The 114,211-nt window shown below is 64.8% G+C and carries 98 protein-coding genes, 1 tRNA gene and 1 pseudogene; 49 read left to right on the plus strand and 51 right to left on the minus strand.

Annotated elements, in window-relative coordinates; translation table 11 throughout:
• A partial coding sequence (locus XH81_RS10770; RefSeq protein ID WP_271596180.1) for an Hpt domain-containing protein occupies positions 1-679 on the minus strand: 679 nt, incomplete at its 3' end.
• A gap of 195 nt (positions 680-874) precedes the next feature.
• A complete protein-coding gene (gene chpT, locus XH81_RS10775; RefSeq protein ID WP_026202749.1) occupies positions 875-1,528 on the minus strand; it encodes a histidine phosphotransferase ChpT in 654 nt (217 codons plus the stop codon).
• 227 nt (positions 1,529-1,755) lie between these two features.
• Between chpT and XH81_RS10780 the strand changes: the two genes are divergently transcribed.
• Positions 1,756-2,562, plus strand: a complete 807-nt coding sequence (locus tag XH81_RS10780; protein WP_049801761.1) for a 3'(2'),5'-bisphosphate nucleotidase CysQ family protein — start codon at positions 1,756-1,758, stop codon at positions 2,560-2,562.
• Here XH81_RS10780 and XH81_RS10785 read toward each other — a convergent pair.
• On the minus strand, positions 2,556-3,041 hold the full coding sequence (locus tag XH81_RS10785; protein WP_028144015.1) for a YHS domain-containing (seleno)protein: 486 nt from the start codon (positions 3,039-3,041) through the stop codon (positions 2,556-2,558). The genes XH81_RS10780 and XH81_RS10785 overlap by 7 nt on opposite strands.
• 139 nt (positions 3,042-3,180) lie before the next feature.
• Between XH81_RS10785 and XH81_RS10790 the strand changes: the two genes are divergently transcribed.
• The 3 genes from XH81_RS10790 (at position 3,181) to XH81_RS10800 (ending at position 5,436) form a co-directional block, all read left to right on the plus strand.
• The gene (locus XH81_RS10790) at positions 3,181-3,786 is read left to right on the plus strand and encodes a DUF1134 domain-containing protein (RefSeq protein WP_018322430.1); all 606 of its coding nucleotides are present in this window, start codon (positions 3,181-3,183) and stop codon (positions 3,784-3,786) included.
• Positions 3,787-3,907: 121 nt separating this feature from the next.
• A complete protein-coding gene (locus XH81_RS10795) occupies positions 3,908-5,200 on the plus strand; it encodes a hypothetical protein (protein ID WP_028144013.1) in 1,293 nt (430 codons plus the stop codon).
• Between the two features lie 161 nt (positions 5,201-5,361).
• Positions 5,362-5,436: transfer RNA gene (locus XH81_RS10800), tRNA-Val, on the plus strand.
• 531 nt (positions 5,437-5,967) lie between these two features.
• Here the strand turns inward: XH81_RS10800 and XH81_RS10805 are convergent.
• Positions 5,968-6,489, minus strand: coding sequence for a hypothetical protein (locus XH81_RS10805; protein ID WP_038972714.1), 522 nt, complete (start codon positions 6,487-6,489; stop codon positions 5,968-5,970).
• Positions 6,490-6,863: 374 nt separating this feature from the next.
• Here XH81_RS10805 and XH81_RS10810 point away from each other — a divergent pair, with 374 nt between their 5' ends.
• From XH81_RS10810 to XH81_RS10820, 3 genes are all read left to right on the plus strand, one after another.
• Positions 6,864-8,027 carry a hypothetical protein gene (locus XH81_RS10810; RefSeq protein WP_038948260.1) on the plus strand — a complete coding sequence of 388 codons (1,164 nt, stop codon included), beginning with the start codon at positions 6,864-6,866 and terminating at the stop codon, positions 8,025-8,027.
• A 91-nt stretch (positions 8,028-8,118) separates the two neighbouring features.
• Positions 8,119-8,736: a C39 family peptidase gene (locus tag XH81_RS10815; RefSeq protein WP_038948259.1), complete on the plus strand. Its 618-nt coding sequence runs from the start codon at positions 8,119-8,121 to the stop codon at positions 8,734-8,736.
• On the plus strand, positions 8,723-9,388 hold the full coding sequence (locus XH81_RS10820) for a hypothetical protein (RefSeq protein WP_038948258.1): 666 nt from the start codon (positions 8,723-8,725) through the stop codon (positions 9,386-9,388). Before XH81_RS10815 ends, XH81_RS10820 begins: the two co-directional genes overlap by 14 nt.
• Positions 9,389-10,573: 1,185 nt before the next feature.
• Here XH81_RS10820 and XH81_RS10825 read toward each other — a convergent pair.
• The gene (locus XH81_RS10825) at positions 10,574-11,410 is read right to left on the minus strand and encodes a universal stress protein (RefSeq protein WP_028140377.1); all 837 of its coding nucleotides are present in this window, start codon (positions 11,408-11,410) and stop codon (positions 10,574-10,576) included.
• A gap of 75 nt (positions 11,411-11,485) precedes the next feature.
• Positions 11,486-15,058: a GAF domain-containing protein gene (locus XH81_RS10830; RefSeq protein ID WP_240536468.1), complete on the minus strand. Its 3,573-nt coding sequence runs from the start codon at positions 15,056-15,058 to the stop codon at positions 11,486-11,488.
• Between the two features lie 331 nt (positions 15,059-15,389).
• On the opposite strand from XH81_RS10830, the gene XH81_RS10835 reads away from it, so the two are divergent.
• Both XH81_RS10835 and XH81_RS38730 read left to right on the plus strand, forming a co-directional pair.
• Positions 15,390-15,722, plus strand: coding sequence for a hypothetical protein (locus tag XH81_RS10835; RefSeq protein ID WP_244439182.1), 333 nt, complete (start codon positions 15,390-15,392; stop codon positions 15,720-15,722).
• A 157-nt stretch (positions 15,723-15,879) separates the two neighbouring features.
• Positions 15,880-16,248, plus strand: coding sequence for a DUF7662 domain-containing protein (locus tag XH81_RS38730; protein ID WP_421608496.1), 369 nt, complete (start codon positions 15,880-15,882; stop codon positions 16,246-16,248).
• 2,075 nt (positions 16,249-18,323) lie between these two features.
• Here the strand turns inward: XH81_RS38730 and XH81_RS10840 are convergent.
• The 4 genes from XH81_RS10840 to XH81_RS10855 all read right to left on the minus strand — a co-directional run bounded on the left by XH81_RS10840 (position 18,324) and on the right by XH81_RS10855 (position 20,683).
• Positions 18,324-19,001 (minus strand): hypothetical protein, encoded by a 678-nt coding sequence (locus XH81_RS10840; RefSeq protein ID WP_028140381.1) that lies wholly within the window; start codon positions 18,999-19,001, stop codon positions 18,324-18,326.
• Positions 19,002-19,131: 130 nt separating this feature from the next.
• Positions 19,132-19,614, minus strand: coding sequence for a transcription elongation factor GreA (greA, locus tag XH81_RS10845; protein ID WP_028140382.1), 483 nt, complete (start codon positions 19,612-19,614; stop codon positions 19,132-19,134).
• Between the two features lie 102 nt (positions 19,615-19,716).
• Positions 19,717-20,202 (minus strand): hypothetical protein, encoded by a 486-nt coding sequence (locus tag XH81_RS10850; protein WP_028140383.1) that lies wholly within the window; start codon positions 20,200-20,202, stop codon positions 19,717-19,719.
• Positions 20,203-20,347: 145 nt separating this feature from the next.
• Complete coding sequence (locus XH81_RS10855) at positions 20,348-20,683, minus strand: hypothetical protein (protein ID WP_028140384.1); 336 nt, start codon at positions 20,681-20,683, stop codon at positions 20,348-20,350.
• Between the two features lie 258 nt (positions 20,684-20,941).
• On the opposite strand from XH81_RS10855, the gene XH81_RS10860 reads away from it, so the two are divergent.
• Positions 20,942-21,175 carry a DUF3551 domain-containing protein gene (locus tag XH81_RS10860; RefSeq protein ID WP_028140385.1) on the plus strand — a complete coding sequence of 78 codons (234 nt, stop codon included), beginning with the start codon at positions 20,942-20,944 and terminating at the stop codon, positions 21,173-21,175.
• A gap of 68 nt (positions 21,176-21,243) precedes the next feature.
• Here the strand turns inward: XH81_RS10860 and XH81_RS10865 are convergent, their stop codons facing one another.
• Both XH81_RS10865 and XH81_RS10870 read right to left on the minus strand, forming a co-directional pair.
• Positions 21,244-21,774 carry a hypothetical protein gene (locus XH81_RS10865; protein ID WP_028140386.1) on the minus strand — a complete coding sequence of 177 codons (531 nt, stop codon included), beginning with the start codon at positions 21,772-21,774 and terminating at the stop codon, positions 21,244-21,246.
• Positions 21,775-21,966: 192 nt separating this feature from the next.
• A complete protein-coding gene (locus XH81_RS10870) occupies positions 21,967-23,514 on the minus strand; it encodes an acetolactate synthase large subunit (RefSeq protein WP_028140387.1) in 1,548 nt (515 codons plus the stop codon).
• Between the two features lie 361 nt (positions 23,515-23,875).
• Here XH81_RS10870 and XH81_RS10875 point away from each other — a divergent pair, with 361 nt between their 5' ends.
• Positions 23,876-24,454 carry a L,D-transpeptidase gene (locus tag XH81_RS10875; protein ID WP_028140388.1) on the plus strand — a complete coding sequence of 193 codons (579 nt, stop codon included), beginning with the start codon at positions 23,876-23,878 and terminating at the stop codon, positions 24,452-24,454.
• Between the two features lie 215 nt (positions 24,455-24,669).
• Positions 24,670-25,485 carry a DUF2927 domain-containing protein gene (locus XH81_RS10880; RefSeq protein ID WP_038948243.1) on the plus strand — a complete coding sequence of 272 codons (816 nt, stop codon included), beginning with the start codon at positions 24,670-24,672 and terminating at the stop codon, positions 25,483-25,485.
• 81 nt (positions 25,486-25,566) lie between these two features.
• Here XH81_RS10880 and XH81_RS10885 read toward each other — a convergent pair whose 3' ends face one another.
• Together XH81_RS10885 and XH81_RS10890 are read right to left on the minus strand one after the other, a co-directional pair.
• Entirely contained in the window at positions 25,567-26,373 is an 807-nt protein-coding gene (locus tag XH81_RS10885; RefSeq protein WP_028140390.1) for a class I SAM-dependent methyltransferase, read from the minus strand.
• A 107-nt stretch (positions 26,374-26,480) separates the two neighbouring features.
• The gene (locus tag XH81_RS10890; protein WP_028140391.1) at positions 26,481-27,605 is read right to left on the minus strand and encodes a threonine synthase; all 1,125 of its coding nucleotides are present in this window, start codon (positions 27,603-27,605) and stop codon (positions 26,481-26,483) included.
• A 328-nt stretch (positions 27,606-27,933) separates the two neighbouring features.
• Between XH81_RS10890 and XH81_RS10895 the strand changes: the two genes are divergently transcribed.
• From XH81_RS10895 to upp, 3 genes are read left to right on the plus strand one after another with little or no spacing between them, the layout of a single operon-like run.
• A complete protein-coding gene (locus tag XH81_RS10895) occupies positions 27,934-29,190 on the plus strand; it encodes a GTP cyclohydrolase II (protein ID WP_028140392.1) in 1,257 nt (418 codons plus the stop codon).
• A gap of 5 nt (positions 29,191-29,195) precedes the next feature.
• Positions 29,196-30,434 (plus strand): URC4/urg3 family protein, encoded by a 1,239-nt coding sequence (locus XH81_RS10900; RefSeq protein ID WP_028140393.1) that lies wholly within the window; start codon positions 29,196-29,198, stop codon positions 30,432-30,434.
• Positions 30,435-30,485: 51 nt separating this feature from the next.
• Positions 30,486-31,115, plus strand: a complete 630-nt coding sequence (gene upp, locus XH81_RS10905; protein ID WP_018317218.1) for a uracil phosphoribosyltransferase — start codon at positions 30,486-30,488, stop codon at positions 31,113-31,115.
• Between the two features lie 7 nt (positions 31,116-31,122).
• On the opposite strand, the gene XH81_RS10910 is transcribed toward upp, so the two are convergent.
• Together XH81_RS10910 and XH81_RS10915 are read right to left on the minus strand one after the other, a co-directional pair.
• The gene (locus XH81_RS10910) at positions 31,123-32,235 is read right to left on the minus strand and encodes a M48 family metallopeptidase (RefSeq protein ID WP_028140394.1); all 1,113 of its coding nucleotides are present in this window, start codon (positions 32,233-32,235) and stop codon (positions 31,123-31,125) included.
• Positions 32,236-32,238: 3 nt separating this feature from the next.
• Positions 32,239-33,384 (minus strand): DUF898 family protein, encoded by a 1,146-nt coding sequence (locus XH81_RS10915; RefSeq protein ID WP_028140395.1) that lies wholly within the window; start codon positions 33,382-33,384, stop codon positions 32,239-32,241.
• A gap of 410 nt (positions 33,385-33,794) precedes the next feature.
• Here XH81_RS10915 and XH81_RS10920 point away from each other — a divergent pair, with 410 nt between their 5' ends.
• Both XH81_RS10920 and XH81_RS10925 read left to right on the plus strand, forming a co-directional pair.
• A complete protein-coding gene (locus tag XH81_RS10920; protein WP_028140396.1) occupies positions 33,795-35,060 on the plus strand; it encodes a cytochrome P450 in 1,266 nt (421 codons plus the stop codon).
• 179 nt (positions 35,061-35,239) lie between these two features.
• Positions 35,240-36,514 (plus strand): cytochrome P450, encoded by a 1,275-nt coding sequence (locus tag XH81_RS10925; RefSeq protein ID WP_271596181.1) that lies wholly within the window; start codon positions 35,240-35,242, stop codon positions 36,512-36,514.
• Between the two features lie 305 nt (positions 36,515-36,819).
• On the opposite strand, the gene XH81_RS10930 is transcribed toward XH81_RS10925, so the two are convergent.
• Entirely contained in the window at positions 36,820-37,740 is a 921-nt protein-coding gene (locus tag XH81_RS10930; RefSeq protein ID WP_028140398.1) for a LysR substrate-binding domain-containing protein, read from the minus strand.
• Between the two features lie 125 nt (positions 37,741-37,865).
• Here XH81_RS10930 and XH81_RS10935 point away from each other — a divergent pair, with 125 nt between their 5' ends.
• Genes XH81_RS10935 through XH81_RS10945 form a run of 3 tightly spaced genes read left to right on the plus strand, consistent with a single transcriptional unit; the run spans position 37,866 to position 41,016 of the window.
• Positions 37,866-39,035 carry an acyl-CoA dehydrogenase family protein gene (locus tag XH81_RS10935; RefSeq protein WP_018317224.1) on the plus strand — a complete coding sequence of 390 codons (1,170 nt, stop codon included), beginning with the start codon at positions 37,866-37,868 and terminating at the stop codon, positions 39,033-39,035.
• A gap of 10 nt (positions 39,036-39,045) precedes the next feature.
• The gene (locus tag XH81_RS10940) at positions 39,046-40,149 is read left to right on the plus strand and encodes a CaiB/BaiF CoA transferase family protein (protein WP_028140399.1); all 1,104 of its coding nucleotides are present in this window, start codon (positions 39,046-39,048) and stop codon (positions 40,147-40,149) included.
• Between the two features lie 15 nt (positions 40,150-40,164).
• Positions 40,165-41,016: an FAS1-like dehydratase domain-containing protein gene (locus XH81_RS10945; RefSeq protein ID WP_028140400.1), complete on the plus strand. Its 852-nt coding sequence runs from the start codon at positions 40,165-40,167 to the stop codon at positions 41,014-41,016.
• Positions 41,017-41,144: 128 nt separating this feature from the next.
• On the opposite strand, the gene XH81_RS10950 is transcribed toward XH81_RS10945, so the two are convergent.
• Positions 41,145-41,663: a MarR family winged helix-turn-helix transcriptional regulator gene (locus XH81_RS10950; RefSeq protein ID WP_240536470.1), complete on the minus strand. Its 519-nt coding sequence runs from the start codon at positions 41,661-41,663 to the stop codon at positions 41,145-41,147.
• A gap of 125 nt (positions 41,664-41,788) precedes the next feature.
• Here XH81_RS10950 and XH81_RS10955 point away from each other — a divergent pair, with 125 nt between their 5' ends.
• The 3 genes from XH81_RS10955 to mdlC all read left to right on the plus strand — a co-directional run bounded on the left by XH81_RS10955 (position 41,789) and on the right by mdlC (position 45,733).
• The gene (locus XH81_RS10955; protein ID WP_049801852.1) at positions 41,789-42,700 is read left to right on the plus strand and encodes an alpha/beta fold hydrolase; all 912 of its coding nucleotides are present in this window, start codon (positions 41,789-41,791) and stop codon (positions 42,698-42,700) included.
• 36 nt (positions 42,701-42,736) lie between these two features.
• A complete protein-coding gene (locus tag XH81_RS10960) occupies positions 42,737-43,951 on the plus strand; it encodes an ABC transporter substrate-binding protein (RefSeq protein ID WP_197905470.1) in 1,215 nt (404 codons plus the stop codon).
• A 153-nt stretch (positions 43,952-44,104) separates the two neighbouring features.
• Positions 44,105-45,733 (plus strand): benzoylformate decarboxylase, encoded by a 1,629-nt coding sequence (gene mdlC, locus XH81_RS10965; RefSeq protein ID WP_028140403.1) that lies wholly within the window; start codon positions 44,105-44,107, stop codon positions 45,731-45,733.
• 153 nt (positions 45,734-45,886) lie between these two features.
• Here the strand turns inward: mdlC and XH81_RS10970 are convergent, their stop codons facing one another.
• Entirely contained in the window at positions 45,887-46,663 is a 777-nt protein-coding gene (locus XH81_RS10970; protein ID WP_028140404.1) for an SDR family NAD(P)-dependent oxidoreductase, read from the minus strand.
• A 77-nt stretch (positions 46,664-46,740) separates the two neighbouring features.
• Here XH81_RS10970 and XH81_RS10975 point away from each other — a divergent pair, with 77 nt between their 5' ends.
• Entirely contained in the window at positions 46,741-47,196 is a 456-nt protein-coding gene (locus XH81_RS10975) for a MarR family winged helix-turn-helix transcriptional regulator (protein WP_049801853.1), read from the plus strand.
• A gap of 192 nt (positions 47,197-47,388) precedes the next feature.
• On the opposite strand, the gene XH81_RS10980 is transcribed toward XH81_RS10975, so the two are convergent.
• Together XH81_RS10980 and trhA are read right to left on the minus strand one after the other, a co-directional pair.
• Positions 47,389-48,183 (minus strand): SDR family oxidoreductase, encoded by a 795-nt coding sequence (locus tag XH81_RS10980; RefSeq protein WP_028140405.1) that lies wholly within the window; start codon positions 48,181-48,183, stop codon positions 47,389-47,391.
• A gap of 53 nt (positions 48,184-48,236) precedes the next feature.
• Positions 48,237-48,932, minus strand: coding sequence for a PAQR family membrane homeostasis protein TrhA (gene trhA / locus XH81_RS10985; protein ID WP_097668844.1), 696 nt, complete (start codon positions 48,930-48,932; stop codon positions 48,237-48,239).
• Positions 48,933-49,110: 178 nt separating this feature from the next.
• Here trhA and XH81_RS10990 point away from each other — a divergent pair, with 178 nt between their 5' ends.
• Entirely contained in the window at positions 49,111-50,580 is a 1,470-nt protein-coding gene (locus tag XH81_RS10990) for a YcjX family protein (protein WP_028140407.1), read from the plus strand.
• Positions 50,577-51,605 carry a YcjF family protein gene (locus tag XH81_RS10995; protein WP_028140408.1) on the plus strand — a complete coding sequence of 343 codons (1,029 nt, stop codon included), beginning with the start codon at positions 50,577-50,579 and terminating at the stop codon, positions 51,603-51,605. The genes XH81_RS10990 and XH81_RS10995 overlap by 4 nt, the downstream gene beginning before the upstream one ends.
• Positions 51,606-51,718: 113 nt before the next feature.
• Here the strand turns inward: XH81_RS10995 and XH81_RS11000 are convergent, their stop codons facing one another.
• Positions 51,719-53,374 (minus strand): glycosyltransferase family 39 protein, encoded by a 1,656-nt coding sequence (locus XH81_RS11000; protein WP_049801854.1) that lies wholly within the window; start codon positions 53,372-53,374, stop codon positions 51,719-51,721.
• Positions 53,375-53,638: 264 nt separating this feature from the next.
• On the opposite strand from XH81_RS11000, the gene XH81_RS11005 reads away from it, so the two are divergent.
• The 4 genes from XH81_RS11005 (at position 53,639) to XH81_RS11020 (ending at position 57,626) form a co-directional block, all read left to right on the plus strand.
• Positions 53,639-55,372, plus strand: coding sequence for an adenylate/guanylate cyclase domain-containing protein (locus XH81_RS11005; RefSeq protein ID WP_028140409.1), 1,734 nt, complete (start codon positions 53,639-53,641; stop codon positions 55,370-55,372).
• A gap of 323 nt (positions 55,373-55,695) precedes the next feature.
• Positions 55,696-56,895: a SorA family sulfite dehydrogenase catalytic subunit gene (gene sorA / locus XH81_RS11010; protein ID WP_095426730.1), complete on the plus strand. Its 1,200-nt coding sequence runs from the start codon at positions 55,696-55,698 to the stop codon at positions 56,893-56,895.
• Positions 56,896-56,908: 13 nt separating this feature from the next.
• A complete protein-coding gene (sorB, locus tag XH81_RS11015) occupies positions 56,909-57,217 on the plus strand; it encodes a SorB family sulfite dehydrogenase c-type cytochrome subunit (RefSeq protein ID WP_049801858.1) in 309 nt (102 codons plus the stop codon).
• A 208-nt stretch (positions 57,218-57,425) separates the two neighbouring features.
• Positions 57,426-57,626: a cold-shock protein gene (locus tag XH81_RS11020; protein ID WP_008134691.1), complete on the plus strand. Its 201-nt coding sequence runs from the start codon at positions 57,426-57,428 to the stop codon at positions 57,624-57,626.
• Positions 57,627-57,796: 170 nt separating this feature from the next.
• Here the strand turns inward: XH81_RS11020 and XH81_RS11025 are convergent, their stop codons facing one another.
• Entirely contained in the window at positions 57,797-58,258 is a 462-nt protein-coding gene (locus tag XH81_RS11025; RefSeq protein ID WP_018317238.1) for an Lrp/AsnC ligand binding domain-containing protein, read from the minus strand.
• A gap of 113 nt (positions 58,259-58,371) precedes the next feature.
• Here XH81_RS11025 and putA point away from each other — a divergent pair, with 113 nt between their 5' ends.
• The 3 genes from putA to XH81_RS11040 all read left to right on the plus strand — a co-directional run bounded on the left by putA (position 58,372) and on the right by XH81_RS11040 (position 63,679).
• The gene (gene putA, locus XH81_RS11030; protein ID WP_028140412.1) at positions 58,372-61,383 is read left to right on the plus strand and encodes a bifunctional proline dehydrogenase/L-glutamate gamma-semialdehyde dehydrogenase PutA; all 3,012 of its coding nucleotides are present in this window, start codon (positions 58,372-58,374) and stop codon (positions 61,381-61,383) included.
• Between the two features lie 115 nt (positions 61,384-61,498).
• Positions 61,499-62,704, plus strand: a complete 1,206-nt coding sequence (locus XH81_RS11035) for a CaiB/BaiF CoA transferase family protein (protein ID WP_028140413.1) — start codon at positions 61,499-61,501, stop codon at positions 62,702-62,704.
• Positions 62,705-63,031: 327 nt separating this feature from the next.
• A complete protein-coding gene (locus XH81_RS11040) occupies positions 63,032-63,679 on the plus strand; it encodes a glutathione S-transferase family protein (RefSeq protein ID WP_028140414.1) in 648 nt (215 codons plus the stop codon).
• A gap of 70 nt (positions 63,680-63,749) precedes the next feature.
• On the opposite strand, the gene XH81_RS11045 is transcribed toward XH81_RS11040, so the two are convergent.
• The 6 genes from XH81_RS11045 to XH81_RS11070 form a co-directional block, all read right to left on the minus strand.
• Entirely contained in the window at positions 63,750-63,914 is a 165-nt protein-coding gene (locus XH81_RS11045; protein ID WP_162832258.1) for a hypothetical protein, read from the minus strand.
• Between the two features lie 25 nt (positions 63,915-63,939).
• Positions 63,940-65,451, minus strand: coding sequence for a hypothetical protein (locus tag XH81_RS11050; RefSeq protein ID WP_028140415.1), 1,512 nt, complete (start codon positions 65,449-65,451; stop codon positions 63,940-63,942).
• Positions 65,452-65,543: 92 nt separating this feature from the next.
• On the minus strand, positions 65,544-66,518 hold the full coding sequence (locus XH81_RS11055; protein ID WP_028140416.1) for a hypothetical protein: 975 nt from the start codon (positions 66,516-66,518) through the stop codon (positions 65,544-65,546).
• A gap of 289 nt (positions 66,519-66,807) precedes the next feature.
• Positions 66,808-67,305, minus strand: coding sequence for a TPM domain-containing protein (locus XH81_RS11060; RefSeq protein WP_028140417.1), 498 nt, complete (start codon positions 67,303-67,305; stop codon positions 66,808-66,810).
• A 4-nt stretch (positions 67,306-67,309) separates the two neighbouring features.
• On the minus strand, positions 67,310-68,227 hold the full coding sequence (locus tag XH81_RS11065; protein WP_028140418.1) for a TPM domain-containing protein: 918 nt from the start codon (positions 68,225-68,227) through the stop codon (positions 67,310-67,312).
• 117 nt (positions 68,228-68,344) lie between these two features.
• Complete coding sequence (locus XH81_RS11070; RefSeq protein WP_028140419.1) at positions 68,345-68,953, minus strand: LemA family protein; 609 nt, start codon at positions 68,951-68,953, stop codon at positions 68,345-68,347.
• A gap of 263 nt (positions 68,954-69,216) precedes the next feature.
• On the opposite strand from XH81_RS11070, the gene XH81_RS11075 reads away from it, so the two are divergent.
• The 3 genes from XH81_RS11075 to XH81_RS11085 are packed head-to-tail and all read left to right on the plus strand — an operon-like array spanning position 69,217 to position 72,428.
• Positions 69,217-70,071 carry an enoyl-CoA hydratase gene (locus tag XH81_RS11075; RefSeq protein ID WP_028140420.1) on the plus strand — a complete coding sequence of 285 codons (855 nt, stop codon included), beginning with the start codon at positions 69,217-69,219 and terminating at the stop codon, positions 70,069-70,071.
• Between the two features lie 5 nt (positions 70,072-70,076).
• Entirely contained in the window at positions 70,077-71,216 is a 1,140-nt protein-coding gene (locus XH81_RS11080; protein WP_028140421.1) for an acyl-CoA dehydrogenase family protein, read from the plus strand.
• Positions 71,217-71,231: 15 nt separating this feature from the next.
• Positions 71,232-72,428 carry an acyl-CoA dehydrogenase family protein gene (locus tag XH81_RS11085; protein WP_028140422.1) on the plus strand — a complete coding sequence of 399 codons (1,197 nt, stop codon included), beginning with the start codon at positions 71,232-71,234 and terminating at the stop codon, positions 72,426-72,428.
• Between the two features lie 223 nt (positions 72,429-72,651).
• On the opposite strand, the gene XH81_RS11090 is transcribed toward XH81_RS11085, so the two are convergent.
• The 3 genes from XH81_RS11090 to XH81_RS11100 all read right to left on the minus strand — a co-directional run bounded on the left by XH81_RS11090 (position 72,652) and on the right by XH81_RS11100 (position 77,131).
• Positions 72,652-74,976 carry a xanthine dehydrogenase family protein molybdopterin-binding subunit gene (locus XH81_RS11090; protein ID WP_028140423.1) on the minus strand — a complete coding sequence of 775 codons (2,325 nt, stop codon included), beginning with the start codon at positions 74,974-74,976 and terminating at the stop codon, positions 72,652-72,654.
• Between the two features lie 257 nt (positions 74,977-75,233).
• Entirely contained in the window at positions 75,234-76,109 is an 876-nt protein-coding gene (locus tag XH81_RS11095) for a dihydrodipicolinate synthase family protein (RefSeq protein WP_271596182.1), read from the minus strand.
• Between the two features lie 56 nt (positions 76,110-76,165).
• Entirely contained in the window at positions 76,166-77,131 is a 966-nt protein-coding gene (locus XH81_RS11100) for a VOC family protein (protein ID WP_271596183.1), read from the minus strand.
• 187 nt (positions 77,132-77,318) lie between these two features.
• Between XH81_RS11100 and XH81_RS11105 the strand changes: the two genes are divergently transcribed.
• Both XH81_RS11105 and XH81_RS11110 read left to right on the plus strand, forming a co-directional pair.
• Positions 77,319-78,185: a S1C family serine protease gene (locus XH81_RS11105; protein WP_271596184.1), complete on the plus strand. Its 867-nt coding sequence runs from the start codon at positions 77,319-77,321 to the stop codon at positions 78,183-78,185.
• A complete protein-coding gene (locus XH81_RS11110; RefSeq protein WP_028140427.1) occupies positions 78,182-78,553 on the plus strand; it encodes a response regulator transcription factor in 372 nt (123 codons plus the stop codon). Before XH81_RS11105 ends, XH81_RS11110 begins: the two co-directional genes overlap by 4 nt.
• Here the strand turns inward: XH81_RS11110 and XH81_RS11115 are convergent.
• From XH81_RS11115 to XH81_RS11130, 4 genes are all read right to left on the minus strand, one after another.
• Positions 78,548-79,618: a sensor histidine kinase gene (locus XH81_RS11115; protein WP_271596185.1), complete on the minus strand. Its 1,071-nt coding sequence runs from the start codon at positions 79,616-79,618 to the stop codon at positions 78,548-78,550. The two genes, XH81_RS11110 and XH81_RS11115, sit on opposite strands and share 6 nt — an antisense overlap.
• Entirely contained in the window at positions 79,605-80,297 is a 693-nt protein-coding gene (locus tag XH81_RS11120) for a response regulator transcription factor (RefSeq protein WP_038948196.1), read from the minus strand. Before XH81_RS11120 ends, XH81_RS11115 begins: the two co-directional genes overlap by 14 nt.
• 100 nt (positions 80,298-80,397) lie before the next feature.
• Positions 80,398-80,844 (minus strand): hypothetical protein, encoded by a 447-nt coding sequence (locus tag XH81_RS11125; protein WP_271596186.1) that lies wholly within the window; start codon positions 80,842-80,844, stop codon positions 80,398-80,400.
• A 246-nt stretch (positions 80,845-81,090) separates the two neighbouring features.
• Entirely contained in the window at positions 81,091-83,427 is a 2,337-nt protein-coding gene (locus XH81_RS11130; protein ID WP_028140431.1) for a Tex family protein, read from the minus strand.
• Positions 83,428-84,524: 1,097 nt separating this feature from the next.
• Between XH81_RS11130 and XH81_RS11135 the strand changes: the two genes are divergently transcribed.
• Positions 84,525-85,994 carry an amidase gene (locus XH81_RS11135; protein WP_028140432.1) on the plus strand — a complete coding sequence of 490 codons (1,470 nt, stop codon included), beginning with the start codon at positions 84,525-84,527 and terminating at the stop codon, positions 85,992-85,994.
• Positions 85,995-86,106: 112 nt separating this feature from the next.
• On the opposite strand, the gene XH81_RS11140 is transcribed toward XH81_RS11135, so the two are convergent.
• Positions 86,107-86,427, minus strand: coding sequence for a hypothetical protein (locus XH81_RS11140; protein WP_028140433.1), 321 nt, complete (start codon positions 86,425-86,427; stop codon positions 86,107-86,109).
• 116 nt (positions 86,428-86,543) lie between these two features.
• On the opposite strand from XH81_RS11140, the gene XH81_RS11145 reads away from it, so the two are divergent.
• On the plus strand, positions 86,544-87,452 hold the full coding sequence (locus tag XH81_RS11145) for a PaaI family thioesterase (RefSeq protein ID WP_028140434.1): 909 nt from the start codon (positions 86,544-86,546) through the stop codon (positions 87,450-87,452).
• Between the two features lie 67 nt (positions 87,453-87,519).
• Positions 87,520-87,885: a hypothetical protein gene (locus XH81_RS11150; protein ID WP_028140435.1), complete on the plus strand. Its 366-nt coding sequence runs from the start codon at positions 87,520-87,522 to the stop codon at positions 87,883-87,885.
• Here the strand turns inward: XH81_RS11150 and poxB are convergent.
• The 3 genes from poxB to XH81_RS11165 all read right to left on the minus strand — a co-directional run bounded on the left by poxB (position 87,882) and on the right by XH81_RS11165 (position 91,290).
• Positions 87,882-89,618 carry a ubiquinone-dependent pyruvate dehydrogenase gene (poxB, locus tag XH81_RS11155; protein ID WP_028140436.1) on the minus strand — a complete coding sequence of 579 codons (1,737 nt, stop codon included), beginning with the start codon at positions 89,616-89,618 and terminating at the stop codon, positions 87,882-87,884. The two genes, XH81_RS11150 and poxB, sit on opposite strands and share 4 nt — an antisense overlap.
• 111 nt (positions 89,619-89,729) lie before the next feature.
• Positions 89,730-90,362: a 2-dehydro-3-deoxy-6-phosphogalactonate aldolase gene (locus tag XH81_RS11160; protein ID WP_028140437.1), complete on the minus strand. Its 633-nt coding sequence runs from the start codon at positions 90,360-90,362 to the stop codon at positions 89,730-89,732.
• Position 90,363: 1 nt separating this feature from the next.
• Positions 90,364-91,290, minus strand: a complete 927-nt coding sequence (locus XH81_RS11165) for a 2-dehydro-3-deoxygalactonokinase (RefSeq protein WP_028140438.1) — start codon at positions 91,288-91,290, stop codon at positions 90,364-90,366.
• A 261-nt stretch (positions 91,291-91,551) separates the two neighbouring features.
• Between XH81_RS11165 and XH81_RS11170 the strand changes: the two genes are divergently transcribed.
• A complete protein-coding gene (locus tag XH81_RS11170; RefSeq protein WP_028140439.1) occupies positions 91,552-92,649 on the plus strand; it encodes an LLM class flavin-dependent oxidoreductase in 1,098 nt (365 codons plus the stop codon).
• A gap of 58 nt (positions 92,650-92,707) precedes the next feature.
• The gene (locus XH81_RS11175) at positions 92,708-93,277 is read left to right on the plus strand and encodes a flavin reductase family protein (RefSeq protein ID WP_028140440.1); all 570 of its coding nucleotides are present in this window, start codon (positions 92,708-92,710) and stop codon (positions 93,275-93,277) included.
• 186 nt (positions 93,278-93,463) lie between these two features.
• Here XH81_RS11175 and XH81_RS11180 read toward each other — a convergent pair whose 3' ends face one another.
• The 4 genes from XH81_RS11180 to XH81_RS11195 all read right to left on the minus strand — a co-directional run bounded on the left by XH81_RS11180 (position 93,464) and on the right by XH81_RS11195 (position 102,305).
• Positions 93,464-95,326: a sigma-54-dependent Fis family transcriptional regulator gene (locus XH81_RS11180; protein WP_028140441.1), complete on the minus strand. Its 1,863-nt coding sequence runs from the start codon at positions 95,324-95,326 to the stop codon at positions 93,464-93,466.
• A 95-nt stretch (positions 95,327-95,421) separates the two neighbouring features.
• Positions 95,422-98,727, minus strand: coding sequence for an acetyl-CoA carboxylase family protein (locus tag XH81_RS11185; protein WP_028140442.1), 3,306 nt, complete (start codon positions 98,725-98,727; stop codon positions 95,422-95,424).
• Positions 98,728-98,739: 12 nt separating this feature from the next.
• Complete coding sequence (locus XH81_RS11190) at positions 98,740-100,461, minus strand: AMP-binding protein (RefSeq protein ID WP_028140443.1); 1,722 nt, start codon at positions 100,459-100,461, stop codon at positions 98,740-98,742.
• Between the two features lie 161 nt (positions 100,462-100,622).
• A complete protein-coding gene (locus XH81_RS11195; protein WP_028140444.1) occupies positions 100,623-102,305 on the minus strand; it encodes a methyl-accepting chemotaxis protein in 1,683 nt (560 codons plus the stop codon).
• Positions 102,306-102,590: 285 nt separating this feature from the next.
• Between XH81_RS11195 and XH81_RS11200 the strand changes: the two genes are divergently transcribed.
• Both XH81_RS11200 and XH81_RS11205 read left to right on the plus strand, forming a co-directional pair.
• Complete coding sequence (locus XH81_RS11200; protein WP_028140445.1) at positions 102,591-103,091, plus strand: hypothetical protein; 501 nt, start codon at positions 102,591-102,593, stop codon at positions 103,089-103,091.
• Positions 103,092-103,102: 11 nt separating this feature from the next.
• A complete protein-coding gene (locus tag XH81_RS11205; protein ID WP_028140446.1) occupies positions 103,103-103,570 on the plus strand; it encodes a hypothetical protein in 468 nt (155 codons plus the stop codon).
• 3 nt (positions 103,571-103,573) lie between these two features.
• Here XH81_RS11205 and XH81_RS11210 read toward each other — a convergent pair whose 3' ends face one another.
• On the minus strand, positions 103,574-104,173 hold the full coding sequence (locus XH81_RS11210; RefSeq protein WP_028140447.1) for a TetR/AcrR family transcriptional regulator: 600 nt from the start codon (positions 104,171-104,173) through the stop codon (positions 103,574-103,576).
• A gap of 160 nt (positions 104,174-104,333) precedes the next feature.
• On the opposite strand from XH81_RS11210, the gene XH81_RS11215 reads away from it, so the two are divergent.
• Positions 104,334-104,711, plus strand: coding sequence for a tautomerase family protein (locus XH81_RS11215; RefSeq protein ID WP_028140448.1), 378 nt, complete (start codon positions 104,334-104,336; stop codon positions 104,709-104,711).
• Between the two features lie 19 nt (positions 104,712-104,730).
• Here the strand turns inward: XH81_RS11215 and XH81_RS11220 are convergent, their stop codons facing one another.
• Together XH81_RS11220 and XH81_RS11225 are read right to left on the minus strand one after the other, a co-directional pair.
• A complete protein-coding gene (locus XH81_RS11220) occupies positions 104,731-105,657 on the minus strand; it encodes a CobW family GTP-binding protein (RefSeq protein ID WP_028140449.1) in 927 nt (308 codons plus the stop codon).
• Positions 105,658-105,660: 3 nt separating this feature from the next.
• Complete coding sequence (locus tag XH81_RS11225; protein WP_028140450.1) at positions 105,661-107,151, minus strand: amidohydrolase family protein; 1,491 nt, start codon at positions 107,149-107,151, stop codon at positions 105,661-105,663.
• Between the two features lie 995 nt (positions 107,152-108,146).
• Here XH81_RS11225 and XH81_RS11230 point away from each other — a divergent pair.
• Complete coding sequence (locus XH81_RS11230) at positions 108,147-109,100, plus strand: alpha/beta hydrolase (protein WP_049801859.1); 954 nt, start codon at positions 108,147-108,149, stop codon at positions 109,098-109,100.
• Positions 109,101-109,256: 156 nt separating this feature from the next.
• On the opposite strand, the gene XH81_RS11235 is transcribed toward XH81_RS11230, so the two are convergent.
• Together XH81_RS11235 and XH81_RS11240 are read right to left on the minus strand one after the other, a co-directional pair.
• A complete protein-coding gene (locus tag XH81_RS11235; protein ID WP_028140452.1) occupies positions 109,257-110,276 on the minus strand; it encodes an NADP-dependent oxidoreductase in 1,020 nt (339 codons plus the stop codon).
• 70 nt (positions 110,277-110,346) lie between these two features.
• Positions 110,347-111,201, minus strand: coding sequence for an oxidoreductase (locus XH81_RS11240; RefSeq protein ID WP_028140453.1), 855 nt, complete (start codon positions 111,199-111,201; stop codon positions 110,347-110,349).
• Between the two features lie 115 nt (positions 111,202-111,316).
• On the opposite strand from XH81_RS11240, the gene XH81_RS11245 reads away from it, so the two are divergent.
• On the plus strand, positions 111,317-111,868 hold the full coding sequence (locus XH81_RS11245; RefSeq protein ID WP_028140454.1) for a TetR/AcrR family transcriptional regulator: 552 nt from the start codon (positions 111,317-111,319) through the stop codon (positions 111,866-111,868).
• A gap of 219 nt (positions 111,869-112,087) precedes the next feature.
• A pseudogene (locus XH81_RS38735) lies at positions 112,088-112,272 on the plus strand (hypothetical protein); the annotation flags it as partial.
• An 18-nt stretch (positions 112,273-112,290) separates the two neighbouring features.
• On the opposite strand, the gene XH81_RS11255 reads toward XH81_RS38735, so the two are convergent.
• Together XH81_RS11255 and XH81_RS11260 are read right to left on the minus strand one after the other, a co-directional pair.
• Positions 112,291-112,476 carry an ATP-binding domain-containing protein gene (locus XH81_RS11255; RefSeq protein WP_244439183.1) on the minus strand — a complete coding sequence of 62 codons (186 nt, stop codon included), beginning with the start codon at positions 112,474-112,476 and terminating at the stop codon, positions 112,291-112,293.
• Between the two features lie 2 nt (positions 112,477-112,478).
• Positions 112,479-114,107: a DEAD/DEAH box helicase gene (locus tag XH81_RS11260; protein WP_197905468.1), complete on the minus strand. Its 1,629-nt coding sequence runs from the start codon at positions 114,105-114,107 to the stop codon at positions 112,479-112,481.
• Between the last annotated feature and the right edge of the window lie 104 nt (positions 114,108-114,211).

Consider the following 114,211-nt stretch of genomic DNA (forward strand, 5'->3'; position numbering starts at 1 on the left):
TTGCTTCCTTGGCCACTTCCTTAACAACAGGCGCGGGCGCTTCAGCGGCCGGCGCGGGCTCGGCCTTGGCTTCAGGCTTGGCGACGGGCGCGGGCGTCGGCGCTTCGATCGCGGTCTCGCGGAAGGCGCGCTCGAGCTCGTCGAGCGAGACTTCGCCCGGACGCAGCGGGCGCTCCAGGGTCTGGTCGATCAGCGTGCCCGAGGTCAGGTTTGCCGGCGCAGCAGCGGCAACCGGTGCTTCCGGCACCAGCGGCGGAGCTTCGGCAACGGGAGCGGCGGCAGCGCCCGCGGCCATTGCCGCCATGCCCTGCTCGACCATCGCTTCCAGCTTGTCGATGAGATCGCGGTCGGTCCCCTCGGGCTCGGCTTCGGTCGCTTCGAGGCCGGCGAGGATTTCCTTGATGCGGTCGATCGAGGACAGGATCACCGTCACCGCTTCGGCCTTCACCGGCATGCCGTCGCGGAATTTGCCCATCAACGTTTCGCCGGCATGCGCCAGCGCTTCGAGCCGCGGCAATCCGAGGAAGCCGCAGGTGCCCTTGATGGTGTGGACCAGGCGGAAGATGTTATCCAGGATCTTGGCGTTGTTCGGCTCCTGTTCGAACTTCACCAACTGGTTGTCGACGGTGTCCAGGCTCTCGCTGGTCTCCGTCAAAAACTCCCGCAACAGATCATCCATGAAAACAGGCCTTCATACAGGGCGGGCACGCACGAATTGTGATGCGCCTATTCGGAATGGGGCCAGCTTCACCGCAAAGCGTTTAATATTGGTTGAGTATGTGCAAAAGAACGGAACCAACAAAGAGATAAGGCGCTCCGGACAAGCCGAAGCGCCTCGTAAAGTTTTGATTAAGATGCCGAGCGCTGCGCGCGTTTACGAAGCGGTAATGATGATGGCTTCGCCTTCCGGCTTGAGCGTCACGGTGAGCCCGCAGGCCTGCGCCAGCAGCCGCGTATAATAAGGCTGGATCGCATGCGCATCCGCGGCAGGGCCGCGCTCGCCGCTCAAGAGCTCGGAGATGTTCTGCGGCAGGCGCGCATTATGTCCGGTCGCGGTGATGCGAAAGCTCATCGTTTCGCCCTCGCCGATCGGGTCGATCGTCAGCATGCCGCCGCGCGGGATCGTGTGCTGGGACACGACCAGCATGTTGAGCAGCAGCTTGACGCGATTCTTCGGCAGCAGGAGCCGGGGCAGATTCCAGGTGATCGAGCACTTGCCATCCTCGATGTGGCCGCGCGCCATGGTCTGGGCATCGCCGAGATCGATTTGCGCCCCGGACGAGCCGGCGGCGCCGAAGGCGAGACGGCAGAACTGCAGCCGGGCGGAGGCGGTCTTGGCGCTCTTGCGAATCAGGTCGAGCGCGAATTCGCGGTCTTCCGGCTTGGGATCGTCGTCGAGCACTTCGAGCCCGTTGACGATGGCGCCGACGGGGCTGATGAGATCGTGACAGACCCGCGAGCACAGCAGCGCTGCGAGTTCGAGCATATCGGGAGCAGTAGCAGTCGCGGGCGACGAGGCGTCAGACATATAAAGGGGTCCTGGAGGGTTCCTGAAATTGCACGGCGGACGCCGCGAATCACGCATGCTTGACGGATGCTTCGGGTTCTAACATTCGCCAGCCCGTGGCAGCTAGCTTGCGATAGGTTCGAAGCGGCCATAAAGGGGCTGCGGGCGAATCAACTGAGGGGGCGAGACTTGCTGACGAATGAGGCACACAGGTGAGGATCATCGACGCCGAGGCCGCATCCCGGTTGATGGAGCCGCTCACCGCGCTGGTGGTGAAGGCGGGCGAGGCGATCCTCAGCGTCAACCGGGCGGCGATGCGGATCGACGGCAAGCAGGACGGCTCGCCGGTAACTGAGGCGGATCTCGCCGCCGACCACATCATCGCGGACGGCCTGGCCCAGCTTGCGGGCGACGTTCCGACCCTTTCGGAAGAGCGGACCCCGCTCGCCTCGCCCTCGTTTGATGGCAGCTTCTTCCTGATCGACCCGCTCGACGGCACCAAGGAGTTCGTCGCCGGTCGCGACGAGTTCACCGTCAATCTCGCTTTGGTGACATCGGGCGAGCCGCTGCTGGGCATCGTCAGCGCGCCTGCGCTCGGCCTGCTCTGGCGCGGCATCGTCGGCCGCGGCGCCGAGCGCGTGAGCTTTGACGGCGCTACCATCGGCGTGGCCGAGCCGATCCACACCCGCAAGCTGCCTGCGCAAGGCGAGCCCTGGATCGCGGCGGTGAGCCGCTCGCACGGCGATCCCAGGAGCGAAGCGTTCATCGACAGCAGGCCCAACGCCGTCAGACGGACCGTCGGCTCGGCCGTGAAATTCGGCCGGATCGCGGAAGGCAGCGCCGACATCTACCCCCGGTTCGGGCCCACCTGCGAATGGGACGTCGGGGCCGGCTCTGCGGTCGTAACCGCGGCCGGCGGCAAGGTGACCGACGGCAAGGGCGGCGAGCTCCGCTTCGGCGAACGGCACGCCAGCGGCTTCATCATCCCGGAGTTCATCGCCTGGGGCGACCCGCAGGCGGCAAGACTCTGGCAAGACTCTGAAGGCTGCTACTGACCGAGCTTGTCCTGAAGGGCCGGCCAGCGCTTGCCCACCTCATAGAGGAACCGCTCGGGATTGGCGGCGAAGGCGTCGCGGTTGGCTTCCCGGCTGAACAGATAGAGCCGCTGCGCCACGATCGCGAAGAAACGGGGATTGCCGGCGACGGTCACCCCTCGGGCGATGTCGGCGGGGTCGTAGCCGCCGAATTGCGGTCCATAGATTTCGGGATGGGCCAGGAAGGAGGCGCGGTTGCCCTCGTTGCGGAAGCGCCAGACCGCGCCCCAGAGGTTCGCCTCGAACTCCGCCGTGCCCTGCATGGCCGCCCCCCCGACGAAATAGGCGACGGGATCGAACCCTTCGATGGCGACGCCGGTGAAGCGGTTGACGACGACCCGCTCGGTGGTGGCAGCCCCGGCCGGCGTGACCGGGCCGGTGAGCCATACGCCCGACAGCAGGCAGACGAGGAGGCCGATCAAGGCAATTCCGGGGCGCAAAGGGCTATCTTCCTGCCGTTGTGCCGTCATAGTTGCTGCGGATAACATCCGAGTCGAGGGGACATCCGGCGCAACCTAGAGCCTCGCCTGTTGGCGTCAGGTTAAGGAAGCGACCGGTTTCGGTACCAGGGGTTCTTTTATGACTTTCGCATCACGCCTTGCTGCGCTCGCGCTTGCCGCGATGGTCGGCTGGATCGTGCCGGCCTCCGCCCAGCAGGCGCCGCCGCCCAATCTGCCGCCGCCGCAGCGGACCCCGACGCCCAGCACCTATGGGCCGGACGAGCTCGTCGGCGCCGGACACCGCTTCTTCGGCAACGTCTCGCGCGGGCTCGCCTCGATCATCGAGAAAGCGATCAGCCAATGGGGTCTGCCCAACGGCTATATCCTGGGTGAGGAAGGTTCCGGCGCGTTCGTCGCCGGCCTGCGCTACGGCGAAGGCACGCTCTACACCAAGAATGCCGGGGATCTGCGCGTCTACTGGCAGGGCCCCTCGCTCGGCTTCGACTGGGGCGGCGACGGCGCGCGCACCATGACGCTGGTCTATAACCTGCCCGCCACCAACGCGATCTACCAGCGCTTCGCCGGCCTCGACGGCTCGGCCTACATCATCGGCGGCTTCGGCATGACGGCGCTCACCGCCAACAACATCGTGCTGGTGCCGATCCGCTCCGGGCTCGGCCTGCGGCTCGGCGCCAATATCGGCTACCTCAAATACACGCCGCGTGCGACCTGGAACCCATTCTAGGGTTTTCCTCTCCCATCGGGCTTACGGATCAAGGTTAACGACAGGCCGGGGCTGGCTTTTTGCCGGGTCGCCATGGCATGGTCGTTGGTGAATTTTTCCTTAAGCTTGGGAGTTCTGCCCCATGGTCGAACCGATCATGTACCTGGCGATCGGTTTCCTGCTTTCGATGCTGTGCGGGCTCGCGATCGTGCCGCTGGTGCATAACCGCGCCGTGCGCCTGACCACGCGCCGGCTGGAGGCCGCAACGCCGCTGTCGATGGCCGAGATCCAGGCCGACAAGGACCAGCTCCGCGCTGAATTCGCCATGTCGGCGCGGCGGCTCGAGATGAGCGTCGATCAGCTCAAGAACAAGACCACCAGCCAGCTCGCCGAGCTCGGCAAGAAGAGCGACGCCATCAACCGCATGAAGATCGAGCTTGGCGAGAAGAACGCCACGATCTTCGCGCTGGAGGCGCGCGAAAAGGCGGTGAAGGAGCAGCTCCGCGCCACCGAAGAGGAATTCAACGCCAAGACCGAAGCCCTGCGCGCCGCCGAGAACGCGCTGACCGACAAGCAGAACGAGCTCGCCAAGATCAACTCCGAACTGTCCGACCGCTCGATGATGGCGGAGAGCCGCCAGGTCGAGCTGGTCGCGGTGCGCGCCCAGATCGAGGAATTGAAGAACCGCGTCGGCGATGCCGAGAAGGAATTTGCCGCCACGCAAGCCCGCCTCGCCCAGGAGCGCACCGAATCCGAGACCGCCTCGCGCGAGCTCGGCGATGCCCGCGGCCGGGTCGAGAATCTGAGCCAGCGCGTCACCGAGCTCGATCGCCAGCTGATCGGACAGGTGAAGGAAGCCGAGATGCTGTCGAGCCGCGTCGCCGACCTCGAGGGACGGCTCGCCACGCAGGGCAAGCTGCTCGCCGAGCGCGACTATGAGAACAACCAGCTCCGCCAGGCCAATGAAGGCGCCGAACGCACCGTCAAGGAGCTGCGCGTCGAGATCGCGGCCTTGAGCGGCGGCAAGTCGTCGGCCGCCATGGAAGCGCTGCGCGCGGAAAAGACCGCGCTGGAGGAACAGCTGCGCACCGCCCGCGACGAGCGCGCCAAACTCCAGCGCGACATCAACGCGATCCAGCAGCAGGCGGAAAGCTCCTGGGCGACCGAGCGCATGGAGAACGCGCTGCTCCGCGAGCGCATCAACGACATCGCCGCCGAGGTGGCAAAACTCGCGATGCAGCTCGAAGGCCCGAACTCGCCGATCGAGGCGTTGCTCGCGGCCGAGGCCGGCCAGCCGCCGAAGCCGGCGCCGCGCCCGGCCAACGACGCCGCGACCAATGGCGCGCCGAGCCTGCCCGAAGGCGGCGGAACGCTGGCCGAGCGCATCCGGGCGCTGCAGGCCCACGCCTCCCGGGCCCGCCAGCAGGGCGCGTAAGCAGCCCGAAATCCGGCCGGGCCAGCGAATTGCGCGATCGGGCCAAGGTTTTCCGCCCCCCGCGGCGCCTGGAAACTTGACACCTTAAGCCCGCACTTCTAAATCGCGGGCTCCGATGCGCCGGCCGGCCGAACAGGTCCGGCCGTCTGCATGATGGTCCCGGGCGCATAGCTCAGCGGGAGAGCGTTCCCTTCACACGGGAGAGGTCCAAGGTTCGATCCCTTGTGCGCCCACCACCAAAACCTCTGTTATTCCAGCCTTTTTTTGTAATTTCGGCCGCGGGCATATTCGGCTGTTGCAGGCACGAAAGAGCAGAACTAAGCAGCAACACTCGGGGAAAGGCGGGGGAATTTGTTCTTGCAGCGTTCTGGCTCATAGAAGCTTAGCTCCCGCCTCTTCATCCCACTCCAGTTCACATAGCACCTCGGTATGGACCGACGTCTCCGCGGTAAAGCAGTTGGCATTCTCGGTCATAAGTCTCCGAGCCGCCTCCTCTGCTTTCGCTTTGGAATCGCAGCGCTCACCGACGCTTGCGATCACTTCTCCAGTTCGTTGAACCGCATCCCATCGCAGTATCTCCACAAGCGCGTACCAGATACCCCGTCCTGTGCGTCGGCGAACCTGGATCTCGTGATAGCGATCAGCCGCCGCGGCAATCCCGAGCCACAGCGGCCCATCCGCTTCGATCTTGGCGTTCTCGCGAGCCTCGAACGCGGCGCCTTTCAGAGCAGGCTCGCTTAGCCATTGAAGCTTGTTGGCGATGCTAATCAGGCTCGTCCTGATCTCTCGGATCGCCTCCTTGGCCTCGTAGGTGACCTTAGGAGCTTAGGAGCGATCCCCTGGGCGCGCTCGATGCGCGGCTGACTCGCTTCCTTGCGTCTCCAGATATCGTCCGCAATGGCGTCCAGGTCGTCCTTGGAGAGTGTCCATCGGTTCTCTCTCTCCCACTTCTCGCGATTGAGCTTTGGCGTGAGGTCCACGATCTTGGTCTGCGGTTGCTTTAAGGCTTCCTCGAGCGCCATGCCGGTTTCGAGCGCCGCAAAGCCAGATGCCACGAGGTCCTTGTGCACCTTACCCTTGTCGTCGAACGTCAGGAAACTCCCCTGCACTGTTTCGATCCGGAGCGGTTTCTTGCCCTCATTCTCAAGGATGACGTCGGCAACCTTCTGCTTCGTGCCAGCGTACTGCGGCATTGCGTCTTGGCCGCGGATCAGTCCCATCATGACGCGCTGCGAGATCGCTAGAAGCCCGTCCTCGGCGAACAGATAAAAGCGAATTGACAGACCCATGCGTGTCACCGTTTTACGGAAGCCGATGCTCTCGTGACATCGCTCTACCAATCAAGAGCTATTGGGTTGGATATTTCCGAAAGTTCGAGCCGCGCTCTACCGGGCGTGAAATCGGAGCGCTTCAAAGCAAGCATCTTTGACTGGGTGGTTACCTGGTGCAACGCGGGCTGCGCTCACGTCTCGTAGTTTGAGCCAGTGACATGGACCGACGGAAAAGGTTATTCCCGAACGATTTTCTACTTGACCAGCCAGAACCACTTAGACACGCTAGGGATGTATGGGGTGGCACCTGCTCGCTTTGTCGGTGGGCTCGAGAAATTTCGTCAGTAAGAATTTTTAGTTTGCGAAGTCTTTTAAGTTGGACGGGGGCAACGATGCGCGCGGTGAATTGGGCTGTCTGTATCTTGACGGCGGGGCTTGGAGGTTGTTCATTTTATCCCATACCCGACGACGTCGGCTATTCAAAGACTGAGGACATCGTTCGCTATGCTCGTTGCGAGATGAGGTCCGCAGTCATCAACTACATGCTTTCCAAAGAACTCATCGATCTTCCAGCTACCCCCGAACGGATTGCAGCACAGATTGCCGCAGCGAACGGAGAGTCGAAGAAACCCCTAACAAGCTTGAGCCCAAAGCAGAAGGTGTTGCTCCGAAAGATAGCAAAAGTCGCGGTGGTTTACGCGTTCGACTTCGATATCAAAGAGCGGAACATCTCTGGCGCCAGTGCAGCATTTAATCTTCCCTGGATGACGTCAAATGTGCTGGACGCCGGGGCTTCCGCGTCGCTCGATCTGACGCGCCAAGGTCACCGTGTTTTCACCTCCGAGGACACTTGGGACGAACTGCTCACCAATCGCGAACGGTGTCTGGGGGTTTTTGAACAGCCAGAAAATCCAGCAAACTTCATCTATCCGTTAACAGGGGCGATCGGAGTGGGACGCGTTGTCGAGACTTTCATCGATATCGAACAGCAAGGGGGTGCTAAGGACAGCTTTGTCGACACACTGACCTTTACGACAGACGCCGGTGGAGGCGCTGGCGCCGCGGTAAGACTGGACCCAGTGCCTAATCAGTTCCGGCCTGTGGCGGCGACTGCCGGCATCAGCGCGTCGCGACTGGACATTCACAAACTGACGCTTAGCCTTGTGTTTCCCCGTTTGGATCCGCCGTCAGAGGGGGGAATCAAAAATGTTGTTCGTTTTGATGGAGACCTAAACGCGCCATTCTTGCGGCCTGCACCTTGGCGAGCGCGCTATAACCTTTGCGTCCAGGATGCCCGCACAAGAGAGAACACATTTAAGCAGCTGCGTCTCACTGATCCCGTTGTCTATTGCATCACTTACGCTGACGAATTTGCACCCCAATATGGCCGCCAGCCACAGCGCACAATTGCGGTAACCTTGACGCAAGGCGCCAACTTGGCACCTGGGCCCGGCGGAGTAGAACAAGGGAAGCGCAGGAAGACGGACGATGAACGCGAGCTGCGAGAGCGGATACCAGTGCGCCCTAACCGCCCCGCCGGCCTTCTACCTTTCTGAAGTTAAGACAGGGCAGCAGCTCAAACCGTAAGCCCAACCCGAATTGTTTCTTCTACGAATTTGGATCGAGCGACATTTGAGGAGAGTGAAGATGCTAGTCCGCGCATTGTTGATCGTTGGATTGGCTGCGGCGGCTTCGAGCGGAGCGTTTGCCCAAGCGGCACCCACAGCGGTGCCGTCTTGCGATCCGCCTAGCACGATGGAACTTCAGGTCACCTTACGCCCACAAAAGACGGGTATGTGGTGCTGGGCGGCAAGCGGTCAGATGGTCATGGAGTATCTAGGAAAGTCGGTCGAGCAATGCATTCAGGCGAACTATCGTCTGCACCGCAGCGACTGCTGCAATTCCCCGACACCCGACGAATGTGTTTCGGGCGGTTGGCCGGAGTTCGAGAGATACGGATTTCAATTCAAGCGTACAAACGGCACTCCGTTGACTTGGAATCAGCTGCGCAGTCAGCTTGCCGCCAAGAAGGTAGGCGAGCCTTGCAGCTTCACGCCTTTCGCATTCAGTTGGCGCTGGATCGGGAATGGTGGCCATATGATGGTCGCAACGGGCTACACCACGACACCCGATGGAAAGAACTACGTCCATGTCAACGATCCATGGGAACCGAATATCGGAGCGACTCGGACAATCCTCTACGAGGTCTACGACCAGCTTCCAGGTGATCACACTCATTGGGACGACTTCTATGACATTCGCTAACACGGTAGCTCTGTCGAGCATCCTCGTCCTTGCCGCGGCGCCAGCCATATCACAGGACGCCAAACTGCAAACTGCAGCGCCTGCCGCGGCCACGTCCGCTGCGGCCCAATCCCTCGACACTTTCCGCTCGATCTCGAACGCTCCGACGCAGTTCAAGACACTTGGTCTTGACGCTCCCGGTGACGCCTCCCACGCTTCGATCGGAGACCCCGTTGCCGACTACATGATCGGGCTTGATCCTCTGCGGGAGTGGGACGGCGGCGATCCGATGAAGCTGCTGCGTCCGACGGGCCAGTTTGTTTATTCGATCACCGTCGATGGAAAGACCAAATCCTCCGTCACTATCGCAGAGATAAAAGGGGAATGGGTCGCTGCAGCGTTCGGAACGCCAAACGAGGCACGTGCCCGCAGCGATATAAAAGCGAACTCGACCGCGCAAGCACCTGGCGGTACCAACCATTTTGCGCAGGTACGCGTGCCCGCTTTGCGCACTACGTTTGTGGCCCTTCAAGCAAATGACGGCCTCGTCCTGACGTCCTTGACGTCACGTCCTGAATTTGGCCTTGAGCCTGGAAAGTGGGAGTCCGCATCAACGGTACTGAGGCGCTTGCAGCCATTTGCGAGACGAATTGATCCGAACCTACCAAACTGATCACCATCACTGTCTACATGGATCACGGTATCGCCAGGCAGCAGGTCTTTCCGCTCAACCTTGATCATAATCATCCTGTTGTAAAATCTCTCTGACCACCGCCCGATCATCAATACCCGTCCGACGGCTTGCAAAGGTCAAACCATGACAATTATAGCTGGATGAAGGACCACCGCGCCGATGATCAGCTTGGGGATGCTTACTCTCCCAGTTCCTGCATTCAGCCCTCTGCGAGCTCGGATCGATCGAAATAGTTCTTGATCTGTTTTACCGTGCCGAGTTTCGGTATTTAGGGAACCCCTTACTTGAATTACCAATTCCAGCCTCCCCGGGGACGTTCCGGCGCCCACTATATCCCGACGGCGCCGATTCAGGCACGTCTAGACTTCGAGCGGGGCGCGGTGCATTAGCCCTTAGAGGCATGCATTCCCACTCTGGTGGGGCCGGCGGCTTGCGCAATAGTCTGACCATCCGCCATCGACCCCGCCCTTCTCCCGCATGTTGCCGAGGCGGTAGGCCGGCTCGACCTTGTCGGCTATCGTGTGGGGCTAGGCCATGTCGGAGATGGTTGGGGGAGCCGGCCTGTTCGGTGCACCAGTCCTTGAATGTCGCCCGGAAGCCGTGCGGCACGGCGTCCCTGCTGAGGTTGGGATCGGCCCAGCGCGGGGCGCCCAGCGCCTCGCCGGCCCCGTTAAAGCGATTGATCGCCGCAGCCACTGCGTCCGTGCTTACAAACTAACCAGGCCCTCGGCCGGCAAGCTCTCGGGGACGGGCGGCGTTGCCTGCAGCCATAGGGGCAATCCGCAGAATCTCCGATGAGCCGGCGCTGTGCGGGTTAGCGGGCCCATAGCTCCAATCCCCTCTGGGGTGGGGAAAAGACGGGGAGATCGCGTTGGTCACGAAATTTGCAAATTGCATCAATCGCAGGTCTGGCCTTCACACGGGAGAGGTCCAAGGTTCGATCCCTTGTGCGCCCACCATTCATTTTCCTGACCGCTGCCGGTTGCGGACGATCGCCCTGGCCTCACGGCTGTTCGGGACCGCCCATATCAAGAACATCGAAAACAACCCCATGCACGGTAGCCGGCCTCAGTCGGATCAAGGGGCTGCGCCTTTTCCGAATCCTGGTTTGACCCGGGGCAAGACAGGAGCAGGGTTGCATGATCTGAAGAGAATCGTGCGGCGCTAATGAGCCATCAGGACAGGCAGATCCGCATGCTCCATGATATAGCTGGTCGCCCCGCCGAATATCATTTGCCGCAACCGGGCGCGGGTGAAGGCTCCCTTGATCAAGAGGTCGCAGCCCTCAGCTCTAACGGCATCGAGGACTGCCTCTCCGGTGTCGCGATCCTCCAGTTCAACCGTTCTCGCCTGCGCTGCAATGTCATTGTACCGCAGTTGCTGGACGATCTGATCGGCAGACGGTCCCGGTACCGCTTGGCCGCCAACGACGGTTAGGACAGATACCTTTTCGGCCAGACGAAGCAACGGCATGGCAAATGCGTTTGCCCGAGCTTGCTCGGTACTACCGTTCCAATGGATCATGATGTTTGTTGCGATGCTTCTTGGTGCATTCGACGGCACAAGTAGAACGGGCCTGCCGCTCTCGAACAGCGCAGATTCAATCGCGCGACGGTGAGGGCCCGCAGCATCAATGTCAGACCGTGCCATCACGATCAGATCGAAAGCGCGCCCATAGCTTCCGACAAAATCTTCGCCCTCAGGGGCGGTCTCCAGCCAGCCGAAACATGGTCGACCCAATCCAGCGGATCGAGGAACATCGTGCTTCAGCATGAATGCTTCGAAAAAGACGCGCATGTCGTTCAATTCGGCTGCGCTCTTCACTTCATACGAATCTAACAGAATGCCGGTGGCCAACTCCGCGGCCAGATATTGAGGGATGCCGAACCGGAGCGGAAAGCCTTCGATATAGGCGCCGGTACGATGCGCGAGGCGTACGGCGGCATCGAGCGTGGGTGTCATCATCGGAATATTCTGAAGCGGGACCAAGAGCGTCTTCATTTTCGACCTCCGGTGTTTGCAGTGAAGTTCGACGCAGGATTCCTAGTTTCGCTTGAATTGATGCCTACGATAATTTCACTTCGCGTCGTTCCGGTGCGCCGCCAGCCTACGCGGCAGCCTGATGATGAACTCCGTATAGTCGCCGGGCTCGGTATCGACCTCGATGCTGCCGCCGTGCTGTTTCACGATGATGTCGTGGCAGATTGAAAGGCCAAGGCCGGTTCCTTCGCCTGCGGGCTTGGTTGTGAAGAATGGGTTGAATATTTTCCCTCTCACGTCGGCCGGGATGCCGGCGCCATTGTCGCGAATCCGGATCTCGACGGCGCCGCCGAGGTTTGTCGTCGTCGCGCGCAGCCTTGGCTCGAAGCCGTCGCCGGCGGCGTCCTTTTGTTTGCTCGCCGCGTAGAAGCCATTTGAAACGAGATTGAGGAACACCCGCGTGATTTCCTGCGGATACAGATCGAGCGCCCCCGCAGACGGATCGAGGTTCCTTTCGAGCGTGATGTTGAAGCCTGCTTTCTCGGCGCGCGCTCCGTGATAAGCAAGGTTGAGGCTTTCCTCGAGGATGGCGTTGATATCGGCCGCGCGGCGTTCGCCAGACCCTTCGCGAGAGTGCAGAAGCATATTCTTGACAATGGAATCGGCGCGCGTTCCGTGCTGCACGATCTTTTCCAGGTTGCCTTGTAGCATGTGTATCAGCACGTCGATGTCCAGCCTTGCTGCCTCGCCGAGTCCGGCTGAGCGCAGCGCGTCGCCGAGTTCTTCGATCAGTTCGGAGGAAAGCGCAGCAAAATTGTTGACGAAATTGAGCGGATTCTTGATCTCATGCGCAATGCCGGCGGTGAGTTGCCCGAGCGAGGCAAGCTTCTCGGTCTGGATCAACCGATCCTGCGCATTTCGCAATTCCTCGAGCGATTGGGACAGTTCCATGGTGCGCTCGCGCAGCTCGTTCAGCAGGCGTGCATTCTCGATCGCGATCACGCCCTGGTGTGCGAAATTGGACACGAGCTCGATCTGCTTGTCAGTGAAGGATCTAACTTCCTGGCGAAAGATCGTGATGGTGCCAATCAGCTCATCTTCCTTCAGCATGGGCACGATGACGAGGGTCCGTGCGCCGGCAAGGTCGGCAAGCGCGCGAACGTTCGGGTTGCCTTCGACGTAGGGCGGCTGAGTCCTGATATCGTCGATATGAACCGTCTGATGAGTTTTCTCGACGGTGCCTAGCCCGCTCGCCGGATGTGGGCGAATGCTCTGGTACAGCCGGGTATCAACATAAGCCTGTGGCGCGTTGTGTAACGCAACCGTGCGAAAGCCGCCATCCTCGTAGAGATTCATGGTGCCGAAGCCGGCCCCGCAAATTCGCGTCGCGTTCTCCAGCATCTTGTGGAAGACCGGAGTCAATGCGCCCGATGAAGCGCTTATGATTTCCAGCACCTCCGACGTTGCCGTCTGCCGCTCCAACGATTCATTCAATTGTTCGAACAGACGCACGTTACCGATGGCGATGACAGCTTGATCCGCGAAAGTCTGAAGCAGGTTGATCTGCTTCTCGCCAAATGGACGAATCTCCGTGCGACGAAGCACGATCGCACCCATGCTCTCGTCATCGCGCAACAGCGGCACGCTCAGAACGGTCCGAACGTTTGAGCGAAGCGCATATTCGCGTCCGGTCGGGAACTCCTCGCCTTCGGGCCCGAGCAGGTCGTGCACATGAACGGTGCGACGGTCGATAATCGCCCGGCCGGTGGGCGATTTGACACTGATCGCCCGCCGGCTCCACACCACGGGAACTTGTCCATGATGGGCCTGGATGACGATGTCGTCGCCGTCCCTCAGAACCACCAGTGCATCATATGCCTCGCAAAGTCCGCATGCGCTTTCCACGATCGCCTTGAGCACCGGACCGACCTCGGTCGGCGAGGAAGCGATAACCCGCAAGATATTGGCGCTGCCGGTCTGGTACGTCAGCGCCTCAGACAGATCTCGCGTTCTGGTCTGCAATTGTTCGAACAGCCGTACATTCTCGATGGCGATCACGGCCTGGTCGGCAAATGTGGCGACCAGTTCGATCTGTTTTTCCGTGAAGGGCTGCACGCGCTTGCGAGCGATTACGAGCGCGCCGATCGGCTCATTTTCGCGCATGAGGGGAACACCGAGCGCCGTGCGCTGACCAGCCATGGTGATGGACTCGTGCAGGCCGTATTCGGCATCGGCAGCGACGTCGAGGATCTGCACTGGGCGGCGCTCAAGTACGGCCCGACCTGTTACCGTGCTCCGGCCGGGCGTAATCGGGTGACCCTGCAGAAACTCGATGTATTCCTCGGAAAACCCCACCGCTGCTCCGGCCTGATATTCATCGCCTTCGCGGCGCATGATGAATGCCATCTCCGCTTCGCACAGCCGTGCCGCCGAATCGACCAGCGTGTTGAGCACGGTCTGCAGATCGAAGGTCGAGCGGCTGATCACTTTCAGCACATCGGCAGTCGCGGTTTGCTGCTGGAGCGATTCGGCGAGATCGCGCGTCTTCGCCTGGACCTCATCGAACAGCCGGACATTCTCAATCGCGATCACGGCCTGATCGGCGAAAGTTGAGACCAAGTCGATCTGCTTGTCCGTGAACGAGTTCACGGCCTTGCGGCCCAGGAACAGCACGCCGATCGTTTCTCCGGATCGAAGCAAAGGTACGCCCAGGAGGGTCCGGTAGCCGCCGGCCCTCTGCTGCTCGGGATAAGCGTATTCGGGATCGACCAGGACATCCTGGATCTGGACAGCCTTGCCGGACAGCAGGACACGCCCAACGACGCTGCCGCGTCCAGCATTGAGTCGAATGCCCGCCGAGACCTCGGCCCACTCGGGCGAGAAATTGTACCGAGTTGCATGATAGTATGCGCCGTCGGTGTCCTGCCGGACGATTGCCGCCATGTCGGCACCACACAGCCACGCCGCCGATTCCGTGAGCGTGTCGAGCACCGTTTGCAAATCAAACGCGGAGCGGCTGATGACCTTCAACACATCGGCAGTCGCCGTCTGCTGCTGCAGCGATTCCCGCAAGTCGTCAGTGCGCGCCTGCACCTCATCGAACAGCCGCGCATTCTCAATGGCGATAACGGCCTGATCGGCGAAAGTCTGCAGAAGTTGCACATGATGCGGAGCGAAGGCACCCGGCGCGACCCGCGTGACGCTGATCATGCCGATCACCACGCCGCCGGTCGCGAGCGGAACGAACAACATGCTGCGAAAGCCGCGGGCGCGCGCGATGAATTTGATGTCGTTTGTCAGCGCTTCGGTATCGGGGGTCGGCACCACCTTACCGGCCCGCGCACTTTCAAAACTCTCGAAATCGGCAATCGGCCGCGGAAACATCTGCTGCAAAGCTCGATCGGCCGCAGAATTCGTCGGCGTGAAGGCCGCCAAATGGGCAGTGCCGTCAATGAAGCGGAATACGGTCGTCGAAAAGCCGCCGAGCAGGGCATTGGCGCGCCTCGCGATCGCATCGAATACCGGCTTCACCTCCGATGGCGAACTGGCAATGATTTTGAGGATGTCCGCGGTGGCGGTCTCGCGATCTTGTGCAGCGCGCAATTCGGCCAGGAGCCGCGCGTTCTCGTGCTGCAATTCCGCCACAACGCCCTGAGGAAGCGCGGCCATGATGAAAATCCAGGTCGCCAGCCGGTTCGCGGCCGACGTCAAAATCCAATCAAGAAAGCGTCGGAATTATTCCACCATCAGGTGCCTCCGACCAGACGTATCGCTAGTTGATTTTCAATCGACCACGCGTCAATTCGCCTCCTCGATCTACCGAGGCAGCGAGCTCCACAAGTCGCGCCGCTTTGGTCCACATGGTGGCAGATCGCCGGATCCAAGTGCGGCTATTGCGGCGGCTGATTTCGGACCGCCTCTAATCTCTCAATGGGAGATACGGGTTGATTTAATTTTGCGCTAGCTTTTTCCGCACCAATGCTTCAGACTTGCCTTTATTATGGATTTAATTTTTCAGGGCGCTGCGATGGGAAAACCTGCCGTTTCCCGCGATGCTTTCCGTGGGCTGTTTGCTTTATATGCTGCGAAGGCGCATCACGACCGTAAGGCCGAGGGCGAACATTGTCTCTTGAAGCTATTCGGATCTGCGGAAGATTTACCCGATGCTTTACTGCTGCAGTGTTCGGACAGAGCTGAGCTGCTCCGCTCTGAAACTGTTGGTCGCTTGGTGAGCCCGCGCGTCCGTCAAATCACGAACGGCAACGCTCAATATGACCATGCCAGCGACTTTCTGCACGCGCTACTGCGAGACCTTGAGCAAAAAGTGCACTAATCGATACTCGCTGCGCTATCGTCGCTGATCCAGGAGCAATTGAATCTGGTGATGCGAGCCAACTCATGCCGGGGCGAAGCGGAGCGATCAATCAGCTGCACCAGATACCTGGAGCATGGCAGGGACGCCTACGGGCCAACGTGACGAGCCGAATGTTATGTCCGTTTACGATCCATTACGGGAAGAGCTACAGCGCACAGGGCCGCAAACGATTCGGCTCACATTCTCGGAAATTGAAGCAATTCTCGGCAGACCGTTGCCGCCGTCAGCGTACAAGTTCAATGCCTGGTGGGGAAACAATTTGCGCAAAGCCGGTCACACGCAATCTATGGCTTGGCTGCATGCCGGCTTTGTAGCCAGGGTTTCACTAAGACAGCGAGCCGTGGAGTTCATCGACCTCGACGAATTCCACCGCGCCGGGCTAGCGCCCCGCCCGTACCGGCAAGGTCCATCAGAGACATCGCCAAGAGGGCACCTCAGGAACGCATCGCGTCAATCGCGTGGGCTATCAGGACCGCAACGCTGACGCCGATAAGGATAACGAGGACCCAGTTCAAAAACACGTTCGCCTCCACCTTTGGAATTGAACCCGAGCAACCGTGCACAGTCAAAAACAACCGGCCAAAACTATTAATTTCGGCTTGGGTTGAGGATTCAATGTAACTGTTGCGTCCGTTGTCGGCCCTATCGATGGAATGCCATAAATAGAAGAACCCCGACAACGCACGCCGCGAGCGAGAGCAAGTAAATACCCACGGCAAATCCCGACTCATCTCGAACTGGAGATTTAAATGGGAACTCGCATTATGCGCCGGTCAAGCCCAAAGCTTACTGGAAACGGTTGATAGGACCTTTAAGCTTCCTGCTGCGGCAATCATGGCACGGCAGCCGAGTCTCTGCCGCGACACTCCAGCTTTAAATGGCTAAATTAAATGCACTTTGCCATGGAGATTAGGTCTGATTTAATTCCGCTCTCACGCGACTGCGACCGGCGCATTCAAAGCAAGAAGCGCGCGATTTGCGTTTGCTCGCACAGGCCTTACCGACGCCTTTTTCCACATTTATGACAAGCGACCTCGGTTTGGGGCCGAGATCGCCAACCTTGGGGAAGGTTTGCTCCCGACGGGGGCTTTTGATTTGGGGACTTGTCGGAAGCTTGGATTCGACTCGGAATTGGGAAAGTCGTTCCGCTTACCGAGCAAATAAAAGCGGCCTCAGCGAACGGGTGCCGGGGCCGCTGCATTTCCGACCATTCATTCAGCTCACCTGTCCTATCGGGGTTCGTCCCCATAGTCATCGGACTTGTAAGCGCTATCGGTCCACCTGATGGGTTTGTCCCTTCCTGATGCGGAAGGCAATAATGCTCATCGAATTGTCCTCAAAGAGCAGCCGTGGCCGCGCGCGTTCTTGAAGCAGTCTGGGCGGCTGAGGCCGGCTGGGCTCTGCTTCGGCTTAGAGAGCCTTTGGGCCAGAGCAAAACAGCAATTCACACTTCACGGTCGCGTGCACGAAACCATTTTGGCGGCCAAACGAAGCGGCGCTGAAACAACGGCGTCCGATGCTGAGATCGAGTGAGGGAGGATTAAATGCGCAGCCTAATTTTCGGGGTAGTGCTCGTAGCGCTAGCAACGATCGGATCTTCATCGTTTGTTTCGGCCGCTCTTTCGGCAACGCGGGATGCGAAGTCCGCAACGATCTCAACGCGGTTCGCGCCAGCACCAAATGCTCCCAGTTGCACTTTCGCCCCCAGGCCGCGGGCGGGTTTGAGCGTGCGTTCTTGAGCGGCTATTTTCCGAACCATGGATCGGCACTTCGCTGGTCGATCAGAACCTGATTCAATCTCAACGGCTTGAACGAATAGCAATTGCGACCAAGGATAATTGCGCATTGTGCGTAGCTTGGGGATACCTGCTAATAGGTCAACGCATCTGCATTTTCCGAATCGACGTTCCATGGTCGCTGGCGCATGCGCCGTATTCGGGGGTGTAGGTGTGAGCCAGTTTCTATCGATGCTGCTGCTAACAACAGCCGTGGCTTTAACCGTCTGCTTCGGGGTGGCGGCGTGGCGCCTCTCTGACGAAAAGGACACCGATATCACTGGCCAGATCGCACGCCAGTCGTATGGATGGAAAGCGGCACCGGCCAGATAACCCTTTCGCTTGCCTCCTGCGCGCTCTCTGGCCTGAAATGCCGGTTGCGCTTCCCTGGCACGGTCCTTGCCAATCCCGGCCTATCTTTACCGGTCCTGGCAGGGAGCCGTTTCGCGATGAAACAGAAATCTCGAACCTCAAAGCCGCAAAAGCCTACTCTGGCACACATAGCTTCCGATTTGGTGAGATTGCTTAAGGCGATACAGGATCTCGAGGGCCTCAGAGAGAAAGTCCGGCTAGCAGAAGCCGCTCGCGTATTGCACTAAGCTTGGCGGGTAGAGGCGCATTATTTAGGTGTGGCTAGATCAGCGCCGTCGCCCTGAAGCTGTCGATCGCAGGCGATCACGGCGCCCGCCAGCGGTCCTTCGAGCTGCCTCAAAATGTCGAAAACAACCCCATGCACACAAGTTGACGGGCGTTGAGCTGCCGGAGGTGTAAGACGGAGCAGGCTTCAGGCGACCCGCTCCGGCCGCCAGGCCGCGTAGAGGCCAACAAGCGTCCCCATGGCGGCCAGCGCTGCCGCCAACAGCACCTGCAATTCGCCGTCATCAGCAGGGCCGACGGACGATACCAACCTGGTCACGATCACGAACAGGATGCCCACGGCGGCCGCTGCACCCGCGCAGAGATAGGCGAGCTCTCGCGTCAGGCTGCGGCCGAGAAGTCCGAGCGCCGTGAAATACATCGCGCAGGCGTTGGGATGAACGAACAAGGCAATGCGCGCGTAAGCGCCATAGGCGTCGAACAGGGACTCACATCGGCGCAGGGCCGCCTTCGAGGCCACCCGCTGCAGGAACGGCCTGAAGAAACGAGCCTGTCCGTAACTCAAGACGGCGCCCAGGATGATAGCGAGCCACGCCACCACAAAGACGGAAGCATCCGCCGACTTTGGATTGAGCGCCACGGACATCAGGATGAGGGCGGTTCCGGGAAAATAGCCGAAATACGGGAAGACCGACTCCAGGAGCACGCAGACGAACATGAACACCAGAAACCACGACGAACCGGTCGCACCCTGGACGATGGCGTTCAGATCGAAAAGGTTTGCCCTGTACAGGACGAGATACATGCACATGGCCAATGCAGCCAGCGCGTAAAACGGCAATGCTCCCGACAGAAACCGTCTCATCCAACCATCGGGCTTTGTTTCGCGGACACGGCGGGGATCATCGATATCAGGACAAGACAACGGAAACACATAACTCATGCTTTAGGCGAATGGGATTGCTCCTGCAATCCTCGCCTCACCCTGCACGCTGCTACGCAATCGACAGAATCTCGATCTCTTGCGCGCCCGTCCCTACGACGTCACCCACCGCCTTCCCCATCAGCGACCGCGCGACCGGCGCGACGAACGAGATCGTCCCCGCCTTCGGGTCGGCTTCGTCCTCGCCGACGATGCGGTAGGTCTGCACGCGGCCGTCGGTGCGGCTGAAGGTCACGGTGCTGCCGAAGGCGACCGTTTCGGTCGAGGTCGGATCGGGAATGAGCTGCGCCGTGCGCAGCCGTTCGGTCAGATAGCGGGCGTCGCGCAACGGCACCGCCGACTGCCGGCGCTTTTCGTTGACGTCCTCGATGGCCTGCGCGGCCTCATAAGCCTCGCGGGCCTGCTGAAGCTGCGTCTGCAACGCCTGCAGCCCTGCTTCCGTCACGAGGTTGGGATGCGGCGAGATCGGGCGATCCGGCAACAGCGTCTCGGACGCGGTTTCGGCGCTTTCTTCCTTGGTAAAGGCGACGCTCAATTCAAAGATCCTGTCGAACTGTTTCGGGTAACGGCGCGCACCATCATGCTGCGATTCACCGAGGGGAAATCGCGCAGAGGCGCCGCTGACGATTGCCCTGGACTATATCTCAAGTTCGACGAAACGACGGAGCTTGAAGACGAGGTCCGGCATGGCCTGGCGGAACCGCGTCGCGTTCTGGAAATTGGTCGAGAACGGGGCGAAGGTAATCATGGCGTTCCAGTGCCGGTAGCCATAGACCGTGACCGAGGCGCCGGTCGCCGGGAAATTCTCCAGCTTGCGCAGCTCGCCAAGCACGAGATCGGCGATCGCTTCTGCCGGCAACAGCTGCTTGCCATCCCGCGTCGTGACGATTTTCGCAGGCGGCTCGACCGGTTCCACGGTGGCCGGCGCGGCGCTGGCCGCATCCTCCTGCCCGGTCGACGTCGCCTCAGGGACGGGCGTCGCGACCGCGTCCGCTCCGTTCGACGGCACGGTCGGCGGCCCCTCGGTGAGCGGCGGCGGTGCAACACTGTCTGCGCGCTTGTTGCCTCCAAGGATGCTGCTGATCATGGCCACAAGGCCAGCATCCTTCACGTCGTCACTCATCACTCCCCCCAGGCTTCGGCCTACTCTAGCACTGCGCTCGCAGACCGCCACCGGGGATATGAGGTCGGCAGCCGCCCGGCCGGCGCCCATCTGGGCAGGCACCGGCGGCGCGACGGCTGATCACGTCGCGCCGCCGTGCGACCCGTCACTGCTTATCGAACGGGATATATTGCTGGTACTGCTTGGGCACCGAGCTGCGATAGCGCGCGGGCACGGTGCCGCTGTCGACGGAGTGGTCGATTTCCTGCTGCCGCGTCATCTTCTTCTTCGCCGGCTTCTTCGACGCGCCCTTCTTGGAGTCGGTCGGCTGGCTGGACGTGTCGGTGGTTGCGCTCGGCGCCGCCGTCGTGGCCGGCGCAGTGGTTGTCGCCGCAGGCGCCGCGGTTCCGCCGGCAGCAGGCGTGCTTTGGGCCAGGGCATGCGGCGTTTGCGTCATGAGCGCCAGCGCTGCCACTGCAGCCAGCAAATATGATTTCTGCATCAGAACCTCCAAATGCCTTGATCCGTATGAGGCAAGCCTAGTCCCACGGGATCGAGGCGTGCAAGTTCGCCGAGGATAGGTCGGAACCCGTGCGCGAACTGTGGCGGAGATCACAGTGCAAGCCGCTGGCTGCGTCACGATGTACCTCGCTTCGAACGCATCCGGCGTCGCGGACACCAACACAGCATGACCCCGCGTCAGACAGGCCACGGGAACGCCAAGGCTCGGTCGTTCCACCTACCATTGAAGGAGATCGAAATGCGTCGCACCATCCTCACGCTTGCATCGTTCGCAACGCTGATCGCCGCATCGTTGTCGGCGGCCCCGGCCCAGGCCGGAAGCGACAGATACTGCCTGCAGGGCCGCAACTGGGGCTATCCCGGCAACTGCCAGTTCGCGAGCTACCAGCAATGTGCCGCCACGGCCTCCGGAACGTCGGCCTATTGCGGCATCAACCCGCGCTACGCCTATTCGCAGCCGTATCATTACTGATGACGCAGGTGGTGAGACTCCCTCTCCCGCAAGCGGGAGAGGGAGAGCACCTGTTGTGCCGGAAGTGATTAGCCCGGCCTCTGCGCGCTGGCTCCCAATCCGCTTTCCTCGAGCCGCGTCGCGAACCAGAGCGAGAGCGGCTGATCGATTGCGGCGCTGACATACACCTCCGACATCGTCACATGATGCTTGTCCAGCACGAGCAGCACGCCGATCCAGTAGGGAAACCAGACATGCACGTCGGTCAGCGCCCGCAGCTTGTGCTGGTCGTGCTCAAGCGGGGTGTGATTGCTCGCCTTGCGGATCTCCACCGTGAGCAGATTGTTCGGGATCTCGCGCTGATGCACGACGACATCGGGGTAGATCGACTTGCCGAGATGGTCGTCGGTCGAGATGATGGTGCCGTGCGGCAGATGCAGCGTGCGCTCGCCGAGCCGGTCGTAATTGCAGTCGACCGACCAGCCGGCGAACTGCTTCTCCAGATGCACGGCGAACCGGTGGGTGACCGCGCGCTCGCCGATGTCCTTCTCGAACAGGAAGCCCTCGTGGGCGTAGAAGTCCCGCAGCGCCGCGATCACCTTGTTCAGCTCGGTCTGCATCGTGCCTCCGGGCCCATCTCACGCACCTGGTTCGGTGTCGTCCCGGCGAACGCCGGGACCCATACCGCGAGGTCTATCGAGTGTACACGGCGCACGTACCGAACTCCGAGTCTTCGCCAAACCTCTCCCTGGGGTTATGGGTCCCGGCGTTCGCCGGGACGACGTGGGGAGAGAGCTTGTTCAATCACCCCCCTACATCTGGACTTCGATCAGCCGCGGCCCCGGCTCGGCCACGGCTTCGGCCAGCGCCTTGTTGAACTCGTCGGCATTGGTGACGGCGCGGCCGGGCACGCCCATGCCCTTGGCCAGCGCGACGAAATCCAGCGTCGGGCGGTCGAGCCGGAGCATGTCGTTGGCGCGCTGACCGGGCTCGCCGGCGCCGACATTGTCGAACTCGCCGCGCAGGATCTGGTAGATGCGGTTGGCGAACACGATGGTGACGATATTGAGGTTCTCGCGCGCCTGGGTCCACAGCGACTGGATCGTGTACATCGCGCTGCCGTCACCGACCATGCAGATCACCTTGCGGTCGGGGCATGCGATCGCGGCGCCAATCGAGAGCGGCGTCGAGAAGCCGATCGAGCCGCCCATGTTCTGGAGCCAATCGTGCGGCGCGGCGGCGGCCGTCGGCGGGAAGAAGGCGCGGCCGGTGGTGAGAGACTCGTCGACCAGAATCGCATTCTCGGGGATCGCGTACGCAATCGACTGCGCGATCGAGGCATGGGTCAGCGCGCCGGTCGGCTTGATCAGCTCCTGCACCGCCTGCGGCTTGACGTCCTTGGCGCTGGCCTTGACGGCGCCGGCGAGCGCTTCGAGCGCTGCGACCGAATTCTCGCCCCACGAGGTCATGCGATGCACGTCGCAGCCCTCGGGCTTGAGCATGCTCGGCTTGTTCGGATAGGCGAAGAACGCCACGGGATCGTCGGACTCGACCAGCACGATGTGACGGAACTTGGCCAGCATCGGCAGCGCGTTCTCGATCACGTAATGGATGCGGTCGATCGAGTAGCGGCCGCGGCCGCGCGCCATCTTGGGGCGGAAGGTCGGACCCATCACGGTGCAGCCGGTCTTGGCGGCGATGCGCTCGGCCAGCGCAAGGCCCTGCTCGCTCAGGGCGCTGCCGGTCATCAGCAGCAGCGTACCCTCACCGTCGCCATGCAGGATTTTTGCGGCCTGCTCGACCGCCTGCGGCGAATAGCTCGCGCGCTGCTGCTCGGCTGGAACCTCGGCAACGCCGTCGGCCTCGTTCCAGGCGGTGTCGGCGGGCAGGATCAGGGTCGCGATCTGCGGCGGGGCGCTCTTGGCGGCGGCAATCGCCGCGGCGCCGTCGGCGGCGACCGATTTGGCATCCGGCGAGGTGCGGACCCAGGACGACATCGGCCGGGCCAGGCCCTCGATGTCGGAGGTCAGCGGCGCGTTGAAGCCGATGTGGTAGACCGCATGCTGGCCGACGATGTTGACGATGCCGGAATTGGCCTTCTTGGCGTTGTGCAGATTGGCAAGGCCGTTGGCGAGGCCTGGGCCGAGATGCAGCAGCGTCGAGGCCGGCGTGCCCTTCATGCGGAAATAGCCGTCCGCTGCACCGGTCACGACGCCCTCGAACAGGCCGAGCACGCAGCGCATGCCGGGCACGCGGTCGAGAGCTGCGACAAAATGCATCTCGGAGGTGCCTGGGTTGGTGAAGCAGACATCCACCCCACCCTTGACCATCGTCCGCACCAGGCTTTCCGCACCGTTCATTCGTTCTGCTCCCGCAACCGGCAATATCCAAAGACCCGTTCGATCAATCATTGTTCGCTCGTCCCGTCAAAGCAATAGGCGGCATCGCGGCCCTGCCCCGCGCGACGATGCGCCGGCTTGGCTAATAGCCCGTTCCGATAGAGTCGGAACGGGGTATTAGCCCCATGTTTTGACGCGTTTTCTTGATGCGAACCGGTATCCACTTCGCTTGAAAACGCTCTGGCGCTTTTCGGCAAATGGCATGGTTGCCGATTTGATAACGCCTGTGCTGGATGATGTCCCTCACGGGGCCGTGGCTTGCGAAAAGCCCGCAAATATGGCCTGTGGCCTGTGTTGAATCGATTTTTTGCTGGGGGAAACAATGATCCGGTTTTTTGCCGCGCCGATTGCCGCCGTCGCACTGCTGTCGGCCATGGCGGGCGGCGCGTTCGCCGAAGAGTTCGACTCGCGCGACATCATGGGCGGCGGCCCGAACTTCTTCCGTTCCGGCGCCAATCCGATCCCCCGCACCACCGTCATGTATAACGGCAATTACGCCCCCGGCACGATCGTGGTGAACACCAGCGAACGGCGGCTGTATCTGGTGCTGCAGAACGGCCAGGCGCTGCGCTACGGCATCGGCGTCGGCCGCGACGGCTTCCGCTGGGGCGGGGTGCACAGGATCACCGCCAAGAAGGAATGGCCGGACTGGACGCCGCCGTCGCAGATGCTGGCGCGCCGGCCGGACCTGCCGCGCCACATGAAGGGCGGCGTCGAGAATCCGCTCGGCGCGCGCGCAATGTATCTGGGCTCGACGCTCTACCGCATCCACGGCTCCAACGAGCCGGAGACGATCGGCCAGGCGGTCTCCTCGGGCTGCTTCCGCATGACCAATGACGACGTCAGCGATCTCTACGGCCGCGTCTCGGTCGGTACCACGGTGGTGGTGCTGAACAACTGACGCAACTCTCGTAGGGTGGGCAAAGCCGGAGGATCGCGCGAACGCGCGGTCTGCCGGCGTGCCCACGGGTTTGAGATGGTGGGCACGGCGCTTTCGCGCCTTTGTCCACCCTACGACACTGTAACTCTCTTGTTACAGACAACGCCGGGAACCCGCAGGCCGCGTGAATCTGCGGCCTTGTGCGCGCGACGTGAATACGGCAGCGTCGCACGACGATGAGCGCACTCAATCCGTCCTCGGCTGCCCTTCGCATCGCCCTGCTGGCGCTCGGCGCGCTCACCTTGCTTCCTGATACCGCTACCACGGCCGCCGCGGGCGAATTACCCGCGATCTCCTCGCGCCAGCGCTCCGAGAAGAAGAATTTCACCGACGGAGAGATCGTCGAGGGCTTCCTGAAGACGGCGTTCGGCGCCGAATATCATCTCGCCGGCCGCGTCGACCGCATCCGCAAATTCGACGGGCCGGTGCGCGTGTACGCCGAGAGCGACCGCGCCGACCGCAAGACGCAGCTCGCCAAGGTCGTGGCCGACATCGCCCATCGCGTGCAGCACCTCGACATCGCCATGATCGCGACCGCCGAAGCGGCCAATGTGCGGGTGAAGCTGGTGCGCGACCGCGACCTCTTCCGCACCATCTCCAGCTTCTACGGCGCCGAGAAGGCGCGCGAGATCCGCACCTCGCTCGACCCGCAATGCCTGTCCGGCTTCCGCAAGAACGACAATTTCGAGATCGAGCATTCCGACGTCATCCTCACCGTCGACAACGGCGATTTCGTCTTCCTCGACTGCGCCTATGAGGAGCTGCTGCAATCGCTCGGGCCCATCAACGACACCGCGAGCGTGCCGTGGACCATGTTCAACGACAACGTCTCGATGGGCTATTTCGACGTCTACGACCAGTACATCCTCAATCTCTTGTACGACCCCCGCATCAAGCCCGGCATGACCGTGGCCGAGGTCAAGGCGGTGCTGCCCGCCGTGCTCGCCGACGTGCGCACCTGGGTCAGGCAGGTGAATGATCTGAAGGAGTGAGCCGCGCGACCCTCCCCATGGTTCGAGACGCCTGCTTTGGCGGGCTCTCACATGAGGCAGAATCTCACGGTCGAACGCGCCTCACACCTTCCTTGCCTTCGACATCAGGAACTGCTGGCGCATCACATTGTGGCCGGCGTCGAAATATTCCGAGATCAGCGCCTCGAACTCGGCTCGGAAGCTCTTGAGCTTGTCCGGTTCGTCCTTGTACTGGGCGACGAGCTTGATCAAAGGCCCGATCGTCGCTTCCATGGTGCGGCGGAAATGCTGCGGGCTGAGGGCGGACGGCGTCATCATGTCCATCTCGAAGGAGAGATCCTTCGTTTTCCCCGCGAGACGCTCCGCGACGATCTTCGGATCGCCCCACAACACCGGCGATGCCACGCCCTCGGGCGGCGGCAGATGGCGGCCGATCAGCGCGAACATCCGCCCGACATACAGATGCGGCGGCCAGGTGGAGAAGGCGATGGTGCCGCCGGGCTTCAGCACGCGCAGCATCTCGCCGATCGCGACGTCCGGACGCGGCGCGAACATGTGGCCGAACTGGCTGAGCACCACGTCGAACTCGTTGTCGCCATAGGGCAGGCTTTCGGCGTCGCCGTCCTTGAAGTCGACATCAAGGTTCAACAGTTGCGCATGCTCGCGGGCGCGTTCGATCAGGACCGGCGACAGATCGAGACCCCTGACCTTCGCACCGCGGCGCGCCGCCGTGATCGCGACCACGCCGGTGCCGCAGCCGACGTCGAGCAGCCTTTGGCCGGCGGCAACGCCGGCAAAACCGACGAGCCTGGCGGCGGTCGGTGTCGTGAAAACTTCCATCGGCGTGAACAGCGACCAGGCTTCCTTCTGGACTGCCTTGAAAGCTGCAAACGGGTCCTGCGCAGTCATGGAACTCTCCCTTTGCTCGAGGTCGATCTCCATGAGGCTGGCGAAGGTCACCGAAGGTTCAACGCGGCCTCATGACGGCGACGGCACGGTCTTTCATCGTCGCGGCCCTATTGCACGAGATCGGCAACCGTGGTCGCGGCCTTCAGGCCGGTGCCGGTGAGGACGGCAACCGTGGTCTCGTTCGCCTTGATGGCGCCGATGGCAGATAGTTTTTCCAGCGCGGCGGCAGCACTTGCGCTGGTCGGCTCGGCGAACAGGCCTTGGCGCGCGAGGCGCCGCAGGGCGGCGACGATCTCGTCCTCGGTGAGCGCGACGGTGGCGCCGCCGCTCTCGCGCAGAGCTGCGACGATCTCGCGCAGGCGCAGCGGGTGCTTGATGGCGGTGCCTTCGGCGATGGTCTTGTTGACCTCGCGCGCGACAGGCGTATCGACGCCCGCCTTGAAGCTCGCATCGATCGGCGAGCAATTGAGCGGCTGCGCCGCGAACAGCCGCGGTAGCTTCGCGATCTGACCGGCCTTCAACAGCTCGCGGAAGCCGAAGGCGCATCCGAGCAGAGAGCTGCCGGCGCCGACGGGAACGATGACGTTGTCGGGCGCGCGGAAACCGAGATCTTCCCAGATCTCATAGGCGAGCGATTTGGTGCCTTCGAGGAAGAACGGCTGCCAATTGTGGCTGGCATAGAAGGTCTGGCTCGACTGGCGGATCGCCTCGGCCTCCGATTCCTCGCGCGGGCCCTCGACGAGCTGCACCGCGGCACCGTAGGCGCGCACCTGCGCGATCTTGGCCGGCGACGTCGAGGCCGGCGCCAAAATCTTCACGCGCATGCCGCCGGCGGCACCGAGCCCGGCCATCGACGAGCCGCCATTGCCGGAAGAATCTTCGAGAATTGCGTCGACGCCGATCTGGCGCAGGAACGACAGCATCACGGCGGAGCCGCGATCCTTGAAGCTGCCGGTCGGGTTGAACCATTCGAGCTTGAACAACGGCCGCAAATCGCCCCAGTCCTGCTGCACCAGCGGCGTGCAGCCCTCGCCGAGCGAAATCGGAGCCTTGATCTCGACTGGCAGCGCCGCCCGGTAGCGCCAGAGCGAGCGCGTGCGGCCATCGATGTCCTCGCGCGTGATCCCCGCCCCCGGCGTCACCAGTAGCGGCGTGCGCTCGTCCGAGCACCAGCGCGGCTGGTCGAGCGGGTAGAGCTTTGCGTTGCGGGGGTCGATGTAGCTGGCGGGCATGGGGGTCTCCGGGGCGGGCAGCCGATCCAGTCGATATGTCTGAATATACGGGCTTTATCCAGTCACGCGTTTGGAGGCCGAGGCGCCGCCCGCCCCTTTCAAAAATTCAAACGATTACATAGATATAGGGAGCATTTCCGCGTCGACCGCCGATCCGGACGGGCGCGGGAATGATCCTTCCGGGGCGCTCCGCACGATTAACTTGTCTGTCGCGTCTTGCCGCTACAATATGTTGGATTGAGCTTGCGTCGCCGATGTTCCGCGTCGGCAACGCGACCGAGCCAGGCCCGTCCGAGCGGCGGGCCGTTGGCTTTTTGGGAGTTTGGTCATGAGCCGCGCGAACCGTACCGATCACATCCGCCTGACCTCCCATCCGGAGCCGGGCCGGAAGTCCGCCTTCCCGATCCACTGGGGCGCCCCTGACGCGCGCGCCCGCGGACCGATCATCGGCACGGTCTCGCGCGCCGGGGATCGCAACGTGATCGGCAGCCATGGCGGGTCCTATGCGATGTACCGCGCGCTCGCAGTGTCCGCCGGCGCTCTCGATCCGATTCGGAGGCCCGACCTCACCAACACCTTTCCGGCGGCAACCATCGGTCCGTTCGAGCAATGGCGCGATCCCGCCAAGATCGTCGCGCTCGATCCCTGGGGGCATCTGGTCGCGGAGAATTTCGGCAAGGAGATCGCAGAAGGCTCCGACATCCGCCCGAGCATCGCGGTGACGCGGGCGCGGCTCGACCTGCCGGAGATCCGCGAGGCGCTGGCTGCGAAACGCTTACGCGCCGACGGTGAGGTCGTACATGCCAATGGCAGCGTCTCCGTGGTGAAGATCGCGATCGATCCGGTCTGGCACCTGCCCGGCCTTGCGGCGCGCTTCGGCACCGGCGAGACCGAGCTGCGCCGCACGCTGTTCGAGCAGACCGCCGGCATGTTCCCCGAGCTCGTCACGCGGCCGGACATGAAGGTGTTTCTGCCGCCGATCGGCGGTACCACGGTCTACATGTTCGGCGATGTGACGAAACTGCCGGACCATCGCACCAAGATCACCTGCCGCGTGCATGACGAGTGCAACGGCTCTGACGTGTTCGGCTCCGACATCTGCACCTGCCGGCCCTATCTGATCCACGGCATCGAGGAATCCGCACGCGGCGCGCAGGAGGGCGGGCTCGGGCTCGTCGTCTACAATCGCAAGGAAGGCCGCGCGCTCGGCGAGGTCACCAAATTCCTGGTCTACAACGCGCGCAAGCGCCAGGAGGATGGCGACGCGGCCGCCGCCTATTTCGAGCGCACCGAATGCGTCGCCGGCGTGCAGGACGCACGCTTCCAGCAGCTGATGCCGGACACGATCCACTGGCTGGGCCTGAAGCGCATCGACCGCTTCCTGTCGATGAGCGACATGAAGCACGACGCGCTGACCTCCCAAGGCATCGATATCGTCGAGCGCGTGCCGATCCCGCTGGAGCTGATTCCGGCCGATGCCCATGTCGAGATCGCCGCGAAGAAGGCCGCCGGCTATTACTCGACCGACATCGCGCCGGAGAAGGACGTGAACGGCGTGGTCGGACGTTCGCTGGAAAAATACTGATCGCGATGGCGGAGGCTTTGGAATTGCAGGCACGCTCGCTGCTCAGCGCAGATGCGGTGCGCGCGCGGGCCGGGCAGATGCTGGAGATCGGCCTTGCCGGCGGCTTGAGCCACTTCACGATTGATCTCGACCGGATGGACGGCGTCGCGGAGGCCGTGCTCGCGGTGACGCGCAAGGCCTATCCGGCGCTGGAGATTCCGTTTCATGCGCGCTGGCGGCATTTTGTGATCGGCGGTGTCGACCGCTGGGCGGGCCTTGCGAATGCGGCTCCGTGGCCGGATCGCGCGGCGCGGGCGCGGGCCGAGTTCGACCTCGCGATCGTCTCCGTCCTGCTCGATGCCGGCGCGGGAGCGGCCTGGCGTTATCGCGATGCAGTCACGGGGGAAAGCATCGGCCGGTCCGAGGGGCTTGCGATTGCGAGCCTCGACATGTTCGCGAGCGGGCTCTTTTCCGGCGATGCGCGTGCGCCGTTCAGGGCCGATGCGGATGTGCTCGCACAGCTGCCCCTCGCCTCCCTCACCTCAGCGTTTCAGATCAGCGATGCCAACCCTCTGCTCGGCCTCGAAGGGCGTGCGGATCTGCTGCGGCGCCTGGGCGAGCATGTTGCGAACTACCCGGAGATTTTTGCACGGCACGATGCGCCGCGGCCGGGCGGGCTGTTCGATCATATCGCAGCTCGCGCTGCGAGCGGCGCCATTGCCGCGCCCGCCATCCTGACCGCCGTGCTGAACCAGCTCGGGCCGATCTGGCCATCGCGGCTGGACCTTGCTGGGATTCCGCTTGGCGATTGCTGGCGCCACCCGGCGATCAAGGCGAACGACTCAACGGAGGGCCTCGTGCCCCTTCACAAGCTGTCGCAATGGCTGAGCTATTCGCTGATCGAGCCGTTGCAGCGCGCAGGCTTCGAGGTCACCGACATCGACGGCCTGACCGGGCTTGCCGAATACCGCAACGGCGGCCTGTTCGTCGATCACGAGGTGCTGCGCCTGCGCGATGCCGCCGATGCCGAGCGCGCACATGCGGTGGATTCGCTGCTCGTCGTGGAATGGCGCGCGCTCACCGTCGCGCTGCTCGATCAGCTTGCGGAGCGCATCCGCGCCAAGCTCGGTCGCTCGCCGGAGTCGCTGCCGCTCGCCAGCATCTTGGAAGGCGGCACCTGGGCCGCCGGCCGCGCCATTGCGTTTGCGCGCCGGCCCGATGGATCACCCCCGCTCAAGGTCATCAGCGACGGCACGGTTTTCTAATCCTCGCTGCCGCTCACACATTCACTTGATGAATTTCAGGAGCATCCCATCATGGAAGGCGTCACGATCGTCGATCATCCGCTGGTGCAGCACAAGCTGACGCTGGTGCGGGACAAATCGATTTCGACAAAGTCGTTTCGCGAGCTGATCAAGGAGATCGGCATGCTCTTGTGCTACGAGGTGACGCGCGACCTGCCGCTCGCTGACACCGTCATCGAGACGCCGCTGGCGACGATGCATTCGGCCAAGATCGCCGGCAAGAAGCTGGTGTTCGTGCCGATGCTGCGCGCCGGCACCACCTTCGTCGACGGCATGATGGATTTGGTGCCGACCGCGCGCGTCGCCCATATCGGACTCTACCGCGAGCCGCACAGTTTTGCCGCGGTCGAGTATTTCTTCAAATCGCCGTCCGACCTCGGCGAGCGCCTCGCGATCGTGGTGACCCCGGTGGTCGCCACCGCCAACACGGCTGTCGCTGCCATCGACCGCCTGAAGGAGCGCGGCGCCAGGGACATCCGCCTCGCCTGCCTGATCGCCGCCCCGGAAGGCCTCGAACGGCTGCGCGGCTTGCATCCGGACGTGCCGATCTGGACCGCGGCGGTGGACGAGGGCCTCGACGAGAACGGGTTCATCCTGCCGGGCCTCGGCGACGCCGGCGACCGCGCTTACGGGACGCGGTAAGAGAAGTTCACACCTTCCCGCTGCCGCAAATCCCCTTCAGTGACTGCCATTCCTTGTCCGTCAGCAGCGGCGGGCCGCTGGCCGGGCGATCTTCCCTGGTCATGCGGGCGAGGCGGTCCTCGGTCAGCGGGTGGCTGGCGAGGATCGACGTGAGCGTGGAGCCGCCCTCCTTGCCGGTGATGCGGAACATCAGCTCGGCCGCGGGCTTCGGCGAGCGGCCGAGCTTGTGCATGATCTCGATCGCGAACGTATCGGCGGCGGTCTCGGCCTCACGCGAATAGGAGGCTTCGACGACGGTGCGCGAGGCAAAGATCACGGCGGATGAGCCGGTGACGTCGCCGAACAACAGGCCGATCAGGAACGACGTGCCGCCGTTGTAGATCAGGCCGCGCATGTTGTCGTAATGCTTGAGATGGCCGAGCTCGTGGGCGAGGATGCCGGCGAGCTCGTCGGGGTTTTGCGCCTTGTCGAGCAGGCCCCTCAGCACGTAGACCTTGCCGCCGGGCAGCGCGAACGCGTTCGGCACCGCGGTCGGCAGCACGCCCGCCGTCATGGAATCGTCGTCGAGGCCGGCGGCATCGCGCAGGCGGTTGACCAGCTTTGTGAACGCGGCCTTGCCCGCGGGGTCTTCGCACACGCTGCGGCCGAAGATGGTCTTCACCTGGACTTCGGAGGCATCGCCGATGCGCCGCTCGATCGGTTTCGGCACCAGCGGCGCGAGGCGGTCGGCGGCGAGCGGCACGCCGAAGAGCACGACGCAGACGATGGAGACGGTGGCGGCCACCGACCAGCCGACGATTTTTGCGACGCCGCGGCGCGAGGTCCGGTGCTCGTCGAGATGGGGGCAGCGGACGGTCACGTCTGCCGCGAGTACGGCATCGCGGATCTCGAGCCGCGCCAGCGGCGGCGCCGTGGTGCAAGCCAGACGCAATATCCCGGGCGGACTGTCGGCGCGGCAAATGTCGGCATAGGACCAGCGAACCGGCGTTCCGCCCTCCTCAAGGATCTCGAGCGCATCGGCGAACGTCAGCGTCACCTGCCGCCGGCGGCTCGACGTGCCGTCGAAGAAGATGGTCGGCTTGGCGGCCTGCGCCGGCGCCTCGGCAAATACGTCCGTCACAGCTCAGAATCCCGCGACATCGAGCCCGTCGGCAAAACCCTCGCCGAGCGCGCTGGCAAGTACGCCGCGCCCCTGCACATCCGACGCCGCGCCGATGTCGTGCACCTTGACGGTCTCCAGCACCTTGGCCCAGAGATCACGCTGAAGATAGACCCGCATGACGATGTTGATCGCAAGCGCCAGCGCGAGATAGCCGATCACCATCATCACCACCATCGGGATGCTCCTGGCGGCATTGTCGGAGCCGAACACCTGATCGGCCGGAACGCCGCTCAGCTGGACGACCGCTAAGGCGCTGCCGCCGAGATAGGCGGAGAACACCATCGAGAGCAGCGTCCACCAGCCGATCACCTTCCAGTACAGGCCGTAGAAGGCATCGTGCGGCAGGTCCGAGGACAGGCTGACGCCGCCGATGCGGATGCCGTCGAGCCACCAGCGCCACTCGCGCGCCTTGAATTCCGCATAGAAGAACGGCGCGAGCGGGAAGATCACCAGCGCGATCGGGCTGAGCAGCCACAGCCACCAGCCGCGCTTGAAGAAGGTCCAGCCGTTGCCCTCAAAATCGCCGCGGAGATCGCCGTAATGGGTGTGCTGCATCTTGTAGCGTTCGAGCGCGGCCTCGCGCCAGGGCAGCGCCAGGCCGAGCGTGAGTAACACCAGCAAGCCCCACGCCATGGCGCGGAACGAATAGGCCCAGCCCGAGCCGTCCATCCAGAAGCGGACGCCGCGCCAAACGGTGCGCGTCAACCGGTAACGTCGCGCGCGAAAAATCGCGAACTGGCCGAAGGCGTAGAAGCCGATGAACAGCGGCGTCGAGGCAAAACCCTGCCAGCGCTCGAACTCGATGCCGATCAGGAAGTAGGCGAGGTAGATCGGCACCAGGATCGCGAGCGCGAACAGGAAGCCGACCAGCAGCTCCTTGGCGCGGCCGGTATATTCGGCGGCATCGCCGTCGATCGCGGTGTTCGCCCACAGATGACGACGGATGTCGGTGACGAGCCAGAACCGGTAGAAGCCGAAGGTGACCAGCTCCAGCATGGCACCCTTGGTGACCATTTTGCGGAACTCGGAGCGGTCACCGCTGAAATCGACCCGCGTGGGCGGCAGCGGCGGCGGTAAGGGCTCGGAGCCGATGGGGGTCCATTGCATGTCGTTCACGGCGGCAACCTCGGGATGCGGTCTTGATCGGGTCAAACTATAGATCAGAGGTTGGTCGGCCCCCAAGATGGCGGGGTTCGATTTACCTTGATTCCAGTCGGTTTCTGGCACGTTTTCACGACAAACGGTGTGCGGAGGGTCACGCTATCGAGATCCCGTCAGCGTAATCCGGGATCGTGCCCCAAGCGACGCCGGCCCGGGGATGACGCGGAGCCTGTCATCGGGCGGCGCTTTGCGCCAACCCGGTGGCTCCATTCGGGCTTCACATCCACCCTCTCGCAAAGGTTGGATGTGACAAAACTCTCCCTTGCTCCGGCGCAGATAACCGGCTGTAATTGCACATCAAATACCGCAGCGCAGAATTCAACGAGAACGGGCGGTACATGCCAGGGAGAACGGTCATGCATGGGACCATCGAGAGCGCGGCCAAGCTCGACGCCCTTCGCGAGCGCGCCACGACACTGCCGCTGGAGCAATTCGATCCGGGCGATCCGGAATTGTTCAGGACCGATACGTTCTGGCCGTATTTCGATCGGCTGCGCCGCGAAGATCCCGTGCACTACTGCAAGGACTCGATGTTCGGCCCGTACTGGTCGGTGACGCGCTACAACGACATCATGGAGATCGAGACCAACCATTCGGTGTTCTCCTCGGCCTCCTCCCTCGGCGGCATCACCATCCGCGACATCGATCCGGACCTGCGCCGCGAGAGCTTCATCTCGATGGACCCGCCGCGCCATGCGGCGCAGCGCAAGACCGTGGCGCCGATGTTCACGCCGACGCATCTGGACAATCTCGCCCTCAACATCCGCAAGCGCTCGGCCGAGTGCCTGGACAATCTGCCCCGCGGCGAGGTGTTCGACTGGGTCGATCGCGTCTCGATCGAGCTGACGACGCAGATGCTGGCGGTGCTGTTCGACTTTCCCTGGGAGGACCGCCGCAAGCTGACGCGCTGGTCCGACATCGCCACCACCATTCCCGGGCCTGACGGACTCGTCGCCACCGAGGACGAGCGGCAGGCCGAGCTGACCGAATGCGCCGGCTATTTCGCGCGGCTGTGGAAGGAGCGCATCGCGCAGCCGCCGAAGAGCGACCTGTTGTCGATGATGGCGCATGGCGCCGCGACCCGCGACATGGACGCCAAGAACTTCCTCGGCAATCTCGTGCTTTTGATCGTCGGCGGCAACGACACCACGCGCAACACCATGTCGGGCTCGCTCCACGCGCTGAGCCAGCATCCCGAGCAGTATCGCAAGCTGCGCGAAAATCCCGCTCTGCTCGACAGCTTCGTGCCCGAAGTGATCCGCTGGCAGACGCCGCTGGCGCATATGCGGCGCACGGCGCTCGCCGACTTCGAGTTCCGGGGCAAAGAGATCAAGAAAGGTGACAAGGTCGTGATGTGGTACGTCTCGGGCAACCGCGACGAGGAGGCGATCGAGAGGCCCTACGAATTCATCATTGACCGCGCCCGCCCGCGCACGCATCTGTCGTTCGGCTTCGGCATCCACCGCTGCGTCGGCCTCAGGCTTGCCGAACTCCAGCTCAAGATCATCTGGGAAGAGATCCTGAAGCGGTTCGATCATATCGACGTGGTCGGCGAACCCAAGCGGGTCTATTCGAGTTTCGTGAAGGGTCTGGAAGAACTGCCGGTGAAGATTGCGGCATGAGACGAAAAACCCTCCCTCCGTTCTTACGGGGAGAGGGAGGGGTGAGGGGCTCTCTCCCCGAAGACGGCGACAGCCGAATCGCAGAGAGTCCCCCTCACCCGGATCGCATCTAACGATGCGATCCGACCTCTCCCCGCAAGCGGGGCGAGGTGAAGGAAGAACCAACTGGAGCCACGACGATGAACATCCAAGCGCCGGTTAAAGTGGACAAGGCCGAACGCATGCGCAGGGCCCGCGAGGAGGCCTATGCGACGCCGTTGGCGCAATTCCACCCCGGCGCGCCCAGGCTGTTCCAGGACGACACGCTGTGGCCGTGGTTCGAGCGGCTGCGCAAGGAAGAGCCGGTGCATTACTGCACCAACGCGCCGATCGAGCCGTACTGGTCGGTGGTGAAATACAACGACATCATGCATGTCGACACCAATCACGGCATCTTTTCCTCGGACTCCACGCTCGGCGGCATCTCGATCCGCGACGTGCCGGAAGGCTACGACTATCCGAGCTTCATCGCGATGGACCAGCCCAGGCATTCGTCGCAGCGCAAGACGGTGTCGCCGATGTTCACGCCGACACATCTGGACGAGCTGGCAAAGCTGATCCGGCAGCGCTCGCAGACCGTGCTCGACAATCTGCCGCGCAACGAGACCTTCAACTTCGTCGAGCGCGTCTCGATCGAGCTGACGACGCAGATGCTCGCGACCCTGTTCGACTTCCCCTGGGAGGAGCGGCGCAAGCTGACGCGCTGGTCGGACGTTTCGACCGCGCTGCCCAAGAGCGGCATCGTCGCCTCCGCCGAAGAGCGCCGCCGCGAGATGGACGAGTGCTACGCCTACATGTCAAAGCTGTGGAACGAGCGCGTCAACTCCGCACCGCGCAACGATCTGCTGTCGCTGATGGCGCACAACGATGCCACGCGCCACATGGACCCCGACAACCTCATGGGCAACATCATCCTGCTCATCGTCGGGGGCAACGACACCACGCGCAACACCATGACCGGCTCGGTGCTGGCGCTGAGCGAGAACCCGGAGCAATACGACAAGCTGCGCGCCAATCCGGAGCTCATCGACTCCATGGTGCCCGAGGTGATCCGCTGGCAGACGCCGCTGGCGCATATGCGCCGCACCGCCTTGCAAGACACCGAGATCGGCGGCAAGCACATCAGGAAGGGCGACCGCGTGGTGATGTGGTACGTCTCCGGCAACCGCGACGAGGAGATGTTCGACAAGCCGAACGACTTCATCATCGACCGTCCGCGCCCGCGCACCCACCTCTCCTTCGGCTTCGGTATCCACCGCTGCGTCGGCATGCGCCTCGCCGAGCTGCAGCTGCGCATCGTCTGGGAAGAGATGCTGAAGCGCTTCGATCGCATCGAGGTGGTCGGCGAGCCCAAGCGGATCTATTCGAGCTTCATCAAGGGGTACGAGACGCTGGCGGTGAGGATTCCGGGGTAGGCTCTAACCTTCGTCCCTTGCGAGCGAAGCGTCTTCTTCGCTCGTGTCCCGGACGCACCGCAGCGCGTAGCGGTGCGGCGCAGAGCCGGGACCCAGCAAGCAACGGCCTCGCTGCAACATGGGTCCCGGCTCTGCAGCGCATCACACACCGGACGATGCTTCACATCGCCGGGCGTGCTGCGCTGCGTCCGGGGCATGAGAGCGGCATGTTGACGCGCCAGCCCAGCTATAAAATTTCGGCATGACAGCTCGCGCCAGATGCGATGGCCGGGCGGCGCGCGGCTGTTCTACGACACGAGCCGCATCTAACTCAATTTGATATCCCACACGCCTTCCTTGCGGCAGGCGGCGACTTCCTCGCGCAGAAGCGCCGTGACGGCGAGCGAGGCCGTCGAGACCGGGCGGTCGATCGGAGAAGCGAAAATGAGCTCGCGCGTCATCGGCTTGGAGACGACAGCGGTTTCCAGCCGCCCGTCCGCGACCTCGCCGTGGACCGACGACGGCGGCAGCAGCGCGAAGCCGAGCCCCTCCTCGACCAGGCTGGTCAGCACGCGGAACGAATCCGCCTCGAGCTGGACGTCGAGCTTGATCTTGCGCTGGGCGGCCGCGTGCTCGATCAGCGCACGGAGGCCGTGCGAGTGAGAGGGCAGCACCAGCCGTTGCCGCAGCAGCCAGCCGATGTCGACGCTCTTCTTGCGCGCGAGGCCGCAGCCGCGCGGGCCGACCGCGACGATGTTGTCGCGCCCCAGGCTCTCCACGTTGAGATGCAGATCGGCCGAGCGGCCATAGAGGATGGCGAGATCCATCTCGCCGCGATGCAGCCATTCGACCAGATGGCCGCTGTAGCTCTCGACGATGCGCAGCGAAATGCCGGGAAATTTTTCGACGCAGCGCCGCGCAAAGCGCGCCGACAGCACGCAGCTCACGGTTGGAACCAGGCCAAGCACGACCTGGCCGGACGGCGGCCCCTGGGACGACTGGATATCGTCGCGGATCTGGTCGATCTGACGCACGATGCCCGAGGTGCGCGCCAGCAGCAGGCGCCCGGCCTCTGTGAGCACCATGCCGCGGCCGTTGCGCGTGAAAAGCTCCGTGCGCAGCTCGTGTTCCAGCAGCTTGATTTGCCTGGAAAGCGCCGGCTGCGCCACGCGCAGCGTGTCGGAGGCCTTGCTCAGACTGCCGAGCTCCGCCACGCAACTGAAGGTCCTGAGCTGCCGGAAATCCATGCTTGCCAATCCTGGAAGGCTACTCCATACGCTATAACAAATGAGCATAGGGGGCTGGCGTTGTTTTCACAACGCCTGAGGATCGGCCGGCGTTATCTTAACTGCCGCTAAGAACTGGAAACGCCATGAGTGAAGAACACCACACCGAAGATTACGCCGACATCCGTGAAGCCGTCGCAAAGCTCTGCGCCCAGTTCCCCGGCGAATATTGGCGCAAGCTCGATCGCGAGATGGCCTATCCCAAGGCGTTCGTCGACGCGCTGACAGCGGCCGGCTATCTCTCGGTGCTGATCCCCGAGGAATATGGCGGTGCGGGGCTGAAGCTGTCCGCGGCGGCCGCGATCCTCGAAGAAATCCAGCGCGCGGGCTGCAACGGCGGCGGCTGCCACGCCCAGATGTACACGATGGGCACCGTGCTGCGACACGGCAACGCCGAGCAAAAAGCAAAATATCTGCCGAAGATCGCCAGCGGCGAATTGCGCCTGCAGGCCTTCGGCGTCACCGAGCCGACCAGCGGTACCGACACCTCCTCGCTGAAAACCTTCGCGCGCAAGGACGGCAACGACAGCTACATCGTCAACGGCCAGAAGATCTGGACCAGCCGCGCCGAGCATTCCGATTTGATGGTTCTGCTGGCGCGCACCACGCCGAAGGAGCAGGCCAAGAAGCGTACGGATGGCCTGTCGGTGTTCATCGTCGACATGCGCGAGGCCAAGAACAACGGCCTCGAGATCCGCCCGATCCGCACCATGATGAACCACGCCACCACCGAAGTGTTCTTTACCGACATGAAGGTGCCGGCGGAGAATTTGATCGGCGAGGAAGGCAAGGGCTTTCGCTACATCCTCTCCGGCATGAACGCCGAGCGTATCCTGATCGCGGCCGAATGCGTCGGCGACGCCAAATGGTTCATCGCCAAGGCGACGAACTACGCCAAGGAGCGCAGCGTGTTCGGCCGGCCGATCGGCCAGAACCAGGGCATCCAGTTCCCGATCGCCAAGGCCTATGCCTCGATGCGCGCGGCCGAACTGATGGTGAAGGAAGCCACGCGCAAATACGAGGCCGGGCTCGACTGCGGCGCGGAGGCCAACATGGCCAAGATGCTGGCGGCGGATGCGTCCTGGGAGGCGGCGAACGCCTGCATCCAGACCCATGGCGGCTTCGGCTTCGCCGAGGAATACGACGTCGAGCGCAAATTCCGCGAGACGCGGCTCTATCAGGTGGCGCCGATCTCGACCAACCTCGTGCTCTCCTTCGTTGCCGAGCATGTGCTCGGCATGCCGCGCTCGTACTGAGGCCATCATCATGGGAGCATTGGACGGGATCAGGGTGATTGCGGTCGAGCAGGCGGTGGCGGCGCCGTTCTGCTCCTCGCGCCTGGCGGATGCCGGCGCGGAGGTGATCAAGATCGAGCGGCCCGAAGGCGACTTCGCCCGCGGCTATGACGCGGCGGCCAAGGGCCAGAGCAGCTATTTCGTCTGGCTCAACCGCGGCAAGCAATCGGCGGTGGTCGATCTCGCGACGAAGGAAGGCCGTGCCGAGCTGGAGAAGCTGATCGCAAGCGCGGACGTGCTGATCCAGAACCTCAAGCCGGGCTCGATGGACAAGCTCGGTTTTTCGCGCGAGCGGCTGCTGAAGGACTATCCGAGGCTGATCTCCTGCACGATCACCGGCTATGGCGACGAAGGTCCCTACGCGCATCGCAAGGCCTATGATCTGTTGATCCAGGCCGAGAGTGGCCTGGCCTCGATCACCGGCAACCCTGATGGCGCCTCGCGCGTCGGCATGTCGATCGTGGACGTCGCGACCGGCGCGACCGCGCATGCGGCGATCCTGGAGGCGCTGATCGGGCGCGGGCGTACCGGCAAGGGCTGTGACATCCGCATCTCCATGTTCGACGTGATGGCGGACTGGTGCACCGTGCCGCTGCTCAACTCCGAAGCCGGCAATCCGCCCAAGCGCATGGGGCTGCGGCATCCCTCGATCGCGCCCTATGGCGTGTTCACGTCGAAGGACGGCAAGGACATCCTGATCTCGATCCAGAGCGAGCGCGAGTGGAAGACGCTCTGCGCGAAGGTGCTGGATCAACCCGATCTGCCCGCCGATCCCCGCGTCGCCAACATGGTCGAGCGCGTGCGCAACCGCGACTTCACCGATACGACGGTGGCGGATATCTTCGGCAAGATGACGCGCGACGAGCTGCTCAAGCGGCTGTCGGATGCCGATATCGCCTTTGCCGAGGTCAACACCATGGCCGACCTCACCAACCACCCGCATCTGCGCCGCATCGAGGTCGACACGCCGCAGGGACGCGTCAGCTATCCCGCGCCGGCGCCGATCGTCGTCGGCGAAACGCGCGCTTACGGCGCTGTGCCCGCCATCGGCGAAAACCCAAAGTCCAAGACGTAAGAAGAGCGAGGCGTCATGACCGAGAAGCTCGACATCGATCACTTGCGGCAATGGATCGGCCGCAGCACGGAGGCCACCGACATCGTCACCGCGCAGCTCGTGATGGGCCTGCGCGCGACGCTGTTCCAGGAGGTCGGCGAGCCCAGGAAAGGCGACGCCGCGCCGTTCACGGTGCATTGGTGCCTGGCGCAGCCGGTGTTCCCGATGTCGATGCTGGGGCCCGACGGCCATCCCACCCGCGGCGGCTTCCTGCCGCCGGTGCCGCTGCCACGCCGGATGTGGGCCGGCGGCGAGATCGAGTTCCTGCAGCCGCTGCAGGTCGGCGATGAATCGACTCGGACCTCGCGCATCGCCGACGTGCAGGTCAAGACGGGCTCGACCGGCACGCTGTGCTTCGTCTCGGTCGAGCACAGCATCTCCTCGCCGCGCGGCGTCGCCATTCGCGAGCGGCAGGACATCGTCTATCGCGAGATGACGAGCAGCGCGCCGGCTGGCGCCAAGGCCCCGCCTCCGCCGCCGAAGGCGCAGCACCGCGAGACCCATGTCTCCGACCCCGTGCTGCTGTTTCGCTATTCCGCGCTGACCTTCAACGGTCACCGCATCCATTACGACCGCGACTACGTCACCAAGGTCGAGGGCTATCCGGGCCTGATCTTCCACGGCCCGCTGCAGGCGGCGCTGATCATCGAGCTGGCCGCGAAGCTGCACGGCGGCGAGGCGCCGAAGAAGTTCACCTATCGCGGCCTGCAGCCGCTGTTCGAGGGCACGGAGTTCTCGGTCAACGCCAACGAGACCACTGATGGCATGGAGCTGTGGACCGCGAATGCGGAAGGGCAGCCGACGATGAAGGGCACGGCGGTTTGGTGAGGGACGTCCCGTCGTTCCGGGGCGGTCCGCAGGATCGGACCTCAGGTGCGCAAATTGCGCACCGGGGAATCGCGAGATTCCGGGTTCGCCTCGCGCCCCCCGGCATGACGCCGCCAGGAGCGCGCCCTTCACAGTTCATCGAGCGCCGTCCACTGCGGGACATGCTCGGCCAGCTTGTCGAGCAGACCTTCGAACACCTTGCGTTCGGACACGCTGAGGCATGACAGCATCGCCCGTTCGCGCTCGCGCAAGGTGGGGATGTATCTGGCATAGAGCGTGCGTCCGGCTGGCGTCAGATACAGACGCTGGCGGCGATTGTCGTTCTTGTCGACGTCGCGACGCAACAGCTTCTTCTTTTCCAGCGCAATGATCCCGCGGCTGATATTGGCCTTGAGATGACCGGAAAACTCGCAGATCTCGCTGGCGGTCACGCCCTCGCGAAAACTCAGGAAGATGAGCGTGACGATCTCCGGACGTGTGATGCCGAGCTCCATCTCGATCTTCCGAAACGACGGCTCACGGTAGAAATTCAGGACGTAACCCATCTTGTAGGCGATCCTGACTTCGGTGCCGCCGAGCACGTCCCTGGCGCGGTCGGCGCTTTCCCCTGAATTGGGCCGGGTCGCGTCTTTGCTAGATCGTCTCATATGTGACTTTCTCATTGCCTTTCGGATTGATCTCATCCTAACATCGCAGCGGAATAGAACAGAACTCTGGGAGATCGCCGGCTGTGAACAAGGCGGGACCTGTCGCGTCCGCGCGACGGAGGCATTTGCTGCGCGCGCAGGGGCCATCGTGCTTCTACGCAGGGACTGAGGTGCATCCGATCTATGTCGATCACGTCCGACCGCCCGAGGGCGGAACCGAGCGGACGCCCGTCGTGATGGTACATGGCGCTGCGCACACCGGCGCCTGCTACATGGCGACGCCTGATCTGCGGCCGGGCTGGGCGCCACGATTCGCAGGTACCGGCCGCCATGTGTTCGTGCCTGATTGGCCCGGCCATGGCCGCTCGCCACAGCGGGCGGATTTTCCGACGCTTGGCAGCGCCGACGTCGCCAACTCGTTGCTCGCCCTGCTGGAGGAGATCGGCCCCGCCGTATTGCTGGTGCATTCCGCGAGCGGGCCGATGGCATGGTGGATGACCGAGCGACGGCCCGATCTGGTCCGCGCCGTCGTCGGCATCGCGCCGGGCCCGCCCGCCGATTTGCTGAAGGATCTGCCCGACGATCCGGCCGCGCTTGCAGCGCTACGCGACGACGCCAGCGCCGGTCGGCCGGTGCATGCCGCCGAGGATCGGCCCGTCTGGCTGAACGCCGAATTCGCCGCTTCTTCCTGGGCGAACACATCGCGATTTCCGCAACATGCGTTCAAGCACTATTTCGCGTCCATCGTGCCCGAAAGCCCGCGTATCCTGAACGAGCGCTTCAACATCGGCGGACGCGGCCTCCGCGTCGGCGATCTCAACAGACTCGGCAACCATCGCATCCTGATCGTCACCGGCGAGCTCGATCCGCGTCATCCACGCGAGGTGGACGCTGCGACCGCGGCCTATCTCGATGCCGACTTCATCTGGCTGCCGGATCGCGGCATCACCGGCAACGGCCACATGATGATGATCGAGGACAACAGCGATGATCTCGCCGCGCTGGTCCTCGATTGGCTCGATGCGGCCGGCTGCTGACCCGACAAGACACGAGAAGATCAGGAGGAGATGAAGATGAGATCGAACCTGCTCGGCGCGGCCCTGATCGCGCTGATCGTTCCGATTGCGGCACAGGCGGAAGTCTCGGGTGGCGTCGTCAAAATCGGCGTCCTGACCGATATGGCTGGTGTAACCGCTGATGTCACCGGCAAGGGTTCGCTTGTCGCCGCCGAGATGGCGGTTCGCGAGTTCGGCGGCACCGTGCTCGGCAAGCCGGTTCAGGTGATCTCAGCCGATCATCAGCACAAGCCCGACATCGGCACCGGAATTGCCCGCCAGTGGTTCGATGTCGAGGGCGTGGATGCGATCGTCGACGTACCGAATTCCGGTGTCGCGCTCGCGATCCAGGGCCTCGCACGCGAAAAGAAGAAGATCGTGCTCTATTCCGGCGCGGGCACGACGGCACTAACCAACGAGCAGTGCTCGCCGTTCGGCGTGCACTGGACCTACGACACCTACGCGGTCTCGCACGGAACGGCCTCGGCAGTCGTCGAGGCCGGCGGTACGACGTGGTTCTTCCTCGCCGCCGATTATGCCTTCGGCCAGCAGTTGCAGAAAGACGCCAGCGACGTGATCGCGGCGGCCGGCGGCAAAGTGCTGGGCGCCGTCCGCCATCCGCTCAACACGCCGGATTTCTCCTCGTTCCTGCTCACCGCGCAGTCTTCCGGCGCCAAGATCATCGGCATTGCCAATGCCGGTAACGACACCATCAATGCGATGAAGCAGGCCAACGAGTACGGGATCGTGAAGGGCGGGCAAAGTCTTGCGGCGATGATCCTGTTCTTGCAGGACATCCACACCCTGGGCCTGGAAGCCGCACAGGGCACGTATCTGACGACGGCATCGTACTGGGACATGAACGAGGCGACGCGCGCCTGGTCGAGGGAGTTCATGGTGAAGACCGGCGCGCCGCCGTCGATGCTGCATGCCGGCGTGTACGGCGCGGTGCGGCACTATCTGAAGGCTGTCACCCAGGCCGGCACCGACGACGCCGAGCGGGTCGCCGCCGCCATGCGCGCGATCCCGATCGACGACATCTTTTCGCAGGGCGCGACGCTGCGCGAAGACGGCCGCGTGACACGCACGATGTATCTGGCCCGCGTCAAGAAGCCTTCGGAGTCGAAATATCCCTGGGACTATCTGGAGATCGTGCGTCCGATTCCATCGGAACAGACCGCGTGGCCGCTCTCGGAGAGCAAGTGCCCACTGGTCAAGGGCGCCACGGGCTAGCGCCCCAGCATCACACGCAGCCTCATCTTGACTTCGCCAAGCAATCCACCGAGAGGTAGGTTGCTTTTGCCTGTGCTCAAAGGCCAAGGCGGACAAATCGTCGCTCATGCTTGGCACGGCGACGGAACACAAGAAGATCAGGGGAGCCGTCCGATGTCGTCCCGCAAGCCCGCCGCGACAAAAAGCAAGTCCGTCACCGTCAAGCAGGCGACGCTCGACCTGCTGCGCTCGTTCGGCATCACAAAAGTGTTCGGCAATCCTGGTTCAACCGAGCTGCCGTTCCTGAGCGACTGGCCCGATGACATCGACTACGTGCTGGCGCTGCAGGAAGCCTCCGCCGTCGGCATGGCCGACGGTTACGCGCAAGCGACCCGCAATGCCGGCTTCGTCAATCTGCATTCGGCCGCCGGCGTCGGCAACGCGCTCGGCAACATCTACACCGCGCATCGCAACCAGACCCCGCTGGTGATCACCGCGGGCCAGCAGGCGCGCTCGATCCTGCCCTTGCAGGCCTTCCTCTATGCCGAGCGCGCGTCGGAGTTTCCGCGGCCTTACGTGAAATACAGCGTCGAGCCGGCGCGGCCCGAGGACGTGCCGGCTGCGATCGCGCGCGCTTATTACACCGCGATGCAGCCGCCGTGCGGGCCGACCTTCGTGTCGATCCCGATCGACGACTGGGCGCATGCCTGCGCGCCGTCCGAGGCGCGCAAGGTCAGCCGGGAAATCGGCCCCGAGCTTGAGCCGATGAAGGCACTGGTCGCCGCGCTCGGCTCCGCAAGGCACCCTGCCCTCGTCGTCGGCCCCGGCGTCGACCGCGCCGGCGCGGTAGACCTGATGGTGGGCGTCGCCGAGAAGGCGATGGCCAGCGTCTGGGTCAGCCCGTTCTCGGCACGCTGCTCGTTCCCCGAGCGGCATCCGCAATTCGCCGGCTTCCTGCACGCCTCGCCGGCGCAACTCTCCGACGCACTGCGTGAGCATGATCTCATCGTCGTGATCGGTGCGCCCGTGTTCACCTTCCATGTCGAGGGCCATGCCGCGATCTTCGATGGTAGCGCGACGATCTTTCAGATCACGGATGACCCGGATGCGGCGGCTGTGACGCCCGTCGGCACCAGCATCATCGCCACCATGAAGCCGGCACTGAGCACGCTGCTCGACCTGCTGCCGGAGAGCAAGCGCGCCACGCCGAACGGCCGCACACTGCCGCCGGCGCCGCAAGCCGCCGATCCGCTGCCGGTCGAATTCCTGCTGCATTCGCTGTCGCAGGCGATGCCGGATGGTGCGTCAGTCGTCGAGGAAGTGCCCTCGCACCGGCCGGCGATGCAGAAGTTCATGCCGATGCGCGGCCAGGACAGTTTTTACACCATGGCGAGCGGCGGCCTCGGCTATTCCCTGCCCGCCGCCGTCGGCATGGCGCTCGGCAAGCCGAACAGCCGCACGGTCTGCCTGATCGGCGACGGCTCGGCGATGTACTCGATCCAGGCGCTGTGGACCGCCGCGCAGCGCAAGCTGCCGCTGACCATCGTCGTCATCAACAATTCCGGCTACGGCGCGATGCGCTCATTCAGCCAGGTCATGCAGGTGCGCAATGTGCCGGGGCTGGAGTTGCCGGGGATCGATTTCGTCCGGCTCGCCGAAGGCATGGGATGTCACGCGGTGCGGGTGACGAAGGCGGCTGAGCTCGGCAAGGCGCTGAAGCGCGGGATGGCGTTTGAGGGGACGAGCCTGGTCGAGGTCGTCGTGGATTCGGCGGTGCCGGTGCTCTACGGGCAGAAGCATTGAGTTGTCGTCCCGGCGAAGGCCGGGACCCATACCCACAGGGAGAGGTTTGGCGAAGACCCGTAGTGGGCAGCTTGGTGCCACAACTACGGCCTGGGGTTATGGGTCCCGGCCTTCGCCGGGACGACATCGAGTTTGCCGCACCACCGCTGCCAACTACGACGCCAGAAATCCCCCGTCCGCCGCCAGCACGTGCCCGACGACATACGACGACGCATCCGACGACAGCCACACCACGGCCTCCGCCACCTCCTCCGGGCTCCCCATCCGCCGCAGCGGCAGGCCAGCACTCACCGTTGCGATGTCGCCGACGCCGGCGCGCAGCATCATGTCGGTGACGACGCGGCCCGGCGCGATGGCATTGATGCGGATGCCGCGCGGGGCATTCTCCAGCGCGGCCGAGCGCGTCAGCGAGATCGCGGCGGCCTTCGAGGCCGAATAGAGCGAGAAGCCGGGATTGGGATTGCGCACGCCGCTGACAGAAGCGTTGACGACGATGCTGCCGCGCCCTTGCGCCAGCATCGCCGGCAGTTGGTGGCGCAGGCACAGGAACAACGCGCGGACATTGGTGTCGAACACGCTGTCGTAGATGTCAGTGCCCTGCTGTTCCAGCGGCGCGCGGCGCTCCTGGAAGCCGGCATTGTTGAAGGCGACGTCGAGCCGGCCGCAACGTTCGATGGCGGTGCGGACGAGGCGCGCGACGTCGTCCTCGCGCGTGATGTCGGTCTTGAGCGCGATCGCCTCCGCACCGAGCTCGCGGCACGAAGCGGCGGTCGCCTCGATCTCGGCCTCGCGCCGGCCCGCCACGATGATCGCCTCGGCGCCCTCGGATGCCATCCGCAACGCTGTGGCGCGGCCGATGCCGGTGCCGCCGCCCGTGACGAGGCAGACCTTGCCATTCATCCGCATCGCCGTCGGCAAAGCTCCGCCCATTGCTCACTCCAAAACGCTTGCGTGCGCCGCGTTGCGCCTATAGTTGTATGATACAACTATAGGCGAGGAGTCAAGGGATGGCCGAGCTTGCGCTCATCGACGACATTCGCGCCGCCTCGCGGTTGATGGTGCGCGAGCTCGGCTTCATGGATGCGACGGTGGCGGCCTCGGACTATCCGCCCTCGGCCGTGCACACGATCCTGGAGATCGGCATCCGCGGCCCGATGACATCAGGCGAGCTCGGCGATTTCCTGCGGCTGGAGAAATCCAGCGTCAGCCGCCTGGTGCGCAAGCTGATCGATTGCGGCGAGCTCAGGGAGACGCCGGATGAGAATGATGCACGCAGCAAGCTATTGTCGCTGACCGCGAAGGGGCGGCGCACGCTGGAGGGGCTGCACGCGTTCGGCCGGCAGCAGGTGCGCGGCGCGCTGGCGGCGCTGACGGCGGCGGAACAGCGCACGGTGCGCGAGGGCATGATGCTCTATGCGCGGGCGCTCAGGCAGAGCCGGGGGGAGGAGACGTTGCCTCGTTAACCACCGGTGTCGTCCCTGCGAACGCGGGGACCCATACCGCGTGATTTATCCGTAAAGCGCAGGTGTCAGTACCGCGCGCAAGAACATCTACCAGTGTTCGCCAAACTTCTCCCTGTGGTTATGGGTCCCTGCTTTCGCAGGGACGACAGCGAGCTTTTGGCGCGAGTGTAGGTCGGCTCACCGACCTGAAGGTCACTTCCCGAAATCCTCCCGCATCCTGGCCTGGATCTTGGCCATGCCGCCGATCCAGCGATCATAATTCTCGGTCTTCTTGCGCATATAGCCGAGCACTTGCGGATGCGGCAGGATCAGGAACGTCTCCTGCTCGAGGCCGGCGAGCACGTCTTTCGCGACCTGCTCGGGCGTGAGATCGCCGTCGCCGGATTGCGGGCCTTTCGGGATCGAGCGCAGCATGTTGGTGTCGACACCCTGCGGGCAGAGGATCGAGACCTTGATGTTGTCAGCCTTGTGCGAGATCGCGAGATTCTCGGCAAAGCCGACCGCGGCGTGCTTGGTGGTGGAATAAGCGGGGCTGCCGACCTGCGACAGCAGGCCCGCGGCCGAGATCGTGTTGAGGAAATAGCCACCGCCGCGCGCCTTCATGCGCGGGATCAGATGCCGCGCCGCATAGACATGGGCCATGACGTGGATCGCCCAGCTGCGCTGCCACGGCTCGTCGGAGGCTCCGCCGGCATTGACCGACATCGGATCGAAGCCGCCGCCGATGCCGGCATTGGAGCAGAACAGGGCGATGGGGCCGAACTGCCGCTCGGTCTCCTCGATGACGTGCGAGATGTCTTTCTCCTGCGCGACATCGCATTTGAAGGCCGCGCCATCCACCATGGCCGCAACCGCCCGCGCATTGGCGGCGTCCATGTCCGCGACGACGACCTTGGCTGCGCCCGCATTGTAAAACGCCTCGCACAGCGCCTTGCCGATGCCGTTTGCGCCGCCCGTGACGACCACGACCTTGCCGGTCACCTGCATGCGACGTCTCCTTTTGTCTTATACCGCTTCTTGGAAGACCCCCTGGGTCTTGCTCAGCTCAACATGAGGTCGAGCACCGCGGTATAATGGCACGCCGCGCCGGCCAACACAAAGCCGTGCCAGATCGCATTCTGGAAACGCAGCCGCCGCCAGGCATGGAAGATCACGCCAAAGCTGTAGAGCAGCCCGCCCGCAAGGATGAAGCCCAGCACCAGCGCGGGCAGCGCCCGGACCACGGCGTCGTAGAGCATCACGCCGCTCCAGCCCATCGCGAGATAGATGCCGACCGAGACGCGGTCGAACCGGCCGGGATAGAAGAGCTTCAGCACGATGCCGAGGATGGCGACGCACCAGACGCCGGCGAGCAGCACCAGCGCGAATCCGCTGTCCTTCACCTCGAGGATGAACGGCGTATAGGTCGCCGCGATCAGCAGATAGATCGCGGAGTGGTCGAACCGCCGCAGCAGCCATTTGGCCGGCGACACCGGCCAGAGATTATAGGTCGCCGACAGCACCAGCATCGAGAGCAGGCCGGCGACATAGATCGAGACGCCGACGATGTCGGTCGCATCGGCATAGATCGCCGTCAGCACCACCAGCACGGTCGCGGCGATGAGGCCGGAGAGGACGCCGATCGCGTGGATGATTCCGTCGGCGATCAGCTCGGTGCGGTCGTAATTCCAGCCCATCACGTCGGCTGCGGCGTGGACGGAGCTGGAGGCGAACTCTTTCAGTTGGAAGACGGTCATGGCAATCCGCAAGATGAGGCAATGTCCTCTTGTATGGGTCTTTCGGGATCGGCGCGTCGTTCAAACGGCTGATTTTCCGACAAAGACGGTGGAAGTATGGAGCTTGATTTTCTTCACGCAATTGCCACTTTTGTGATCGGTCACACAGTCCCGCCGCCCCCGATCCACTAACGTTCATATGGCATTCAGTTTCCAGGATATGGTCGAAGAAGCGCGCTTGTCCGCGCAGGCGCTGATCGACTATGGCGAGCACTTCTTCAACCCGACGGTGCGGTTAGGCGTTACCGGCCTGTCGCGGGCCGGCAAGACCGTGTTCATCACCGCGCTGATCCACGGCCTCACCCGCGGCGGCCGGTTTCCGGTGTTCGACGCTTACGCCTCGGGCCGGATCGCGCGGGCGCATCTGGCGCCGCAGCCCGACGATGCCGTGCCGCGGTTTGCCTATGAGAGCCATCTGCGCGCGCTGATCGAGGAGCGACGCTGGCCGAACTCGACCGTCGACATCAGCGAGCTCCGGCTCGTCATCGACTATCAGCGCCCGAACGGCGCCGACCGCACGCTGACACTCGACATCGTGGACTATCCCGGCGAGTGGCTGCTCGACCTGCCGCTGCTACAGAAGAGTTTCGAGCAATGGTCGGCGGAGAGCCTGGTCTTGTCGCGCGAGGCGCCGCGCGCGCATCTTGCGGGCGAATGGCACGCGCATCTGGCAACGCTCAAGCCCGACGCGCGCGAGGACGAGCAGGCGACGCTGACGGCCGCAAAACTCTTCACCGATTATTTGCGCGCCTGCCGCGACGAGCGCTTCGCGATGAGCCTGTTGCCGCCCGGCCGCTTCCTGATGCCCGGCAATCTCGCAGGCTCCCCGGCACTGACCTTCGCGCCCCTCGAGGTGCCCGCAGGCGGCCAGGCGCCGGAGGGATCGCTGTGGGCGATGATGGTGCGCCGTTTCGAGGCCTACAAGGACGTCGTGGTGCGGCCGTTCTTCAGGGATCATTTTGCCCGGCTCGATCGCCAGATCGTGCTGGCCGATGCACTGTCCGCGTTCAACTCCGGACCCGAGGCGCTGCACGATCTCGAAGCAGCCCTCGCCGGCATTCTCGACTGCTTCAACATCGGCCGCAGCACGATCCTCTCCAGCCTGTTCCGTCCGCGCATCGATCGCATCCTGTTTGCAGCGACCAAGGCCGACCATCTGCACCATTCCAGCCACGACCGGCTCGAGGCCGTATTGCGCCGCGCCGTCTCGGGTGCCGTCGCGCGCGCGGAAAATACCGGCGCGGCGATCGACGTGGTGGCGCTCGCCGCGGTGCGCGCCACGAGAGAGGCTCAAGTCGCGCGCGGCCGCGACAAATTGCCGTCGATCCTTGGAACACCGGCCGCGGGCGAGAGCGCTGGCGGCGAATTCTTCGACGGCAACACGGAGGTTGCGACCTTTCCGGGCGACCTGCCCCTGGATCCCGAGCCATTGTTCAACGGCAATGCCGCGTTCCGCGGCCTCGCGACCGAGACCGCCGGGACAAGCGACTTTCGTTTCCTGCGCTTCCGCCCGCCCACACTCGACCGCGAAGGCTCCGAGCCGCCGACGCTGCCTCACATTCGCCTCGACCGTGCCTTGCAGTTCCTGATCGGAGACAAGCTCGCATGAACGACCGATCGAAGCCACGGCGGCCGGCGACGTTCCGGCTCGACGATCCCGGCGTCGTCGTCACCGAAGCCGACGAGACCAGCCGGCTCAGCCGCGCCACCATCCAGATCACGCCGGAGCCCGATCCCCTGGCGCTTCCGGTCCCAGTTCAAGCGGCGCTGCCGGCGCGCCGCGGTTTTCCCTGGGGTACGCTGTTCTGGTCAGGCCTCGCCGGGCTGACGCTGCTCGGCACCGGGCTCGGCGTGGTGCATCTGATCGAGGACCTGTTCGCGCGCAGCGAAACGCTCGGCTATGTCGGTCTCGCCTTCGCGCTCGTCACCGCGCTTGCGCTTGCGGTGGTGATCGGCCGCGAGGCAGTCGGTCTGGCGCGGCTGGCGACGATCGAGCAGTTGCATGCGCGCGCCGCCGCCGTGCTCGCCAGCGACGACCGCAAGGAGAGCCGCGTCATCGTGCAGGATCTGCTCAAGATCGCGCACCAGAACCCGCAGCTCGCCCGCGCCCGCGCGACGCTGGAGAGCCACACCGGCGAGATCATCGACGGCGCCGACATGATCCGGCTCGCCGAACGCGAGTTGATGTCTCCGCTGGATGCGGAGGCGCGGCGTCTGGTGTCGTCAGCCGCGCAAAAGGTTTCGATCGTGACCGCGGTGAGCCCGCGCGCGGCGATCGACGTGCTGTTCGTGTTCGTCGCCGCGCTGCGCCTGATCCGCCAGCTCGCTTATCTCTACGGCGGGCGCCCCGGCGCGCTCGGCATGATCCGACTGCTCCGCCACGTCATCGCCCACCTCGCCATCACCGGCGGCATGGCCGCGAGCGACAGCCTGGTGCAGCAGATGCTCGGCCACGGCATCGCGGCAAAGCTGTCACAGCGGCTCGGCGAAGGCGTGCTGAACGGATTGCTGACGGCACGGCTGGGCCTGGCGGCGATCGACGTCACGCGTCCGCTGCCGTTCGCCGCGCTGCCGCCGCCCAAACTGTCGGATCTCGCGACGGATCTCTTGCGGAAGAAGGACGACGAGGCGTAGCTTCTTCGCCTCTCCCCGCGTGCGGGAGAGGCCGGAGCGCATCGCCAGATGCGATCCGGGTGAGGGGGACTATCCGCGAGTTCAACTGTCACCTCCCCCGCGGAGAGTCCCCCTCACCCCAACCCTCTCCCCGCAAGCGGGGAGAGGGAGAGGAAAGCCAGCACCTTCCACCAAAACAGCGGCGAATCCTTCGACGGCGACAGCTCGGGGGTCCAGCCGGTGAGCTTTTCGATCACATAGGTGTCCGCGAGAACACCGCGCCAGCGGCGCTCGACTTCGCCGAGCTGCTCGCGCTTGGCTGGGATGTTCTCCCATAGCGAGGAACGATCGTCCGGCTCGCGGCCGACATAGATGCCGGCATGGCCCTTGATCCGGTCCAGGCCGGGATCGCGGAAATCCTGGAAGCGGCCGCGCTCGTTGATCTCGATGACGGGCACGCGGCCCCTGAACAGCCAGCGCATCATCGCGTAGGTGCGATAGTCCGTGGTGGCGATCCAGGTCGCGCCGGTCTCGTCGAGCGCGGCCTGCGCCCGCGCGGCGACCTGCTCATAGCCGGCCTCGGCGCCGATCGGATCGATCTTGCCGAGGAGATTCCAGGGCGCTGCGACGTAATAGAGGAACACGATGACGACGAAGGCGATGCCCGAGCCGACGGCTGTCTTGGCCCAGAACACCGACGATCTCAGCATACGGGCCGACCAATCCTCCTTCGCCATCGCCGCGAGGTTCACGGCGGCCGCGGCGAAACCGACCGGCCACATGAACATCGGCCAGGTGTCGCCGACCCGAAGCGTGGTCGACTTCGCGAGGAAATACAGAAACGGCACCAGCACCGCCGTCGACAAGAGAATTCCAACGGGCTCGCGTGCGCGATAGCCGCGCCATGCCGTCAGCACCAGCCCGGTCAGCACCACCGGCAGCATGACGAAGCCGACCAGGCCGAACTGCAGGCCGATAAAGTCACCGATGGTCCGCAGCGAGATGCCGTAACTGGCGGTGGCGCGTACGCCCTGGAAACGAAACGAGGCCCAATCGTGCTGCGCATTCCAGACCAGCACCGGCGAGAACACGGCTATTGCGACCAGCACCGCGAGATAAGGGTAAGGACTGCGCAGCCAGCGCCAACGCCAATCCGGCACCAGCAGAAAGGCGGCAACCGCCGGCGCGAACATGATGGCGGTGAATTTCGACAGCATCGAGAGGCCGGCGAACAGACCGGCCGCAAGCCACCAGCGTCCGTCGCCGCTTTGCGCGAGCCGCACCAGCGACCACATCATTGCCACCGCAAACGGGATCATGGCGACATCGGGCGCGACCTTGGCCATCAGCAGGCCGTAATAGAGCGCGGCTTCCGGCATCAGCACCGCGAACAATACGGCGCGCACATCATGGGTGAGGCGGCGGACGACGTCGGCAAGCAGGAGCTGCGTCGCCAGCATCGCGACGATGCCGCCGAAACGGACCCCGAGCGTGGTGTCGCCGAAGATCGCGGTTCCGAAACGGATCAGCCAGGCGATGCCCGGAGGGTGATCGAGGAAGCTGAGCGCGCCCTCCTTCGACCAGGTCCAGTAATAGGCCTCGTCGGTGCGCAGCTCGATCGCGCCGGCGTAGACGATGCGCAGCAGCGTCATCGCGGCGATGACGAGCACGGCGATGACGAGGGGCCGGCGCGCGGCGCCACGGGGAAACACGGTGATATCAGGGGATGTCGTCACGGCCGCGCTTTTCGCCAACCTGGGAGGGGGAGTCAATGTCGGCTGTCCAGACATAGGTGTCGTCCCGGGCAAGCGAAGCGCAGACCCGGGACCCATAACCACAGGGAGGGGTTATGGCACGAGCTGGTAACCACGAGTCTTCGCCAAACCCGACCCTGTGGCTATGGGTCCCGGATCGGCGCGCGCTTAGGGCGCGCTTGTCCGGGACGACGGCGGAGTGTGAGGCGCCTTCCCGGGCATGTGATCCCCGAACCTGTCCACATCGGGAATTAACCGCTACGCTGGCTGTTCTCCTTCATGAACTGATACAACCGAATCATGGCCACCGCTGCTGCATCCATCTCCGAACTCGTCCGCGGGACCAGCGTGCGGCAGGTGCGGCTCGTCTGCGGCGTGATCCTGTTCTGTTATGTGATCAGCCATTTCCTCAACCATGCGCTCGGCAATATTTCGGTCGAGGCTATGGAGGCCGGAGTCTACTACCACACCGTCTTCTGGCAGTTCCTCCCCGTCTCGATCGTGTTCTACACCGCCGCGCTCACGCATATGGGGCTCGGCATCTATGCGCTGTATCAGCGCCGGCAGTTCCGCTGGCGGACGATCGAGCCGCTTCAGCTCGTGCTGGGCCTCAGCATCCCCGCGCTGATCATGGGGCACGTGGTCGGGGTGCGGCTCGGCTACACGCTGTACGATCACCAGAAGCTCTATCCGCAGGAGCTCTATCTGTTCTTCGTCGCAGCGCCGGGACGGCTCTGGCAGATGACGATCCTGCTTCTCATTGCCTGGGTGCACGGCTGCATCGGGATCTATTTCTGGCTCCGCCTCAAGCCGTTCTTCACGCGCGCCGCGCCCTATCTGCTTGCCGCCGCGGTGCTGGTCCCGACATTGTCGCTGCTCGGCATCTACCAGGGCGGCCGCAGCGTCGCGATCGAGGCCGATGACGGGGAATGGCGCACGCACAATCTCACGCGACGCCAGGTCGGCACGGTCGCGGAAGGCAACACGCTCGATCGCATCACCGGCGCCTTCACCGTCACCTATTTTGGGCTGCTGGGCCTGGCGCTGGCGGCACGCGGCGTGCGGGCCTGGCGCGAGCGGCGCGGCGGCATGATCGCGTTGTCCTACGGCAACGGCAAGACGGTGCGGGTTCCCAAGGGTCTCTCCGTGCTGGAAGCGAGCCTGCGCCATAATCTGCCGCATGCCAGCGTCTGCGGCGGCCGCGCCCGCTGCTCGACCTGCCGCATCCGCGTCATCGGCGATCATGGCGTCCTGCCCGAGCCGTCGCAGCGCGAGGCCTTCGTGCTCACCCGCGTCGGCACCAACGACCCTTCGATCAGGCTGGCCTGCCAGCTGCGGCCGACGTCGGATCTGTCCTTCTTCCAGCTCTTCACCCCGCAAACGTCGTCGGCCAACGCGCAGGCCTCGGCGCCGGCGAGGATCGGCCAGGAGCGCTATCTCGTCAGCCTGTTCGTGGACATGCGCGGCTCGACCCAGCTCGCCGAGAAGCGGCTGCCGTTCGATACCGTCTTCATCGTCAACCGCTTCCTCGGCGCGGTGTCGCAGGCCGTGATCGAGAATGGCGGCCAGCCGAACCAGTTCGTCGGCGACGGCATGCTGGCGCTGTTCGGACTCACGGCCGATCCGCAAACCGCCTGCCGGCAGGCGCTGAAGGCTGCCAGCGGCATCGCCACCCATATCGACGAACTGAACGAGCTGCTGAGCCACGATCTTCGCCAGCCGATCCGCTTCGGCATCGGCATTCACGGCGGCGAGGTCATCATCGGCGACATCGGCTATCGCGATCACATCGTCTTCACGGCGCTGGGCGATGCCGTCAACGTTGCCGCCCGCCTGCAGGACATGACCAAGACGCTGGCCTGCGAGGCGATCGTCTCGGACGAAATCCGCGGCACCGCGGGCCTCGCCGACGATACGCTGCCGCAACAGGAGGTCGCGATCCGCGGCCGCGACGAGCCGATGGCGGTCCGCGTGGTGGCCGATGCGCGGGGGCTGACGGCGCTGGTCGATCGAAGCGAGCGCGTCGCGGCCTGATGTTCGCCTCTCCCCGCCTGCGGGGAGAGGCCAACGCGCGCAGCGCGGCGGGTGAGGGGGACTCTCCGCGAGTCCAACTGCTTCCTCCCTCGCGGAGACTCCCCCTCACCCCAACCCTCTCCCCGCAAGCGGGGCGAGGGAGCACACCGCCGCCGCGGTGAGAACTTGGCCACATGCATGTCTCCGTAACACCGGCCTGCTGCAACGCAGCGGCATGGGCCTGCTGCGAAAGCACGAATTGACTTCGTTCAAATCGTTGCGACAGATGAGCGCGGCTCGCGGTGATGACCGCGGGCCAACGAAAAGCTCCGGGAGGGGACCAGATGTTCGATCGCCGCGACCTGCTCAAAGGAGCGGGGCTTGCCGCCATGGCGGCCACACTGAATGCCACCAGGGCGTTGGCACTCGACACCGTGACCCTGCCCTTCGCCAATGGCGAACGGCCGCTGGTGAAATACCCGCAGAAGCGGCCGATGATCGGCCTGACCAGCCGGCCGCCGCAGCTCGAGACGCCGTTCGCGATCTTCAACGACGGCCCGATCACGCCGAACAATGCGTTCTTCGTCCGCTATCACCTCTCGGACCTGCCCTACAATCTCGACCCCGACAAGTTCACGCTGGAGGTCAAGGGCAAGGTCGACAAGCCGCTGAAACTTTCACTGAAGGACATCAGGAAGATGAAGGCGACCGAGATCGTCGCCGTCAACCAGTGCTCCGGCAACAGCCGCGGCTTCTTCGAGCCGCGCGTCGCCGGCGGCCAGCTCGCCAACGGCGCCATGGGCAATGCGCGCTGGCGCGGCGTGCCGTTGAAGGCGGTGCTGGAGATGGCCGGCGTGCAGAGCGGCGCCAGGCAGGTCACCTTCAACGGCATGGACGGGCCGGTCAGCGACAAGACGCCTGACTTCGTCAAGGCACTCGACATCGCTCACGCCAGTGACGGCGAGGTGATGCTGGCCTATGGCATGAACGGCGAGGATTTGCCGTTCCTCAACGGCTTTCCGCTGCGCCTGATCGTGCCCGGCTATTACGGCACCTACTGGGTCAAGCATCTCAACGAGATTACCGTCATCGACAACGTCTATGACGGCTTCTGGATGAAGTCCGCCTATCGCATTCCCGATACGCCTGATAACGCGATCGAGCCCGGCACCGCACCGAAGGCGACGATCCCGATCAACCGTTTCACCATCCGCTCCTTCATCACCAGCATCCCCGATGGCGCCAAGCTGAAGGCGGGAGCTGTGACCCTGCGCGGCATCGCCTTCGACGGCGGCAAGGGCATCAAGGAGGTCCAGGTCTCCACCGACGGCGGCAAGACCTGGGTGAGCGCCAAGCTCGGCAAGGATCTCGGCAAATATTCGTTCCGCGAATGGAAGCTGCCGGTGAAGCTTGCGGCGGGAAGCGTTGAGCTCAAGGTGCGCGCCACCGGCAATGGCGGCGAGACGCAGCCGGACGCGCCGCGCTGGAACCCGGCGGGATACTTGCGCAACGTCGTCGAAACCGTCCGCGTCACCGTGGCCTGAAAGGAGAATGACCATGCAGCGCACCATTCTCCTCGCCGTCACGCTCGCCCTCGCCACCGGCCTGACGGCCGTGACCGCGGCGCCCGTCAACTACCAGCTTCCGGACGAGGTCGCCGCCTTCAAGGCGGGGCCCAATCTCGAAATCGTCCAGGCCAATTGCAGCGCCTGCCACTCGGCCGACTACGTCAAGACGCAGCCGCCGATGAAGGACAAGAAGGGCTTCTGGCAGGCCGAGGTGACCAAGATGATCAAGGTCTATGGCGCACCGATCGACGATGCGGATGTCGGCAAGATCGTCGATTATCTGGCGGCGACGTATTGACAGACAGCGCGCAGCACGCCGGCCATTTGACCGCGAAACGGGCAAAACCGGCAAAAACGCCGCGAAGTTGAGCGGAATTCGGCGAAAGGCCGATGTGGTTTGAGCTACCAAGCCGGCCACATTCCGCGTATCCTGTTAGGACCGAACCGGCCGGTTGGCGGGGACTGGCGGTTCGAGATCTCGGAGGAAGACCCGCGGAGAAGTCGTGATGGCTAAAGGTACGGTCAAGTGGTTCAACCCGACGAAGGGTTATGGATTTATCCAGCCTGCGTCGGGCGGCAAGGATGTGTTCGTGCATATCTCGGCAGTGCAGAAAGCCGGTCTGTCGTCCCTGAACGAAGGACAGACGGTGGAATACGAAGAGATCGCAAACCGGGGCAAGACCTCCGCAGAGAACCTCAAAGTATAAGCCCGCCAGCTTTTGCTGCCTCCCGGATCGATCCGGGGGCCGGGCCAAGAAAATTTTAGAAGACGGCCAGTGCATTCGACGACAGGCGTTGCGACTGCACACGGAGAGCTATTTTCCCGCGAGGACCGCCCGTTCAACGCCTCAGCAATGACAATCGCGACGGCACTTCGTCAGCCCACCGGTAACGGTGCGTCGCGCTTGATCTCCTCCATCACCGCATAGGTCCGCGTCTCGCGCACGCCCGGCATCGACAGCAGGGTCTCGCCGAGGAAGCGTCGATACGCCGCCATGTCCGCGAGCCGCGCCTTCACAAGATAGTCGAAGCCGCCGGCAACCATGTGACACTCCAGAACTTCAGGCGCGAGTTTCACCGCGCGCGCAAAACGTTCGAAATTGTCCGGCGTGGTCTTGTCGAGCAGCACCTCGACGAACACCAACAGACCGAGGCCGAGCCGGTGCGGGTTGAGCCGCGCGCCATAGCCTTCGACAAAGCCCTCCCGCTGCAAGCGCTTCAGCCGCTCGCCGATCGAGGTTGGCGACAACCCGATGCGCTCGGCGAGTTCGACATTGGCGATGCGCCCATCCTCCTGCAAAATCGAGAGGATCTTCCGGTCGATTCGATCGAGTTCCATGTTTAATCAGGCCAAGTTGCTTCTTGTCTTCATTTTCTAAGACAAATTGGCTAGATTGTCTATCGAACTACGGTCACGCGGGCCTTATCCTGGATCTAGCCACAGGACACGCCATGCCGAACATCCCGCCGCCCTTCACCGCCCCCTACGCGCCCGATGATGCCGAGATCGCCGCGCGCCTGTTGCCGGCATCGCATCTGTCCGCGCCGCAGGAGGCCCGGATCGACCGCACCGCGACCCGGCTGATCGAGGCGATCCGCAAGCGCGACGACCGTCTTGCAGGTAGTCTTGGCGGGGTCGAGGACATGCTGCGGGAGTTCGCGCTCTCGACCAAGGAGGGGCTGGCGCTGATGGTGCTGGCCGAGGCCCTGCTGCGCGTGCCGGACGCGCGCACCGCCGACCAGTTCATCGAGGACAAGCTCGGCGAGGGCGACTTCATCCACCACGAGACCAAGTCCACGGCCTTCCTGGTCAACGCCTCGGCCTGGGCGCTCGGCCTGTCGGCGCGGGTGATCCAGCCCGGCGAGACGCCCGACGGCACCATCGGCCGTCTGGTGAAGCGGCTGGGCGCACCTGCGGTGCGCACCGCGACGCGCCAGGCGATGCGGCTGATGGGCAGTCATTTCGTGCTGGGCGAGACCATCGAGCAGGCGCTGGAACGGGGCCGGCCGCGCTCCGGCCAGAAGCCGCGCTATTCCTTCGACATGCTCGGCGAAGGCGCGCGCACGGCCGCCGATGCCAGGCGTTATTTCGATGCCTATGCGAGTGCGATCGAGACGATCGGCAAGTCTGCGGGCAGCAATCCCCTGCCCGACCGGCCCGGCATCTCGGTCAAGCTCTCGGCGCTGCATCCGCGCTTCGAGGCGATCAGCCGCGACCGCGTGATGGCCGAGCTGGTGCCGCTGCTGCTCGACCTCGCGCGGCGCGCCAAAGCGCATAACCTCAACTTCACCGTCGATGCCGAGGAGGCAGACAGGCTCGAGCTGTCGCTCGAAATGATCGCCGCAACGCTCGCCGATCCCTCGCTGAGAGGCTGGGACGGATTTGGCCTCGCGATCCAGGCCTATCAGAAGCGCGCCAGCGCGGTGATCGATTACGTCGACGCGCTCGCCCGCGCGCATGACCGCAGGCTGATGGTGCGGCTGGTCAAGGGGGCCTATTGGGACACCGAGATCAAGCGCGCGCAGGAACGCGGGCTCGACGGCTATCCCGTGTTCACGCGCAAGGCGATGACCGATCTGAACTACGTCGCCTGTGCGACGAAGCTTTTGAGTCTTCGGCCGCGCATCTTTCCGCAATTCGCCACCCACAACGCGCTGACCGTCGCGACCGTGCTGGAGCTTGCCGGGAAGAGCGGCGGATTCGAATTCCAGCGCCTGCACGGCATGGGCGAAGCGCTCTACGAGCAGCTCGCCAAGGATCATCCTGATATCGCTTACCGCACCTATGCGCCGGTCGGCAGCCACCGCGATTTGCTGGCGTATCTTGTGCGTCGCTTGCTGGAGAACGGCGCCAACTCGTCGTTCGTGGCGCAGGCCGCCGATTATCGCGTTCCGGTGCCGGCGCTGTTGCAGCGACCGGCGGACGCCATCGTCCGGCCGCAAGCGGCGGCGCATCCCAAAATCCCGTTGCCCGGTGATCTCTACGCGCCGGAGCGGCGCAATTCGCGCGGCGTCGAGTTCGGCGCACGCGTCGCGCTCGATCATTTGCTCGCTGACGTCAAAGCCGCAGCGACCGAGCTCGAGCCGATTGCGGATGCCACGCCGGATCAAGCCAATGCGGCAGTGACTGCCGCGCGTGTCGGCTTTGCGGCCTGGAGCCGGACACCTGCGGCCACGCGCGCGGCGGCGCTGGAGCAGGCCGCGCATCTCCTGGAGAGCCGCAGCGCCCGCTTCATCGCGCTGCTGCAAAGCGAGGGCGGCAAGACGCTCGACGATTCGCTGTCGGAGCTGCGCGAGGCCGCCGATTTCTGCCGCTATTATGCCGCAGAGGGCCGCAAGCTGTTCGGCGTTGATGCGGCAATGCCAGGCCCGACCGGCGAAAGCAACGCGCTCGCGATGCGTGGCCGCGGCGTCTTCGTTGCGATCTCGCCGTGGAATTTTCCGCTGGCGATTTTCCTCGGCCAGGTCACGGCGGCGCTGATGGCTGGCAACAGCGTGGTGGCAAAGCCCGCCGAGCAGACGCCGCGCATCGCGCGCGAGGCCGTGGCCCTGCTGCACGAGGCCGGCATCCCGAAAGATGCGCTGCATCTCGTTGTCGGCGACGGCCGTATCGGTGCCGCCCTGACCGCGCACGCTGATATCGCGGGCGTCGTCTTCACCGGCTCGACCGAGGTCGCCCGCAACATCAACCGGACGCTCGCCGCCAAGGATGGGCCGATCGTGCCGCTGATCGCGGAGACCGGCGGCATCAACGCCATGATCGCGGATGCCACCGCGCTGCCCGAGCAGGTCGCCGACGACGTCGTGACCTCCGCGTTCCGCTCCGCCGGCCAGCGCTGCTCGGCGCTGCGGCTCTTGTTCGTGCAGGAGGACGTCGCCGACCGCATGATCGAGATGATCGCGGGCGCGGCACGCGAGTTGAAGATCGGCGATCCCCGTGACGTCGCGACCCATGTCGGCCCGGTGATCGACATGGAGGCCAAGCAGCGGCTGGACGCCCATATCGCGCGGATGAAGACCGAGGCGAAACTGCACTTTGCCGGGACGGCGCCGCAGGGCTGCTTCGTCGCGCCGCATATCTTCGAGCTCGGCGACGCCGGCCAGCTCACCGAGGAGGTGTTCGGCCCGATCCTGCACGTCGTGCGCTACCGTGCCGAAAACCTCGAACGCGTGCTGCAGGCGATCGAGCGCACCGGCTACGGCCTCACGCTCGGCGTCCATTCCCGCATCGACGACACCATCGAGGCCATCATCGACCGCGTGCAGGTCGGCAACATCTACGTCAACCGCAACATGATCGGCGCCGTGGTCGGCGTGCAGCCGTTCGGCGGCAACGGCCTGTCCGGAACCGGTCCCAAGGCCGGCGGCCCGCACTACCTCGCGCGCTTCGCGACCGAGCAGACCGTGACGATCAATACGGCCGCAGCCGGCGGCAATGCGGCGTTGCTTGCGGGGGAGGAGTGAGGCCCTGCGCCGAGCGCCGTTGCATCCCGGCAAAACATCAGTCTAATTGCTCCATCACCAGCCCGCACCAATTCCAGCGCGCGGGAAACGACAAGAGCGAGGGAGCAACGCCGCGATGGAAAAAGGCATCTTTTCAGGCCTGAAGGTTCTGGACTGCGCGAGCTTCATCGCAGCGCCCGCGGCGGCGACCGTGCTGTCGGATTTCGGCGCCGACGTCATCAAGATCGAGCCGCCCGGCGCCGGGGATCCCTACCGCAATCTGCCGAATTTGCCCGGCTATCCGACCGGCGAGCACAATTTCGCCTGGCTGCTGGAAGCCCGCAACAAGAAGAGCATCGCGCTCGATCTTGCCAAGCCGGAGGCGCAGGCCGTGCTCTACAAGCTCGTGGCAGAGGCCGACGTCTTCATCACCAACATGCCGCCGCCGGTGCGCGCCAAGCTCGGCATCACCCATGATCACCTCGCCCATCTCAACGACCGGCTGATCTACGCCTCCTTCACCGGCTATGGCGAGAAGGGCGAAGAGGCCAACAAGCCCGGCTTCGACAGCAATGCCTATTGGGCGCGCTCGGGCCTGATGGACCTGGTCCGTGCCGACATCGACACCACCCCGGCCCGCTCGGTCGCCGGCATGGGCGACCACCCCTGCGCCATGGCGTTCTACGGCGCCATCGTCACCGCGCTCTATCAGCGCGAGAAGACCGGCAAGGGCTCGCACGTCGCCTCCAATCTGATGGCGAACGGGGTGTGGGCCGCGAGCGTGCTGGCGCAGGCAAAACTCTGCGGCGCCAAGTTCGGCGAGCGGCGTCCGCGTGAGCGCGCGCTGAACGCAGTCGCCAACCACTATCAATGCAGGGACGGCCGCTGGCTGATCCTGTCGCTGCTGAGCGAGGAGAAGCAGTTTCCGACGCTGGCGAAATGTCTGGGACGCGAAGACCTCATCACCGATCCGCGCTTCGCCACCAAACCCGACCGTCACGCCCGTTCGGTGGAGTTGATCAAGATCTTCGACGAGACTTTCGCGACCAGGGATCTTGCCGAATGGCGCAAGATTCTCGACGGCAACGGCCTCGTGTTCGGCATCGTCGGCATTCTCGACGACATCCCCAACGACAAGCAGATGCTCGACAACGAGGTGCTGGTGCCGTTCGAGAACGACACCATGCTGACCATCTCCAGCCCGATCTGGATCGACGGCACCAAGAAGGTCCAGCCGCGCAAGCCGCCCGCTGTCGGCGAGCACAGTGACGAGATTTTGCGCGAGGCGGGATACGACGAAGCGGCGATCAAGCAGCTGAGGTCGTCGGGGGCGGTGGGCTAGGAGCGCACTCACACTCCGCCGTCGTCCCGAGGCGCGCAAAGCGCGAGCCCGGGACCCATAACCACAGGGAGTGGTTGTGGGCGCGACTGGTCACTCCGAGTCTTCGCCAAACCACGGCCTGTGGCTATGGGTCCCGGATCTTCGCTTCGCTCGTCCGGGACGACAGCGGGGAGACAGCCCGTCTTCACGACCTCCGTCATTGCGCGCAGCGAAGCAATCCAGAGTATCTCCGCGGCTGCATTGCTGGATTGCTTCGCTACGCTCGCAATGACGATGCCGGGCGATCTCGCTATAAACTACCGGCCCAAAACCACGCCGCGAGGTCCCATGCCCAGTTACCGCCTGCACTACTTCCCCGAATCCGGCAACAGCTACAAGCTGGCGCTGATGTTGACGCTTTGCGGCGAGAGGTTCGAGCCGGTCTGGACCGATTTCGGCGGCGGCGTCACGCGCACGGCAGAATGGCGCAAGGCGGTCAACGAGATGGGCGAAATCCCGGTGCTCGAAGTCGATGGGCTGAAGATGACGCAGACTGCGCCGCTCCTCTTGAAGCTCGCCGAGCAGTACGGCCGCTTCGGCGCCGACACGGAGGAAGAGAAGTTCGAGCTGCTGCGCTGGCTGTTCTGGGACAACCACAAGCTCACCGGCTACATGGCGACCTATCGCTTCATGCGGGCCTTCACCGAGAAGAACGATCCGCAAGTGCTGAAACACTTTCGCCGCCGGCTCGAGGACTTCCTCGGCATCCTGGACGGGCATCTTCAGCACAACGCCTTCGCGATCGGCACTAGGCCGACCGTCGCCGACATCTCGATGATGGCCTATCTGCATTATCCGAGCGACGAGCACGGCTTCGATTTCGCCACGAGCCATCCTGCCATCCACGCCTGGCTCGGCCGCATGGCCGCACTGCCCGGCTGGAAGCCGGCGTACGAGCTGCTGCCGGGCAAGCGGATGACGAACTACGCGACGTGAGGGTGCGAGCACTGAACCCCCAGCCCCGTCATGGCCGGGCTTGTCCCGGCCATGACGAAAGAGAGCGCAGCTACCGCAGCGACAGCCAGCCGAGCGTGAACAGGATGCCACCGACGATAACGGCCATCGCGATCGCCCAGATGCTGACGCGGGCGCCGCCGGTGACCTGCTTGACTTCCTCGTTGCGTGCAATCTCGCGATTGCGCTCCTTGTTGGCGTCGCCGGTATTCGTCATGAATCATCCAAATCGCTTTGCGGGCTCAACGCGTCTTGATGAAGCACATGCCGATGCGGCGCGAGGCCGGGGCAGCCTGACAGGTGAGACCGTTAGCACAGCTCCATGACGTAAAACTCTCATCTCGCGTTCCCGATCCCGCATCTTGCAGGGAACAATGCGCGCCCCAGCCGTCCTGATATTCGCTCCCGGCGAGCTCCCGGCTGCCGCGGGTCTGCGGCCGGCTGGCAAATCCGCGTGAGAAATCAGGGCGTCTGCCTGCGGCGAACGCGGTCAGGATGTCGCGGCGGCGGGGCTGGTCGCCGAGAAAGTGGAGCGAGGCCGGTACGATGCTCGCATTGGACGGCCTGTCCGCCAGCCAATCGACGCCCGGAAAGTGAAAGCCGCCGATGCCGCGAGTCTGGTGGCAGCCTGAACAGGTGACGTCGTTGAGCCGGCGCTGGAAGCCCGCGACCGAGCGGATGTTCTGCATGTCGCCGCGCGCGGCCGCCTGCTTCAACGCACCGACCACGTCGTTATCGGTGAAGACCGCTTTGCCCTCCCCCTCAGCCTGCATCATGCCGAATTCCGGCTGCAGCGCCGAAGCATCGAGGCCGGCCGGCGTCGGCACCACCGCACTCCTTGCCAGGAATTTCTCGGGGATCAGCACGGTGCCGCGATCGAACTCGCGAAGATGCTCGGGTGCGAGCAGCCAATCCTTGAAGTCGCGCCGAAGCGCCTCGTCCGCCATGATCCGGTCGCGGTCGACCTGGTTCTCCAGCGTCGATTCCTCGAAGGCCTTCGTGGCGGAATTGTACTTGAACACCTTGAGCAGATAGTCGGAGCGGAAGTCATGCAGCGCCGACTTGGCCGCGACCGAGAGCTGGATGTTGGTCTCGATGCGATCGAGCATGGCGTCGTCTCGACTGCCGATCAGCTCCTGCCAGTTTCCGTTGTCGAGCCAGCGCCGCGCGAGTTCGGCGCAATTGATCGGTTTGCCGTTCGCGTCCATCTGGCGCGCATCGCGCGCCTTCATCACCAGATTGAGCGTCATCGGCAGCCGCGTCGCGGTTGTGCCGTCGAAACGCGCCAGCCGATAGATCAGGCGGATCTCGCCGCAGGACTCCTCCGAGGCGTAGGCGCGGTCCATGCGGTTGACGATGCCGGCCAGCACGAAGCGCGTGTCGCGCGATTTCAGCACGGCCCGATCGAACAGCTGCACGTCAAAGCCCTCGCCGACGCCGATGGTCTCGCTCAGATAGGCCGCCTTCTGCCCTGTGATGTAGCGGTCGAACTCCGCATCGATCGCCGGCGGAATGTCCTTGAGCTGGGACAGCTCTGAAAACAGCCGGTCGGTCGTCAGCGGACCATTCGCTTTGCGCTCCGGCGCCAACAGGCGCTGGAGCGTGAGAGCGTCGCCGTCGTCGAGCTTGCGCAGCAGATCGGGATCGGTGATGGCGGTGCCGCGCGTCAGCGACGGGGTCTCTGCGGCCGACAGCGCGGCAGTACCGCCGAACAACACGGCGGCAGCAAGGAAAATTCGCAACGCGCGGCTCATGCCTGAGGTAACACCGCGGCGGTCCGCCTATTCAAGCAAAAAGGCGCTTCACATGGTGGTGAAGCGCCTTTCGAAAGTCGTATCTGAGCCGCTCAGCGTCCGGTGATCAGGCCCTTGCTGGTGACGACCACCCAGCGGCCGTCCTGGCGCCGGATCGCATCGACGCGACCAAGGCCGGGGATGGGATCGCCGGGATAGACCTCGTAGAGCCCGTCGCGGCCCTCGATCAGCGCACCGCCATTGGCGGCGTTGCGCAGCCGCCAGCCTTCGACCGTCGGCAGGCGGCCGACCTCGGTCTTGGGTGCGGCAGCCACTGGGGCCGGCGCGGCGGCGGCGGTCGCAACCTGGGTCGGCGCGATCGAGCCGGTGGTCTCCTTGGGCACCGCTGCTGCGGCCTGCGCGGGGGCGGCGGGCGGCGTGGCGCGGAGCTTGTCGACGGTCTCGGACAGCTTTGCGATTTTGGCCATCGGCTCGGCCTGCGCCTTCTCGAGCTTGTCGAGGCGGTCGTTGGCCCGGTTGAACTGGGTGACGCCGGTTTTCGAGCTGTGCTCGACATTGGCCTTGAGCGCGACGAGGTCGGCATCGATCCGGGCGACCGAAGCATCGAGCGCGCTGGTGTCGGCGACCTGCACCGGCGCTTGGGCCGGGGCGGCGAAATGCATCATGCCGGCGGTTGCGAGCGCGCCGCTGATGGCGCCAACGCCGGCGGCGATCGTCACCACCGCGGCCATCGCCGACAGGCGGCGCTTGCTGCCGGTCTCACGCGGCTCTTCCGCCTTCACATGCGGGGCAAAATCCTCACGGTCCCAGTTCCGCTCCGACGGCGCCATGACGATCAGCTTGCCGGGCTTCGGCTCGGGCTTGGTTTCGGCTTTGGCTTCGAGCTTTGGCACGTCGATCCGGGATGCCTCAATCTTCGGCGGCTCGATCTTCACCGGATCCGGCTTGGGTGGCGCCTCATGGTCCGGCGCAATCGAGGGAGCCTCGATCCCAGCGGCCTCATTGGCCTGCGGCGCGGTCGCAGCAGCTTCGACGACGCCGGCGTCCTGGGCAGCCTGCTCGGGCATTGGTTCGCTCACGGCTCAAATACTCCAGTCTGGGTTGACCTTTTGGTAACTTTCATTACTTGCGAAATCCTTACCTGCGGACCCGCTTACCGAAATTTTAGGAAGTTATCCGGGGCCGAATTTGGCCGGGAAAGTGGAACCGGTGTGGCGGGCGTGAAACAAATTGTAATCGGGTGAAGATGAACGGCCGCGGAATAAGCGCTGGGCGTCCCTTGTCACTTCCGTCATCCCCGCGCAACGGCGGAGCCGTTGCGCGGGGATGACGGTGAGAGAACGGAGCGCGCTCCGTTCACATCACGACCGGCGCATCCGGCAGCTCGTTCGCATGCGATGCGCCGGGCGGAAAATGCCGCGCCAGTTCGCGCGACACCGCCGTGATACCGTCGATTACGCCGCGCTCGAACTGGCCCGACCTGAACTCCGCCTCCATGGCGCGGCAGATGCTCTCCCAGCCTTCGGCACCGACCTTGGCGTGGATGCCGCGATCGGCGACGATCTCGACATCGCGGTCGGCGAGCAGGAGATAGATCAGGACGCCGTTGTTATGCGCGGTGTCCCAGATGCGCAGATGCGCAAACACGTCGAGCGCGCGCTCGCGGGCCGGCTGGTTGCGGAACAGCGGCGCGCCGTCGAGCGCGCCTTCGACCACGAAGCGGACCTGGCCGGAATGGGTGGTTTCGCCCTGCCTGATCGCCTGCTCGATGCGGGCGAGCACGGCCGGCGGAAAGATCTGCTTTGCCCGCCAATGATGCTGCACGAGATGTCTGGCGATGCGCTTGATGCTCATACCGCTACCAGCTCCCCGAGGCGCCGCCGCCGCCAAAACTGCCGCCACCGCCGCTGAAGCCGCCACTGTCACTGCTCGACGATCCGCTGCTCCAGCCGCCCGACGAGGAGCCGCTCGACCAGGAGCCGCCGCGCGAGCGGCCAGTGCCCGGCGTGATCACCGAAAACAGATCGGCGACGAATCCGATGATGAAGCCGAGACCACCCAGCGCGAGGGCAAGTGCGAAAGACCCGAGAATGAACCAGGTCAGCGCCGCAATGATGCCTCCAGTCACGAACGATCCGAGCAGCCGTCCGAGCGCGGCCCGGAAGGCGCCGCCGATGCCCACCGAGACGAACAGCGTGACGATGAAGAGCGGCGCGAGATCGTCGAGACTGCCGAAGTTCACGGTGGGCGAGGGAACCGGCAAGGGTTCGCCGTCGATCACCCGCATCATGCGCTCGACGCCGTCGGCAATGCCGCCGGCGAAATCGCCGCTCCTGAATTTCGGTGTGATGATCTCATCGATGATCCGGCGCGAGGTGACGTCGGTGAGCGCGCCTTCGAGGCCGTAGCCGACCTCGATGCGCAGATGCCGGTCGTTCTTGGCGACGACGAGGATCGCGCCGTCGTCGACCTTCTTGCGGCCGATCTTCCAGGCCTCCGCAACGCGGATCGAGAATTGCTCGATCGTCTCCGGCTGCGTGGTCGGCACGATCAGGACGGCGATCTGGCTGCCCTTGCGTGTTTCGAAGTCACGCAGCTTTTGCGACAGCGCGGCGGTCTCGCTGCTGGACAGCGTCCCGGTCTGATCGACCACGCGGCCGGTGAGCTGGGGGACGGCGACGTCGGCTGAGGCGGGGAGCGCGAAGGCGAGGACGAGCGCCGCAACGAAAGCCGCGCGCCACCAACTCGCTGTCCTCGCCCGGCTCGACCGGGCGATCCAGTATTCCAGAGACGCCAGAAGCCCACGGAGAGGCCGCGGCGTACTGGATTCCCCGCTTCCGCGGGGAATGACGGCGGTGGGTGGAGCTTGGCGCATTCGCAAAACGGCGCGCGCTTACTTCGACGGTGCCGGCGCCGGGTTGAAGTCCACCTTCGGCGCGGTCGAGATTTCCTTCTCGTTTGCGACCGAGAAGTTCGGCTTCTCCTTGTAGCCGAACATCATGGCGGTGAGGTTGCTCGGGAACGAGCGGATGGTGACGTTGTAATCCTGCACCGCCTTGATGTAGCGGTTGCGCGCCACCGTGATGCGGTTCTCGGTGCCCTCGAGCTGCGACATCAGATCCTTGAACAGCGCGTCCGACTTGAGCTGCGGGTAGTTCTCGGTGACGACCAGCAGTCGCGACAGTGCGCTGGAGAGCTCGCCCTGCGCGGCTTGGAACTTCTGGAAGGCGGCCGGATCGTTCAGCACCTCGGGCGTCGCCTGGACGCTGCCGACCTTGGCGCGGGCATTGGTGACGCCCAGCAGCACGTCCTTCTCCTGCTGGGCAAAGCCCTTCACCGAGTTGACGAGATTGGGCACGAGGTCGGCGCGGCGCTGATACTGGTTCACGACCTCGGACCAGTTGGACTTGATCTGCTCGTCCTCGCTCTGGATCGCGTTGTAGCCGCAATTGGTGAGGCTCAGCGAGGCCAGCGCCGCCAGCACGGTCAGGATCTTGCGCATTAAATTTCTCCCGGTGGAATCCCGTAACTCAATATCAGATAGCGATAACGCGGTACCAGCTTTTCGGGTTCATTCCGGGGCGCGAAGCGAGCTATGGTGCGCCCTTGCGCACCTGAAAATCTCGAGATTCCGGGTCTGGTCCTTCGGACCATCCCGGAATGACTGCGCTGCGCACCCCAGCCGACTGACGCAAGCCTCTTGCCTATCCCTGACCGACATAGTCAACTCGACGAAACAATAAGACAGAACACCGGGGGAACGCGATGACCTCGTTCGAGACCATCCTCGTGGAGAGGCCGGATCCAGCGATCACCCGGATCGTGATGAACCGGCCGGAGGCGCGCAACGCGCAGAACCTGCAAATGACCTACGACCTCAACGCCGCCTTCGACGCGGCGGTGCAGGACGACTCGGTCAAGGTGATCATCCTCGCCGGCAACGGTCCGCATTTCTCCTCCGGCCATGATCTGCGTCCCGGCGGCAAGAATACCGCCGGTGTCGATTTTCCACCGATCGGAAATTGGGGCGGTTTTGCTGAACCAAATGCCCATGGCCGCTTCGCGCGCGAGCAGGAAATCTATCTCCAGATCACCCGGCGCTGGCGCAACCTGGCCAAGCCGACCATTGCCGAGGTGCACGGCAAGTGCATCGCCGGCGGACTGATGCTGGCCTGGGCCTGCGACCTCATCATGGCCAGCGACGACGCACAGTTCTGCGATCCCGTGGTGACCATGGGCGTCTGCGGCGTCGAATGGTTCGTGCACCCCTGGGAGCTCGGCGCGCGCAAGGCCAAGGAGTTCCTGTTCACCGCCGACAACTGGAGCGCCGAGGTGGCGCGGCAGCTCGGCATGGTCAATCAGGTCGTGCCTCGCGCGGAGCTTTCTGCGCGCACTCTGGAGCTGGCGCGCAGGATCGCCGCAAAGCCGGCCTTCGCGCTGAAGATGACCAAGGAAGCGGTGAACCGCTCCGTCGACGTGATGGGCCAGCCCGCCGCGATCGACCAGGCCTTCGCGCTGCATCAGCTCTGCCACGCCCACAATCTTCAGGAATTCGGCATGATCGTCGATCCCTCCGGTCTGCATCCCTCCGTGCGCAAGCCGCCGGCGGCCGCGGAGTAATTGCGATGGATCTTAACCTCAGCGACGAGCAAAGACTGCTGCGCGAGAGCGCGGAGCGCTTCGTGGCCGGAAGCTACGATGCCGATCACCGCCGCAAGATGGCGAACGATCCACTCGGCTTCAGCCCGGCGGTGTGGAAGCAGTTCGCCGAGCTCGGCTGGCTGGCGCTGCCGATTGCGGAAGAGTTCGGCGGGCTAGGCGGCGGTGCCGTCGAGATCGGCATCCTGATGGAAGCGTTCGGCCGCGGGCTGGTGTCGGAGCCCTATGTCGCGACCGTGGTGCTGGGTGCTGCACTGATCGACCGCTGCGGCACCAATGAGCAGAAGCAGGAGAGCCTGCCGAAGATCGCGGATGGATCCTTGAAGCTTGCGTTTGCGCATTCCGAGCGCGCGGCGAGGTTCGATCTCGCCAAGGTCGCGACATCAGCCAACAAGACGGCGAACGGCTGGCGCCTTGCCGGCAGCAAGATCGCCGTGCTCGACGGCCATGCCGCCGATGAGATCATCGTCTCCGCGCACATTCATGATCATCAGAGGCCTTCGGGACGGATCGGCCTGTTCCTCGTGCCGGCGACGACGCCTGGCCTCGTCGTCAGCGACTATCCGCGCCTCGGCGGCGGACGCGCCTGCAACATCGAGCTGTCCGACGTGCATCTGCCGGAGGACGCCCTGCTCGGTGACAGCCACGACGCGCTGCCGGCCATCGAATGGGCCATTGACCGCGCCATGGCCGCGCTCGGCGCAGAAGCCGTCGGCATCATGCAGACGCTGCTGGACACCACGCTCGAATACACCAAGATCCGAAAGCAGTTCGGACGGCCGCTGTCGGCCAACCAGGTGATCCGCCATCGCCTCGCCGACATGGCGATGCAGGTTGACGAGGCGCGCTCGATGGCGCTGCGGGCTGCGCTGAAGGCGGATAGCCCGCCGGTCGAGCGGGCCCGTGCGGCGTCTGCCGCGAAAGCCAAGATCGGCAAATGCGCACGGTTCGTCGGCGAGCAGTCGATCCAGCTTCATGGCGGCATGGGCGTCACCGAGGAGCTCGAGGTCGGCGCCTATTTCAAGCGGCTGGTCGCCTTCGACACGCTGTTTGGCGGCAGCGCGCACCACTATGCCCGTCACGCCGAACTTGGCCGCAAGGCCTGATATCGGGAGAGCCTCATGGACCTGTCGTTCAATGCCGAGGAGCGCGCCTTCCAGGACGAGGTGCGCGGCTTCATCGCCAAGAATCTCACCGAGGAGATGAAGCGCGCGACCGCGCTGACGCCGTCGGTATTCTCCGACCCTGATATCGGCATGGCCTGGCAGCGCGCGCTACACAGGCAGGGCTGGGGCGCGCCGGGCTGGCCGGTCGAGCATGGCGGGCCGCGCTGGACGCCGGCGCAGCGCTGGATCTTCGAGACCGAATCCGCACGGGCCGGCGTACCGAACGTCAATGTGATGGGGGTAAAGATGGTCGGGCCCGTCATCATCGGGTTCGGCTCGCCCGAGCAGAAAAACTTCTACCTGCCGCGGATTCTCTCCGGCGAGGATTATTGGTGCCAGGGCTATTCCGAGCCGGGCTCCGGCTCCGATCTGTCCTCGCTGAAGACGCGCGCGGTGCGCGACGGCGACGACTACGTCATCAACGGCACAAAAATCTGGACCACGCATGCGCATCACGCCAACCGCATGTTCGCGCTGGTGCGCACCAGCGACGGGCCGCGGCAGCAGGACGGCATCAGCTTCATCCTGATCGACATGAAGACGCCGGGGATCACGATACGCCCGATCCTGACGATCGGGGGCGACCACGAGGTCAACCAGGTGTTCTTCGACGACGTCCGCGTGCCCGTGGCCAACCGGGTCGGCGAGGAAGGCAAGGGCTGGACCTACGGCAAATATCTGCTCGAGTTCGAGCGCGGCTCCGGCATCGCCTCGGCCAAGCTGCGCGAGGGGCTGAAAGCGATTTCGGATCTCGCCGAATCGGACCTGACCGGCCGCGCCATCGACAGCCCCGATATCGCGGCGCGCATCTCGGAGGTGGAAGTCGATATCGACGCGCTTGAAATGACCGAGCTGCGCGTGCTCTCGGCATTGCAGACCGGACAGAATCCCGGCGCGGTGTCGTCGATCCTGAAGCTGCGCAACAGTGAAATCCGCCAGGCCGTGACGCGGCTCGGAGTCGACGTCATCGGCCACGACGCCCTCGCCGTCGAACCGATGCGTCCACTCTACAAGCTCAACCACGAACCGGCGACGCCGGAGGAGATGCTGACAATGGTGCCGGAATATCTCAACGGCCGCGCCTACACCATCTTCGGTGGCACCTCGGAGATCCAGCGCGATATTATTGCGAAGATGATGCTGGGGATTTAGCGCCGCAGCCCGAGCATTTGGCGCGAGCGAGCACTACACACTCCACTGTCGTCCCGGACAAGCGTAAGCGCAGATCCGGGACCCATAGCCACAGGGAGATGTGATTGCGGGGATTCGGAGTTACCAGTTCGCGCCACAACCACTCCCTGTGGTTATGGGTCCCGGATCGGCGCGCGCTTATGGCGCGCTTGTCCGGGACGACAGCGGAGTTTGGAGCGAACGACTACCCCGCCGCCTTCGCCTCCTTGATCGCCTGCCAGACCTTCTGCGGTGTCAGCGGCGTGTTCAGCTGGGTGATGCCGAGCTCGGCGAGTGCGTCCATCACGCCGTTGGTGACGCAAGGCGGGCCGCCGATGGCGCCGGATTCGCCGCAGCCCTTGGCGCCGAGCGGATTGGTGCGGCACGGCGCGGTATCGTCCAGCGTCACCACGATCGGCGGCACATCGTCGGCGCGCGGGATGCAGTAATCCTGGTAGCTGGCGGTGAGGAGCTGGCCGTCGGCATCATACGAGACGCCCTCATACAGCGCCTGGCCGATGCCTTGCGCAACACCGCCATGGATCTGGCCGGTGACCAGCATCGGGTTCACGGCGACACCGACGTCGTCGACGGTGGTGTAGCGCACGACCTTGGAGACGCCGGTCTCGGGGTCGATCTCGACCTCGCAGATGTGCGTGCCGTTCGGCCAGCTCGGACCATCGACCTCGCCTTCGGAATCAACGCTGAGCTTGGCCCCGCTCTCCTTCTCCGCAATGTCGAACAGGCTGATGCGGCGATCGGTGCCGACCACCGTGAGCATGCCGCCCTGATATTCGATGTCCTCGACCGAGGTCTCCAGCACGTTCGCAGCCTTCTCGCGCGCCTTCTGGATCAGATCGTTGGAGGAGACCGCGACCGCCGTGCCGCCGACGAACAGCGAGCGCGAGCCGACGCTGCCAAAGCCCATCGCGAGATCCGTGTCGCCCTGGACGACGTCGATCTTGTCCATGGCAATGCCGAGCGTGTCGGAGATCATCTGGGTGTAGGTGGTCTGCAGCCCCTGCCCCATCGCCATGGTGCCGGAATGCAGCACGACGCGGCCCTGCGAGGTCGCGTGCAGGCTGACTTTCTCGGTGTGGGCGCGGCCGCCGGTCCATTCGATGTAGGAGGTGAGGCCGCGGCCGTAGAGCAGGCCCTTCTTCTTCGCCGCCTTCTTGCGCGCGGCAAAGCCGTCCCAGTCGGCGAGCTTCACGGCGCGGTCGAGCATGTGCGCGAAGGCGCCGGAATCGTACACCTGACCGGCGGCATTGGTGTAGGGCAGCTGGGCCGGCTTGATGTAGTTGGCCTTGCGGATCGCGCGCGGATCGATGCCGATTTTTCGCGCGGCGGCGTCGAACAGGCGCTCGACGATGAACACCGCCTCGGGCCGGCCCGCGCCGCGATAGGCGCCGACCGGCGCGGTGTGAGTCATCACCGACTTCACCTCGAAATGCACCAGCGGCAGATCGTAGACGCCGGTCTGCACGAACGGCCCGAGCACCAGCGGGATGATGTTGGCCGCGCCCGAGGAATAGGCGCCGGTGCAGCCGATCGACTTGACGCGATAGGCCAGCACCTTGCCCTTCTCGTCGAGCGCGAAGGACGCCGTCGAGGTGAGATCGCGGCCGTGGGTGCCACCGACGAACTCGTCGGTGCGATCGCCGCGCCAGCGGATCTTCTTGCTCAGCTTGGTTGCGGCGTAAGCGACGATGCCGTCCTCGGGATAGAGGTTGGTCTTCTGGCCAAAGCCGCCGCCGATGTCGCCGACCAGCACGCGCACGCTGTCCTTGGGACGCTTCAGCACGGCCTCGGCGAGCACGTCGCGGGTCGAGGCCGGGGTCTGCGACTGCACGTGCAGCAGCAGGCGGCCGGTCTTCTTGTCGATCTCGGCAATGGTCGAGCGCGGCTCCATCGCGGACGGCACGAGGCGCTGGCTGACGAGGTCGAGCTCGACGGTGTGCGCCGCCTTGGCAAACGCCTCGTCCACCTTGGCGGCATCGCCGTAAGCCATCGCGCCGACGATGTTGTCGGGCGCCTCCGGCCACACCACGGGCGCGCCCGATTTCACGGCCTCGACGGGGTCGACCACCGCCGGCTGCACGTCGTACTCGACGACGATTGCCTCTGCCGCGCTCTGCGCCTCGACGCGGGACGACGCCACGACGGCCGCCACGGCCTCGCCGGCGTAGCGGACGACCTCATGGGCGAGCAATCGGCGCGGCGGCACTGTCATCGGCTTGCCGTCGGGGCGCTTGAAGATGCTCAGCGTCGGGATGCTGCCGACATCGTCCTTGACGAGGTCGGCGCCGGTGTAGATCGCGGTCACGCCCGGCATCGCGGCGGCTGCACTGGTGTCGATCGAGACGATCTTGGCGTGGGCATGCGGCGAGCGCAGGACGTAGAGCCACAGGGCGCCGTCGCCCGGCTTGTCGTCGATGAATTGCCCCTTCCCGGTCAGCAGCCGCTGGTCTTCCAAACGCTTGACGGGCTGCCCCGCTCCGAAACGCAAATTGCCGGGAAGAATGTTCATTCCGTGGGGTCCTTGAGGTCTTTTCGAAACTGCGGGCAGCCTTTTAGCGGATCGATCAAGGGCATACCAGCCGCGGTTTTGGGCGGGATATCCGCGGATTCGGCATGCTGTCCCGCGACCCGCGAATCCGTAGGGTGGGCAAAGGCGCACTTGCGCCGTGCCCACGATCTCTTGGACGTCGAGAAAAGTCGTGGGCACGCTTCCGCCTTCGCTCTTCGAGCTACGGCGGACAAGTCGCTTTGCCCAACCTACGGAAGCTACGCCAGCTCCCGCAGCGCCGCCTCCACCACCTTGCGCGCCTCGGCCGTCAGCGCCGCCTGCGGCGGGACGGGGTCGCCGACGTCGTAGCCCTGGATCGAAAGCCCGGCCTTGATGCAGGCGGCAAGGTTGAAGCGGGCGAAGGCCTCGTTGATGCGCCACAGCCGGCGCTGCAGCGCCATGGCCTCGTCCCAGCGGCCAGCCTCGCAGAGGTCGTAGAGCGCGACACTCTGGCGCGGGATGATACAGGCCGGTCCCGCCATCCAGCCAAGCCCGCCGATCAGCATCACCGCGGCCGGGATGTGGGCGGAGGCCGAGAACACCCGCAAGGCATCGCCGCAACGGTTCATGATCGAGAGCAGCCGACCGGTGTTGGTCGATGCGTCCTTGATGTAGCCGATGCGCGGATGCTCGGCGAGGCGCGCGATCACGTCGAGGGTGAGGTCCGAGCGCTGGAATTGCGGATTGGTGTAGATGACGACGGGAATGTCGACGGCATCCGCGATGGCGCGGAAGTAGGATTCGACCTGGGCATCGGAGAGCGGGAAATAGGCTTCCAGGATCGCCAGGATGCCGTCGGCGCCGAGTTTTTGATACGCCCTCGCCTGGGCCACGGCATCTGCCGTCGAGGTGGAGGCGACGCCGGCCACCACGGGCACGCGGCCCCTTGCGACTTCGATCGTGGTCTGGACGATTGCCGTGCGCTGGGCGGCATTGAGATAGGCAAACTCGCCGGTCGAACCCAGCGGCGTCAGGCCGTGCACGCCAGCGCCGATCAGGTCGTCACAGAGCTTTGCGAGGACGCCGGTGCGCACCGTGCCGTCGGCATCGACGGGGGAGACGAGGTAGGGAAAGACGCCGTGGAATTCGGACATGTCGGGGGCTCCGGAAGCTGGCACCCGACGGGTCTTAGCAATGCCCGCCCCCGCGATCAAACCTTGAGCAAGCGTACTCGCGTGCCCCAGGGATCAATCGCCTCCACGCCGTCGGCAAGCGCCGTGACCTTCGCACCGCCTTTGCGCAGGCGCTCTTCCTGCGCGGCGAGCAGCTCCGGCTTCGCCATGACCAGCGAGAACCAGGCGAGACCCGTCATCTGACCGTCGCGCTGGCCGGCGCCCTGACTCTGCCAGACGTTCATGCCGAGATGATGATGATAGCGGCCCGACGACAGGAACGCGGCGCCGTTGCGGCTGCGGGTCGGATCGAGGCCGATCGCGCCATGATAGAAGCCTCCGGCCTGCGCGAGATCGCCGACCCGCAGATGCATGTGGCCGATGCGCATTCCGTCCGGTGCCCTGGCGTAATCAGGCACGCGCGTATTGGTCAGCGACAGCAGGTCGGGAATGTTGAGCTCGTCGGACGCCATCTTCACGCTGCCCTCGCTCCATTGCCATTGCGAGGGATCGCGGTCGGCATAGACCTCGATGCCGTTGCCTTCGGGGTCATCGAGATAAACGGATTCGCTGACGAGGTGATCGGCAAAGCCCGACAGCTTCACGCGGTGCGAGGCCGCGTGCACAAGCCAGCGCGCCAGGTCCTTGCGGGTCGGCATCAGGAAGGCGGTGTGATAGAGGCCGGCGGCATTGCGCGGCTCGATTTCCGCATCGGGGCGGGCCTCCAGCACCAGCAGCGGGATGCCTGATGTGCCGAGCTTCGCCGCAGTCGCCGAGCGCTCCATCACGGTGAGGCCGATGACATCGCGGTAGTAGTCCGCAACCTTGTCGAGATTCTTCACCCGCAGCGTCACCATGCCGACCCGCATCGGCGTGCGGCTGGCATAGGTGGGGCCGCTGCCCTGCGGGGTGCCCTCGGCCCGCGCCGCGGCTGCGGCGGCCATGGCCAGCGAGGTCGCGCCGGCGAGTTGCAGCAGGGTGCGGCGGGTGAGGTCGATGGTCATGGTCAGTCAGGGCTCGCTGAAAGGGCTTAAGGCCGTGCGGCGCAATGTCGGGCCGATTGCTACACGTTCCCGTGAGCGGCTCCCAATCACATGTTCGTCGACCGCAACAGGCGGTGTCCTGACCACCCGGCCAGTTTCGCGATTCCGCGCGACATCCCAGATTGGGGGCAGCTTACAGGAGCCAGCCATGACCGACCCAACTCCCCTGTCCTCACTATCGTCCGCCCTCGCGGACGTAGTGGCGCGCACCGCGCCCTCTGTCGTCTCCGTGCACTCGCATCGCTCCCGCGCCACCGGCTTTGCGTGGAAGCCAGGCCTGATCGTCACCGCCGACGAGGCGCTGGCCGATGAGGGCGAGGTCGAGATCGGCTTGCCCGACGGCAGCCGGGCGGCCGCCACGATCGTGGGCCGCGACCACACCACCGATATCGCGCTGCTGCGCACTGAGGCCGCTGTTGCCCCGGTCAAGCTCGCCGCAACGGTCCCGCCCCTCGGCGCGTTGTCGATCGTGGTCGCCACCAACCGCGAGACGCCGAGTGCCGCGCTGGGGCTGGTGTCGGCATCCGGCAGCGGCTGGCGCTCCTTGCGCGGCGGCGAGATCGATGCGCGGATCGAGCTCGATGTCCGCCTGCGCGCCAGCCAGCAGGGCGGCCTCGCACTCGATGCTTCGGGTGAAGCCTTCGGCATGGCCGTGCTCGGGCCGCGGCGCGTGCTGGTGATCCCGACGGCGACGATCGGGCGGGTCGCGGCGCAACTCGAGACGCGCGGCCGCATCGCGCGCGGCTATCTCGGCCTCGGGCTCCAGCCGGTCCGGCTCGACGACGGCATCGGCGCCATGGTGATGAATGTCGACAAGGCCGGACCTTCGGCCGCCGCCGGCATCCGTCAGGGCGACGTGATCGTCGCGGTCAACGACCAGAAGCTGTCAGGCGTGCGCGCGCTGTCACGAACGCTGGGACCTGCGAGCGTCGGCGCGGTGGTCGATGTCGCGGTTCGCCGCGGCGGCGAGCCGGTCAGCTTCAAGGTCACGGTCGGCGAGAGGCCGGAGGCGTGAGCGAGGACAACGCACCGGAAATCGTGCTGTCGCTGGAGATCGACGATCCTGCGCTGGCCGATCGCCTGGCGGCTTTGCTCGGCAATATCGCCGGACTTCGCCTTGCCGCGCCGGGCGAGGCCGCCACGGCGACGATCGTCGCCCGCGATCCACGCATCATGCCCGCCGACATCGCGCTGACGCAGCGCGAACTCGACGTGCTGGCGCTGATGGCCGAGGGTGCCTCCAACAAGATGATCGCGCGACGGCTCGGCATCTCCGTGCACACCGTCAAATTCCATGTCGGCTCGCTGCTCGACAAGCTGGACGCCACCGGCCGCACCGACGCGGTGGCGCATGCGGCACGCCGCGGCGTGATCGAGCTATAGCGCGATCGGGAAGCTGAGCTCGACCGTCAGGCCCGGCGCATTGTCGCTTAGCGCTACTCCCGCGCCGTGAAGGCGCGCGACCGCGGCGACGAGGCTGAGACCGAGCCCGTTGCCCGGCGTGTAGCGGCTCTGCTCGAGCCGGTAGAAGCGCTTGAAGACGTGATCGCGCTCCTCCGTGGGAATGCCCGGACCATCGTCGGCGATCGCGATCACCGCGCCGCCCTCGGCGCTGCGGCAGGTCACGGTCACCTGCCCGCCCGGCCGGCCGTGCTTGATCGCGTTGTCGACGAGATTGGCGATGGCATCGAACAGCAGGTCGCGATCGCCGGTGATCGGCACCTGGCGGTCTCCGGCAAGGCTGAGGCGGGTTGCGACCTCCTCGGCGGCGGCGTCGTAGAGCTCGACGACCTCGCCGGCGATTTCAGTCAGGTTCAGCGCGCGGAAGGCGCCGGTGCGGGCACGGGTCTCGATCTCGGAGATCCGGGTGATGGAGGCGAACATGCCGAGCACGGCGTCGAGATCGGCGATGGTGTCGCCGATCAGCGCGGCATCCGCCTCGCTGTTGCGCTCGTGGTGATAGGCCTTTTCCAGCCGGCCGCGCATCCGCGTCAGCGGCGTGCGCAGATCGTGGGCGACGTTGTCGCTGACCTGCTTGACCTCGCCCATCAGCGTCTCGATGCGGTCGAGCATCTGGTTGAGGTTTTCGGCGACGCGGTCCCATTCGTCATGGCTGCCGCGCAAGGGGATGCGCTGGTCGAGGCCTGAGAGCATGATGGCGCGGCTGGTGGCGTTGATCTCCTCGATCCGCCCCACCGTGCGCCGCGTCACCAGCACGGCGGCGAGCCCGGCGAGCACCAGCAGCAGCACGGCAACCGCGGCCATCGCAAGCTCGATCATCGCGGTGAACCCGCCGTGATCGCCGGCGTCGCCGACCCGGCTCTCCACATAGGCCAGCGTGCCGAAATAGACATAGGCCATGATCGCCGCGACGATCAGCCCGAAGGCCGCGATCGCGATCAGCGCCAGGCGGAAGGTCGAGGAGCGGAGCGTCTTAACCAGGAGCACGGAGGCAATATCCGATGCCGCGTATGGTATGAATCAGCGGATAGGCCTGGGCATCGTCGACCTTGCGGCGGACGCGACCGACATAGACGTCGATGATGTTGGTGGAGGGGTCGAAATGCAAGTCCCAGACGTGCTGGAGCAGCATCGCGCGGGAGACGACGCGGCCCTCGTTGCGGACGAGATATTCGAGCAGCTGGAATTCGCGCGGCAGCAGCGGGATCTTGCGGCCGCGGCGGCTGGCGTTGCGTGCGATCAGGTCGATGGCGAGATCGCCGACCCGCAGCAGCGTCTCCTTGGCGATGGTCTCGCTGCGGCGGCCGAGCGCCTCCAGCCGCGCCAGCAATTCGGTGAAGGAGAACGGCTTGACGAGATAATCGTCGCCGCCGGCGCGCAGGCCGCGGACGCGATCATCGACCTCGCCGAGCGCGGAGATGATCAGGAACGGCGCGGCGACGCCGTCGTCGCGCAATTGCCGCATCACGCTGATGCCGTCGATATCGGGCAACATGCGGTCGATCGTGATCACGGCATAGTCGCGCGCGGCGCCGTGGCTCAGGGCTTCACGGCCGTTGGCTGCGAGATCGACGTCGTAGCCGGAGGTCGTCAATTCCTCGACGAGCTGGCCTGCGGTTTCCGGATCGTCCTCGACGACCAGGATGCGACGGTGACCTCCGGTCATGCAAAACTCCGCGCGACGATCGCCACCAGACTATCCCGTTCCGGGGCTGGACGGAACCGCCCGGTGGCGACCGCGACAATGGTGCGGTACGGCGATGCGACTACCAATAGTCTCCGCACACATTGACCCATTGCCATCCGTAGGGCGTCCAGCTCCTGCGCCAGCAGCCGTCATTGTAGCCGGCGTAAATGAAGGGCGCGCCGAAGACGGCGAAACGACGGAAATGATGATGGTGGGAGCCGCGGTGACCGTGCCAGCCGGCACCGGCGAAACGCGGCCCGATCCCCGCATGCGCGAAGCGTGCGCCGCCAAAGGCGGGACCGCCGACATGGGCGAAGCGCGCGCCGCCCATCCCGCCGACATGCATGCCGCTAAAGCCGCCGGCGCGCATCCCGCCGCCACCGAAATGACCACCACCACCGAAATGGCCACCACCGCCGAAGCCGCCATGTCCGCCACCGCCGCCTCTGGCGAGCACCGGTGAAGCTGCCGCCATCACCGCGGCGAGCGTCACCGCGGTGAGGCCTTTGAGAAGCCTGCTGTTCATCGAAGCATCCTCCTTGCAGTGCGGCGGTCTCAACGCCGCACGAGGACGATCAGATGAGAGGAAGCGAGCGGCGCCTTCAACTTACAAACTCGCCAGATTCTGACGCGGGTGTTAGGGAGAGGGAGCCCAACTCTCTCCCCGTCATTGCGAGGAGCCCTTGCGACGAAGCAATGACGACGTGGAGAAAGCTTTCCATACGTCGAGCAGCCCACCTCTCCCCGCTAAGGGCGGGGAGAGGTTAAGATCTCACGCCCGCTTGCCGTTGTTCTTCTCCGCCGCGCGGCGCAGGGCTTCGGCGAGCGCACCGCCGCCGGACGATTCCTGCTTGCGCGGTGCGGACGACGTCATGCGGGAAGGGTTGCGCGAGCTGTTGTCGCGCTGCATGCCGGGGGCGTCCTTCTTGGCACCGACCTCGTCGTCGAGGCGCAAGGTCAGCGAGATGCGCTTTCGCGCGACCTCGAAGTCCAGCACCTTGACCTTGACGATGTCGCCGGGCTTCACCACCTCGCGCGGATCCTTGATGTAGGTCTTGGACATCGCGGAGATGTGCACGAGGCCGTCCTGGTGCACGCCGATGTCGACGAAGGCGCCGAACGCGGCGACGTTGGTCACGGTGCCCTCGAGGATCATGCCCTTCTGGAGATGCTTGATCTCCTCGACGCCTTCCTTGAACACGGCGGCCTTGAACGCCGGACGCGGATCGCGGCCGGGCTTTTCCAGTTCCTTCAAGATGTCGGTGACGGTCGGCAGACCGAAGGTCTCGTCGACGAAATCCTTCGGCTTCAAGGTGCGCACGATCTCGCTGCTGCCGATCAGCGCCTTGATGTCGCTCTTGGTGGCGCTGAGGATCCGGCGCACCACCGGATAGGCTTCCGGATGCACGCCGGACGCGTCGAGCGGGTCCTCGCCGCCGAGGATGCGCAGGAAGCCGGCGCACTGCTCGAACGCCTTCGGCCCGAGCCGCGGCACCTCCTTGAGCGCCTTGCGCGACTTGAACGGGCCGTTGGCGTCACGGTGCGCCACGATGCTCTGCGCCAGACCGGAGCCGACGCCCGACACGCGGGCAAGCAGCGGTGCGGACGCGGTGTTGACGTCGACACCGACGGCGTTCACGCAGTCCTCGACCACGGCGTCGAGCGATTTTGCGAGCTTGGCCTGGCCGAGATCGTGCTGATACTGGCCGACGCCGATCGCCTTGGGCTCGATCTTGACGAGCTCGGCGAGCGGATCCTGCAGACGCCGCGCGATCGAGACCGCGCCGCGCAGGGTGACGTCGAGACCGGGCAATTCCTCCGAGGCGAAAGCCGAGGCCGAATAGACCGACGCGCCGGCTTCCGACACCACGATCTTGGTCATCTTCAGCTCGGCCAGGCCCTTGACGAGATCGCCTGCGAGCTTGTCGGTCTCGCGCGAGGCGGTGCCGTTGCCGATCGCGATCAGCTCGACACGATGCTTCAATGCGAGCTTGCCGAGGATCGCGAGCGACTCGTTCCACTGCCGCTGCGGCTCGTGCGGATAGATCACGGCGGTATCGACCACCTTGCCGGTCGCATCGGTGACGGCGACCTTGACGCCGGTGCGGTAGCCGGGATCGAGCCCCATGGTGACGCGGGTGCCGGCCGGCGCGGCCAGCAGGAGATCGCGCAAATTGGAGGCGAACACGCGCACGGCCTCGGTCTCGGCGGCGTTCCACAGCCGCATGCGCAGGTCGATATTGAGATGGACCTGAATCTTGGTGCGCCAGGCCCAGCGCACGGTGTCGATCAGCCAGCGGTCGCCGGCGCGCTTGAGGTCGGCGATGCCGAACCGCTTCATGATCTTCAGTTCATAGGCGCTGGGCACGCCCGGCGGCGGCGCCTCGGCCTCGGCCTGGATCTGCAGGTCGAGGATCTCTTCCTTCTCGCCGCGGAACATCGCGAGGATGCGGTGCGAGGGCAGCTTGGTCAGCGGCTCGGAGAACTCGAAATAGTCGGCGAACTTCTCGCCCTCGGTCTTCTTGCCGTCGCGCACCTTGGAGGCCATGCGCGCATTGGTCCACATTTCCTCGCGAAGCGCGCCGATCAGATCGGCGTCCTCGTCGAAGCGTTCGACCAGGATGGCGCGGGCACCGTCCAGCGCGGCGGCGGCATCCGCAACGCCCTTCTCGGCGTTGATGAAGCCTTCGGCCACGACCTTCGGATCGTTGGTCGGCTCCGCCATCAGCTGGTTGGCGAGCGGCTCGAGGCCGGCCTCCTTGGCGATCTCCGCCTTGGTGCGGCGCTTCGGCTTGAACGGCAGATAGATGTCTTCGAGACGGGCCTTGCTGTCGGCGGCGAGAATGGAGGCCTCGAGCGCGGCATCGAGCTTGCCCTGCTCGCGGACTGATTCGAGGATGGCCTTGCGGCGGTCCTCGAGCTCGCGCAGGTAACCCAGGCGCTCCTCCAGGGTGCGCAATTGCGCGTCGTCGAGCGCACCGGTCGCTTCCTTGCGGTAGCGCGCGATGAAGGGAACCGTGGCGCCGCCATCGAGCAGCGTCACCGTCGCCTCGACCTGCTCCGCCCGAACCCCAAGCTCCTGCGCAATTTTCTGGTTGATATTTGCCACGCGAGAATTCCTCTATCCAAGCACGCAACGCGGCGGCGAACCACCGGCCACGGGACGCCGCTTATGGACCAACCGGGGTTGATTCATCAAGGTACCGCGGAGGACCGTCGACAGGGGATTTTTTTGTCGAACAGATGCGATCTCGCCACATTCGTGGGGACGTGCCGATGTGAGCGGCAGACACGTGCCGTAGGGTGGGCAAAGGCGCGAAGCGCCGTGCCCACCAAACTCAATTTGCGGCACGAGATGCGTGGGCACGCTTGCGCTTTGCCCACCCTACGATGTCGGAGGTTGTGACTCGCAGACATGGCTTCTCCTCCTCGCGGCGCTTCCGCCCGAGCTTTGCTCTCTTCTTCGCGCCCTCAATAGAAAGGGCGCAGGGAAGGCCGGGTGCCGGCTGGCACCCGCAAGACCCCCGTGCGAAGACATTGCACACGCAATGCACGAGGGAGACACAGGGCAGCCGATCATCCGGCCTTCCCTGCGCGATGGTCTGACGGCGTATGGCGCGCTCTCCCCGGAGACGAGTTCCTGCTTGCCTCCGTCACCTCGCGGATTGACGATGCGCTTCGCCCGGTCGGGCTTGGCGCACCTCCGCAAGGCTTGACTGTAGCAACGACAGCCAGGACCACGCGATTTGGCCGTACGCATCAGCGCCGTTCGTCCGCACGCCGCCGGGACCTCACGGGGTTCGCCCGCCCTGCTCCCGCCTCTCGTGCACGACGCTGCCGCGTCCACCGCTCCCCGATCCACGGCTCGTGACGACGTACGACCGCCCCTTTCGCCGGATCAGGATGGGCGACACATACGCCGAAACCGAATTTCGGTAAAGTGGAATATTTTTGCGCTTATGGATTGACAGAGGGCGACACAGTAACGATGGATGCAGCGCAGGCGTAATCCGGGATTGGCGCGGCAGGCTACGGGCTACGGTCGAACGTCCGCCAGCCCGGTTGCAACCATCGCACCACTGCCGGATTGAGACCCGCCTTGCGACCTCTCCGCCCCATGCAACCCTGCCCCTCGTGCCGGCTCAGTTGATTCATACGGTCCCTTGCTAAAGGAAGGTGGCGCCGCATCAAAGGGATTTGGACTTCATGACTTTGCCGATGAGCTGGACTGAATGGGCGCAGCACGATGGCGTCGCGCTGGCGGGGCGTGTCCGCAAGGGCGAGCTTACGGCAAAGGAGCTGGCGCGCCAGGCCGCCGCGGGTGTCGCCAAGGTCAATCCGGCGCTGTCGGGCGTGGTCGAGCTGTTCGAGGACGTGATCGCCGATCCCGCCAAGGACGGCGCCAATCTCGCAGGTCCGTTCGCCGGCCTGCCGTTCCTGATGAAGGACCTCGGGCCGACCATGAAGGGCCGGCTGCAGGAAATGGGCTCGCTGTTGATGCGCGGCAATCGCGCCGCGGCCGATACGTTCCTCACGGGCAAATTCCGCCAGGCCGGCCTCAACCTGATCGGACGCACCACGACGCCGGAATTCGGCGTGTGCTCTTCGGCCGATAATCCCGCCGTCTACGTCACCCGCAATCCCTGGAATACCGACTACACCACCTGCGGCTCGTCGGCCGGCAGCGCCGCGATGGTCGCGGCCGGCGTGGTGCCGATCGCGCATGCGACCGACGGCGGCGGCTCGATCCGCATTCCCGCCGGCGTCAACGGCAACATCGGGCTGAAAGTCTCGCGCGGCGTGTTCTCGCTCGCCCCCCACATGTCCGATCTCACCGGCCTCGTCTCGATCCAGGGCTGCCAGTCGCGCTCGGTGCGCGACACCGCCGCCTTCGTCGATCATGCCCGCGGGCCGGCACCCGGCGAGTTCATGCCGTTCTGGACCACGGCGCAGCCTTATTCCGAGATGATCAAGCGCGATCCCTCGAAGCTGCGCATCGCGTTGTCCCATACATGGGGCAACTACACCGCGACGCCCGAGCTCGCAGCCGAGCTGGAGAAGGCCGGACGCTTCCTCGAAGGCCTCGGCCATCACGTCGACTATGCGCTGCCGGAGATCGACCTTCCCGCTGCATTCGAGGCGCAGACCACGTGCTACATTTCGAATTTCGCGGTGGTGATCTCCAACATGCTCGCCGCCCGCGGGCTGGAAAGACCGCCGGAGGACCTGATCGAGCCGATGAACATCCGGATCTGGGAAGCCGGGCGGCACACCAGCTTCGCCGAGCGGGCGAAGATGCAGGGCGTGTTCAACACCACGTCACGCGGCTTCGGCGCCTTCTTCGAGCAGTGGGACGTGATCCTGACGCCAATCACCGCGCTGCCGACGCCGAAGGTCGGCACCAGGGAATATCTCACCATCTCCGACAATCCCGATGTGCGCGACTGGTTCGACAATCTCTGGCGCTTCTTCGCCTTCACGCCGCTCGCCAATCTCTGCGGCATGCCTGCGATCTCGATGCCGATGGCGGCCCAGGACCACGGCCTGCCGCTCGGCATCCAGGCCATCGGTAAGCAGGCCAATGACGGCCTGTTGCTGCAACTCGCCGCCCAGATCGAGCGCGCCCTCGACGGCAAGTGGAACGGCGGCAAGAAGCCGAAGGTGCATGTGGGCTGAGGCAGGCCTATTTGTTTCGTAGGCCCTCGCGGCCATCCTTCGAGACGCCCGCCGATGGCGGGCCCTCAGGATGAGGTCTTGTTTCGCGACGGGATCCTAGAGCGTTCCGATCTCAATTCTTCACCGCGGGGATCTCCTCCGTCACCGGCTGTTGCTGGCCCTGCCGGAACATCGCCAGTGCCTTGTCGAGGGCTTCGCGCAGCGCAAGTGCTGCGGCCACGCTGCAGCGCAGATGCGCGGTCTGGATCACGTCGACCCTGACGGCCGCGCCGACCGGCATCAGGAGGTTCGCGGCGAGCTCGATCTGGATCGCGCCGTTGTGATGGCCGAAGCAGGACGCACCGTCGAAATAGATGATCGGCGCCCGCTCGGAGCTGGAGCTCGAAATGGTGACGGGCCCCTGATTGTTGGCGGGCGTTTCGGGGTCGGCCATGGGCGCTCCTTGCGGCAAGTCGGCGAACGAAGCGCCCACCATCGGTGCTTCGGCCTGCTCTGTCGAGGCCAATTCGGGGTTTTGCGCGGCGCCCGACACTGGTCTAGAACGTCCCCATGAGCACCATACCGACCACGCTCCCCTTCGAGGAACTCGCTGACGCCATCAAGGGCCGCCGCTCCGACTACGGCCATATCAGCGGGCTCCAGCTCGACCGCTTTGCGCCCGCCGAGGCCTGGTCGAGCCTGCCCTACCGGCCCGTCTTCGTCGGCGACACCGAGACCGGCGTGCTGCATGGCGGCGTCGTCACCGCGATGCTGGACGAGAGCTGCGGCATGGCGGTGCAACTTGCGCTCGACGGCACGCGCGCGATCGCAACCCTCGACCTGCGCATCGACTACCAGAAGCCGGCGACGCCCGGCCTCGACATCAAGGCGCATTCGGTCTGCTACCGCACCACGCGCTCGATCGCCTTCGTGCGCTCCACCGCCTATCAGGAGTCCGAGGACGATCCGGTAGCGACTGCGACCGCCTGCTTCATGATCGGCGCCAACCGCACCAACATGCTCGCCGACCGCAGGATGGATGCGCGCAGCATCCCGGTGCTGGAGGCGCCGGAAGATCCGGATGGCCCCTTCGCGCGCAGCCCGTTCGCGCGCGCTCTCGGCATCCGCGTCAATGACGACGGCACACTGACGATGCCGTTCTCGACAAAGATCATCGGCAACCCGATCCTGCCCGCGATTCATGGCGGCATGACCGGGGCCTTCCTCGAGACCACGGCTGTCATCGGCGTCGCGCGCGAGCTCGGCGCCGCCGCGCCACCCAAGCCGATCGGGCTCACCGTCAACTATCTGCGCTCCGGCCGTGCGCTCGATACGTTTGCCAACGTCTCGATCGTCAAGCAGGGCCGGCGTATCGTCGCCTTCGAGGCGCGCGCCTGGCAGGATGACGCGGCCAAGCCGATCGCCACCGCCTTCGGCCATTTCATGCTGCGCCCGACGCCCGGAAGTGACGAGGAATAAGCGCATCTTGACTTGACGGCCGCAGCTCCGGCCACAACGATAGCGCGTCCCCGCGAGAGGTATTGAATTGCGGCATCCGCTCGACATCGTCGCCATGTTCGCCGCACTCTGGCTGCTGGCCGCGATGATGCTCGACGCGTTGACGCCGAAGGAGCTGACCGCGATCATGATCGGCGTTGCGATCGGCCCCGCGATCGTCATCACCGCCGTGTTCTACTATTTGCGCTGCGCGCGAACTGACTTTGCGGTGATGTTCGCAGCGCTCTGGCTGATCTCGGACATCGCCATCGCCTTCGTCTCGCCGACGCAGCTGCCGCATTTCCTGATCGCGCTCGGCTTCCTGCCGGCCCTGCTGATCGGCAGCGTGCTGCACTGGCAGCGCTTCCAGCGCCGCCAGGAGCAGCTGACCGCGCCTTCGGTGAAGCGGGGCTAACGCGGCAACAAATTCGTCTTCGCAAGATCAAGCACCTCGTCACCGCGGCCGTTCATCACCGCGCGCAGGACCCAGAGGCTGAACCCCTTGACCTGCTCGGTGGTGATGGTCGGCGGCATCGACAGCTCCTGCTTGGCGGTGACGACGTCGAGCAGGGCCGGGCCGTCATGGGCGAGCATCTCCTTGACCGCACCGGGGAGCTCGCCGGGGTCCTCGACGCGTTTGGCAAAGATGCCCATCGCGCGCGCCATCGCCGCGAAATCGGGATTCTCCAGGTCGACATTGGTGTCGACGAAACCTGCCGCCTTCATCTCCAGCGCGACGAAGCCGAGCACGCCGTTGTTGAAGATCACGACCTTCACCGGCAGCTTCTCTTGCGTCAGCGTGATCAGATCGCCCATCATCATGGTGAAGCCGCCGTCGCCGGAGAGCGAGATGACCTGGCGGCCCGGCTGGGCGGCCTGCGCACCGATCGCCTGCGGCATCGCGTTGGCCATCGAGCCGTGCACGAAGGAGCCGATCAACCGGCGGCGGCCATTCATGTCGAGATAGCGCGCGGCCCACACCGTGGGTGTGCCGACATCGGCGGTGAAGACCGCATCGTCGGAGGCATGATCGCTGATGATCTTTGCGAGATATTGCGGGTGGATCGGCTTGCTGCCCGGCGTGCCCTTGGCGAGCGAGTCCAAACCCTCGCGCGCCTTCTTGTAGTGCGCGACGGCGTCGTCGAGATGCTTGCGCTGCGTCTTCGCTTTCAGCAGCGGCAGCAGCGCTTCGATGGTCAGCTTGACGTCGCCGACGAGGCCGAGATCGATCTTGCAGCGCCGTCCCAGATTTTCCGGGCGGATGTCGATCTGCACGACCTTCGCATCGGTCGGAAAGAATTGCTTGTAGGGAAAATCGGTGCCGAGCATCACCAGCGCGTCGCAGGCGTGCATGGCGGCATAGCCCGAGGAGAAGCCGATGAAGCCGGTCATGCCGACGTCATAGGGGTTGTCGTATTCGACGTGCTCCTTGCCGCCGAGCGCATGCACGATCGGGCTTTTCAGCGCTTCGGCCAGCTGCATCAAGGGCGCATGCGCGCCGGCGCAGCCGCGGCCGCAGAACAAGGTGACGCGCTCGGTGCCGTTGAGAAGGTCGGCTAGCGCCTTCAGCTCATTCGCCTGCGGCACCACATGGGGCGCCGACAGCGCGAGTCCGCGCGTCGTCGACAGCGCGCGCTTGGGCGGGCTGCGGAACGCGACGTCGCCGGGCATGGCGACGACGGCGACACCGCGCAGGCCCACCGCCGCACGGATGGCATTCTCCAGCACGTAAGGAAGCTGGCTCGGGTCGGACACCAGCTCGCAATAATGGCTGCATTCGCGGAACAGGTTCTGCGGATGGGTCTCCTGGAAATAGCCACCGCCGATCTCGGCGGTCGGGATCTGCGCCGCGATCGCCAGCACGGGAACGCGGCTGCGATGTGCGTCGAACAGGCCGTTGATCAGATGCAGATTGCCGGGGCCGCAGGAGCCCGCGCACACCGCAAGGCTTCCGGTCATCTCGGCTTCGCCGGCGGCGGCGAACGCGGCGACCTCCTCGTGGCGGACATGGATCCATTCGATGGTGCCGCGGCGGCGCAGCGCCTCGGTCAGGGCGTTCAGGCTGTCGCCGACGATGCCGTAGATGCGCTTGACGCCGGCCTGCTCGAGCGTTGCCACGAACAGATCGGCCACGTTGTTGATCGCCATGTCGGTCTCCTGATTCAGCCAGTCACATCACACGATGCGCAAATATCAGCATCGCGACTCCATGTGGTGGCACAATAGGCTATGTCAGGATCACGGCTAGTTATTGTCCGTTCAATCTTTCTGAATTGCCCGATCGTAAGCCGCGATCGTCGCCTTCGCGCGCGCGGCGACGTCGGCGACGCTCATGCCGGGCTTGTAGAGGCTGGAGCCGAGCCCGAAGGCGGTGACGCCGCCCTTGATGTACTCGGCAAAATTCTGATCGGAGACGCCGCCGACGGCCGCGATCATGACGCCTGATGGCAGCACGGCGCGGATCGCGGCAATGCCGGAGGCACCTAGCACGCTGGCCGGAAAGAATTTCAGGCCCGATGCGCCGGAGCGCGCGGCAAGCAGCGCCTCGGTCGGCGAGAACACGCCGGGTAGCGTGACCATGGCGTACTGATGCGCACGCACGAGCACCTGCGTGTCCACATTCGGCGAGACCATCAGCCTGCCGCCGGCGTCGTTGAGACGATCGACATCCGCGGTCGCCAGCACCGTGCCGGCGCCGATCAGCACGCCCGGAGGTGCCTGCTTCACCGCCGTTGCAATGGAGCGGAACGGATCGGGCGAGTTCAGGGGGATCTCGATCGCGGTCATGCCGGCTTCGATCAGCACGGCGACGATCGCCTCGGTCTCCTCGGGCTTGACGCCACGCAGGATCGCAACCAGCGGCCGCTTCATCGGCGGAAAGGGAACGCTCATCTCAAAGATCCTCTGATTTCGTCCAGATCGCGGCAGCTGCCATCGAAAGGCCACGGCGGACGGCTTCATCCGCATCGACCGTATCAGCGTTGACCGACAGCGCCTCAAACGCCAGCCGGTACAGCATCGCAAGCCGCCCCGAGGCGATCAGCTTGACGCCCGCTTGCGGCACGAGGCCCGAAAGCCCCGCCGCCAGCTCGACGCCGATCAACGTCCCCGACAGCGTCTCGCGCGCCGCGGCCGGCGTGCCGCCGAACAGAAGCTGGCGCGACCGCGCGCCGAACAAGAGATTGGCGGCGAAGGCCGGCGCCTCATAGGCGGCCTTCACCGCCGCCTTGAAGCTCGCGACATCCTCGGCCTCGTCGGCGCCGGCGACCGCGAGCGACAGGATGGTCTCGCGCGAGACGACGCTGAAGAGCTCGCCGGTCATGAAGGTGGAGAAGCGTTCGACCACGCCGTCCCTCACGCGCACCCATTTCGAATGCGTGCCGGGCATGCAGACCAGCGCCTCGCCCGCGGCATCGAGGCCGAGCGCGCCGAGCAGCTGCGTTTCCTCGCCGCGCATGACGTCCGGCGCGGCTGCATCGCGCTGCGCGATGCCCGGCAGGATGCGGATGTCGCGCGCTTCGCCGGGGACGCGCACGGCCTGTTTCAGGACGGCCGAGAGCGGCGCCGGCGTGTCGACATAGCCGGCTTCGACCCAGCCAGTCTTGGCACCGGCCATGCCGCAGACGAGAACCGGCAGATGATCCGGCGCTTCGATCGCCGCAAGATGCGATCGCAGCACGGCGGGAAAGCCTGCCTTCGCCGCCGCCAGCATGCCCTCGCCGCTGCGGCGCTCGGTCAGCACCTGGCCGGCACGATCGACCAGCCACAACCGGAAACTGCTGGTGCCCCAGTCCACCGCGACATAAGCGGGTTCGGTCATTCGAAACTGTCCTCGTCTCACGGCCGGGACGCCGTCTCGCGACAATGAGACGACGTCTTGCGGGTCTACCGCCGGGATACCGGCTATTGTGCGGGCAAACCAGCCCTTTCTCCGCAATTCGAGGCTCAGCCGTGCTGGCACAGCGCTTGCTGAACCGCTGGCACAGCGATTGCTGAACCGCTGGCACAGCGCTTGCTGAAGCTTCGTTGCTCAACTCCGTCAACGCGCGACAAGACGCGTCAACATCAGATGAGGAAACCCATGGAGATCGGCTATTTCACGATGCCTTCGCATCCGCCGGAGTGCGGCCTGAAGGAAGGGAACGATTGGGACCTGCAGGTCATGCGCTGGCTCGACGAGCTCGGCTATCAGGAGGCCTGGGTCGGCGAGCACCACACCGCGCCCTGGGAACCCAATCCCACGCCGGACCTCCTGATCGCGCAGGCCCTGATGCAGACCAAGAAGCTTCGGATCGGGCCGGGCGGATTCCTGCTGCCCTATCACCATCCGGCCGAGCTCGCCAACCGGGTCGCGATGCTCGACCATCTCTCCGAGGGCCGGCTCAATTTCGGCGTCGCGGCCTCCGGGCTGCCGAGCGACTGGGCGATGTTCAACGTCGACGGCATGAGCGGGCAGAACCGCGATATGACGCGCGAGGCTCTGGAGATCATCCTGAAGCTGTGGACCGAGCCCGCGCCCTTCACCCACAAGGGCAAGTTCTGGACCGTGACCAAGCCGGACACGATGTTCGACTTCCTCAAGCCGCACATCAAGCCGCTGCAGGCGCCGCATCCGCCGATCGGCGTCGCCGGGCTGTCGAAGAACTCGGACACGCTGAAGCTCGCCGGCGAGCGCGGCTTCATCCCGATGAGCCTCAACCTCAACCCGGCCTATGTCTCGAGCCACTGGGACTCCGTCGAGATCGGCGCCGCCAAGACCGGGCGCAAGCCGAACCGGCAGGATTGGCGTCTGGTGCGCGAGGTGTTCGTCGCCGACACCGACGAGGAAGCCTGGAAGCTCTCGACCGGCGACATGATGGGCCGGATGATGGGCGAGTATTTCCTGCCGCTGCTCGGCCATTTCGGCTTCAAGGATTATCTCAAGCACTCGCCCGATGTCCCCGACAGCGACGTCACGGTCGAATATTGCGCCAAGCGGAACTGGATCGTCGGCTCGCCCGCGACCGTCGCCGAGAAGATCGAGAAGATCTACGACGAGGTCGGCGGCTTCGGCGTGCTGCTGGTGTTCGGCTTCGACTACAAGCACAAGGCGGAAGCCTGGCATCACTCGCTCTCGCTGCTGAAGAACGAGGTGATGCCGCGCCTTGCGCATCTCGGCTCCGCGAAGAAGGCGGCTTGACGCTCAGCGGGTGCGGCACGATCGTGTCGCACCCGTTTCCAATTTCGGAGATTTCCGCGTGACGGTCGACGCCAATCCTCTCGACGCAAAGGATTTCAAGCAAGCGATGCGCCAATGTGCCGGCGCCGTCGCGCTGGTCACGGTCGGCGCCGAGCACGGCAAGCGCACGGGATTGACGGTGACCTCGGCCTGCTCGCTGTCGGACTCCCCGCCGTCGCTGATCGTCTGCGTCAACCGCAACGCCAGCGCACATGCGCGCATCCGCGAGGAAGGCGCCTTCGCGATCAACTTCCTGCACGAGGATCACGCCCTGCTCGCGCTCACCTTCAGCGGCCAGAAGGGCGTCAACGGCGACGACCGTTTTGCGTTCGGACAGTGGACGCGCGGCGCGACCGGCGCCCCGGTGCTGACGGATGCGGTCGCCGCATTCGACTGCGTGCTGGCGCAGGAGTTCGAGACGACGACGCATTCGATCTTCGTCGGCGAAGTGCGCGGCGTGTCGCATTTGGCGACCGCAGCGCCGCTGGTCTACCTGCGCAGCAGTTTTCACACCCCGCATGAGATGCGCGAAACGGTGACGGTCGGCGACCTCGATTCACGGCATCTGAGCTGGACGGATTTTTCGTAAGAGGCGCCACGCAAGCGATCCACGACTACAGAGATCGTAGGGTGGGCAAAGCGACTTGTCCGCCGTAGCTCGAAGAGCGAAGGCGGAAGCGTGCCCACGTCTTAGGTCCTAAACGAGAAGTCGTGGGCACGGCGCAAGTGCGCCTTTGCCCCACCCTACGACGTCTGTGATCTGGGACAGAGACCGCTACTGCGCCGTTTCGATCTTCAGCAGCTTGATCTTCCGATAGAGCGTCGCGCGGCTGAGCTTCAGTGCCCGTGCTGCTTCGGCGACGCGTCCGCCGTGCTTGCGCAGCGCCTCGACGATCGTGGCGCGCTCGGCCGCTTCGAGGTCCGGCTCCGCTTTTCCGAACGGCGGCAGGTCGAGATCCGCATCGGTGATGATCCCGTTCTCCGCCGTGCAGCCGGCGAGCCGCAGCACGTGGCGAAGCTGGCGCATGTTGCCGGGATAGGAATAGGCCGAGAGTTGCGACCACGCTTGGTCCGAAAGCCTGCAGTTCGGCGCCTCCTCGCGCGCGATCTGGCGGATGACGTCGTCCCGGTCGGCACGCTCGCGCAAGGCCGGCAGCCGTACCTCGAGGCCGCGCAGGCGGAAATAGAGGTCGGCGCGGAAGCCGCCTTCTTCGGCCATGCGGCCGAGATCGCGGTGCGTGGCGCTGATGAGGCGGATGTCGACGGCGACAGGCTTGAGTGCGCCGAGCGGCCAAACCTCTCGGTTTTCCAGCACGCGTAGCAAACGCGTCTGCAGCGCGATCGGCATGTCGCCGATCTCGTCGAGGAACAGCGTGCCGCCGTCGGCCTGCACGATCAGGCCCTTCGAGCCGTCGCGCCGCGCCCCGGTGAACGCGCCGGCCTCGTAGCCGAACAGCTCGGCGTCGATCAGGCTCTCCGGCATCGCCGCGCAATTCAGCGCGACATAATTGCTGCGCGCCCGGCTGCTCGCGGCGTGAATGGCGCGCGCGAACACATCCTTGCCGACGCCGGTTTCGCCGTGCAGCAGCACGGGCAGATTGTGATCGCCGATGCTTCGGAGCCGCTTCACGCTTCTGATCAGCCCGGGATCGCGGCCGGCGAGCCGGTGCAGCGCGTCGAAGCGATCGACAGGCGCATCGCGGCGCGGCGCGAGCGGACGCGCCGATGATCTCGTCTGCAGGGGCGGCGCAACATGCCCCTGCCCTAACGCACTGCCATCGGCGCGACGCAACTCGACTGTCTCGTCCACGCCGCGGGCGGCATGACGATCGAACTTGACGTAGCGCGACAGATCGATGCCGGATGCGATCAAGCCGTCGGTGAGGCCCAGCAGTGCGCGCGCCGAACGGCAGGCGCCGACGATGCGGCGATCGTCGTCATAGGCCAGCAGACCGCTGCCGCCGTCGCCCGGCACGGTCGCGATCCAGGCGTTGCGGAAATGACCGCGGAAGATCGCGCCCTCCATGCGCCGCGTCGCCTCCATCGTCACCGCGAGCGCGAGCTGATGCGCAGCGCGCTCGAGATCCTCTCGGCAAGAGGTGATGTTCACGGCACCGGCGAGGCGACCGGCGTGGTCGAACAGCGGCGCCACGGCGCAGGAGAACATGTGCCACTGCGCGCGAAAATGCTCGTCACGATGCACCAGGATCGGCCTTTGCTCCGCAAGTGCGGTGCCGAGCCCGTTGGTGCCTTCGAAAGCCTCGGAAAAATTCGAGCCGGTATAGACCTTCCAGCGCATGAATATCTCAGTATCGGCCGGGCCGGGCAGCCGGCTCCACAGCATCGTGGCGCTAGGGTCGGCGAGATTGACGCAATAGCCGGCCTCGCGCAGCACCCGCGCGAGGTCTTCGAGCTCCGGCGTCGCCAGCTGGATCAGCTGCTCCATCGGTTCGGCGACATGCCGGACCTCGGCCTCGGTCAGCGTCTGCGGCGGTCCCTGGCGGGCGGGGTCGAGCTTGTGGCTGATCAGGCAGCGCCGCCAGGAATCGGCAATGCGCGAAGAGGCATCGACGTCGGCCAATTGATTGGCGACGGACAAGACGCGGGCGACATGGTTCGAGGCCGACAGGCTGGCCATCGCGGACGTCTCCACCCTGTATTATTGTGCAAAGTCTGGCACCACAGGCGGGGATGTCAATCCGGAACCGAAACGCAGCTATTGCTGCACCGCCCTCACCACGTATCGATGCACGGCCGCTTCTTCCCGGCCCTGGCCGGCGGCTTCGGCACCGAACGGAGTCCGGCCATGATCCAGCGCCGCGTCTCGGCGGGGTCGATGACGTTGTCGATCTCGAACACCGAGGCGATCGAGACCGCCTTGCCGTTGGCATAGAGCTCGGCGACCTTGTTGCGGTAATAGGTCTCGCGCTCCTCGGGGTCGGCGATGGCTTCCATCTCCTTGCGGAAGCCGAGGCGGACGTACCCCTCCAGCCCCATGCCGCCGAACTCGCCGGTCGGCCAGGCCGCGGTGAAGAACGAGGCGTGGAAGCCGCCGCCGATCATCGACTGTGCGCCGAGGCCATAGCCCTTGCGCAGCACGATGCCGAACAGCGGCACGGTGAGGCTCGCGCCCGTGACGAACATGCGGGAGACGTGGCGCACGATCGCGGTCTTCTCCGCTTCCGGGCCGACCATGAAGCCGGGCGTGTCGCAAAGCGAGACGACGGGCAAATCGAAGGCGTCGCAGAGCTGGAGGAAGCGCGCGGCCTTGTCGCCGGCATCGGCATCGATGGCGCCGCCAAGGTGACGCGGATTGTTGGCGATCAGGCCGAACGGTTTTCCTTCGATGCGGATCAGCGCGGTGATCATGCCGACGCCGTAGTCGCGGCGCAGCTCCAGAACGGAATCCTTGTCGGCGACGAGATCGATGACGCTGCGGATATCGTAGACGCGCAGGCGATTCTCGGGGATGGCCCGGCGCAGCAGGCGCTGGTCGGCGGCCTCCCACCCCGTCACCGCGCCCTGGAAATAGGACAGGTATTTTTGCGCGACGGATGTCGCCTCCTCCTCGTCCTCGACGAGGATGTCGATGACGCCGTTCGGCGACTGGAACGAGACAGGGCCGACCTCGGCCGGATGATAGACGCCGAGGCCGCCGCCCTCGATCATCGCAGGGCCGCCCATGCCGATCGAGGCGTTCTTGGTGGCGATGATGACGTCGCAGCAGCCGAGCATCGCGGCGTTGCCGGCGAAGCAATAGCCGGAGACGACACCAATCACGGGCACGAGGCCGGAGAGCCTTGCGAACTGCACGAAGGACGGACCGTCGAGACCGGTCATGCCGAGCCGATCAGTGTCGCCGGGCCGGCCGCCGCCACCTTCGGCATAGAACACCAGCGGCACGCGCCAATCTTCCGCCAAGGTCAGCATGCGGTCGATCTTCTTGTGGTTCATGTGGCCCTGCGTGCCCGCGAGCACGGTGTAGTCATAGGCCACGACGATGCAGCGCGCACCCTCGGGCCCGAACTTCTCGCCATTGACCGTGGCGACGCCCATGACGAGACCGTCGGCCGGCGTGTTCTTGATGAGATCGTCGAGCTTGCGGCGGCGGCGCTGCGCCGCGATGGCAAGGCTGCCGTATTCCATGAACGAGCCTTCGTCGACGAGCTGGGCGACGTTCTCGCGCGCGGTGCGCTGATTGGTGTTGCGGCGGCGCTCGACCGAGGCGGGGCGATTCGCATCCAGCGTGTTGGCCTGGCGCGCGATCAGCTCGGCGAGGTCGGGGCGGATGTGGTCGAGATCGATATCGGCTTCGGCCGTCGTGCTGTCGGCCGCGACGTCGAGCGGCTCCAGATAGAGGATCGCCTCGCCATGCAGCAGCGTGGCACCGTCGCCGGCGGCGAGTTTTGTCACCCGGCCGCCCTGCTCGGCCATCACGAGATGCTCCATCTTCATGGACTCGATCACGGCGAGCTGCTGGCCGGGGCGCACGATCTCGCCCTCCTTCACCTGAATGGTGACGATGGTTCCTTGCAAGGGCGCTGCGACCATCACCGTGCCTTCAGGCACGATCTGCGCGACATGCGTCTCCGCGCCGTAAACGCCACTTCCTTCGGTCGGCGCAAAGTAGAGCGGCTTGGCCGCACCGTCGGCGGCATCGACGAGCTTTGCGATATTGCGATCGATGAAGTCGGTCGCGATTCGGTTGGTCCTGAAATCAGGATGCGCCAGCACCGCCTGCAGGAAGGCGATATTGGTGACCACGCCGTCGATCCGGAACTCGCGCAAGGCGCGCGAGGCTTTTGCAACGACATCATGCCAGGTTTCGCCCGGCGTATGCACGATGACTTTCGCGAGGAGCGAGTCGAAGGCCGCGCTGGTCTTGTAGCCGGCGTAACCAAAGCTATCGACGCGCACGCCCGGCCCTGACGGCGGCTCGAAAACAGCGAGCACGCCGCCGGTCGGATGCGTCGCGCCTGATGCGTCCAGCGTCTCCATGTTGACGCGGAGCTGCATGGCATGGCCGCGCGGCTTCGGGATCGATCCCTGCGCAAGGCCAAGCGAGGACAGCGTTGCGCCTGATGCGACCGCGAGCTGGGCGCGGACGAGGTCGAGCCCGAGCACTTCCTCGGTCACGGTGTGCTCGACCTGGAGCCGCGGATTGGCCTCGATGAAAGCAAAGCTGTCCTCGGCGGTGCCGTCGACCAGGAACTCGAACGTGCCGAGATTGTCGTAAATCGCCGCCGTCGCAAGCTGCTTCGCCGCCTCGATGATACGGCCGCGCAAGGGCTCGCTCAGCGACGGGCTCGGCGCCACCTCGATCAGCTTCTGGTGCCGGCGCTGGATGGTGCATTCGCGCTCCCAGAGATGAGAGATCGCGCCGTGACGATCGCCGATGATCTGCACCTCGATATGGCGCGCCTGCCGGATCAGCCGCTCGGCATAGACACCGTCGAAGCCGAAGGCAGCCTTGGCCTCGGACTGGCAGCGCGCATAGGCCTCCGTGAGATCGGCCGCGCTCTCGACGACGCGCATGCCGCGCCCACCGCCACCGGCCATGGCCTTGATCACGATCGCAGCATTGCTGCCGAGGGAGCTGAAGAACGCCGTGATCTCCTCCAGCGACGACGGCCCGCTGGTGCCGGCAATGATCGGCACGCCGCAACGCTTTGCCAGTTGCCTTGCCGCGACCTTGTCGCCGAACAATTCGAGCGCCGCCGGCTTCGGCCCGACGAAGGTGAGGCCTGCATCGGCACAGGCCTTGGCAAACGCGGCGTTCTCGCTGAGGAAGCCGTAGCCGGGATGCACGGCATCGGAGCCGACGCTCTTTGCCGCCGTCACCACCGCATCGATGTCGAGATAGGCCCGGGCGCCGCGGCCGGGGATTTCGACGGCCTCGTCGGCAACGCGCACGTGCAGCGACAGCGCATCATCAGTGGGATGGATCGCAACGGTCGCGATGCCGGCGTCGGCCGCCGCGCGCGCGATGCGGATGGCAATCTCGCCGCGATTGGCAATCAGGAGCTTCTTGAACGACATCGTCTCTCTCATTCAGACAGCAGCAGGAAGATTCGGGTCGAGATCCTGCTTCTTCACCTTGCCCGTGGCCGTCAGCGGCAGGGCATCGATAATACGCACTTCCGGGATCTTGTAGACGGCCATGCGCTCGGCGCACCAGGCGCGCAGATCTTCCGCAGAGATGGTGCCGACCGCCTCAGGCTTGAGCTGGATATAGGCCACCGGCACCTGCCCCTTGTCAGGATCGTCGCGCCCGACCACGCCCGAGCCTAGCACCTTCGGGTGCTGGCCCAGCAGTGCCTCGATCTCCGGCGGAAACACGCTCATGCCCTTGACCTTCAGCATCTCCTTGCGGCGGCCCAGGAAGTGCAGGAAGCCGTCCTTGTCGATGTTGCCGATATCGCCGGTGCGCAGCCAACCGTCGACGAGCGACTCGGCGGTCGCCTCCGGCTTGTTCCAATAGCTCTTGAGCAGCGAGGGCGTCCGTACGCGGATCTCGCCTTCCGCGCCGAGCGGCAGCAATGCGCCGGTCTCGAAATCGGTGATCTTGAACTCGGCGCCGGGGACCGGCAGGCCGACGAAGATCGGCTGGTTGTTGAGGTCGAAATCGTCGTCCTGGAAGCCGGCCGTGAAGGTGTTGGACGTGTGGGTCTCCGTCATGCCCCACGCCGCCTCCATCAGGATCGTACCGGTCAGATCCCTCCAGCGCTTGCGATAGTCGGCGTTGAGCTTCTTGACGAAGGAGACGACGCGGACCTGCTTCAATGACGACAGATCGAACTCGCTCCAGCGCGGGTGGTCCATCAGCTCGACCGCGCCATCGACCGGCATCGCGGTGATGGTGACCTTGTATTTGTCAATCGCGGCCATGGCGCCGACGGCATCCCAGCGCGCCAGCAGCACCAGCGTCGCGCCGGAGAACAGCGGGAAGATCAGGCCAAAGTTCTCGCCGGCGATCCAGAATTCCGGAAAAAACGACAGGAACACGCTGCTCTCGTCCGACAGCACCGAGATGCCGTAATTGGCCGCGGCCGTGTACACCATGTCGCGATGGGTATGGACGCAGCCCTTAGGCATGCCGGTGGTGCCGCCGGTGTAGTTGAGCGCGGCAACGTCATCGAGCCCAGGCGGCGGCAGCGACGTGGGTGTAGGCATTGCGGCGAGCGCCGGCAGCAGATCGGTCGCGTCCGGGACCGAAACGCGCGGCGTCCGGATCGAGTCCGGCGTGGGAAATGCGGGCGCCTTCGGAATGACGTCGGCAAAACTGGTGACGATGATCTCGCGCAGCTGCACCTCGCCTTTCACCTGCTCGACGACGGGGACGAACTGGTCGAGCGCCACGATCACGTCGGCCTGGGTGTCGTTGAGCTCGTAGGACAGCTCGAACGCGCGCGACAGCGGGCTGACGGGGACATGGATCGCACCGAGCTTCAAAATGCCGAAGAACACGATGTGGAATTGCGGGCAGTTCGGCAGGAACACGGCGACACGATCGCCCTTACCGACGCCCTTGGCCTGCAACAGCGCCGCAAAGCGGTCGCTCTGCCGGTCGAGATCGGCGTAGGTGGTGACGTGGCCGTAGAATATGATTGCAGGCCGCTCCGGACTGCGCTTCGCCCAGGCGCGCAGATATTCCGTCAAGGGAACTTCGCCGTGCAGATAATTCGGCGAACGCGGCATGCCGTTCGGCCAGGCCTTGTCCCACAGGCCACGCAAGGTAGCGAGATAATCCTTCTCGTTGAGGCCCGCGCTCATGACGTCTTTCCGTGTTGCTTTTCTTTTCGAGGGCACGCACGTGCCGTCAATCGACATCGCTACACGTCGAGCACGGCAGACGTCATGTCAAGAAAAACAGCATCCGCGTCGCGGCCGATGCCGCGACGCGGAAAAAGAAAGTCGTCTTGCAGCGCTTCTCGTTACGCCGCGCGCACGCCCGCGACGAAAGCGCTGACTTCGTTTTCGAGCGATTGCAGCTTCTGCGTCAGCCGGCCGCTCGATTGCAGCACGAGGCCTGCGGCCTGGCCGGTCGCCGCGGTCGCGTCGCTGACGCCGGAGATGTTCTGCGAGACCTGGTCGGTTCCGGAGGCCGCCTCCTGCACGCTGTGTGCGATCGCCTGCGTCGCGGCGCCCTGCTCCTCGACCGCGGCGGCGATCGATGAGGAGATCTCGTTGACCTCCATGATGGTGGCACGGATGCTCTCGATGTTGCCGACGACCTGATTGGTCTCGGCCTGGATCGCCGTGATCTGAGCGCCGATCTCATCGGTCGCTTTTGCCGTCTGGCTCGCCAGCGACTTCACTTCGCTCGCAACCACCGCAAAGCCCTTGCCGGCTTCGCCCGCCCGCGCCGCCTCGATCGTGGCGTTGAGCGCGAGCAGATTGGTCTGCGAGGCGATCTGGTTGATGAGGTCGATGACCTCGCCGATCTTGTGCGCGGCCGCTGCCAGCCCCTGCACGGTGTCGTTGGTGCGCTGACCGTCGGCGGCGGCCTTGTCGGCCACCGTCGCGGCCTGTGCGACGCGCTGGCTGATCTCCGAGATCGAGGACGACAGCTGGCCGGCGGCGGAGGCCACCGTCTGCACGTTGCTCGAGGCCTGCTGGCAGGCGGAGGCGACGAAGCTCGCGCGGTCGGTCGCCTTGTCCGCGGTTTCCGACATGCCCTGGGCTGCCTGCTGCATCGCGCGCGCCTCGTTGAAGACGTCGCGGACGACGGCCTGAACGCTCGCCTCGAACTTGCCGGCGAGATCGGTCATCGCCTTGCGCTTCTCGCCGTCGGCCCGCTGCTTCAGCTCCTGCTGCTCGGCATGCATCCGCTCGACGGCCGACGCATTGTCCTTGAACACGGCCAGCGCCTTGGCGAGCCCGCCGACCTCGTTGTTGCGGTCGGTATAGGGCACCTCGAACGCGCTGTCGCCGGCGGCAAGCCGCTCGGTCAGCGCGGTGATTTTTGCCAGTGGCCGGGTCACGCTGCGGCCGATCACGAAGGACGCACCGAGGACCAGGACCAGCACGGCGAGACAGACGTAGCCGAACGTCGTCGCAGACTGGCGGAACACGGCGTCGACATCGTCGAGATAGATGCCGGTGCCGATGATCCAGCCCCAAGGCGCAAAGCCCTTCACATAGGAGATTTTCCCGACCGGCTGGTCGAAGCCGGGCTTCGGCCAGAGGTAGCCGTAGAAGCCCGCGCCCTGCTTCTTGACGACGTCGACGAAGCCCATGAACAGCGCGTTGCCGGCGGGATCCTTCATCCCGGACAGATCCTTGCCGTCGAGCTCCGGCTTGATCGGATGCATGACCATCTTCGGGGCCATGTCGTTGATCCAGAAATACTCGACCTTGTCGTAGCGCAGGCTCTTGATCTCGGCGATCGCGGCGGCCTGGGCCTGTTCGCGCGGGAGTTTCCCGTCGCTCTCGAGCTTCTGGTAGTGGGCGAGGATGCCGTAGCCGACATCGACCATCTGCTGCGTCTTGGCCTGACGATCGGCGACCATCTGCGTGCGCAGGGTCGACAGCGCGATCGGCACGAGGGCGATCATGCCGAGAAGGCTGATGCCGACAATCAGGACCAGCTTGAAACTGATGCGGGAGAAAATCATCGGAGCTCACGAAATTTGGCGGGACAGACATGCCAATTTATCCCGATCCTCTTAGCAAAGCTTTAAGCATTCGGGTTCCCCAAGCGGCCGCCGAGGCCCGGCCGCCGCGCACGGCTTTCGCGCCCTCGCGGCGCCGCGCCCGTCTTCGAATATAAACCTCTTCAAAACTAGAAGACCTCGATATCGCCCCTGCGAGCGTTGACTTGGGGCGGGCTCCGGCAGAACGATCGATGCAGACAATCAGCGCCAGCTGTGGCGTGAGCGCAGCCAAGGGCCAGAGGTTTCATGCATCAATCGACATCATCAGGGTCTGTCGATCTTCCCGCGCTCAGTGCGGCGGAACGGCTCTTCATCTGGGGATTCCGGGCCAAGGCACGCAGCGGCGGCGCCGTTCCGACCGCAGCCGATGTCCAGGAGGTGTACGACCATTTCCGCGTGGGCGATGCCGTGCTCTCGCTGGAATCCATCATCGAGATCTTCGCCTGCACGGCCCACACCGCGATCGAGGTGCACTGCCCGACCTGTCCGCGCATGTCGGACAGCGAGCGCGGGATTCTGCAGGCCATCGCCGCGGCACAACAGGATCGCATCGACATCGTGCGCGAACGGTTCGAGAGCTGGCTGCCGCCGGTCGGCGCCGATTGGGCGCTGGCGCCCGTGCGGGGTCTCGCCACGATCTTCCGCATGGCTGGTCTCATCCTGCCCGACCGGCAGGTGCGATCCTTCGACCATGACCGGACCATGGCGATGAAGAGCTGGCTGGTCGGAAGCCCGACATTGCACTGACGAGATCGGTCATGACCCCGGATATTTGCGGATCTGTGCCGGACGCCGGCCAATCGCGGCTCTGTCCGCTCCAGGCCGCGCTTGGAGCGCGCCCCTGCGTCGACAGCTACGATGATTTCTGCCGCGTCGCGCTGTCGCTGTTCCGCTTCATCGGAGCGGCCTACACCACCGGCGCCTCCGATTGCTGGGAGGCCGCCTATCGCTTTGCCGACGAGGCGCCTGGCATTGCCGACAGTCCGCTGCTGGTGGCGCGGGCTGCCGCGCTGGTCAGAATCCTGCGCAGCGGCCGGCCATGCGAACTGTGCTTCATGCCGCCGTCCTGTCGTCGGCTGTCGAAGGACGAGACGGAATTGATGCGGTTGCTGGCGGTCGCGCGCCGCAAGCAGCCGGGCGAGCTCGAATCCATCGTCTGCGCGTTCGTCGGCTCGGGCAAGGAAGCCGCGGCGACACGGGCGGTCAACGCGCTTGCTCTGTGCTGACATCTAGCCGCCTTTCCTGCCGAGCACGAGATCGATGGTGTGCGCGGCGATCTTGCGCAATTGCGGCTCGTCGCCGAAGGCACGTTCGAGCACGGCGAGGCCGCGCGTCACGGTGACGATGTGCAGCGCCGCGGCCGCGGCATTGCCGTTGAACTCGCCGCGCTCGGCGCCTGCCGACAACGTGTCCTGAACCAGTGCTGTGATACGCGAAATAAGGCCCGCAAAGACCTGGCGCGCGTCTTCGTCCAACCCCTCGCCTTCCGCGGCGCCGAGCTCCATCAGCCCGCGCGTGGTCGGACAGCCGCGCGGCGGCGTGCCCGAGCGGAAATTGGTGATGGTCAGATCGAAGAACGCGGTGAGGCGCTTGCGCAAGGAGCCCGTCCCGAGCGCCTTCTGCAGCGCTGCGAGATAATCCCCGGCATAGCGTTCATAGGCCTGCAGGAACAGCGCTTCCTTGCTGCCGAAGGCGTTGTAGAGGCTGCCGCGCTGGACGCCGGCATCGCGCGCGATGTCCGACAGCGAGGTGCCGCGCACGCCCTTGCGCCAGAACTGGTCGAACGCGATGCGCAGGACCTCGTCATGATCGAATTCGCGCGGCCGCAAGCTCGGCTCCTTTTGGAAGTATTTGACACGACGTCAAGAACATGCTTTCTCGACATCGTGTTAAAAACCAATTGGAATTGATAGCCCGTTTCAACACTGGGCCGAACAGCGGCGCACGCATTCGCCCTGCTGGTCGGGCCCGCATGCAAAGGGACGCGCGATGCCTCTGCTCCACATCTCGATGCGCGCCGGCAAGCCGCAAGCCTACCGGCAGGCGATTCTCGACGGCCTCTACCGCGCCATGCGCGAGGCGCTGAGCGTGCCCGAGGGCGACGAGTTCATGACCATCAGCGAGCACGAGCCGGCGAATTTCCGCTGCGGCAATGCCTACGGCGTCGCGCGCAGCGACGACGCGGTGCTGATCCAGATCACGGTGTTCGCCTCGCGCACTCCCGAGCAGAAGAAAGCGCTGTACCGCCGCATCGCCGACCTGCTCGGCGAAAGCCCGGGCATCCGGCCCGAGGACGTGTTCGTCAACGTGCTCGACGCCCCCGCGGAGAACTGGTCGATCGGAAACGGCGTCGCCCAATTCGCGTGAGACGGCACAGACTGCAGCTTCATTCGGCAACGCACGCCTCCATGATGCCGTCGAGCTCGGCCTTCGACAGCACGCCGAGTTCGGCGATGAAGACGATCCGTGTGCGCGGCGCGCCCGGTGCGGGCGCCTCGCCAGGGGCGAGCGTGGCGCGGCCGGCGGCGAATTGAAACACCATCTGGCGGCCGGGCTGCTCGACGGTCTCGAACAGGCCTTTTGCGCGCGCGAGTTTTGGCGCCAGCTTGCCGATGGCCTGCTGCAGGCGGGGCAGCGAGATCGGGCGGTCCGAGGTCCAGCTCAGCGTCTCGAAGCGCTCCTCCGCCGGTCGTTTCGGGCCCGGATCGCGCGCCACGGGCGCACGCTCGACGTTCGCGGGGAACAGCAGCGCGGACGGAATCTCGCCATGCCGCGCCTCGACCACCACGGCCGGAAGGCGCAAGGCGCGGATGGCCTGACGCATCCGCGCACCCGCGCCCTCTTCCGCCAGATCCAGCTTGGTCAGCGCCACGATATCGGCTACGCGCAATTGCGAGCGCTGGAGGGCATCGTCCAGGGCGGCCGGCGGTGTCGCGGCGTCGATCACGCACAGCACCGTCTCCAGCGGCGCCTCGCGCAGGATCACGGGGTCCATCAGATTGCGGACGATGTCGGCGGGATCGGCGACGCCGCTGGTCTCGATCACGATGTAGTCCGGTTTCGGATCTCGCCGCAGCAGTGTCGAAAGCGTGCGCAGGAGATCGCCTTCGAGCGAGCAGCAGATGCAGCCGTTGGCGAGGCTGACAACGCCGTCGCTGGCGCCCGCGATCAGTTCCGCATCGATGTTGATAGCGCCGAAATCGTTGACGATCGCGGCGATCCGCCGTCCCTCCGCATGCGCCAACAGATGGTTCACGACCGTGGTCTTGCCCGCCCCCAGAAAGCCCGTCACCAGGAGAATGGGGACCGGCATGGGTCAGCCCCCGACGACGGGGCGGCGCACCGGCTTACCCGGCCGCGCCGCCAGATCCAGCACGCCGTCGCTGATCAGCACCTGGCCGCTGACCACGAGATGCCGCACGCCTTCGGAGGGGCGGTTCATCGCCGTGAAGGTCGCACGGTCCGAGAGCTTCTCGTAGTCGAACACGACGATGTCGGCGTCCGCGTCCTTCGTCAGCCGGCCCTTGGCGCGCATCGCCGGCGTGCTCTGCGACAGGATTTCCGCCGGGATCAGCGCGCATTTGCGCACGCCTTCGAGCAGCGACACGGTCTTGCGCTCGCGCACCCATTCGCGGATGAATTTCGTGAAGCAGCCGGCCGAGCGCGGATGCGAGGTGGCATCGTCAGGCAGCGGCCAGGCATCGCCGGTGTAGGTCTTGCCGTCCGACGTCGTCCACGGCATCGCGTCGGACGCGATCGCGCCGCCGGGATACAGCACCGACATGTCGAGCAGGTCGCGGTGATGCGCATTGTTATCGATGTCGAGGATGTGCCAGAGCACCAGCGAGGACGGCTCTTCGGCCTGCGCCTTCAAGAGCTCCTCGCGGTCATGGAAGCGATAGCCGTCGGTCACGCGCTGCACGGAATCGTAGCCGGTGCCGTTGCGTTCGACGAATTCGGGGTCGCTGAAGAAGGCGGCGGCCAGCACGGTCGAACCGGTGCCGTAAGGATAGGCTTCGACCGTGATGGGCAGGCCCTGCGCCTGCGCCTTCGCGATCAGCACGCGGCAACGCTCGACGTCGGTCTTGCTCGACGAATTGAAATGGCAGATGTGCATGTGCGCGCCGGTGGCGCCGGCATAGCCGATCAGGCGAATATAGGCTTCCACCGCGCTCTCGGGGTCGATGCGCGACATGAAGGCGACGTGGGTGAAGGTCGGCACGTCCTTGGCGGCGGCGAGCTGGCAGACCGCGGTCAGCTCCTGCACGCCGGCGCCCGGCGCGTAGGCATTGAGGATGCCGACGCCGATGCCGCCTTCATCGAGACCGCGCGAAAGACGCTCGAGAATGCCGGCGACCTCCGCATCACTCGCCACGTTGTCCATCCAGCGGCGGTCGCGCATGGCGTTGCCGAACGCCTCCAGCGAGCTCTCCGCATTGGAGCCGGTCATTGCGCCGATGCGCGCAAACGCCCAGTTGGTGGCGGCGCCATAGTTCAGCACGCGGCCTTTTCTCGCCTGGCGCTCATACCAGGACCCGACCGGCAGCACGCCGGCCTCGAGATCGAGCGTCGTCGTCACCCCGTCGAACGCCTGCATGCGGTCCGCCGGAATGGATTGGCCATGGGCGTGCAGGTCGATGAAGCCGGGGGCGACCACGAGCCCGGTCGCGTCGATCACCCGCTCGGCGCCGCCGAGGCCCGTGCCGACCGCGGCGACCTTGCCGTCCACCACCGCCACGTCGCCGACGGCGTCCATCCCACTCGCGGGATCTACCACCCGGCCGCCAGAGATCACCAAGCCGCTCATATCGTCACTCCCTCCACCTCGAAATCGCATCAAGGCAGATTCCGGAAGCGACGACCACCTCCACTGAAGCCGACGCATCATGCTCGCACGGAAGGTCATCTGGCAGGCAACCCGCGGACGCGCGCCCGCGTCCTCGCGGCATGTTTTGCCCGAGTGATGCTGCTCTCCTCACCCTCTCGAAAGAAAGGGCGCAGGGAAGGCCGGGCGCCGGCTGGCACCCGTATAGACCCCCGTGCTGAACAAATGCACACGCAATGCACAGGGGAGACACAGGGCAGCCGATACCAGGCCTTCCCTGCGCGATGGTTTGACGGCCAATATGCCGCGCTCTCCCGGGAGCCGAACTTTCCTTCTGGCCTCCCTCGCCCCGCGAATTGGATGATGCAGTCTGCCCGGTTGGGCTCGCTCGCATCTCCGCGAAAGGCTTGACCGTAGCAACGACGGCCAGGACCACACGGTTTCGCCGTACGCAGGGGCGCCGTTCGTCTTCGCGGGTCACGCTTGCTCACGAGATGACCTCGCCCTGCACGCGCAAGCTCCGCCTTTAACGCCGCCCGCGTCCACCGCAACTCCCCGCCCGCGTTCGAAACGACGTACGACCGCCCCTTTGGTGGGCTGGGATGGCCGACACATACGACAAATCCGAATTTCGGTAAAGTAGAATATTTTTGTGAGGAGGGGTTGACAGAACTTTGGCCTGTTTCGCTTGACGGGGCGGGGCCTACGCGGCGAAAGCCACGGAGTAAGCCTTGCGCGATTGTGCACGCTCCACGCGATCGGCATCATCGGCTGATGCGGCACCTGTTCGAAGGCCATGACTTTTGAACCGGCCGCGAAGCGGCTCCGCCGTCTTCTCGCCTGCATTGTCATTCAGTGAGCTAGGCGGGGCGGCGTGAGGTGGGCAAAGTTCCCAAAGGTTCCCAGTGATCGTCCGACGTCCTCAGCAACGCGACTCCCGTCATTCCGTTTCGCGCCGCGCTTTCCTCGGCGGGCTTATGTCGGCAGGAAGTGCCGTCGCACTCGGCGGATGCGCTGGCCTGGGTGCAACCGGCGCGCGCTTCGACGCGTCGTCGCTCTCGCTTGACCCGACAGTGCTTGTCACCACCACGCGCAAGCCCGTCAACGGCGCCCGTGCCAAACCCTGGTTTGGGCCGGAACGCGCGACGGCCATGACGGTCGCGCGGGCCAAGCTGGCGGCGCCGGACGAGAGCCGTTTGTCCCTCGCCTCCGTTGGACTTGGCGACTGGCGCCTTGATCGGGTCGAACCGGTGCCGGCCGACGCTGGCGATCTCGCCGCGCAGGCCGGGACAGGCGACGTGCTGATCTATGTGCACGGCTTCAAGCAGACATTCGAGACGGCCGTGCTGGACGGCGCCCATCTCTCCGATGGCATCAAGTTCCGCGGCCGGACGATGGTGTTCTCCTGGCCCTCCAAGGCCGGCCTGTTCGACTATGCCTATGACCGCGACAGCGCGATGTGGTCGCGCGACGATTTCGAACGCGTGCTCTCCGCGCTCGTGTCGGCGCCAAGCGCCGGCCGCGTGCACATCGTCGCCCACAGCATGGGAACCATGCTGACGCTCGAAAGCCTGCGTCAGCTCCATGCGCGATACGGCGACACCGTCACGAGCAAGATCGGCGCGGTCGTGTTTGCCGCGCCCGATATCGACATGGACGTGTTCTCGTCGGCGATCCAGCGCATCGGTCCGCTGGCCGGCAAGATCACCGTGATCGCCGCGACGAACGACCGCGCACTCGCGCTGTCGGGCCAGATCGCAGGTGGAATGACCAGGGTCGGCGCCGCCGAAAAGGCCGTCATCGCGCGGCTCGGCGTGCGCGTGGTCGATGCCTCCCAGGAAGGCTGGGGCATCATCAACCACGATCTGTTCCTGTCGAATTCGGAGGTGCAGAAGGTGATCCGCCGCTCGATCGACGGCACGACGGCGTGAGAGAGTGGCTGCGCCGAGCCATGCGAAAGCTGGCTCCTGAGCATCGTCGTCGCGGCTACGAGGGGAAGGCGGCCGAATTCTGGGGGTGGCCGACGAAATGGCGCTCCCCGGGCCCTTCCGAAACACCTCGTTGTTGGACGCGGTATGGACGTTTTGTTAGCCAGAATTGGCGCTTGACCTCATCTGGACTACGACCTTCCCCTTGGCTCGCCCCTTTTCGAGATACGCCAGCGCCGCCTTCGCCTGTTCGAACGGAAATACCTTGTCGATCACCGGCCGGATGCGCTCGGCCTTGAGAAGCTCGCCGATCTCGGCGAGTTGGCTACCGTCGGGATGCACGAACAGGAATGAATATTCCGCGCCAATCTTGCCGGCATGGCGAATGATCTTGCGGCTCAGCAATCCGAACAGGAACACCATGAAGAAGTTCATCCCTCGGGCGCGCGCGAACGCGGCGTCCGGTGGCCCGATGAGCGAAGCTATCGTGCTTCCCGGCTTCAGGATCCGAAGCGATTTTTCGAGCGCATCGCCCCTGACCGTGCCTAGCACGGCGTCGTAGTCCCGCAGCACGTCCTCGAATTGCTGTGTCTTGTAGTCGACCACCTCGTCAGCCCCGAGGCTGCGCACCAGATCGACATTTCCTGTGCTGGTCGTCGTTCCCACCCGGGCTCCGAGATATGTCGCGAGCTGGATCGCAAAGGTGCCGATCCCGCCGGCGCCCGCGGGGATGAACACCTTCTGATGGGGCTTGAGACGCATGCGCTCCTTGAGCGCCTGCCACGATGTCAGGCCGACCATCGGGATCGAGGCCGCCTGCACGAAGTCCAGGTTTGGCGGCTTGAGCGCGGCGGCATGCTCCGGCACGCGCGCGAATTCGGCGAGAGCACCGGTTCCGAAATCGAAGATGCTGGCGAAGACGGCATCGCCCGGCTTGAAGCGGGTCACGCTGCTTCCGACCTCGACGACGACGCCCGCAAGATCACTGCCCAGCGTTGCCGGCAGCTGAAACTTGAGGATGGGCTTGAATGTTCCTTTCGGAATCATGTTGTCGATCGGGTTCAAGCCCGCGGCGTGAACCTGGACCAGAATTTCGTTCGGCTTGGGCGTCGGCCGGGGAATTTCAGCCAATGCGACCTGATTCGGCTTGCCGTAACGTTTGAAGACAAGAGCTTTCATCTTCCCTCTCGGTCCGAAGGTTCCTTGCAGTCGCGGTGGCAAGTGGCCGCGCGTACGCCGGTTGTTGCGGTCAGAAGGCCCGGGCGGTGCGGGCGGACTGCGACGCCCGCACATCAAGACGCAGGTCTTTTCGTATGCCGGCATCCACCAAGCCGACTGGCGCAAATCGCCGCAAGAATCGCAGGCGCTTCGCGAGGCTGCCAGCCGCGTACCGGACTTGCGGCCGCATCGCGCTCGCCGCCTTCAGCACGGTCTCGGCCACTACGGCCGGCTGTTCGGCCGTTGCCATCACCTCGTTCACCCTCTTGGTCACGCCCGCGCGCGCCTCGCGATATTCATCGAGCTTGGCATCGGGCTCCAGGAAGTTCGCGTCGAACGGCGTCTTGGTGTACGCGGGCTCAATCACCGAGACCCGAATGCCTCTCGTGCGCAGTTCATGGTCGAGCGACTCCGAGTAGCCGGCCACCGCGTGCTTGGTTGCGGCATAGAGCGCGCCATACGGCATCGGTAGAAAGCCAAGCACAGAGCCGATGTTGATGATGCGGCCACTCCCCTGGCGTCGCATGTGTGGCACGACGGCCCGCGTCATCCGGATCAGCCCGAAGAAGTTCGTGTCGAAGATCGCTCGTGCCTGATCCATCGAGCTCTCTTCCGCCCCCGCAGGGGCAACACCAAAGCCGGCATTGTTCACGAGCAGGTCGATGCGGCCCTCGCGCCGTATCACTTCGCTGACGGCTGCTTCTACCGATGCATCGCTGGTCACGTCGAGTGACAGCATCTCGAACGGATGCTTGCCAGCCTGTGTGCCCCGCCTGCTGGTGCCAAACACGTTATAGCCGGCGTTCGCAAGCCGCTCCGCCGTGGCCTGTCCGATTCCTGACGAGGCGCCGGTCACCAGCGCGATCTTCGGTTCAATCCTGTTCATAAGCCTCTCCGGCGCCACCACTCGGCTAGAAACATTTTGATTACGATCGTAACTATTGATATACATGACGACCGTAATTATAATTGTCAAGCCCCGTGATTGAGGACCAGCGAACATGCGCGTTTCAAAAGAACAGGCGGCGAAGAATCGCGAGCGCATCCTCGATACCGCCTCCCGCCTGATGCGCGAGCGCGGCATCTCCGGCGTGGGTGTCGATGCTCTTGCCGAGGCGGCCGGGATGACACACGGCAGCCTGTACAGTCAGTTCGGTTCCAAGGAACGGCTCGTCGAAGAAGCGGTGGCCTACGCGATCGCGGCCAAGGCGCAGGAATTGCCCGAGGCCTTTGCTCTCGACGATTACGTTTCGGACTACCTCTCGCCGGCCCATCGCGACGATCCGGCAAGCGGCTGCCCCTTTGCCGCCCTGGCTTGCGAGATGTCGCGCCAGAGCCGCGGCGTGAGAGAGCGCTTCACGGCCGGCGTGCGGGGCGCGATCGCTTTCCTGAGCGGCCGAATGGCCTCCACGCTGAAGCCACGGCAGAGTAGGGACAAGGCGCTCGCCGCCACCGCCTCCCTGGTCGGGGCCTTGGTCCTCGCCCGGGCGGTGAACGATCCCAAGCTGTCGGACGAGATACTTCGCGCGACGAGGAATTCGCTATCGGGGTGACGGGGCACTCAATTCACCGCTAGTCGAAGCTGCGAATGCAGCAGCTGCCACTGATTGCATTTCCATGGGAGGCGAGATGGTCTGTCTCGCCTTCGCGCAATCATCAGAATTACAAGTGACAGTGTACTCAATTGGATTTCCATAATGAGCCAGCTCTCCGCTATCGAGTAGCGACGATGGAGCGAATTGAGTGCACTGTCACCATAATTGCGCCCGACATCGACATCGATCGCAGGCGGAATGACGCGGGTCGGCGCCGCCGAGAAAGCCGCCATCGCCCGGCTCGGCGTGCGCGTGGTCGATGCCTCCCAGGAAGGCTGGGCATCATCAACCACGACCTGTTCCTGTCGAATGGGGAAGTGCAGAAGGTGATCCGCCGCTCGATCGACGGCACGACGGCGTGAGGGAGCGGCTGTGCCAGTCTACGCAATCAAACGCTGCACCAAGGCGGACTCGCTCGAATAGGTCAGGAGCGCCTCGTGAGTCGCCCGGGTCACCCCGACATAGGTCAATCGGACGCATTCCTCGACGGTCTCACCGTGACGGCCGAGCAAGCCCAGGCCAGCGATGGCGACGCAGGGAAACTCCAGCCCCTTCGCACTGTGCATGCTCAAGAACCGCACGGCCACCCGCTTGATCGAGACTCTGTTGCGATTGTCTTTGGCCATATCGATCGGCACGCCATGCGTGGCGAGTATCTGCGCGACCCGCCCGCCGATCCAGTGCTCCGGATAGAGACACGCCATCTGCGACCACTCGTACCCGGCCTTTTTCCGATCGAGAAACCATTCGGCGACGCAGTGAGCTTCTGCGTCGAGCTCACGCACCGCCGAACGTCCGGCTCCAGTCCTTGCCGACCCGCATCTTCGGGCAACAGGATGGCGTGCTCATCGTCGGCCGTGATGCCCGGAGCGCCAATGACGTCTGCAGCGAAGCGTCTCGCGAAGGCGACGATTTGCGCCGTGTTGCGGTAGTTGACTTTCAACACGGTCGTTCTGCCCTTGGCTTCGATGCCGAGCTGACTCCACACCGGGCGTTCACGTCCTTTGTAGATGGCCTGGATGTCGTCGTAGACGACCATCAACGCCTTGGTGCGCGGGTTCACCATCTTGGCCGCAAGCGCGAGCCATTGCGGCTCGAAGTCGTGGGCCTCGTCAATCAGGACAGCGTCGTACTGCTCCGCCGGGATATGGCCTTCATCTACAGCCTTCACGACCTCTGAAACGCTCGCAGCCAGTCGCTTTGCGTAGTCAGGATAGTCTCGCTCTGATGGGGCGGGAATCCCATACGTCCGCAGCATCCGGTAGCACCAGGAATGAAAGGTAAGAACCTGAACGCGGTTCTCTACGCCCCGGCTCTGCATGGCATCCTCAAGCCGCCCGGCGATGCCATTGGCGTAGCACAGGATGAGCACCGGCTTTGACGCCGCGCGCGCCAGATACTCGGCCCGGAAGGCCAGGATCAGCGTCTTGCCCGATCCGGCGACGCCGCGAATGATCCGATGCCCCTCTCCCAGACTGCGCGCGAACTGCTCCTGATGCATATCCATGACCGCAAGCGTCCGGTCCGCAGGATCGACCCCAGTCGCGTCGTCCAGAGGCAGGGCAATCTGTCGTATGCGTATTTCTGGAAAGAGCAGCGCACGCAGCCGGTCGAACTGCGGCATCGATAGAGGTTCTCCGAGACGCGGATAAACCATGCGCCACAATCTCGACCGGAATTCTTCGGGATCGGCGCCCTCCGTCATTTCATCCTTGAACACACATAAATGCTCGACGAAGACATCCTTGAGATTGGTCTGGTCGAACTGCTTGCGCGTGATATTCGTGAACACGGCCCCGAAGCCGAACGAAAGAAGGGATCGGCCCATGTAGCGATGACCGGGCGGAAACAGCAATTGCCCATCGCGCTCCAAGGTGCGCACGACCTCGAACGTATATTTGCGAGCCTGCTCGAGGGGATTGGTCTCCCGTACGACACCACGACTTGTCAGCAACTCGACCTTGGTCTTGTCCGCCGAAACGATCGTCTCCAGCCGCCAGTCTTTCACCTCGAGCACGAGCAGGCCGCTCGCGGGATGAACGATAATGAAATCCGGATGCCGGTTGAGAGGGCCAACAGGGAGGTTGTGCCAAACGACGGCGTTCTCTTCGAGGAAGTCCTTGAGCCGTTCCGCGAGTCGTAGCTCTCCACGGCTGTCGAAGCGCGCGAAGCCCAGACTGGGGATCAGGATTGCCATGCTGCGACCGCGAGGTTGATTTGAGCATCCGGCGTGACGATGGGAGCGGATGTTCGCGAAGCGCGCTGCATGTGACCCGAAGTCGCCATTGCGGACCATCCTGT

This window comes from Bradyrhizobium sp. CCBAU 25360 (assembly GCF_028128695.1).
Lineage (GTDB): Bacteria > Pseudomonadota > Alphaproteobacteria > Rhizobiales > Xanthobacteraceae > Bradyrhizobium > Bradyrhizobium ottawaense.

Excerpts from the sequence above, each read along its gene's own strand:
- XH81_RS10850 (WP_028140383.1), bottom strand. The coding sequence starts at position 20,202 with ATGAGTGACGACGTGAAGGATGCTGGCCTTGTGGCCATGATCAGCAGC.
- XH81_RS11005 (WP_028140409.1), top strand. The coding sequence starts at position 53,639 with ATGGCCACCGCTGCTGCATCCATCTCCGAACTCGTCCGCGGGACCAGC.
- XH81_RS11260 (WP_197905468.1), bottom strand. The coding sequence starts at position 114,107 with ATGGCAATCCTGATCCCCAGTCTGGGCTTCGCGCGCTTCGACAGCCGT.
- XH81_RS11160 (WP_028140437.1), bottom strand. The coding sequence starts at position 90,362 with ATGAGCGTTCCCTTTCCGCCGATGAAGCGGCCGCTGGTTGCGATCCTG.
- XH81_RS10860 (WP_028140385.1), top strand. The coding sequence starts at position 20,942 with ATGCGTCGCACCATCCTCACGCTTGCATCGTTCGCAACGCTGATCGCC.
- upp (WP_018317218.1), top strand. The coding sequence starts at position 30,486 with ATGGAAGGCGTCACGATCGTCGATCATCCGCTGGTGCAGCACAAGCTG.
- XH81_RS10825 (WP_028140377.1), bottom strand. The coding sequence starts at position 11,410 with ATGAAGACGCTCTTGGTCCCGCTTCAGAATATTCCGATGATGACACCC.
- XH81_RS11190 (WP_028140443.1), bottom strand. The coding sequence starts at position 100,461 with ATGAGCGCGGGCCTCAACGAGAAGGATTATCTCGCTACCTTGCGTGGC.
- XH81_RS10885 (WP_028140390.1), bottom strand. The coding sequence starts at position 26,373 with ATGACTGCGCAGGACCCGTTTGCAGCTTTCAAGGCAGTCCAGAAGGAA.
- XH81_RS10950 (WP_240536470.1), bottom strand. The coding sequence starts at position 41,663 with ATGAGACGATCTAGCAAAGACGCGACCCGGCCCAATTCAGGGGAAAGC.
- XH81_RS11050 (WP_028140415.1), bottom strand. The coding sequence starts at position 65,451 with ATGAGCCGCGCGTTGCGAATTTTCCTTGCTGCCGCCGTGTTGTTCGGC.
- XH81_RS11000 (WP_049801854.1), bottom strand. The coding sequence starts at position 53,374 with ATGTCTGGACAGCCGACATTGACTCCCCCTCCCAGGTTGGCGAAAAGC.
- XH81_RS11220 (WP_028140449.1), bottom strand. The coding sequence starts at position 105,657 with ATGCCGGTCCCCATTCTCCTGGTGACGGGCTTTCTGGGGGCGGGCAAG.
- XH81_RS10900 (WP_028140393.1), top strand. The coding sequence starts at position 29,196 with ATGGCGGAGGCTTTGGAATTGCAGGCACGCTCGCTGCTCAGCGCAGAT.
- XH81_RS10870 (WP_028140387.1), bottom strand. The coding sequence starts at position 23,514 with ATGAACGGTGCGGAAAGCCTGGTGCGGACGATGGTCAAGGGTGGGGTG.
- XH81_RS11225 (WP_028140450.1), bottom strand. The coding sequence starts at position 107,151 with ATGAGCGGCTTGGTGATCTCTGGCGGCCGGGTGGTAGATCCCGCGAGT.
- XH81_RS11140 (WP_028140433.1), bottom strand. The coding sequence starts at position 86,427 with ATGGCCGACCCCGAAACGCCCGCCAACAATCAGGGGCCCGTCACCATT.
- XH81_RS11080 (WP_028140421.1), top strand. The coding sequence starts at position 70,077 with ATGGATCTTAACCTCAGCGACGAGCAAAGACTGCTGCGCGAGAGCGCG.
- XH81_RS10895 (WP_028140392.1), top strand. The coding sequence starts at position 27,934 with ATGAGCCGCGCGAACCGTACCGATCACATCCGCCTGACCTCCCATCCG.
- XH81_RS10920 (WP_028140396.1), top strand. The coding sequence starts at position 33,795 with ATGCATGGGACCATCGAGAGCGCGGCCAAGCTCGACGCCCTTCGCGAG.
- XH81_RS10780 (WP_049801761.1), top strand. The coding sequence starts at position 1,756 with ATGGAGCCGCTCACCGCGCTGGTGGTGAAGGCGGGCGAGGCGATCCTC.
- XH81_RS10795 (WP_028144013.1), top strand. The coding sequence starts at position 3,908 with ATGGTCGAACCGATCATGTACCTGGCGATCGGTTTCCTGCTTTCGATG.
- mdlC (WP_028140403.1), top strand. The coding sequence starts at position 44,105 with ATGTCGTCCCGCAAGCCCGCCGCGACAAAAAGCAAGTCCGTCACCGTC.
- XH81_RS10880 (WP_038948243.1), top strand. The coding sequence starts at position 24,670 with ATGAGCGCACTCAATCCGTCCTCGGCTGCCCTTCGCATCGCCCTGCTG.
- putA (WP_028140412.1), top strand. The coding sequence starts at position 58,372 with ATGCCGAACATCCCGCCGCCCTTCACCGCCCCCTACGCGCCCGATGAT.
- sorA (WP_095426730.1), top strand. The coding sequence starts at position 55,696 with ATGTTCGATCGCCGCGACCTGCTCAAAGGAGCGGGGCTTGCCGCCATG.
- XH81_RS10855 (WP_028140384.1), bottom strand. The coding sequence starts at position 20,683 with ATGCAGAAATCATATTTGCTGGCTGCAGTGGCAGCGCTGGCGCTCATG.
- XH81_RS11180 (WP_028140441.1), bottom strand. The coding sequence starts at position 95,326 with ATGGCCAGCCTGTCGGCCTCGAACCATGTCGCCCGCGTCTTGTCCGTC.
- XH81_RS10890 (WP_028140391.1), bottom strand. The coding sequence starts at position 27,605 with ATGCCCGCCAGCTACATCGACCCCCGCAACGCAAAGCTCTACCCGCTC.
- trhA (WP_097668844.1), bottom strand. The coding sequence starts at position 48,932 with ATGACCGTCTTCCAACTGAAAGAGTTCGCCTCCAGCTCCGTCCACGCC.
- XH81_RS11100 (WP_271596183.1), bottom strand. The coding sequence starts at position 77,131 with ATGACCATCGACCTCACCCGCCGCACCCTGCTGCAACTCGCCGGCGCG.
- XH81_RS11245 (WP_028140454.1), top strand. The coding sequence starts at position 111,317 with ATGCGCGTTTCAAAAGAACAGGCGGCGAAGAATCGCGAGCGCATCCTC.
- XH81_RS10935 (WP_018317224.1), top strand. The coding sequence starts at position 37,866 with ATGAGTGAAGAACACCACACCGAAGATTACGCCGACATCCGTGAAGCC.
- XH81_RS10940 (WP_028140399.1), top strand. The coding sequence starts at position 39,046 with ATGGGAGCATTGGACGGGATCAGGGTGATTGCGGTCGAGCAGGCGGTG.
- XH81_RS11170 (WP_028140439.1), top strand. The coding sequence starts at position 91,552 with ATGGAGATCGGCTATTTCACGATGCCTTCGCATCCGCCGGAGTGCGGC.
- XH81_RS11235 (WP_028140452.1), bottom strand. The coding sequence starts at position 110,276 with ATGAAAGCTCTTGTCTTCAAACGTTACGGCAAGCCGAATCAGGTCGCA.
- XH81_RS10865 (WP_028140386.1), bottom strand. The coding sequence starts at position 21,774 with ATGCAGACCGAGCTGAACAAGGTGATCGCGGCGCTGCGGGACTTCTAC.
- XH81_RS11045 (WP_162832258.1), bottom strand. The coding sequence starts at position 63,914 with ATGACGAATACCGGCGACGCCAACAAGGAGCGCAATCGCGAGATTGCA.
- XH81_RS10925 (WP_271596181.1), top strand. The coding sequence starts at position 35,240 with ATGAACATCCAAGCGCCGGTTAAAGTGGACAAGGCCGAACGCATGCGC.
- XH81_RS10830 (WP_240536468.1), bottom strand. The coding sequence starts at position 15,058 with ATGGCCGCGCTTCCTCAGGGCGTTGTGGCGGAATTGCAGCACGAGAAC.
- XH81_RS11240 (WP_028140453.1), bottom strand. The coding sequence starts at position 111,201 with ATGAACAGGATTGAACCGAAGATCGCGCTGGTGACCGGCGCCTCGTCA.
- XH81_RS11040 (WP_028140414.1), top strand. The coding sequence starts at position 63,032 with ATGCCCAGTTACCGCCTGCACTACTTCCCCGAATCCGGCAACAGCTAC.
- XH81_RS10995 (WP_028140408.1), top strand. The coding sequence starts at position 50,577 with ATGAACGACCGATCGAAGCCACGGCGGCCGGCGACGTTCCGGCTCGAC.
- XH81_RS11090 (WP_028140423.1), bottom strand. The coding sequence starts at position 74,976 with ATGAACATTCTTCCCGGCAATTTGCGTTTCGGAGCGGGGCAGCCCGTC.
- sorB (WP_049801858.1), top strand. The coding sequence starts at position 56,909 with ATGCAGCGCACCATTCTCCTCGCCGTCACGCTCGCCCTCGCCACCGGC.
- XH81_RS11055 (WP_028140416.1), bottom strand. The coding sequence starts at position 66,518 with ATGCCCGAGCAGGCTGCCCAGGACGCCGGCGTCGTCGAAGCTGCTGCG.
- XH81_RS11230 (WP_049801859.1), top strand. The coding sequence starts at position 108,147 with ATGTCGGCAGGAAGTGCCGTCGCACTCGGCGGATGCGCTGGCCTGGGT.
- XH81_RS10930 (WP_028140398.1), bottom strand. The coding sequence starts at position 37,740 with ATGGATTTCCGGCAGCTCAGGACCTTCAGTTGCGTGGCGGAGCTCGGC.
- XH81_RS11165 (WP_028140438.1), bottom strand. The coding sequence starts at position 91,290 with ATGACCGAACCCGCTTATGTCGCGGTGGACTGGGGCACCAGCAGTTTC.
- XH81_RS11135 (WP_028140432.1), top strand. The coding sequence starts at position 84,525 with ATGACTTTGCCGATGAGCTGGACTGAATGGGCGCAGCACGATGGCGTC.
- XH81_RS10815 (WP_038948259.1), top strand. The coding sequence starts at position 8,119 with ATGCTAGTCCGCGCATTGTTGATCGTTGGATTGGCTGCGGCGGCTTCG.
- XH81_RS11120 (WP_038948196.1), bottom strand. The coding sequence starts at position 80,297 with ATGACCGGAGGTCACCGTCGCATCCTGGTCGTCGAGGACGATCCGGAA.
- XH81_RS10970 (WP_028140404.1), bottom strand. The coding sequence starts at position 46,663 with ATGGGCGGAGCTTTGCCGACGGCGATGCGGATGAATGGCAAGGTCTGC.
- XH81_RS11070 (WP_028140419.1), bottom strand. The coding sequence starts at position 68,953 with ATGCGCAAGATCCTGACCGTGCTGGCGGCGCTGGCCTCGCTGAGCCTC.
- XH81_RS10820 (WP_038948258.1), top strand. The coding sequence starts at position 8,723 with ATGACATTCGCTAACACGGTAGCTCTGTCGAGCATCCTCGTCCTTGCC.
- XH81_RS10915 (WP_028140395.1), bottom strand. The coding sequence starts at position 33,384 with ATGCAATGGACCCCCATCGGCTCCGAGCCCTTACCGCCGCCGCTGCCG.
- XH81_RS10980 (WP_028140405.1), bottom strand. The coding sequence starts at position 48,183 with ATGCAGGTGACCGGCAAGGTCGTGGTCGTCACGGGCGGCGCAAACGGC.
- XH81_RS11020 (WP_008134691.1), top strand. The coding sequence starts at position 57,426 with ATGGCTAAAGGTACGGTCAAGTGGTTCAACCCGACGAAGGGTTATGGA.
- XH81_RS11060 (WP_028140417.1), bottom strand. The coding sequence starts at position 67,305 with ATGAGCATCAAGCGCATCGCCAGACATCTCGTGCAGCATCATTGGCGG.
- XH81_RS10810 (WP_038948260.1), top strand. The coding sequence starts at position 6,864 with ATGCGCGCGGTGAATTGGGCTGTCTGTATCTTGACGGCGGGGCTTGGA.
- XH81_RS11095 (WP_271596182.1), bottom strand. The coding sequence starts at position 76,109 with ATGTCCGAATTCCACGGCGTCTTTCCCTACCTCGTCTCCCCCGTCGAT.
- XH81_RS11195 (WP_028140444.1), bottom strand. The coding sequence starts at position 102,305 with ATGATTTTCTCCCGCATCAGTTTCAAGCTGGTCCTGATTGTCGGCATC.
- XH81_RS10945 (WP_028140400.1), top strand. The coding sequence starts at position 40,165 with ATGACCGAGAAGCTCGACATCGATCACTTGCGGCAATGGATCGGCCGC.
- XH81_RS11025 (WP_018317238.1), bottom strand. The coding sequence starts at position 58,258 with ATGGAACTCGATCGAATCGACCGGAAGATCCTCTCGATTTTGCAGGAG.
- XH81_RS11145 (WP_028140434.1), top strand. The coding sequence starts at position 86,544 with ATGAGCACCATACCGACCACGCTCCCCTTCGAGGAACTCGCTGACGCC.
- XH81_RS10790 (WP_018322430.1), top strand. The coding sequence starts at position 3,181 with ATGACTTTCGCATCACGCCTTGCTGCGCTCGCGCTTGCCGCGATGGTC.
- XH81_RS38730 (WP_421608496.1), top strand. The coding sequence starts at position 15,880 with ATGTCCGTTTACGATCCATTACGGGAAGAGCTACAGCGCACAGGGCCG.
- XH81_RS11035 (WP_028140413.1), top strand. The coding sequence starts at position 61,499 with ATGGAAAAAGGCATCTTTTCAGGCCTGAAGGTTCTGGACTGCGCGAGC.
- XH81_RS10975 (WP_049801853.1), top strand. The coding sequence starts at position 46,741 with ATGGCCGAGCTTGCGCTCATCGACGACATTCGCGCCGCCTCGCGGTTG.
- XH81_RS10960 (WP_197905470.1), top strand. The coding sequence starts at position 42,737 with ATGAGATCGAACCTGCTCGGCGCGGCCCTGATCGCGCTGATCGTTCCG.
- XH81_RS11205 (WP_028140446.1), top strand. The coding sequence starts at position 103,103 with ATGACCCCGGATATTTGCGGATCTGTGCCGGACGCCGGCCAATCGCGG.
- XH81_RS11215 (WP_028140448.1), top strand. The coding sequence starts at position 104,334 with ATGCCTCTGCTCCACATCTCGATGCGCGCCGGCAAGCCGCAAGCCTAC.
- XH81_RS11085 (WP_028140422.1), top strand. The coding sequence starts at position 71,232 with ATGGACCTGTCGTTCAATGCCGAGGAGCGCGCCTTCCAGGACGAGGTG.
- XH81_RS11255 (WP_244439183.1), bottom strand. The coding sequence starts at position 112,476 with ATGCACAGTGCGAAGGGGCTGGAGTTTCCCTGCGTCGCCATCGCTGGC.
- XH81_RS11125 (WP_271596186.1), bottom strand. The coding sequence starts at position 80,844 with ATGAACAGCAGGCTTCTCAAAGGCCTCACCGCGGTGACGCTCGCCGCG.
- chpT (WP_026202749.1), bottom strand. The coding sequence starts at position 1,528 with ATGTCTGACGCCTCGTCGCCCGCGACTGCTACTGCTCCCGATATGCTC.
- XH81_RS10835 (WP_244439182.1), top strand. The coding sequence starts at position 15,390 with ATGGATTTAATTTTTCAGGGCGCTGCGATGGGAAAACCTGCCGTTTCC.
- XH81_RS10805 (WP_038972714.1), bottom strand. The coding sequence starts at position 6,489 with ATGGGTCTGTCAATTCGCTTTTATCTGTTCGCCGAGGACGGGCTTCTA.
- poxB (WP_028140436.1), bottom strand. The coding sequence starts at position 89,618 with ATGGCGATCAACAACGTGGCCGATCTGTTCGTGGCAACGCTCGAGCAG.
- XH81_RS11105 (WP_271596184.1), top strand. The coding sequence starts at position 77,319 with ATGACCGACCCAACTCCCCTGTCCTCACTATCGTCCGCCCTCGCGGAC.
- XH81_RS11075 (WP_028140420.1), top strand. The coding sequence starts at position 69,217 with ATGACCTCGTTCGAGACCATCCTCGTGGAGAGGCCGGATCCAGCGATC.
- XH81_RS10990 (WP_028140407.1), top strand. The coding sequence starts at position 49,111 with ATGGCATTCAGTTTCCAGGATATGGTCGAAGAAGCGCGCTTGTCCGCG.
- XH81_RS10840 (WP_028140381.1), bottom strand. The coding sequence starts at position 19,001 with ATGAGACGGTTTCTGTCGGGAGCATTGCCGTTTTACGCGCTGGCTGCA.
- XH81_RS11200 (WP_028140445.1), top strand. The coding sequence starts at position 102,591 with ATGCATCAATCGACATCATCAGGGTCTGTCGATCTTCCCGCGCTCAGT.
- XH81_RS10875 (WP_028140388.1), top strand. The coding sequence starts at position 23,876 with ATGATCCGGTTTTTTGCCGCGCCGATTGCCGCCGTCGCACTGCTGTCG.
- XH81_RS11185 (WP_028140442.1), bottom strand. The coding sequence starts at position 98,727 with ATGTCGTTCAAGAAGCTCCTGATTGCCAATCGCGGCGAGATTGCCATC.